Source organism: Pampinifervens navoyensis, assembly GCF_046159715.1.
In the GTDB taxonomy this organism is placed as follows: Bacteria; Aquificota; Aquificia; order Aquificales; family Aquificaceae; genus Pampinifervens.
The window spans coordinates 1-108194 of sequence record NZ_JBJXCT010000001.1 but is presented as its reverse complement, the minus strand read 5'-3'; the positions used below and the strand labels follow the sequence as shown (position 1 = coordinate 108194).

Here is a 108194-nt window from a genome sequence, read left to right as displayed (position 1 = left end):
TTTTCATAACACTCTCCACATCCTTTGGCTTTACAGCCAGCAGGAGCCACTGAGAACCTCTGAGAAGAAAGTCAAGGTCTGATGCCACGCCAAAACCCTCAGAGAGTGCCTCTGACCTTTTCTCTTCGCTTATGTCGTATACAAGAACCTCCGCATGTTCTCTCAAAGACCTTGCAAAGCTTTCCCCCATGTTTCCATATCCTATTATTCCAAGCGTCATTTCTATCTCCTGAGCTTTGATATCAATCTCTCCCAGAAGCTGGGAGCATAGGGCTTTATATCCAGAGGAAGTCCTGAAAGAGCCCTTGTGAGGTCCCTTGTGAGGTCCTCGTTAAATGGGTTCTGATTTACTATGTTCCTTATTATCTTCGGATTGTATCTTATACCACCCAGATATTTTGTCTCCGCAGAGGTAAACTTTTCACACACCACTCTTATGCTTTCGTAAACCTTGAGGCTCTCTTCATAGCTGCTTACCTTGTTTATAAGCACATAAAACTCTTTTACCCTCTCCTCCTGATTTAAAACCTTTATGAGCCCATAGGCATCTGCTATTGCTGTAGGTTCGGGTGTGGTCACTATTACAGGTATGTGGGAGGAGGAGACCAGGGCTGTTGTGTCTGAGTGTATGCCCGGAGGCGTGTCAAATATTACCCAGTCGTAGTTTCTCTCCGCATATTCCTGAAGTTTGAAAATGAGGTTTCTGAGCTGTGCAGGCGGCAGGTTTACCAGTTCTCTCACTCCGCTACCGCTGGATATGAAGGCAAGGTTTTCCTCTATGGGAACAACAACCTCTTCAAGAGGGGCTTCGCCCATAAAGAAATGGTATAGGTTCTTTGCTGGCGTTATCCCCAGCATTATGTGCACGTTGCTAAGTCCAAGGTCTCCATCCACTATGAGGACCTTTTTGCTGTTCCTCCCTATTATTCTTCCCATGTTTATGGTTATGAGGGTCTTGCCCACTCCTCCCTTTCCGCTTGCCACCGCTATGTATCCCGTTTTCTTTTCCTTTCCTTCCACGCTCATGAGATGAAGAGCCTGAGCCTCCATCAGTGCACCTCTAAGAATATCTTAGCCATGTAGTCGTAACTAGCCATCACCATGTCCTCAGGAACCCTCTGACCGGTCGTAAAACAGAGTATAGGCATCTGAGTTCTGTAGGCAACGTTTATGGCAGTGCCAAAGTAGCCAGTTTCATCCAGCTTGGTAAATATGAGACCTGACGGTTCCACCACGCTGAAGCTCTCTATTATCTCATACTGAACTCTCTCTTCCGTGTTTGCACTCAGAGTTATGTATGCCTTCAGAGCTGGCAGTTTTGCAAAAAAGGGCACAAGCTCCCTTATCTTTATTTCATTATATTGGCTTCTTCCGCCTGTATCTACAAGGACCACATCAAGGGAAGAGAGCTCTCCTATACACTCCCTGAGCCTGTAGGGCGTATCCGCAACCCTGAAGGGGAGTTCCATTATGTTGGCGTAGGTCTGGAGTTGCTGGACAGCGCCCACCCTGTAGCTGTCTATGGTTATAAGCCCCACACCCTTACCCCTTTGCCTGAGCATGTGCGCCAGTTTCGCTATGGTGGTTGTCTTGCCAACACCTGTGGGACCAAGAAGGACCACAACGCTGAAGCCCTCTTCGGGGAAGTTCTCCACAAGCCTTATGTTCTTGCTAAAAGCCTCCACAAGAGATTCCATGTTTTCACCCTTCAGGTCAAGCCTTTTGAGTTCAAAATCATACCCGCAGGCGGATTCCACTATCTTCTCTGCTATATCCCTTGAAACACCCCTGTTTATGAGTTTGTTCATCAGATATAGCGCCCTGATGGAATACTCTCCCTCAAGGTCGTCCCTTTTTACTTCCTCCTTCTCCGTTTTCTGCCTTTTGACAAGCTCCATAACTTCTCTGAGGTTCTCTTTGAGTCTGTTTATCTCCTGATATAGGGTCTCCTCCTTCTTTAGCTCTACAGAAAAGTCTTCTCTGTCTGGTATACCAACAGTTATCTCAAGCTTTGACCTTCGGGGAAAAGGTAGAAAGGGGAGGAGTTTCTGCTTTATCACCCTTGTGGAGAGTATTACCGCCTCTGAGCCATACAGAGCCCTAACTTCCTCCACCGCCTCCTGAAGAGAATCCACCACCAGTTTTTTAATCTTCATCTATAACACCTATGACCTTGAGGTTCAGCTGTCTGTCAAGTTCATTATAAGACAGCACGGTGAGGTTTGGCATGTAATTTTCAAGAACCTTTCTTACATGCCTCCTTATGGAGCTTGAGGTTATGAGAAGGGGCAGAGCCTGATACTGGGTGAACTTTGAGATTTCTCCTGAGAGCTTTGGATATACTGTGTTTATGAGAAGGTCAAGAAACTCGTCCTCCCTTCCCTCCTGCACAAAGGCGGTTAGCTTCGCCTCAATCTTTGGCGATATTATCATAGCATACAGGGTTCCGTTGGTGGAGTATAGCCTTGTAATTCTTTTGGCAAGTCTCTGACGGACATACTCGGTTAGAAGGTCCGGGTCTCTTGTCTGTTCTATGTAATCTGCAAAGGTCTCCAGTATAGTAAGGAGGTCGTTTATGGGAATGCCCTCCCTGAGAAGGTTCTGGAGCACTCTGTGTAGCACTGAGACTGGCACCACATCCGGCACAAGACCCTGAACTGCCTTTGGGTATTTCCTTGAAAGGTTCTCCACAAGCTCAAGCACCTCAGCCCTCCCCAGTATTTCGTGAAGGTTCCTCTTTATGGTCTCGCTTATGTGAGTTATCATGACGGTAGATATATCCACCACCATATAGCCCAGCTTCTGAGCTCTGTCTTTTAGCTCTTCCCTTATCCAGTAGGCTTTCAGCTTGAAGGAGGGGTCCTTTGTCTCTATGCCCTGAAGTGGCTCTCTTGCATTTCCTAGGTCTATGGCAAGCCAGTGCCCGGGGACTATCTCAAAGGAGTCCACCTCTATACCCCTTATGAGTATGCGATACTGGTGAGGTCTTAGCTTAAGGTTGTCCCTTATGTGAACGAGAGGTATGACCACCCCATACTCACTGGCAAGCTGTCTTCTTACGGTTTTTATCCTGTCGGGCACATCTCCACCCTGAGATTCATCCACGTAGGGTATTAGTCCATAGCCTATCTCAAGGGCTATGGTTTCCGGCTGGGTGGGTATCTCTTCTTCCCTTTTCTCCGCTGGAGGTTTTTTCTGCTCTTTAAGCATCTCCTCAAGTTTTCTCAGTTCCTCCTGTTTGAGGGCTCTGCTCAGGGCGTAATAGAGCCCTCCCAGCAAGCCTGCCATGAAGAAAAAGGGTAGCTTTGGAAAGCCTGGTATGAGACCTATAAACACAAGAAGTGCGGAGGAAAAGAGAAACACCCTCGGCTCTTTTGAAAACTCTTTGAAAAGTGCTTTCCCCAGCTCTTCCTTTGAAGAGGACTTGGTAACCACTATTCCTGCAGAGGTGGAGAGCATGAGGGCAGGTATCTGGCTGGCAAGCCCCTCACCCACAGTAAGCAGTGAATAAGTCTTTATGGCATCGGAAAAGCCCATCCCTTTGAAGACAAGCCCCACAAGGAGACCCCCCACAAGGCTCAGGAAGAGTATGATGAGTGCCGCTATGGCATCTCCCCTTATGAACTTACTGGCACCATCCATGGAACCAAAAAAGCTCGCCTCCTGCTCAAGTTGAGCCCTTCTCCTTCTGGCTTCTTCTTCGGTGATTAGCCCTGCGTTGAGGTCTGCGTCAATGCTCATCTGCTTTCCTGGCATGGCGTCAAGAGTAAAGCGCGCAGCCACCTCAGAGACCCTCTCCGCACCCCTTGTTATGACGATGAAGTTTATGACTATAAATATGAGGAAAACGATAAGCCCCACCACCACATCACCACCCACAACAAAGGTCCCAAAGCCTTCTATGATATGCCCGGCAGCTGATGTGCCTTCATGACCGTAGAGGAGTATTCTCCTTGCCGCCGCTATGTTGAGAGACAGCCTCAAAAGCGTCCCGAGGAGCAGTATACTGGGGAAGGCTGAAAGCTCAAGGGGTTCCTTTATAAATGTGGTAAGCACCAGCACCGTCATGGAAAAGGTTATGCTAAGGGCAAGAAGAAGGTCAAGGAGAAGGGCTGGAACGGGTAAGATTATGGCACCCAGTATGACCACAAAGGCCAGAATTACCCACCCTTCCCTCAGGTTCATGAAGTATAATTTTAAGCCCCATGCGCTGGAGCAAATACTTCTGGTATACATCAAAGGAAGAGCCTGCGGATGCAGAAGCCCCCTCTCACCGACTTCTTCTCAAAGCTGGCTTTATAAAACAGGTCTCTGCTGGCATATACGAGTTTACACCTCCGGGCGTGAGAGTCCTCAGGAAGATAGAAGACCTTGTCCGCAAGGAAATGGACAGGAGCGGAGCTCAGGAGGTGCTTCTGACGGTCCTTAACCCTTCAGAGCTCTGGAGAGAGACTGGCAGGTGGGAGCTATACGGCAGGGAGCTCTTTACTCTCAAAGACAGGAACGGCAGGGAATACTGCCTTGGACCAACCCATGAGGAGGAGATAACGGACCTTGTGAGGTCCTTTGTAAACTCTTACAGACAGCTTCCGGTGGTGCTCTACCAGATACAGGTCAAGTTCAGGGACGAAAAAAGACCACGCTTTGGTCTCATAAGGGGAAGGGAGTTTATCATGAAGGACGCCTACTCCTTTGACCCTGATGAGTTTTCTGCCATGATGTCCTACGAGAGCATGAAGTTTGCCTACGACAGGATATTTAAAAAGCTCAGGCTCAAAACTTTGCTGGTGGAGGCTAGCGTGGGAACCATTGGCGGTAAGAGCTCTCACGAGTTTGTGGCTCTTACACCCTACGGAGAGGCGAGGGTAGCCTATTGTGAGAGCTGTGGCTACGGAGCAAACGCAGAAATAGTCAAGCTTCCAAAGCCTCAGGAGGAGATAGAAGAGGAGCTTCCCCTCAGGGAGACGGAGACGCCGGGCACGGACAGCATAGAAAAGCTCTCTTCTTTCCTTGGAATTCCCGCAAAGAAAATAATAAAGGCAGTGCTCTATATGGTCAATGGCTCAGAGCCTGTAATGTTTCTCATAAGGGGGGACAGGAATGTGGATGAAAACAAGGTGGAGGCAGTGCTGGGCACGGAGAACTTCAGGCTTGCGGAAGACCACGAGGTCTGGGAGCTTCTCAAAACCAGAAAGGGCTTTATAGGACCCTTTAACCTTCCACCTCAGGTAAAAGTATATTGGGACAACTCCACCTACGGTCTGAAGAATGTGGTGATAGCCTTCAACAAGCCCGATTATCACTATGTGAACGCAAACCCCGGGAGGGACTTTCAGTATGGGGAGTTTGTGGATGTGTGTCAGGTAGAGGAGGCAGACCCATGTCCCAAGTGTGGCTCAGCCCTTAAGGTAAGTAGAGGGCTTGAGCTGGGGCACATATTTCTCCTTGGAACAAGATACTCTGAGCCCATGAGGGCATACTACACGGACCCTCAGGGTCAGGAAAAGCCCATCATCATGGGCTGCTATGGCATAGGTATATCAAGGTGTATATCGGCCCTCGTGGAGCAGTATAATGATGAAAAGGGCATAAAATGGCCCACCACAGTGGCACCCTTTGAGCTGGACATCATATGCGTAAACCCCTCAGACCCCCAGCAGAAGGAAGTGGCAGAAAGGCTCTACATGCTGGCAGAGGAGCACGGCATAGAGACAATATACGACGACAGGGACGAAAGCCCTGGCTTTAAGTTTGCAGATGCAGACCTGTGCGGTTTCCCCTACAGGCTTGTGGTGGGCAAAAAGGTAAAGGAAGGAAAAGTGGAGCTCCAGAGCAGACACACGGGCGAGCGGTGGGATGTGGAGATAGAGAAGGCTGTAGAGAGCGTAAAGGAGCTCGTGCAGAGGGACAAGATTTAAAGGCGTTACGAAACTTCAAACCTTTTTACTCTTTCATCCTTTGTAAGCTTTTCTAAGCTCTTGTTCAGTTCATTTCTGCTCATGTCAGTTTCAAAGCTCACCTTTAAGAGATTACTTTCTCTCTCAACGCTCCGAATCCTCACATTACCAAAAGTTTCTTTGAGATAGTCCAGAGGTTCTTCTATGCCCTCAAGGGTGAGGCTTATCGTCTGACCAGCGGGCACGCCCATGAATTCCTTTTCTATCCTGCTCATCAAGGAAAGGGTAAAGAGAAGAAGTGCTGTTGAGAAGAGAGAAAGAATGTACATGCCAGCACCAACCGAAAGACCTATCCCTGCAGTGGTCCAGAGGCTCGCAGCTGTCGTAAGGCCCTTTATGGACACGCCTATCCTTATGATAGCACCTGCCCCGAGAAAACCTACGCCTGTAATAACCTGTGAGGCTATCCTTGAAGGGTCCGCACCCTGTCCATACTCTTGGGTTATGTATATGGAGAGAAGGCTCATGAGAGAAGAGCCGAGGGCAAGCACAGAGTGAGTCCTGAAGCCTGCCGGCTGCCTTCTCCTTTCCCTCTCGTATCCAATAAGAGAGCCAAGAAGGAAGGCAATGACAAGTCTCAGTATCCCCTCCCATAAGGGAAATGGGAGAGTTTCTACCAGCTTCATCAGACTATTTTAACCCTGATTGACTAAGCTCATCGGAGGGCTATATTTAATGAATAAACATTCAGGAGGTCATCATGTGTCAGGAGTGCGGATGCTCCGTAAACCACGGCCACGAACATAACCAGAGGGAAGAGGTTAGCCTCTTCAGGAAGGTTCTGGAGAAAAATGACCTTCAGGCAGAGGAAAACAGGGAACACTTCCATGAGCACGGCGTCTTTGCCATAAACCTCATGTCCTCGCCGGGTGCTGGCAAAACATCACTACTTGAAAGGACTATAGAGCTTCTTCAAGATTTCAGGATTGGGGTCATAGAGGGGGACCTGGAAACGGACAGGGATGCCCAGAGGATAAAGGCAAAGGGTGCACCTGCGGTGCAGATTACCACGGGCTCTGCCTGCCATCTGGATGCCTTTATGGTTCATGAGGGACTGCATCAGCTACCCCTTGAGGAGCTTGACATAGTCTTTATAGAAAATGTGGGAAACCTCGTGTGTCCCGCAAGCTACGATGTGGGAGCACATATGAACGTGGTTCTCCTCTCTGTGGTGGAGGGTGATGACAAGCCAGAGAAGTATCCCGTCATGTTCAGAAATGCCCAGCTCATGGTAATAACAAAGACAGACCTCCTGCCCTACACGGACTTCAGCATGGAAAGGGCAACAAGGTCTGCAAGAAAGGTAAACCCCTCCATAGATGTGATAAGGCTTTCTGTAAGGACGGGAGAAGGCATGGATGAGTGGCTTGAATATCTTCGCTTCAAGGTGAGAGCCTTCAGGAGAAGTATGGTATGAAGGTCTTCTGGCTTCAGAGGCTCACCTGCTGTGGAAACACCCACTCCTTTCTGAACTACGAGAGCCTGAATACACTTCTGAAGAGAGTTGAGCTAATCTACCATCCCAGCCTTTCCCAAAAGCCTCAGGAAGAGGCGGTTGAGGAATTGCTCAGAAGAGGTGAGGAGTTTGACATACTTCTGGTGGAAGGTGCGGTAAGAAGGGATGACAGGGAAACTCTGGAGCTCTGCAGACTTGCAGGCTATGTGGTGGCGGTGGGCAACTGTGCTGTCTACGAAAACATCCCCGCCCTTGCGAACGCCAATGTGTGCGGTCTTGGCTACAGGTTTAAGGAAAAGGGAGGGCTTCTGGGTGAGGGTTTCAGGTCAAAAGGGGGTCTGCCCGTGATAAACCTTTCTGGCTGTCCTGCTCACCCCGAGTGGATTGCCGGCACACTGCTCATGCTTTCAGAAGGCATAAAGCCGAGGCTTGACCAGTGGGGTAGACCTGAAGAGTTTTACTCCTCCCTTACCCACTGGGGATGCACCAGAAACGAATACTTTGAGTGGAAGGTGGAGGCTCAGGAGCTTGGCTCAAAAAGGGGATGCCTCTTTTACCACTTTGGCTGTAGAGGTCCGCTCAGCTACAGCTCCTGCAACACCATACTCTGGAACGGGGTGAACTCAAAGACGAGGGCTGGGACTTCCTGCTTTGGTTGCACCGAATACGACTTCCCACGCACAGGACTCTGGGAGACAAAGCAGTATGCGGGTATACCCGCAGAGCTTCCCATAGGAGTTTCCAAAAGGGGATACATAATGCTCTCGGGCGTTGCCAAGATGTTCACACCGGAGAGGCTAAAAGGTGAGGCTTGAAAACTTAGAGCTTCCAAGGGTTGAGGGGGAGGCAAGGCTTGAGCTCCTCTGGAAGGATGGTGTTGTGGAGGATGCGAGGGTCTGCATCACCTCCATAAGAGGCGTAGAGAAGGTGCTTATGGGCAGGCATTACATGGATGCCCTGGTGATAACGCCAAGGGTGTGTGGCATATGCGGGCACGCCCATCTTATGGCTTCTGTCACGGCTATAGAAAAGGCTCTCGGCGTAGAGCCAGCACAGAAAGGTCAGTTGGTGAGGAGAATAACCCAGAGCCTTGAGATTCTGCAGAACCACATAAAGTGGTTCTACCTTTTCCTGATGCCCGATTTTGTCCTTTTAGAGAAAAGCGTGAGGGAGTTCTATGAGCCCTTCAGGGGCAGGAGGTGGCAGGATGCCATAAAGGTGGCTTCAAAGATAGCAAAGGGCATAGCCCTCTTTTCAGGTCAGTGGCCCCACTCTTCCTATGCAGTGCCGGGGGGCATAACCTCAGAGCCCTCGGCGAAAGAAGTTACCACCCTCAGGCAGATACTCTCCGAGCTCAGGGACTTCTTTCTGAAATATACGGTGGGCATGGAAGAGGGTGAGTTTATCAGCTGTCTGAGGGAAGGGAGCTGGAGAAGGCTCGGGGGCGATGCGGGGCTTTTCCTTGAACTCTCCCACAGGGAGGGGCTTCTGGAGGCTGGCAGGTCTTACGACAGGTTCATAAGCGGTGGCTCTCTTTACTTTCCCTGTGGTTATTTCATGAAAAGGGTTGTGCATGGAAAGCTAAGAGTTGAACAGCTTCAGGAGCTTGAGAGCAGTTCCTACAGCGGGGCAAAGCCCGTAAGATACAGGGGCATGCCCTTTGAAACTGGACCCCTTTCAAGACAGCTCATAGCCGGAAACCCCATCACAAAGAGCATGCACAGGGAGCTCAGAGATTCCTTTGCGGTGCGTGTGATGGCGAGAGTTCTGGAGGTATGGAGCTTAACAGAAGCCATAGAGGAGTGGACGCAGAGGCTGAAGGAGGTTCTGCATGAGAGGTCCACGAGCCTTGGAAGATTTCCTTCAAAGTTCAGTGGTAGGGGATACGGCGTGGTAGAGGCTGCGAGGGGCACCCTCATACACAGTGTAAGCGTAAAGGAGGGCACGGTGCAGGAATACTCCATCATCACACCCTCCCAGTGGAACCTCGGTCCAAGATGTGAGAACTTTCTGGGGGTTGCGGAGAGGGCAATCCTTGGTCTGAAAAGTCCACTTCATGCTCAGATGGTGCTCAGGAGCTTTGACCTGTGCTCCGTATGCACAACACATTGAGGTAGAGCTATGAAGAGAATAAGGCTTTCTGAAGGTGGTGGTGGAGAAGAGAGCTGGAGGCTCATAAGGGAGCTCTTTCTCAGATACTTTGAAAACCCAGTGCTCTCAGCCCTTGAGGATTCAGCCCTTCTCCAGCTCAGTTCAAAGGTTGCCTTTACCACGGATGCCTTTACCGTAAAGCCCCTATTCTTCAGGGGCGGGGACATAGGAAAGCTGGCGGTGGCGGGCACTGTAAACGACCTTGCGGTGATGGGTGCAAAGCCCCTCTACCTCTCTGCCAGCTTTATCATAGAGGAGGGCTTTCCCTACGAAGACCTCCAGAGGATAGTGGAGAGCATGGCACAGACTGCAAAGGAGGCGGGTGTGCTCATAGTCGCAGGGGATACAAAGGTGGTCCCCTCTGGTCAGGCTGACGGACTTTTTATAACCACCTCGGGCATAGGCAGGGTGGTATACGATGGACTCTCCTGCAGGAGTGTGAAAGAAGGCGACGCCATAATCCTTTCCGGACCCATAGGAGACCACGGTGCCTGCGTGCTGGCACAGAGGGAAGGCTTTGACTTTGGAGAAAACTTCGGAAGCGACTGCCAGCCCCTGTGGGACCTTGTGGAGCACCTTCTCAGAAGTGGTGTCGAAGTTCATGCCATGAGAGACCCCACGAGGGGCGGGCTATCCGCAGTGCTTCACGAGTGGGCTAATGCTTCGGGCGTATCCTTTCTGGTGCAGGAGGACAGCATCCCCGTAAGACAGGAGGTTCTGGGTATATGCGAATTTCTTGGACTTGAGCCCTACCACCTTGCATGCGAGGGAAGGATTGTGGTGGCAGTAAGGGGTGAGGATGCGGAAAGGGCTCTTGAGGTTCTCAGAGAACACCCGAAGGGTAGGGAGGCAAGTCTTATAGGCTATGCGGTAAGACCCGAGGGCAGACCTTCAGTTTTTCTCAGGACTTCCTACGGAACCAGGAGGTTTCTTGAGCCACCCGCCGGCGAGCTCCTGCCAAGGATTTGCTGATGCACGAGTTTTCTATAGTGCAGAGCCTTCTGGAGCTTATTCATGAGCAGGTGAGAATGCACTCCGCAAAGAGGGTTGTGAAGGTTGAGATAGTTGCCGGCGTGCTCTCGGGAGTGGAGCCCCATCTTCTGCAGATTGCCTTTGAGACCTTCAGGCAGGGGACACCCGCAGAGGACGCAGAGCTCCTTATAGAGGTTGAAAAGCTGAAAATCTACTGTAGGGACTGCGAAGGGGAGTTTGAAAAGGACGAGCTCAATGCCCTGTGCCCCCGCTGTGGAGGACTGAACACGGAAATAAGGGGTGGAAGGGAGCTACTGCTCAAGAGCCTTGAGCTGGAGGTAGATTCAAACCCATGACCCGGAGGCTCTCCGTGAGGATAAAAGGTGCAGTGCAGGGTGTGGGCTTCAGACCCTTTGTCTACAGATTGGCTAAGGAGCTTGGGCTTTGTGGTTTTGTGATAAACGATTCAAGAGGCGTGAGCGCAGAACTGGAGGGTCCAAAGGAAAAGCTTGAAGAGTTTCTGCTCAGACTCAGCAGGGAAAAGCCTCCCCTTGCACGCATACACTCGGTGGACCTTCAGTTCACAGAACCCGTGGGATACAGGGACTTTGAAATAAGGGAGAGTTCAGAGGAGGGTCAGAAAGAGGTCTTCCTTCTTCCCGACATGGCAACCTGCGAAGACTGCCTCAGGGAGCTCTTTGATCCCTCAGACAGAAGATACCTCTATCCCTTCATAAACTGCACCAACTGCGGACCGAGGTTCACCATAGTAGAAAAGCTTCCCTACGATAGGCCCAACACCACCATGAAGGTCTTCCAGATGTGTCCTCAGTGTAGCAGAGAATACCACGACCCCTCAGACAGACGCTTTCACGCCCAGCCAAACGCATGCCCCCTTTGTGGTCCGTGGCTGAGCCTTTACTCTTCAGAGGGCGAGCTCCTGGCGGAGAGGGAAGAGGCACTCAGGCTGAGCCTTGAACTCCTTAGGGAGGGTAGAATACTTGCGGTCAAGGGTATAGGGGGCTTTCATCTTATGTGCGATGCTACAAAAGAAGAAACGGTGAGCCTTCTGAGGGAGAGAAAAAGAAGAAGGGAAAAGCCCTTTGCGGTAATGTTCAGAGACCTGGAGCAGGTTCTCCAGTATGCAGAGCCTTCTGAGCTTGAGCTTGCCCTTCTTATGCTTCCAGAGAGGCCCATAGTGCTCATAAACTGCAGAGGTGGGCTTGCCCCCTCCGTGGCACCGGGTCTCAGGAGGGTTGGAGCCTTTCTACCATACACGCCCCTTCATTACCTGATACTCAGAGGGCTTGACTTTCCGGTAGTTGCCACCTCGGGCAACCTTTCGGACGAACCCATAGTCAAGGAGAACCAGGAAGCCCTTGAGAGGCTGTCCAGCCTTGCGGACTTTCTGCTTCTTCACAACAGGGACATAAGGAGAAGGTGTGACGATTCGGTGGTAAAGGTCATAGGTGGACTGCCCACACCCATAAGGCGTTCACGTGGCTATGCACCCATGCCCATAACACTGCCCGCTGAGCTCAAAAGAAGAGTCCTCGCAGTAGGTGGAATGCTGAAAAACACCTTTGCTCTGGGCTTTGCAGACAGGGTAATTCTGAGTCAGCACGTGGGAGACGTGGAAAACCTTGAGACCCTTATGTCCTTTGAGGAGATGGTCTATGATATGATGGGGCTCTACGACTTTGAGCCAGAGGTGGTTGTGTGCGACCTCCACCCGAGGTATGAGACCACAAGATGGGCGGAGGATTTTGCCAGGGGCAGGGGCATACCCCTTCTGAAGCTACAGCATCACTTTGCCCACATTCTTTCCTGTATGGCGGAGAACGCTCTGGAAGGAGAAGTGCTTGGCATAGCATGGGATGGCACAGGATACGGAGAGGATGGAACCCTCTGGGGTGGTGAGTTTCTGCACTGCAATTACAGCTCCTACAGGAGACTCTTTCACTTCAGACCCTTCAGGCTAATCGGTGGAGAAAAGGCTATAAAAGAGCCAAGAAGGGTTGCCCTTTCAATCCTTTTTGAGCTCTTTGGAGAGAAAGCCTTTGAGTTTGACCTGCCCACGCTGAAAGCTTTTGAAGAAAGAGAGCTGAAAAACCTTTACACTGCATGGAGGTCCGGCGTGAACTCACCCCTGACGAGCTCCGCAGGAAGGCTCTTTGACGGGGTTGCGTCCCTTCTTGGACTGAGGCATAAAGTATCCTACGAGGGGCAGGCAAGTATGATGTTAGAAGACCTCTTCAGACCTGAAGTGGAAGACTTTTACCCCTTTGAAATTCTGGAAAACTCCGTTGATTGGAGACCCACAATCACGGCACTTCTTGAAGACAGGGAGAAGGAAAAGGCTCCTTCAAGGTTCATAAACACCCTTGCCAGAATCTGTCTTGAAGTTGCCCGCAGGGCTCAAAGGGATAAGGTCTGCCTCTCTGGGGGTGTGATGCAGAACGACCCGCTGGTAAGCAGGATAAAGGAGCTTTTGGGGAAGGAAGGCTTTAAGGTTTACACTCATCAGAAAGTGCCACCCAACGACGGGGGACTGAGCCTCGGTCAGGCGGTTTATGGGGGTTTGATTAACTTGAAGTTGGCTTGATAAAACTCTCAACCCGCCCCCTGAGCACCTGTATTGATTCCTCCACATCCTCCCTCTGAGCCTTCGCAAGGGACGGAAAGTAGCACACCTCTATGGTCTCCAGTATGGGCTTGTTGTCCCTGTCGTAGAAGACCCCTATCCACACACCGCTTATGCCCGTCTCCCTCCACTCTACGGGCTGTGTATTTGAGGACAGACTTATCTTTACCTGACCTTCGCCAAGCACATCAAGCAGAACCTCCCTGTCCTCTTCCGACAGGGGCAGCTTGTTTATGTATATGATGTGCTCTTCACCCTTTTCGTAAAGGTCTTTGAGTGCTTGAAGCAGCTCGTTGAGTATGGCAGGGGCGTTCATAAGCATGATAGAGCCTCCATATATTCGTTCCACGACTTTATGCCCTCAAGGACCCGCACCTCTTTGCCACCAGAAAAGAGCACAAGAGAGGGTAGTCTATATTTCCTTAGAATTTCTATGTTTTCATCGGCGTTTATGGAATAAAAGTCCTTCTCGGAGAAGACCTTCTGGAGCTCCGGCACCACCACATCCGTGTCAAATATTTCTCTGATGGTGTTCTTTTTAGCTTCAGACCTTATGTAGAGCACGAAGGTTTTTCCGGCTCTTATTAGTTCCTCAAACTCCTGCAGGTTCAACTCTCTCATAGCTTACACCCCACTTCTCCAGCTCTTTAAGCACTCCAGAAACAAGCTCATCGAGCCTTGACTTTACAGTTTCTGAGAGCTCAAGGGATATGTCCAGGCTCTCAGGCTCCATGCCAAGGAGGACAATCTCCCTTGGTGCTCTTCCCAGCATCTGGGCAAGAGCGAGCACTTCCTGAACGCCAAGCTCGTGGGCAGAGACCTTTTTTCTGAAATAACCCTTTACCTCCTCACCCTCAAACCTGTAAAGAGTGCCGGGGGCACAGCCCCCAAGGACAGCATCCACCAGCAAAAGCCTTTCAAAGCCTTCCATAAAGTAAAGAAGGTCCATGCCAAGTGTCCCACCATCCATAAGCTCCACCTCTGGGAAAAACCTGTAGTTTTTTCTGAGCTCTTCCACAACCCTCACACCGAGCCCTTCGTCGGAAAGCAGTATGTTGCCAACGCCAAGCACGAGAGTTTTCATGTCACATCCTCCACATCCACAGGTGTCTCCTTGAAGTTTTTCATGCCGTTGAACATTGACGACACTTCGCCCTCCTTCTCTATCACATCAAACCTGACCACCATGTAAACATGAACTATCACAAAGAAAACTATAAGCCATGCCACCCAGTGGTGCCACATGTGAACCATAAACTCACCGCCAAGGAGGGGAACAACCCATCCAAAGAGCCTCCCCCAGAAGCCATCGGGGTCAGATAGCCCATACATGGCAAAGCCTGTGATTATCATAAAGGCTATGGCTATGTAGAGGAGAAAATAGGCAAGCCTTGCAAGGGGATTTCTCACATAGGTTCTGTGCCATGGCTTTATAAAGAGGTAATGAAGGAGCATCTCTACAACACCTTTCCAGAAATCAGACCTCCAGACTCTTGGTATAAAGAGCCTGTCTCCCTTATAGAAAAAGGCTATAAAAAGGCGGAAAAGGAAGGAAAAGAGAAGCACATAGCCTGCGGAAAAGTGGACAAATCTCACAAGGTCCATGGTCAGGTTGTGAGCGTAGGCGTAGGTTGCTTCATGTCCCACAGAGCCTATGAAGAAGGGATTTCCTATGTAGAGACCTGTGAGGAAGAGGACGGTTATTGACAGGAAGTTTACCCAGTGCCATATCCTCAGCGAGGGGCTGAAGATGTAAATCCTCTTTACCGTTTCCTCTTTCATGGCTTACCTCCTAAAAACACACTGGCTGTGAGCCCTGAACCCTTATCTCCACTATCTCCCTTCCTTCTGCGTCATACAGGTGCGTGGAGCAGGCAAGACAGGGGTCAAAGGAATGGATTCCTCTGAGGACTTCAAGGGGCTTGTTGACCACCTGCAGGGGTGTGTCCTTCATACACTCTTCAAAGGCACCCTGACCTCCCATGGGGTCCCTTGCTCCACCGTTCCATGTGGTGGGCACAACGCACTGGTAGTTGGCTATCTTTCCGTCCTTTATGACAACCCAGTGTCCAAGGGCACCCCTTGGAGCGTCGGTAAGACCTATACCCTTTGCCTCTCTGGGCCATGTGGAGGGGTCCCACTTTTCGGTGTTTGCCACGGAGGTATCCCCGGCCTTTATGTTGTCGTAGAGCTTTTTCATAAAGTAAAGGTTTGCGGCCACACCTACCTGAGCCTCAAGACCCCTCGCCGCGGTTCTTCCCACCGTAGTGGGTAGCCACACATGGGGAGGCAAGTCAAGCACCTTTGAGACAAAGTCTATCTGTTTGACTATCATTTCATCCATCCAGCTGGGCTTTATATGCCCCTGTTTTACGCCCGTGTAGACCACTATATACCGGGCGAGAGGTCCCACCTCGCAAGGCTTTCCTCTCCACCTTGGAGACTTTATCCAGGAGTATTTGCCCTTCTCGTCAAGATACTTCCAGTGGGTCTTTGTGCCTTCCTTGGGTCCCGTGTAGTTGGGCTCCGTTATACCATCCCACGGGTGAAGCCCCTTCTTTTCGTCAGGATACTTATACCAGGAGTGTGCCACGTATTCCTGAATGACCTCTGGGTCTGCAAAGTCCTTACCTGCAAGTGGATAGAACTTGGCCCTTTCCACACCTTCAGCAAAGTCTTCCACCACGCCGTTGCAGTGGTAGATAACCTGCCTGTGATAGTCTCCGTTCTTTATTCCGCCGTAGGGCTCATCGGGAAACTCACCGTAGCCTATAACCCTCCTCTTGGCAAGACCACCCCCATAGGTCTGCCCCTTCTGAACGTATATATGTCCTATTGCCAGAAGGTCCACGAGATAGAAGAGGTTTACGGCCTCTGCCTGCGTGTAAATAGCATCCTCCACAACCGCAAGCCTTTCAGTGTTCACGGGTGCATTCATATCGTTCAGAGATATGGAGCAGCTCATACCTCCCACTATGTAATGTGGGTGTGGGTTCTTTCCACCGAAGACCACCTGAGGGATAAATATCTCCCTCTGCACATCCAGCATGTTCAGATAGTGAGCAACCGCCATCAGATGAACCTCTGGAGGAAGGAGTTTGTAGTCGGGGTGGTCCCACCAGTGGGCGGCGAATATGCCAAGCTGTCCGCTCTCCACTACCTTCTTTATCTTCTCCTGAAAGGCTCTGAAGTAGCCGGGCGTTGCCTTTGGAAACTTCCTCGGGTATGCCCTCCTTCCAATAGGGTCAGGCATGAGCTCCGCCACGGCTCCATACTTTTCAAGAAGCTGGTTCTGCAAGACCGCAGTCTGCACGGGGTCTGCCTTGAGAGCCTCTATGGGTGAGACCCAGTCAAGGGCATGGAGATGATAAAAGTGCACCACATGGTCATGCACCTGAAGTGTTCCATACATGATGTTTCTTATGTAGTTGGCGTTCTTCGGTATCTTTATTTCAAGGGCATCTTCCACGGCCCTTACTGATGCGTGAGCATGTATGGAAGTGCATACACCGCATATTCTCTGGGCAAAAGCCCACGCGTCTCTCGGGTCTCTTCCTCTGAGGATGAGCTCAATGCCCCTCCACATGGTGCCGGAGGAAACTGCATCAACAACTTTGCCAGATTTTTCATCCACGATAAGCTCAATCCTCAGGTGTCCTTCAATCCTTGTTACTGGGTCTACAACTACCCTTGCCATGGTTATTCACCTCCTCTGTTAGGTTTTGACCTTAGTTTTGATATGACTCCGTGGACAACTGCACCGGCCGCCGCAGCCGCCGCAACGGCCATACCCACCTTGTCGGCGTTGGCTTCTACGCTGGGGACTGGTATGGTGGTGAGCCTATGGTAGAAGGGTCCGTTGTCCCAGAAGTTATCCTCAGAACAACCTATGCAACCGTGTCCTGCCTGTATGGGATAGGAAAGCCCATTATACCAGCGTATGTTTCCGCAGGAGTTGTAGGTGGTAGGTCCCCTGCATCCCACCTTGTAAAGACACCAGCCCTTTTTCGCCCCTTCGTCGTCAAACCTTTCCACAAACTGCCCTGCGTTGAAGAAGGCTCTTCTATAGCAGGTATCGTGAATCCTGTTGCCGTAAAACTGTTTGGGTCTTCCCTGAGAGTCAAGGGGCGGAATAGAGTCAAAGAGCACAAGGTGCATGATGACCCCTGTCATCACCTCTGCGATAGGTGGACAGCCGGGCACCTTTATTATTGGCTTGCCTGTTATAACCTTGTGTATGGGGACTGCGGTGGTTGGGTTGGGCTTTGCCGCCTGCACACAGCCCCAGCTGGCACAGGAGCCCCAGGCTATCACGGCCTTTGCACCCTCTGCGGACTCCTTCAGATGCTTCAGGAAAGGCTCACCGTTCACGATACAGTACATGCCGTCTTCACCCAGGGGTGGGTTGCCCTCCACGGCCAGTATGTAGTTGCCCCAGTATTTCTTGATTATCTCCTTCCTGTGTCTCTCAAGGTCTTCTCCTGCGGCTGCCGAAAGTGTGTCATCGTATTCAAGGGATATCATGCTCAGAACCACATCAGAAGCCAGAGGGGTGGCGGACCTAATAAAGGACTCAGAGCAACAGGTGCACTCAAGCCCATGTATCCATATGACGGGGACTCTCGGCTTTGTCTCCAAAGCTCTGACTACTTCCGGAATCATGGAAGGCGATAATCCCATAAGTCCCGTTATGGTGGTGGCAAATTTGAAAAAGTCCCTTCTGTTTACGCCGTGCCTTTTAAAGGTTTCCCAGAAGGTTTCCATGCTACACCTCCTAACTGAATATTCATTCAAAAATATAACCTGTATCACATAAACAGTCAAGGAAAAAATACTTATAGGGTCTATAAGCGCTTCTAATCTTTATTACTTTTGATAAAAATGTAATAAAAAGTTGCCTGCAGGGTGAGTATGGCTATATTAAGGATGAACGAGCATTCAGGAGGCGAACATGTGCCTTTCTATCCCCTCAAAGGTGGTGGAGCTGAAAGAAGACAACACCGCGGTGGTTGAAACCTTTGGAGCAAGAAGGGTGGTATCCCTTGACCTTCTCCAGGAAGGGGTTTCCGTGGGCGACTGGGTTCTTGTGCATGTGGGCTTTGCCATACAGAAGCTGGATGAGGAATACGCCCTTGAGAGCCTGAAGCTCTTTGAGCAGTTGCTGGAGGAGGAAGATGAAGCTCTTGGCGAACTTCAGGGAAGCTGAGGCGGTAAGGAAGCTTGAAAAGAGCATAAAGAGTGCGGTGGAAAGGCTTGGAAAGACTGTAAGAATCATGGAGTTTTGCGGGGGGCACACGCATACCATAGTAAAGCATGGTATAGACCAGCTTCTGGAAGGCTACGTAAAGTTCATCCACGGTCCGGGCTGTCCTGTGTGCGTTCTGCCCATGCAGAGGGTGGACCTCGCCCTTGAGTTGGCACGCAGAGAGAACCTCATACTCTGCACTTATGGAGATGTGCTCAGGGTCCCGGGCTCCAAGAGAAAAAGCCTCCTTGACCTGAGGGCGGAGGGGAAAGATGTGAGGATGGTCTATTCCTGTCTTGATGCTCTCAGGATAGCACAAGAAAATCCCCAGAAGGAGGTCGTCTTCTTTGCCATAGGCTTTGAAACCACCACCCCCCAGACCGCAGTGCTCATAAAAAAGGCTAAGGAGCTGGGACTGAGGAACCTTTCCGTGGTCTCAAACCACGTGATAACACCGGCTGCAATACAGCACATTCTGAATGCACCTGAGGTGAGAGAATACGGGAAGGTGGAATTAGACGGCTTTGTGGGACCAGGTCATGTAAGCGTCATAATTGGAACAAAGCCCTACGAATACTTTGCAGAGGAATTTTTAAAGCCTGTGGTCATATCGGGCTTTGAGCCCCTTGACCTTATGCAGGCGGTTTACATGCTGGTAAGGCAGATGGGGGAAAGAAGGGCTCAGGTGGAAAACCAGTATACCAGAGCGGTAAGCAGGGAAGGAAACCTGAAGGCTCAGTTGCTCGTGGCTGAGGTTTTTGAATTGAGAAAGGAGTTTGAGTGGAGAGGTCTTGGAAAGGTTCCCTACAGCGCCCTGAGGATAAACTCCCGATACGAGGATTTTGATGCGGAAAAAAGGTTTGAGGTTGAGCTTCCAGAGCCCAGGGAACATCCCGCCTGTATATGCGGAAAGGTTATAAGAGGCGTAGCAGAGCCTACAGATTGCAAGCTCTTTGGAAGTGTATGCACTCCCTCAAACCCTCTCGGCTCCTGTATGGTATCCTCAGAAGGTGCATGCAACGCCTACTATAGATATAGAGGAATAGTATGAGGGTATTACTTCTGTGTCATCGCTTTAACTCCCTTTCTCAGCGGTTCTACTGCGAGCTTTCCGAGGCAGGACATGAGGTATCTGTGGAGCTTGATGTGCATCCAGAGCTCATGATAGAAGCGGTTGAGCTCTTTAGGCCAGACCTTATAATTGCCCCCTTTCTGAAGAGGAAAATACCGGAAGAAATCTGGCAGAATTACACCACTCTAATAGTTCACCCCGGACCCCCGGGAGACAGGGGACCCAGTGCCCTTGACTGGGCAATCCTAACGGGAGAGAAAGAATGGGGCGTATGTATGCTTTCGGCGGTTGAGGAATACGATGCGGGAGACCTGTGGGCTTTCAGAAGCTTTCCCATGAGGATGGCAAGGAAGTCAAGCCTGTATAGGAGGGAAGTAACGGAGGGTGCCGTAGAATGTCTGTGGGAGGTGGTGGAAAGCCTTGAGAGTGGAATGGTAAGAAGGAAACCACAGGGAGGTGGGCATTTCAGACCTGCCCCTGAGAGAAGCCTCAGGATGGTGGACTGGAATAGGGATAGCACGGCGGAAGTTCTTAAAAAGGTTTACTCGGGAGATGGTCAGCCCGGTGCCAAAGCCCTTATAGAGGGAGAGGAATACTACCTCTTTGACGCACATCCTGAAGGCTATCTCAAAGGAAAGCCTGGCGAGCTTATAGCAAGGAGGGATGAGGCAGTATGTATAGGGACTCTGGATGGGGCAGTATGGGTTGGCTATCTGAGAAGAAGGGAAAGGCAGAGTATAAAACTGCCGGCGACAAGGGTTCTTCCAGAGAACACCCTTGAGAGACTGAGGGAGGAGGAGATAAGACCTTGGGAGGAGGTGGATTTTCCCACATACAGGGAAATAACCTATAGAGAGGAAGAGGGTATAGCTTGCGTTGAATTCAATTTTTACAACGGTGCCATGTCTACAGAACAGTGCAACAGGCTTCTGGAGGTGGTAAGATACGCAAAAATAAGGCCCGTAAAGGCTGTTGTGCTTCTGGGTGGTGAGGACTTTTTCTCCAACGGCATGAACCTCAACACCATAGAAGCCTCAGAGAGCCCTGCAGAGGAATCCTGGAGGAACATAAACGCCATGGATGACCTGTGCGAGGAGATACTCACAACGCTTGACAGGTTGACAGTGGCGGGCATAAGGGGCAATGCTGGAGCGGGTGGTGTGTTTCTTGCTCTCACCTGCGACCTTGTGTTTGCAAGAAAGGGAGTTGTGCTCAACCCTCACTACAAGAACATAGGTAATCTTTACGGCTCTGAGTTCTGGACCTATACGCTTCCAAAGAGAGTTGGCTGGGAAAGGGGAAGGGAGATAATGGAAAACCGCATGCCCATAAGCTCTGAAAGGGCTATGGGGATAGGTCTCATTGATGGCGTGTTCGGAAGGACGCCTGAGGACTTTACCCAGGGGCTGAAGGGCTTTTTAAAGAGCTTTGTGAACTCTAAAGACTTTGACAGGTTTCTAAAGGAGAAAAGAGAAAAGAGACTTTCAGATTGGAGCAAAAAGCCACTCAAGACATACAGGGAAGAGGAGCTGGAAAGGATGAGGCTCAACTTCTACGGTTTTGACACAAGCTACCACATAGCACGGTATTACTTTGTCAGAAGGTTTCTGCCCTTCAGAACGCCTCCCTACCTTGCGGTGCACAGAAGACTAAGCTTTCAGAGCCCTCCACAGGTTTTCTGAAACCTCATCCACATAGTCCATAAGCGGTCTGTTAAGAAGTCCCTCCGTATGTAGGAAGACCATGCCCCCGAGGGGTCCCATTATGGTGGTAAAGGCAGGATAGAAGCTCTGGTTTCTGAGTTCCCCCCTCTCCACGCCATCGCTCAGAAAGACCATTATCTCCGTAATGACGCTTGCCACACAGGCAAAGCCCTCACATCCCCCGCTGAAAACCTCCCTGTTTACAAGGAAGACCCTGAGAAAGTAGTTTATGAGCTCGGGCTCCTCAAGGGCTATTTCAAAAAAACTTCTCACAAGAAGCTCCAGCTTTTCCCGAAAGCTTACCTCCGCCTCGTTTACCCTCCTGAGTCTTTCCCCCACCCAGTCGGATACCGTCATCATAATTTCCTTTGCAAGCTCTTCCTTTGATTCAAAGTAGTTATACAGGTTTCCAACGCTCATACCCACCGCCTGGGCTATGTCTGGCATGGTGGTGTTGTAATATCCCTTTTCAGAAAACAGCCTGCAGGCAGTCCTTATTATCTCAAGCCTTTTCTGCTCCTTCAGGCTCTGCCTTTTCATTGTTCTAAAAATTAAATCATAACAGTTTATGGTATAGCTGTATATATCTAGAAGCCAACTGGTAGGCTTCCCTGGCGTCTTCCTCCGTGTAATCTTCCGTTGGTATAAAGTCTGGTTGTCCATAGAAGGCGATTTCCCTCTGACTTCTCAGCCATTTTGTAAGTGCTCTTAACTCCCTAAGGGTCTTTATGAGGTCTTCTGGAAACCTGTGGCTGTTTTCAAGAATAATGTCTATTACATCATGCCACTTTGGGGGTGTTATACCAGACCTGATTAGCATGGCTTTCTGAACAAGCTCAACTATTTCCTGAGCCTCCCTTATAACGTCCGCATAATCTTTTTCTTTCATAAAAAGGTCCAGGGTTTTCAGTCTTATTTCTGCTCGTCTGATATAATCTTCCGCAAGCTCAGGATTTACCATCACAAAACCTCATAGTATGGCATTTTCCCCTTTCTCCTTATAACCCTGCTTTCCATAACCTTCCTCAATCCTTCTGCAAATTTTTCAAAAAATCCTTCCCTGTCATACAGAACTATAAATTCACAATCCCAGAGAAACCACAGAGATTCTCTTAGCTGAGTCCTTTTTATGATTACAGGATTTATCTCCACTGCCTCATCCACACATTCAAAAAACCTCACATACTCCCTTCTACTGCTTTCGTAGTCCTCAACTATAACAAGGATGTCTATATCGGATTCTGGAGAGAAGGTTCCCCTTGCCACAGAGCCGAACACTACAAGGGAAAGGAGGTTTTCCCCAAAGCATCTGATTAATCTTTCCTTTATCCTTTTCAGGATTGCGTAGTATTTTCCTCTGTATCCCCGCATCTTAATAAAATCTTAACACCTGAGGTATAGAATGGAAAACATGAGGATAGCCTTCGTATGCACGGGCAATTCCGCAAGGAGCCAGATGGCGGAGGGCTTTGCCAGAAGGCTGGTAGAAACTCTTGGAATGAACTTTCAGGTATACTCCGCAGGTTCAGACCCGGCAGAGGAAATAAACCCCTTTGCTGTTCAGGTAATGAAGGAGAAGGGCATAGACATATCCTCCCAAAGACCCAAGGGGCTTGAAGCCATACCCTATCAGGAGCTGGACCTTGTTATAACCCTCTGCAACAGTGCAAGACAGACCTGTCCAGTCGTTCCTGGAGCCCAGATGATTCACTGGGACCTTCCTGACCCTGCCGCATACAGAGGCTCTGAAGAGGAAAAGCTGGAGTTTTTCAGAAAAGTCAGGGATGAGATAGAGGAAAGGGTGTGGGACTGCCTTCAGAGCCTACAGCTCAGGCAGGGCAATTCTGCTAAGCTTTGAGAGCTTTACACCTCTTAGACCTCCTATTTTTGTAGCCAGAAGCTCAAGCTCTCCCGCCCTTCCTCTGAGGATGATAACCTCAAGGCAGTTGTAGTGGTCTATGTGAACATGGGTGGAGCACAGCACATTTACATGATGCTCGTGCTGAAGCTCCAGAAGTCTGTGGGTCAGCTCCCTGTCGTGATGGTCGTAGACAAGGCTGAGAACACCTATGACCTCTTCGTTCTCTTCCCATTTTTCCTGAGACAAAAGGTCTCTTATGAGGTCTCTGACCAGCTCAGACCTTGAAGCGTAGCCCTTCCTTATGACTCTTCTGTCCAGCTCCTCAAGAAGCCCCTCAGGAAGAGATACGCAGAAGCGGGTTGTCTTTTCCATCTTCAGAAGATTTTATCAGAAGCTGTGAAGATGCCAGTCGCCTTTACCCCTGTGTCTGTGCAAAAGCCCAGCCCTTAAAAGCCTTTCCCTGTCCCTGAGGAATTCTTCTACGCCCCCGTCGTATACAATTCCGTGGTCTTCACCGAGCACCACAAGCCTGCTACCCAGCTCGCCGGCAAGGCTGAGGTTGTGAGTGGAGGTTACAGTGGTGCAGGGAAGCTCCCACAGCAGGTCCACAAACCAGCCAGTGGTCTTTGGGTCAAGGTGAGCGGTTGGCTCATCAAGAAGAAGAACCTCTGGCTCAAGCACAAGAAGACAGGCAAGGCATAGCTTCTGCTTCTGCCCCGTGCTCAGCTCAAAGGGTGGTCTTTTCAAATGGGGTGTGAGCTCAAACCTGTCAGCCCAGTAAAGGACCCTCTCTCTGACAAGTCCCTCCTCCATCCCCAGCTGTCTAAGAGAAAAGGCAAGCTCATCGTAAACTGTGGGATTAAAGAGCATGACATCGGGGTTCTGAAAGAGGAGAACCACCTCCCTTCTGAACTTCCTCCTGAATTCCCTGTCCTTAAAGACTTTTTCCTCAATTTTACTTCCCATGTAAAGATACTCTCCTCTCTGTGGAAATATGAGGGCATTCAGTAGCTTCAGAAGTGTGCTCTTGCCAGAGCCGTTTATGCCCAGAAGGACCACCCTTTCTCCCTCCCCTACTCTGAAGTTTATGTCCTTCAGGGCGAGTCTGTCTTCGTAGCTAAAAGAGACATTTCTGAGCTCAATCAAGATCAAGCCCCCTTGACTTCATAGCCTCTGCCACCTCCTCTGAGTCTCTCAGAAACCTCTCAAAAAAGTATCCTCCAACACCCTCAGAAAACCTCACAAACTCTTTCCCCTTTATGCCCTCTGGACTTCTGCTTTTCAGAGCCTGCAGAAAGTCCAGAAAAAGCCTCCTGTAGAGAAGTATATAGCTGGATGAGAGCACGAGGAGCTGTGAGAGGCTTCTTGAAAAGCTCAGTGCAGAATACAGGTTTATGCGGGAAAGAGCCAGAAGCGTAAGGAGCATTATGTCAAGCGCCCTCAGGGCAAGAAGGGAAAGGTAAGAGTAATGACCAGTCCACAGGGCGTATGGGACGGATATGAAAAGGGTGGTAAGCAGGGCAAGGGATATAGGCTTTACCCTCCTTCTGAGCCTCCTGCGTGAGGCTGAAGGCATGTGGGCAAGAAGGAGAAGGAAAAAGATAAAAAGCAGGTGCCCGGGGGAGCTGAGGGAAGAAACAAAGACAACACCTGCCATATACAGGAATAGAAGCACTTTATCCTTCAAGGTTTCTCCTCCTGAGAAGACCTACAACCGCCTGAGTTATAAGCCCCTCTACCACTGCAACTGGCAGGTGAGAAAGGGTTATGGCTGGAAGGGTTATTCCGAGAGGATAGGGGAAATAGAGGGCTCTGCCTGATGGGTCTGTGAAGAGGTAGGGGTGCACGCCCAGCAGAAGGGCTACAGAGAGGGCAGAAAGGAGGGTGGAGAAAAAGCCCGCAAGGAAGGGGGCATTGCTCTTTTTTGCAAAAAGTCTGTGGACTGCATAAGAGCTGAAGGCCCCCACAAAACCCATGGCAAGGGCGTTCACCGGGTATGTGGTTATGCCCCCATGGCCGAGCAAGACGGCCTGAAGCAGTAAAACCAGACACATGCAGAGGTATGCAGTCCAGGGACCATACAGAAGGGCAAGGGGTGCAACGCCCACTCCGTGCACCGATGTTCCACCGGGAAGGGGAAAGGAGAGGGAGCTCAGGATAAAGGCAAAAGCAGAAAGAAGTGCAAGCCGTGGTATGCTCCTCTCGCTGAGCCTTTCCTTAAACTTTCTGAAGCCATACAGGGCAAGCCCCATTGACACGGCATAGGCTGGCACATAAACCTGTGGTGCAACAAAACCCTCCGGAATGTGCATGGCTAAAAGATGAGGGAAAGGGTGATTATCAGCCTGTATTTTTCCTTTCCTTCCGCACCCTGTTGCTGGCTCTGCTGGTTGAGGTCCTTCCATAGGGGTAGCTTTACACCCGCTCCGAGGGAAGCCCTCCTGTAGTATAGCCTTCCGCCAAAGACCCCGTATACCACATCCCCTCCAGAGTCTTCCACACTGATCCCATTTTCCCTGTCCTTCTGAAGGTGAAGGTAGTTGAGCTCCGTAAGAAGGTCAAGCCTGAGGGACTTCTCCTGGCTTCTGAAAACCCTGTATACGAGCGCCGTGTTTGCCCTGAATTCGTCCCCGAACCTGTATCTGTCTCCCGTGTTGTATCGGTGCTCAAAGAACTTCAGGTAGCTTGCGTCAAAGACAAAGGTAAGCTCGGGTAGGTTGACCATCTGCTTCGTAGCGGTAAATCCTGCGGTTATGGTGGGCTTTCCAAAGCCGGAAGCCATGTCAGGAGCAAACTCGCCCATATATCCCTTCCTGTTGGCATCACCCGTGGGCAGGCTGACGCCTCCGTAGAGGGTAAAATGCCAGTCCATCATGTCCTCAAGGCTCTCCCTCCTAGGTATAAGCCTCAAACCCCCATCGTATTTAAAGCCCAGCACCGCCATTATGGATGGGTCTGCAAAGCCCCTGCTTGTAAAGCTCCTCTCGCCCCCATCTCTGAGCTCTTTCTTTACGTTGTATGGGGCAAAGACATACAGGGAAAGCCAGGACCTCAGACCGTAGCCTATACCCAGCATCCAGAAATCGGACCTGTCCTTCTGGTCTGGAAAGTCAGAAAAGCTGTATTTCCTCCACCTTACGCTGTCCAGCTTCGTGTAGAGTAGCCAGGAGCCCTCTGGCAGTGTGGCGGAGCTTGAACTCTCAAGGGGTGCACCGGGACCCTCGAGACCCACCGCACCAAGGGACGCAACCCCGTGGTGGGCAAGGGAAAAACCTGCAAAGGATAGCAGTGCGATGAAAACTCTTTTCATCTTTTCCACCTCCCAAAAATCAGACTTATGAGACCAAAAATTCCCAGAAGGTATCCAAGTCCTGAAAGAACCCTTTTATAGCTCTCCGCTGGGCTGTGTCTCTGCTCTGGTCTGCCTGCCCTCAGGCTTAGTTCAAGCTCGGCACCGTGCCCGTCCTGAGAGCTTATTTTCAAAAGCCACAGCCCGTCCCTGTCTGGACAGAAAACCACCCTGCCGAGGGCATCGCTCCTGCCCCTCTGAAAGGGGACTCTGTCTCCCTTTCTGTAGACCTCATACTCTTCGTAGGAAAAGGCGGTTCCGTCCTGAAAGTAAAAGCGCACAAGGATGCAGTTGCCCTCGCTCCTAACTTCCTTTAAAAGCTCGTGAGAAAGGGACACAGAAAGCAGGACAAAGAGCAGTAAAAGGCTCATCTTCCCACCTCAAAGAGAAGGTAGAAGGTTCTGAGCGTGTAATCCGCCCTGCCCTTCTGGTCCTTTTCCCTCACAGAAACCCCTATCAACTGCATGCCCTTCTCTCTCACCCTGAGGTTTATCCTCCCGTCATCGCCAGTGGTGCCCACCACCCTGCCGTTGTGGTATACTGGCACGTCTCTGAGAGCCTTCCCCCCGTAGTAGACCGCCACGGTGAACTTCTGACCAGTTCTCAGACTGGAGGGGTCTTCCAGAAGGGTTATTTCCAGACCGTCGGTGAGGGGTGTTTTTGCCAGAATCCTCCCTTCAATTCTCCTGACCGTCTCCACCGAATACCAGCTCTCTATGGGGTTTTTCACCTCTTCTCTTGGCAGGTTCTTTAAACCCTCGGGAGTCTTTGTCCAGTAGCCACTGGAGAGGTTAGCCTGAACCATCTGGCACTTGCCCCTTAGCCTCACTGGATATTCTGAGACGATTTGAGATGGAAGCCTTCTGCCCTCTGAGTCAAAACATTCAAAGCTGTGAACTCTGCTGGGGTCGTATCTCACCTGTGCCTCCTCACCACTACCCGGTCTGAGATGCCCGTAAAGAAGCACATACTCCCCTCCCCTCTTCTCTATCCATAGCTCGTGAGACCAGCAAAGGCTTAGCAAAAGGAAAAGTATCCAGAGCATTCAGAGCTCCTTATTACAATTTTATCAAAAGTAATATTAATGAATTTTCATTCATATTTCAAGATGATTTATATCATATTTCTCCGAGCTCCACCGCATAATCTCATAGGGAATGATATTCACACACCACTGTCAGATAAAAGCACCACTGGAAAGGGTGCGTGCCTTCTTTAACAGTCCTGTGAACCTTCTCAAGATAACTCCCTTAGGTTTCCTGATGGACTTAAACCCAAAGGAGGAGCTAAGAGATGGTCTGAAAATAGAGCTCAAGTTTATGGGTATAGGGCTTATGGAAAGCCTAATCCGAGACGTGGGTCCCTACGGTTTTACAGACTTTGCTCTCAAAAAGCCTGCTCTCATAAAATACTGGGAACACAGACACCTTCTGATTCCAAAGGGCGATTCAACGGTAATAGAAGACCATCTAACGGTAGAAGCCTACCTGCCTGAGCCCTTGATTGGGGCTTTTTTGAGGCTTATGTTTATACACAGATGCAGGACAATAAGAAAACTGCTGGAATAGAGCCCCAGACTTACGCCCTTGCAGGAACACTTCTGCTTCCCCTTGGGGGTATAAGCTGGTTTTTTGTTCTGCCAGGAGGACTCGCCCTGATGTATGGTATGGCCGGACTTCTGGAGAGGGCTTCTCTTGGAGAGCTAAAAAGGACCTTCGGTGTGGGTCTTCTGCTTGCCATACTGGGGGGCATGTGGGCAAGGCATGTGCTTGACAACTATGGCTTTGAGGTCAAAAGGCTTCTTCTGACCGCTCTGATTTCTGGCGTCGGTATCTACATGCAGTCAAGGTGCTACAGTGCTCTGGCAAGGGTAGAGAAAAAAGACCTCCTTGAAATGGGTGGTGTGCTCCTTGTGGTGGGTTCTGCCACCTTCTGGTTTTACCTTGGCTTTTTGCCCCTTACCCTTGGTGTAATTCTTATAGCTTACTCCTTCTGGAGGTGGTAAGATGAAGGAGCTTCTTATAAAAGTGCTTGCCCTTCTTGGAATAGCTCAGGCGGGCGCTCCCCTTCAGGAAGGTCAGCAGGCATACCTATTTAGCCTGAAAAACCACGAGGGAAAGACTGTAAACCTCTCAGACTACAGGGGCAAGTGGGTGGTGCTCTACTTCTACCCTAAGGCGGACACCCCCGGCTGCACCGCTCAAGCAAAGGAATACACAAGGCTCATGCCGGAGTTTGAGAGGCTGAGAGTAAAGGTCTTTGGGGTGAGCACGGATAGCGTGGAGAGCATAAGGAGGTTCAGGGACAAATACAACCTCTCAGTGGAGTTTCTCTCCGACCCCAAAGGTAGCGTGGCAAAAGCCTATGGCGTGACAGTTATAGCGGGCTTCTGCTCTCGTGATACGGTGCTGATAAACCCAGAGCTGAAGGTTGAAAAGATATACAGGGGCGTTGACCCCTCTGCAGACCCACAGAGGGTTTTAGATTATCTAAAAAACAAAGTAAAATAAACTTCTTGAAATTAACAGCTTTTTGATAGCATATTCAGTGTATGCGTGCATCTCTTAAAGTCTCTGGAATGACCTGCGTAAACTGTGCGAGGGCAATAGAGATAAGCCTTAAAAAGCTCAGGGGGGTGGAACATGTTCAGGTGTCCTTTGAACTGGGAAGGGTGGTTGTGGAGTTTAACGAGGAGCTCTTGGGAATTGAGCAGATAAAAAGTGTTATAGAGTCCCTTGGATACAGAGTTGAAGGGGTGACTGGCAGAAGCAGATCTCTGGAACTTTTACTTTTCTGCTGGCTTTCAAGCCTTCTGATAATGGCCCTAATGCTCTGGCATAGTCCCCCAAGTCTTTACCTTCAGGCTTTCCTTTCCGCTGGAGTTCAGGCTCTGGGTGGATACAGCTTCTATAGGGGGGCAATAAGCTCATTGAAGGCAAGGGTGGGAAACATGGACCTTCTTGTCGCCCTTGGTAGTACTTCCGCACTTTTTTACAGCCTCTTGGCTATGATGGGAACTCTTCACGGTGAGCCTTTCTTTGAAACTTCTGCCTTTCTTATAACCTTCGTAAAGACGGGTAAGTTCCTAGAAGAATGGGTAAGGGCGAGGGCTCTAAAGAGTTTGAGAGAGTTATTTGGAATCCAGACAATGAAGGTAAAGGTAATGAGGAAGGATAGGGAAGAAGAAAGGTCACTGCAGGAGGTTTTTGTGGGAGATACGCTTATTCTCAGGACTGGGGAGATGGTGCCTGTGGACTGCAGGGTGCTCGAGGGCTCTCTTGAAGTAGACGAATCTCTTATAACAGGTGAGAGCGTGCCAGTTCTGAAGAGGCAGGACGAAAAGCTCATATCTGGTAGCTTAGTGGTTTCTGGCTATGCAAAGGCAAGGGTTGAAAGGACCTTTGCCAGCAGCTATACAAACCTCCTTGTCAGAATGGTGGAAGAGACCCTCAGCAAAAAACCAAGGATACAGAGGCTTGCAGACAGGTTTTCCCACTATTTTGTTCAGTTTGTGGTTGTGCTGGCAGTTGTAGTTTTCTTACTGTGGTTTTTAAAAACTGGAGACCTTCAGAGGGCTGTAAGCTTTTCTCTGGCAGTGCTCGTGGTCTCCTGTCCCTGTGCCTTTGGCATTGCTGTCCCCCTCGCCCTTACTGTGGGTCTCTTCAGGGCATACAGGCAGGGTGTCCTGATAAAGGACCCATCAGCCCTTGAAAAGCACCCAGACCTTGTAGTCATGGACAAGACGGGAACTCTCACAGAGGGTAAGCCCAGGCTTTTGAATTTCAGGCTGTATAGAGAAGATGCCCTCAGTCTCGCCTGCGGACTTGCACAGGCTTCAAACCATCCGTACTCCCTTGCTCTGAGAGACTACTGCCTCCAGAAGGGCATAACTGCGGTGATAGTCGGCAACTGCAGAGAGGAGGCTGGAGTGGGTGTGCTATGTGAGGATTATCTTCTTGGAAGGTCCGAGGAGGGTGTAGCCCTCTACAGAAACGGCACAAAGCTTGCAGAGTTTTACTTTGAGGACAGCATAAGACCGGAGGCAAAAGAAATCCTCTCCTTTCTGAGGTCAAAGGGCGTTGATGTCTTTATGCTAACAGGTGATAACGAAGAAAAGGCAAGGCTCGTTGCTCAGGAACTCGGGATTGAAAACTTCATGGCTGGTGCAAAGCCAGAGGACAAGCTAAGGGTAGTGGAGAATTTCCAGCAGAAGGGTCTGAAGGTTGCTGTGGTGGGAGATGGCATAAACGATGCGCCTGCCATGGCAAGAGCAGACCTTTCCTTTGCAATAGGCTCAGGAACTGACATGGCAAAGAGAGCAGGCGATGTGGTGCTTCTGAAGGGCATAGAGGGTATAAAGACCTTCTTTGATTATAGAGACAGGACAATAAGAAGAATAAGGCAAAACCTCTTCTGGGCATTTGTGTATAACCTTCTTGGCATACCTATAGCTGGCGGGCTTCTTTACAATGAAGGCGTATACCTCAAGCCTGAGCTTGCGGGGCTTATGATGGCTCTTTCTTCCCTGAGCGTGGTGTTGAATTCTGTGAGGAAATAGTGTATAATAAACAGACTGTGTTGAGGAGGCAGAGATGGCTCTGAGGATAAGAGTATCAAGATACGGAAGAAGGCATCACCCCATATACAGGCTTGTGGTGGCTGACGCGAAGGCTCCCAGAGATGGCAAGGTGGTGGATGTCATAGCCACCTACGACCCTGTAAACAAGAGGCTCATAGAGGTAAAGGAAGAAAAGCTCAAAGAATGGCTCCAGAAGGGAGCAGAAATCACAGACAGGGCAAAAGCCATACTCAAGAACGCAAAAATACTCTGACAGGAGGTAAACCATGAGCCAGCTAAGGGACATAGTTGAGATTACTGCCAAATCCCTCGTGGACAACCCTGAGAGGGTAAACGTTCAGGAGATTGAAGGAGAAAAGACAGTGGTTATTGAGCTCAGGGTTGACAAGAACGACCTGGGTAAGGTAATAGGCAGGGGCGGGCGTATAGCCAGGTCTCTCAGGACCATCCTCTCCTCTATGGGAAGGAAAATAAATAAGAGGGTGGTTCTTGAAATACTGGAGTAGTTTATAATAGACCTCCATGGGAAGGACCATAAAGATGGCAGAGTCCCCCATGGAGGGACATCCAGACAAGCTGGCAGACCTCATAGCGGATGCCCTTCTTGATGAGTTCATAAGAAAAGACCCCTACAGCAGAGTATCCCTTGAAATACTCCTCCTTTCTGGCATGACCTTTGTGGCCGGACATGTTTCCACGGAGAGCTATGTGGACATACCCGGTGTGGTCAGAAAAACCGTAAAAGAGGTGGGATATAACAGACCTGAGCATGGCTTTGATGCAGATTCCTCTGCGGTCATAACCTCCATAGAAGAACAGAGCCCTGAGATAGTCCTTGGAATATCCTCAGAGGGTGCAGGGGACACGGCCACAGTGGTGGGCTATGCCTGCAGTGAGACAGATAACCTGATGCCAGTGCCTATAAGCCTTGCTCACAGCCTTTCTCAGCGTATATCGGATTTGAGAAAGTCAGGCAAAGCCCCTTTTCTGAGACCTGACGGTAAAGTTCTCATTACTGTGCTTTACGAGGATAATAAGCCCCTTTTTGTCAAGGACATCATAGTCTTCTGTCAGCATGACCCTGAGACCCAGCTTGAAAAGTTGAGGGACTTTATGGTGGAAGAGGCAATAAAGAAGGTGGTGCCCCAGAACCTGATAAGCAGAGACACACGCATGCTTGTGAACCCCTCCGGAAGGTTTGTGCTGGGAGGTCCCGCGGCAGATGCAGGGCAGACGGGAAGAAAGATAGTCTCTGACGCCTACGGAGATGTGGCATACTCTGGAGGAAGTGCCTTCTCGGGCAAAGACCCCACCAAAACGGACAGAACCGCCTCCTACATGGCACGTATGATGGCAAAGCATGTGGTGGCAAGCGGTCTTGCAGACAGGTGCATGGTGCAGATGGCTTACGCCTTTGGCATGAGCGAGGTAATAGCCTTTGATATAGAGACTTACGGAACGGAAAAGGTAGACAGAGAAAGGATAAGGGAAAGGCTCCTTGAAGTTTTCCCCACAAGCCCCAAAAGGATGATAGACTTTCTTGACCTGAGAAAGCCCATATACAGGCAGACCGCCTGCTACGGACACTTTGGAAAGGAAAACCTTCCCTGGGAGAGGCTCACGAGGCTGGAAGAGTTTTCAGAGCTCAAGTAGCCTGTCAAGGTAGACCGCCCCGCCCACCGCACACAGGTCCCTCCCCAGAGTGCTGTAAAGACCATCATACCTTCCACCCCCCGCCACCGGGTAGCCCAGAGAAGGATGGAAGAACTCAAAGACTATACCCGTGTAATAGCTCTGAGGTCGTAGCTCTGAGAGGTCAAAGAGCACTTCCAGCCCTCTTAGCCTGCTGTATACCTCCAGAAGCCTGTCGCACTCTGAGGAAAACTCAGGATGTTTTCTTCTGAAGTCCTCCAGCACCTCAGGCCCACCCTGTGTAAGAAGTAGCTCTCTGAGCTCTTCCGCCTCAGATAGCTCGCTAAAGTTTTTCTCAAGAAGGGCCTTTCTGTGTCTTTCACCATGCTTTCTGAGAAGCCCCTCCGCAATGGCCACGTGTCCAAGGCTCACCTGAAGCCCAGATAGTCCGCAGGCTTTCAGGTAGTCTCCAATCTTCTGAATTACATCCACCTCCGCATCAGAGGAAGGTTCACCCAGCACCTCAATGCCCACCTGAAAGCTCTCCAGCTCAGAGCCGGTGGAGAAGGTGTTTCCAAAGTAGAAAACTTTCAGGGGAAGCTCAAGCTCTCTTTGGAGGCTCAGAAACCTCGCAAGGCTCACCGTCCAGTCCTTTCTGAGGCACAGAAGGCTTCCATCCTGAAGACTTCCCACCACAAAAGCCCCTTCTCCATAAAGACCAGGGCTGTATACTTCCAAGGATGGGAGCATTATGAAGCTGTATTCTGGAAAGGTTTCACAGGCTCTGAGAAAAAAGGTCTTGAGCCTTTTTGACTCTTCAAAGTTGAAAAAGCGTTCCTGCGGTGGAAACCTCACGGAGAGTTATTATAACGAAGAAAAGGCTCTGGTCTTGAGAAGAACCTCTTCCCACTCCCTCTCTTGCTCTGAGTCCCATACTATGCCCGCACCCGCATAGTAGGACAGTCTCTCACCAGAGCCAACCGCAGTCCTTATGAGAACGCTAAGGGTAAAATCCTCTCCCATCACAAGACCCCCCGCACCGCAGTAGTAGTCTCTGCTGTGAGGCTCAAGCTGGTTTATGACCTCCACCGCCTTTTTCTTGGGTGCACCTACCACGGAGGCAGGTGGAAAGGTTTCATACAGTATCTCTGGCAGGCTCCTTCTTGTTCTTGCCCTCACGGTGGAGTACATCTGAAAAAGGGTTCTGAACTCCTCAACCCTGAAGAGCTCGGACACCTCCACGCTTCCCGGCATGGCAATCCTTGAAAGGTCGTTCCTGACCATATCCGTTATCATAAGGTTCTCAGCCCTGTCCTTCTCGCTACCGAGCAACTCCTCCCTCCTTTCTGCGGTGCCCTTTATAGGCCTGCTCTCAATGATCTCTCCCTTCTTTTTTAGAAAGAGTTCCATAGAGCCGCTCATAAGGTAAAAGTCCTCAAGCTCAAGAAAAAAGGCGTAGGGCACGGGTTGATTTCTGTAGTATTGGAGAAAAAGGTCAAGGGGGCTTCCCTCCAGAAGGAAGTCAAACCTGCAGGTAAGGTTAAGCTGGTATACCACACCGTCCGCTATGAAATCCTTTGTTCTTCTTACCGCATGCATGTAGCCCTCAGGGCTGAAAGAAGAGGAGGCTTTCGTGAGTCTTACCTGTTCGGGCTCTCTGGAAAGAGGATAAAATCCCTCAAGCTCAAGGTAGATGACTGCCGGAAGCCCAGAGGCTTTTACCGGCACGCGTAGCGTCTGCGAGCTAAGGGCGTAAGAAAGCACCACAAAACCAGAAGACGAACCAGATAGCTCCTCATGGGAGTGGAGGAAACGGACTCTCTTTATCTTAGCCTCATATATCCCCTCCCTGCCGAGCCATCCTCCAGAGAGCACAAGACGCATTCACAGAAGCCTTCTCTACTCCTCCACCATCTGCCAGTCAAGGTCAACAAGAAGAATCCTCTTGAGGTTCTTTGCCTGAACATTCCTTATCTCATCTATCATAGCCCTTGCGGAGACATCCTTGGGAAGCTTTCCTACACCTGTTCCCATGCCAGGCATGGCAATACTTTTAAAGCCCATGTTATCTGCGAGTTCAAGGGCTGCCCTGACAGCCTTTCTGACCTTTTCCTCAGTAGTTTCCATTGCAGGTTCCTCCATGGTAGGCGCATGTATCACACCTTTAAATTTTAACCTTCCAGCGGATGTAAACACCGCAGATCCCACACTTATGGGCGCTTTCAGAATGGCTTCCTTTTCTATAATACTACCGCCTGCTTTTTTTATAATACCTGCCACACCACCACCCATATAGCCCAGAGAGTTAGAAGGGTTCACAATAGCATCAGCCTCAATCTCAAGTAGGCTTCCCTGAAGCACCTCTATCTGTAGCATACTTTTATTTTAACTCCCTTACCGCCCTTGCTATATGCTCGCGAGTTATGATACCTAAGAGCCTGCCTTCTTCAACAACAGGAAGGTGTCCTATACCCTTTGTGAGCATAAGCCTTAGGGCATCCGCTAAGTTATCCTCCAGCTTTACTGTTATAACATCAACACTCATAAGGTCCCTAACAGTTTCTCCCTCTTTACTTAGGTCGCTCTTTGTAAGGATTCCAACAACCCTACCCCCTCTAAAACCACTAGACCACTTATTAGATGCTCTCCCATTAGCCTTTTAGCCTCTTCTATAGGCTGGTGGGCTTGCAGGGTTATAGCTTCCTCCATATAGTCCTTCACCTTGAGCCTTTCAAGGTTCAAAATCCCCCATTCTTCTCTGTATGCTAAGGAATCAAGCCTTGTATTAACTTGACTTGGAAAGGGGTGCTTTTGCGGCAGCTCCAAAGAAGGCTACCATTCCTACCACGGTAAAGGAGGGCACGTGGAGGTCAAGCCCAAGGTGTTTATTCAAAAGCAAGCTATAGAAAGCTCCCAAGAGACCACCCATCATAACAGAAGGTCCAAAGATACCGCCAGACATACCAGAACCAAGAGTAAAGGAAACACCTAAGGCAACTCCAACAGCTCCAGTAAGTATAAGTAAGGGGTCTATAAGCTTTAAATCAAGTATAAGCTGCAGATATCCATACCCATTTCCTATGGCAAAGGGTGAAAGTATTCCCACAATGCCTGCCATAAATCCGCCGATAACAGGCTTTAAATAGTGCTTTATCTTTAATTCTTCAAAAAGAGCTTTTACCCTGAAGAATAGTAAAATAAAGAGCCTCACAAAGATGGCACAGAACAAACCGAAGAAAAAGTAGGCAAAGAGTGCAGAAGCCTTTAGATTTACACCCTCCGGAATATGCACCGAAAATATTGGCTCAAAGCCAAGGAAAAAACCCACCGTTATATAGGAGCTTATACAAGCCAAAAAGGCCGGTATCAAGTTCTCTATGTCAAAGTCCTTTTTAAAAAACACCTCCGCGCTTATTAAGGCACCAGCCAGAGGAGCTTTGAATATGGCAGAAATACCGGCTCCGAGCCCTACCCCCAGCATAACTCTTCCTTCTTCCTTGGGAAGCTGTAAAAGGCTTGACAGGGTAGAACCTATACCTGCACCTATCAGAGCTATGGGTCCCTCCCTTCCGGAGGTGCCACCCATGCCTATGGTGAAAGAAGAGGTTATCAACTTGACCACGGAGGACAAAAAGGAGAGCCTTTTTTCTTCATGGTAGGCTTTTATTGCCGAGTCGGTGCCTACGCCCGCAGATTCCGGAGATAAAAAGGTTGTTAAAATTCCGGAAATCAGTCCAGCAAGAGCGGTAAGAAGGGGCAGGAGGTAAAAACGTTCAGGATAAAAGGTAAAGGCTTCTCTGTAGCCTTCTCCGGCAGGTTTAGGAGGGTAGTAGTGAGCAATGAGGTTCAAAGTGTAGCTTTCCACTAAATCTATTGCATACACAAAGATTACCGCCACAAAACCACAGAGGACGCCCAACAATACATACATAAGGTGTTTTTTGAAGGTTTTATTTAAGACCTTTTCAAACATAGGCTCCTTATGAGTGCTACGTAGTCTTTAAGATGTCTTATTATCAGAAAGCGATGCTTTACTCTTTCTTTTGCGTAAAGGCCCATTTTTATTCTTAGCTCTTTGTCCGCAAGTAGCTGTCTTGCCCTATAGGCGGCTCCTTCAACGGTGCTCACCAGAAACCCGGTCAAACCATCTACGATTTGCCTTCTTATACCGCCCACATTACCGCCTATGACGGGCTTTTCCTTCCACATAGCTTCCGAAACTACAAGCCCAAAACCCTCTCTTATGGACTTTTGAAATACCACAGTGGCAGACCTCTGAAGAGCGTTTATCTCCAAGTGGCTGTTGGGTGGCAAATTTAGAACAAAGACATCTTTCTCTCCAGCGGTAAGGTTTATAAGCTCTGTGTATACCTCCTGTCCTTCCGGGTCATCGCCGGCGTAAGAGCCGGCAAATATTAGCTGGCAGTCATACCTTTCCTTTACCATTCTGTAAGCCTTATATACACCAAAGGGGTCTTTTAGCCTGTCAAAGCGAGAAACCTGCAGGAGTATAGGCCTTTCCGGGTCTATGCCGTATTTGGTAAGGGTATTTATTCTGAAATCTTCCTCAATTTCCGCATTCTTAGGATGTAGAGGGTCTATAGAGGGTGGTATGATGTAGGAAGGGATGCTGAGCTTCTCGTAGACAAACTCCGGTATATGGAAAATGGCAACATCGTAAGCATTCACAAAGAGCTCTATAAAGTCCCAGGCTTTAGGGTCCGGGGTGGAGGTATCTATGTGGCATCTCCAGACCCATTTTTGATGCTTCTCTTTGTTTATAACCATGCCCATAGGCTGTGGGTCGTGCACAAACACCACATCGTAATCCTGCGTCCTTATCCTTTCCAGGTTTGTGTAGGTAGTCTTCAAATACAGGGCTACTTCAGAGCTTTCTATGGTGCCAGAGCCCGGCAGATGGAGCATGTTGTGTAGCTTTTTTGTAAACCTGAAGAATTCTTCCGGACCTATAAAAACTTCCCAGTGGGTTTGAATGCCTAAGGCTTGCATAAGGGGCACTAAGCGCGAAAGTATCTCCGCAACACCACCGCCTTCTCTTGTGGTGTTTATATGAAGCACTTTAAGACCCTTTAAATCTTCGGCTATTTTCTGCAGTTCTTCAATAGCTTCACCGTTTGTATATTTTGCGTAATCCTCAAGTCTTATCATCTTTTAGAATCTCCAGTATAAGACTTTTCACCTCATACAGGTTAAGCGCGTATAAATCTAAAGCTTCTATGAGCTCCGCCTTCTTCGGATAGCCCATACTCATGAGCCATTGGGAGTAGTCGTTTATCACCCTTTTATTGTCAATCTTTGAGGTTATAAGGTGGTGAAAAAGAGAATATATGCTGGATTTTTCTATGCCTTTTATGAGTTCTTCCAGGCTGGTGGCATGCTCTCCCATGTCAATTACCTCTCTGTATATATCCATAAAATAAAAGGGGCTTGCCTGTCTTTTGGCGCAGTCCTCTTTGTGTTCTGAAAGTATTTCTATCAGCCTTTCCCTGAGGGCTTCCAGGTCATGATAACGGGTTGGGTCTATGGAGCTTATTTTTTCCGCCAGAGCATCGCAGCCTATGTGTTGAAACCAGTAAGCAAAACTGTTGGTGTACATGGTTGGCAGGTTATGATAGTTAAAAAGGTTTATGTACAGGTGGTAGAGGAGGCTACCGTTTGGCACACTGAGAAGAGCCTCATAAAACTCCTGAAGGCTTTCTGCTTTAACTCCCGTGTAGAGAGGCACCCATATCTCCGTTTTAAAGTAAAATACATCAGTCATCGCTCATCAGGTATTTTAATAAATTCAGAGCTTCCTGCTGGGAAGTTACATGATACCTTGCAAAGGATGAGCCTGTGCCCACTTTGATGCTTACTGCATTGGAAGGTAATACTTTAAACATGTTTTCATCCGTTACGTCATCGCCTATAGCTAGCACAAAATCGTAATCCTCTTCTTGCAAGAAGGACAGAGCTACCGTGCCTTTGTTTATACCGGACTTTCTTACTTCCACCACCTTATTACCTAAGAGAAGGGACATGTCCGTGTTTGACAGGAGGGCTGTAAGCTCATCCACTAAGCTGGATACTAAAATAGAAGCCATCTCCTGGTCTGCATTCCTGTAATGAAAGGCTAAGGTAGAGTTCTTTTCTTCCAGAAAGGACTGGGGCAGTCTATCCACATACACCTCCATTATTGTCTTTACCCTTTCTCTCAGCTCATTGTCCATACTACAAGTGGCTTCCCAATCGCTTCCCTGTCTTCTGACCCAGCATCCGTGTTCGGCTACAATGACTATAGGCAGGTCTCCGAACCAGTTTTCAAGCTCTTCCTTTCTCCTGCCGGATATCAAAACCACCCTTGTGTTTTCTACACCGCTTAGCCTTCTTAACAGTTCTTTTACCTCTTGGGTAGGCACTGCAAAACTGGGGCGTTTAGCTATGGGCACAAGCGTGCCGTCATAATCTATAAAGAGGATCTTTTTCTTTGCGCCTTTATACATGTCCTTTAACTTCTTCAGGAGTCTGCTGTTTAGCTCCCTTGTTTTTAGCATATTCCTCTTGGAGACGGCTCCTTTAAGACTTTCTATAAAATCCATGCCCCATTTTAGCACATCGTATCTTCTTAGTCTTTCCTGCATTATGCGAAGCCTGTTTTCTTGCTCCTCTTCTGGCATCTCAAGGGCGTTTTCTATAGCTTTTGAAAGCTCCTCTACAGAGTTTGGATTCACCAGAAGGGCTTCACCGAGTTCCTTACCACTTCCTGCAAATTCAGAAAGCACTAAAACGCCCCTCAAATCCCTTCTTGAGGCAACAAACTCCTTAGCCACCAAGTTCATGCCGTCTTTTATGGGGGTTACTAAAATAACATCACAAGCTCTGTAGTAGGCTATAAGCTCTTCGGTGGGCAAAGATTTGTAGTGGTATAGTATGGGTACCCATTCTATGTGTCCAAAAGCGCCGTTTATCTGCGCTACCTTTTCCTCTATCTGTCTTTTCATCCTTTGGTAGTGCTCTACCCCTTCCCTTGAAGGCACAAGGTTTAGTATCATCACCACCCTTCCGTGCCAGTCTTTTCTTCTGTTTAAAAAATCTTCAAAGGCAAGCAGTCTATTGTATATTCCTTTCGTGTAGTCCAGTCTATCCACTGAAAAGACTATGCGTTTGTTGCCTAAGGTTTCCCTTATAGCCTTTACCTTTTCCTCATCCCCTTTAAACTCGTTAAAGAGTTGAAAGTCAATACCCATAGGGAAGGTACCCACTTTTACAACTCTGTCCTTATAAATGAGTTCCCCCATAGTATGTTCAATGCCTAAGACGTTCATTAGACTGCGGAGGAAGTTGGTGGTGTATTCGTAGGTGTGAAAGCCTATCAGGTCTGCACCCAAAAGACCCTCCAATACTTCCCTCCTCCACGGAAGTTGGGCGAATATCTCCGGCGGTGGAAAAGGAATATGAAGGAAAAAGCCTATGTTTGCATAAGGCATAGCCTTTCTCACGAGGGCAGGCAGTAGCATAAGATGGTAGTCGTGTATCCAGAGGAAAGTATCCGAGTCTAACTGGGTATGTTCAAGAAGCGTCTTTAAGAATAGCCTGTTTACCTCTAAGTAGCTTTCCCAGGCATTTCTTTCATAGGATGATAGGGTGGGCATGCTATGAAAGAGGGGCCAGAGGGTTTTGTTGCAAAAACCGTTATAAAATCTATCCATAAGCCTTTCAGGTATATACACGGGAAGCACATTATACTTTTCTCGTGGCATATTCCTTATTTTCTCTATGCTGCTTTTACTCAAACTAGAACCTGCCCATCCCACCCATAGCCAGTTTCCTACAGAAGCCCTCTTTAAAAAGGTATGCACCCCAGAAGCTAAACCACCCGGACTTTTTTGAAGTTCTAAGGGTTCAACGCTTTTAACAATATAAGGGAGTCTGTTTGCTACTATTACTAATTTCATAACTTATACAAGCGTCCCCGGGCGGAGTCGAACCGCCGACCTCGAGATTAGGAATCTCGCGCTCTATCCTTCTGAGCTACGGGGACTCAGATATTATTTTAACACCTTTCCCGTCTTATGGTAAAAAATGTAAAGGTCAAGCTCTGCCTGAGACATGCCAAGTATCTTGCATATCTCCTCCAGCCTTTTTTCTGCCTCAAGGTAAACCTTTCTCGTCATAGTTCTGTAGTCGGGAATGAGGGACTTTTCCTTCAGATACCTGAATATGTGCCTGTCCACTATGGCCACATCCTCAAAGCCTATGTTTCTCAGAAAGTGGGATGCCTCTTTGAGACCGAAGCCCTCCACTTTATACTTGGAGCATGTGTCGCTGAGAAGCTCCCTCACAGTCTTTCCATCACAGGCATCAACTATGACCTCCATAACCCTCTCAAACCTTTCCCTTGCCCTGACTATCCTTTCAGCCCTCTGACGGGCAAAGCGATGACCCGCAGAGGCTATTAACTTCTCCAGCTCTTCAAGGCTGAGCTCTCTGAAACCCTCTGTGCCTATGGTGCTCTGCAGCTTTATTCCAATAAGAGCAGAGGAATTGGCGGTCAGAAGGCAAAAGCACAGCTCAGAAAATATATCTGCGCCGTATACATAGTCCGCAAAGGGTCTGAAGTCAAAGGTGGTTTTTCCCGTCTTTCCAAGCTCTCTGAATTCAGAGAGCCTCCTGTCCACATAGGTCTTTATCTTATCTCTGAGTGCCACAAGCTCCTCAAACACCGCAGACCTCCCTTATGAGCTCCCTTGCACCCTCCAGAGTGCTACTGTTTACCGTTCCCATCAGCCTTGCTATTTCCTCAAGTCTTTCCTTTTCTGAAAGTTCCACCACCCTTATCAAGGGTATGTCTCCGATAAGTTCTCTTCTTGTGGTAAGGTGTTTTTCTGCGGCGCTGGCTATGGCTGGTGAGTGGGTTATAACAATTAGCTGTGTCTTTGTTGAAAGCTCCCTGAGAAGCTTTGCAAGCTTTATAGAGGTTCTTCCGCTTACGCCTGCGTCCACCTCATCCAGCACATAGGTCTGGGCAGGTGGTGATAGCATAAAGAGAGCCAGAGAAAGCCTTGATATTTCACCTCCCGAGGCCACATCAGATATATCCATTTCATTCCTGCCGTAAGAAGAAAAGAGAAACTTCGGCTGTTCTCTGCCGTATCTACCCGGCTTCTCCTCAAAAGAAACCTTAAAACTTGCACCTTCAAGCCCCATGCTCCTGAGATATTCAATAACCCGGGTTTCAAAGCCCTCCCTTGCCAGAAGCCTCCTTTTGCTCAGCTCCTCGTAGAGCATGTGGAGCTCTTCTCTCCTCATTGCCAGCTCCCTTTCAATATCCTCTGGATTTTCTTCCTCTTGAAGTTTGAGCAATTCTTCCTTAAGAAGAAGCATGTGCCTGTATATTTCCCCGTAGTCCATCCTGTATCTCCTCTCAAGCCTCTGAATTCTGTAGACTTTCTCATTGAGGCCGTCAAGCTCCTCCTGACTGTAGGATATGAACCTTCCTCTCAGGCCTCTTTCAAGCTCTGTCAGGCTGTCTTCAAAAACCTCAGGCACATGAGAATCCTGTTTCCAGCCTCCAAGGGAGGTCAGGTCTTTCAGGGCTTTTCGGAGAAGCTTGAGACCTTCCATGCATGTTTCAAGTCCAGAGAGAGCCTGGAGGATAAGGCTGTTTATCCTCTCTGCCAGATTTATCTCCTCAAGCCTTTTCTTTACCTGCAGGTATTCCTCGGGCGTCAGCCCCACCTCTTCAATATCCCTTATTTCCTCAGATATAAGCCTCTTTCTCACCTCCATCTCAATCCTTCGCTGGTTTGAGTTTTTGAGTCTCTCCTCAAGCTCCACCACTCGCTGGTATGCCTTTTCTACCAGTTTTCTGAGCTCCATACAACCTGCAAAGCTATCATACACATCCCTCTGAAAGTCAGCCCTGAGGATTTTTGTCCTGTCGTTCTGTCCCTGAAGGAGGAGGGTTGAGGAAAGAACTTCCTCCACCACCCTTTTTGTGCTCCCCCTGCCGTTGAGATAATACCTGCTCCTACCCTTTATGAGCTCTCTTCTCACTATGAGTGGCTCATCCTCAAGCAGAAACTCAGCCTCAACGCAGGTGCCCTCAGGATAATCACCATCCTGCCCCAGAAGGAAAGAGAGGGATGCTACTGTAAGGGACTTTCCCATGCCCGTTTCACCTGTTATTACATTAAGCCCTTTTTCAAAGTATACCTCTTCACCCTTTATGAAGAAAAAGCTCTCAAGGCTCAGTCTTGTGAGCATGATTAATTTAAAATTTATCCCAGAGATTTTCTGAGGCTTTTTTCCAACATTTCAAGCATGTAGGCGAACTTTCTGTCCTGCTGTTTTTTCTCCTCCAATTTCCTTATTGAATAGAGGGCGGATGTGTGGTCTGGCTTTCCAAAGAGCCTTGCTATCTCTGAATAAGACATGTGAAGGAGAGTCTTGCAGAAATACATAGCGGTTTGTCTCGCCTTTATAACCTTCCTTTCCTTTGTTTCCCTCCTCAGGTCTTCTGGCTTCAGGTTGAAATACTTTGCCACATGTCTTATGAGTTCTTCCTCCCTGCTCCTGGTCTGTCCCGATGGTTTTTCCCTTATACCGGTTAGTTTAAGGGTTTTTATAAAACCTTCTATTTCCCTGACACTGTAGCCGGTGTTTTCCATAACGTAGTCCACATGCTTCCTGTCGGTGGGTAGCCCATACAGCAGTAGCTTGTGTCTGACAATAGAGAGCTTTGTTTCATCGTCAAGACCTATCTCAAGAATCAGACCACTGGCAAACCTGCTGAGAAGCCTTTCAGAAACATCCCTTATGTCCTTGGGGTGCCTGTCGCTCACCAGCACTATCTGCTTTTCCGCCATCTGAAGAATCTCAAAAACCCTAAAGAGCTCCACCTGAGTTCTCTCCTTTCCAGAAAGAAACTGCACATCATCCAACAGAAGAAGGTCCACACCCGAATAGGCTTTTCTAAAAGCTTCTATCTTTCCCTCCTTCAGGCTTTTTATCATCTCATCGGAAAACTCGGTTGCCTGCCTGTAAACAACCCTAAAGTGGGAGGACTTTGCTCTATTGCCAACAGCATGCAGAAGGTGGGTTTTCCCGAGGCCCACACCCCCATATATGAAAAGAGGACTGTAAATGCCCGGGCTAGCAGATACTTCAAGGCAGACTCTGTGGGCAAGCTGGTTTGACCTTCCCACCACAAAGTTATCAAAGCTATACCTTGGCGAGAGTCCGTCACCAAGGGTTGTCTCTGCCTTTTTCTCCTCTTCCTGAGACCTTACCAGTATCTCCTTTCCATAGTCGGAAAGCCTTGCCCTTATGTATTCAAGCACCCACTTTTTGTATTCTAGGGTGGGAGTGATTATGAGCACCCTGCTTGGGGTTTCCTCAATTCTGAACTGCCTGAAGAGCCCCACCGCAAACCTGTCTCTGTTTTCTACAAACAGCAAAAAATCCCTCATGGCTCATAGTTGCCGCTTATACCCGTAAGGCTTTTTTTGTTGCCCCTCAACTGATGGTTAAAATCATAATGCCTGAAACACAGCATCCTCAAGCGAGGAAAAGCTTATGTGGTAAACCTCTGGAATGGATGAGCCTAAATCTGGGATAGTCTGAAGCTATTTAAATAAACCTGAAAACTCTGTGGGACCAAGTCTTGGTATGCGAAGAATCTGAAGGTTTTCCTCCAGATGTTCTAGCCTGCTCATTCCCACAAGTGCTGTTCCCACACCCGGTGTGCTCAACACAAACTGCAGGCTTGCATGCACATCTCTGTCTACTCTTAGCTTTTCTTTCAGCTCCTGTGGCACTCTTCCTACAACCCTTCCCTGATATATGCTGGCGCTGGTGTAGGTGTATATGCCCAGCCTCTCACAGGCTTCAAGAGTTGAAAGCCTCTCACCCGCAACTTCCTGATTTTTTAGCGTATAGGCTTCGGGCATGCCAAGGTTGTAGGGAAGCTGAATGAACCGGAAGTGATGGTCCTCTCCCCCTATTTCCTGAGCAAGGCTCAGGAGTTCTGCAAGGTTCAGATACTGCCTGCTTGAAGAAGATACTCTGAAGCCTCCCCAGGTGGCAAGGCCGTAATATTTCACCCTTCCTCTCCTCACCTCAGACTCAAGGTATTCAAAGCACTCTTTTATCTTCTTGTTGAACAGGCTTTTTTCAAAGAAGTTCAGCTGCTCTTCCGGGTTGTGAAGGAAGTATATATCCACATATTGAGTTCCCATGTTCTGCAGGCTTTTGTCAAGGCACCATTCAATAAAGCCAGCAGAAAGATAGTGCCCCTGGGGCGTCATCTCCTCCAGCTTTACGATGCCTGAGTTTACAAAGTTTTCGTAAAAGTAATCCCTTGGGTCTACGCCCGAGTCCGCATCGTAGGGAATGTATCCACCCTTTGTGGAGAGGATGACCTGCTCTCTGGGAACCTCTTTTAGAACCTCACCTATATCCCTCTCGCTCTTCATATACCTGTAGACTATGGCGGTATCCACCACGTTTATGCCAGCCTGCAGGGCTCTCTTTATCACCTCCCTGTATCCCTGAGAAGTTTTCTGGTCAAGCTCTCCAAGGTATGTGCCAACACCAAGCTCAGAAAGCCGTAAATTTAAAAAGGTTTTCATGATTGCCTCCTCTAAAAACTCAGAAAGTCAAAGCCGCCCGTCTGCCTCTGAAGAAGCCCGAGCTCCACAAGCAGATTTTCCTCTTCCCTTATCAGCCCCTCCGGCATGAGCCTTTTGGGACAGGCGTAAGAGCAGTTCATGCAGTGAGTGCATAGGTCAGGTCTCAGGTTGTATATGCCTATGTTCGTTGCTTGCCTGTTCACATTCCTCGGGTCATGAAGGTGCTTGTAAACTCTTGTAAGGGCGGAAGGACCGCCAAAGAGCTCCGTGCTGGTAAGCACCGGACATACGCTATCGCAGATACCGCAGAGTATACACTCCCAGCTCTTTGAGGTTTTGAGGTTGGTTCCCTCCTGCAGTATCATGTTCTCCTGTTGCGGATACAGCCATGTCTTAAAACTCCTGAGCTTTGAGTGCATTCCTTCGTGGTCCACCACCAGGTCTCTTATTACAGGAAAGTAGTCAAGGGGCTCAATGAGGAGCTCCTCTTCCTTTCCCGATATCCAGGTGGAACAGGCGAGGGCTGGTTTTCCGTTGAGCTTTACCGCACATGTTCCACATATGCCTGCTCTGCACATGCTCCTGAAGGTAAGGCTCGGATCCTCACTTTCCTTTATCGTGAAAAGAAGCTCAAGAAGGGTCATGTCCTGAGAGGGGTCTATCTCAAACTCCTCAGCACCTTGAGGATATCTCCTTATTTTCACCTTCACCTCTAATACCTCTTTATCTCAATCTGATACTTTCTTATCCTGTAGTCAAGTTGACGCAGTGTGTAGCCCAGTAGCCTGGCAGCTCTTGATTTCACATATCCAGCCTTTTCAAGAGCCTTTATTATCTCTTCCCTTTCCGTGCTCTGTATGACCTGGGGCATGTTTCTCGGACCATTATCGTAGAGCCTTGCAAAGAAGTAGGGTGGAAGGTCCACATCCCTTATGAGTCCATCCCTGAGTATAACAAGACGCTCAATGGCATTTTCCAGTTCCCTCACATTTCCATACCATGGATACTCCATGAAAACCTCAATAACTCTGGGGTCAAGGCGGACTTTTTTACCATACCTCTGGTTGAATATTTCCAGAAAGTGGTCCACCAGTATGGGTATGTCCTCCTTTCTCTCCCTCAGGGGTGGTATGTGCACGGGAAGAACATTTAGCCTGTAGTAAAGGTCTTCTCTAAAGTGTCCCTGAGAGACCAGCTCAGGAAGGTTTTTGTTGGTAGCAGATATGATGCGCACATCCACCTTTATGGTCTTTTCACTGCCAAGCCTTTCTATCTCCTTATCCTGAATTACTCTCAGTATCTTGGGCTGAAGGGCAAGGGGCATGTCTCCTATCTCGTCAAGAAACACAGTCCCACCGCTTGCAAGCTCAAACTTTCCCTTCTTTGATGTGTAGGCTCCTGTAAAGGAGCCCTTCTCATATCCAAAGAGCTCTGCCTCAAGCAGGGTTTCCGGTATGGCGCTGCAGTTAATGGTGATGAAGGGCTTTTCCTTCCGTTTGCTCATAAAGTGTATTGCCTTTGCCACAAGGCTTTTGCCCGTCCCGCTCTCTCCTGTTATAAGCACGTTCACATCGGTGCGGGCAACTCTCTCCACAAGGTCAAGCAGGTTTCTTATTATGGGGCTTTTGCCCACTATGCCTTCTACGCTGTATCTCTCGCTGAGAGCCTTTGTGAGAAGCCTCTTTTCTTCTTCCCACTCCTCTCTCTCCTGACTTATTCTCTCATCAAGCTTGTAGAGCATGCCAATCATGGTGCCCATTATCATAAGCAGTTCCACTCCCCTTTCTACGCTCTCCTCCTCAAAGTTTTTGAAAGCTGCAAGAACGCCTATTATCTCACCGCCTACCCTTATGGGAACTGCCACAAAGCCCTCACCAGGCTCAAGCCTTTCTCTCAGACCCGTCTTGTTAAGATAGGCGTTTATCTTTGTATCGGAAAGGAACACAGGCACGCCGTCCTTGTAAACCTTTCCCACAATGCCCTCACCTTTCCTGAAAATACCCCTTTCTGCTTCCTCCTCCGTGAGCCCAAAGGCTTTGACTATCTTGAGGGCTTTCATGTCCTGCCTGTAAAGAGCCACATAACTATGACGCACATCCCAGAAGGAGTAGAGGACCTTGAGCACTTCCTCAAGGCTCTTTGTAAACTCAAGGCCCCTGCTCAATATTTTGGCAACCTCATTGACTATGGTAAGCTCCCTGAGGTTAAGGCTCTTTTCCATCAATGCTCTTCTTTCACCTTGTAGTAAAAGATAAGCACCCCAACCACTATGGCAATGGCTACACCAAACAGGAGCGTCTCAAGAGGCTCTTTCCACTTGACCACGTTCTTGGTGAAGGTGATAGCCAGTATGAGTATAATAACGCTTGCCAGCTTGGCCTTTAGCTGGTCTATGCTCTCAATCTTGAGCCAGTCGGGCACGTTGAGCTTTCCCACAAAAAGCTCATATAGACCCACCGCAAAGATGTAAAGTATGACAGAAAGCAGGTGTATGTCCATGACCGCTATGAACTTGGTGGAGAGTATTGCGGTATCAAGATACTCCGGGTCTGTAAAGACCTTGTAGAGGGTCTCAAGGGAGAGGTAAACTCCGTAAAATCCAAGAAACACCGCACTTATGAAAAGACTAAGGGCTGGTAGAACTGCTATAGCCTTTCCCTTCTCCACAAAGGCCCTTACAAGTCGCTCCATCACTCCACCTCTGAGTTTATTACTATTCTTACTCCCTTCGTTCCCACCTTTGCGGTGGTTGAGCCCACAAGGTCTCCCTTTTTAGGCTCTGCAGTCTCTGACTTGCTCAGCCTTGCAGTTACTATAACATCACCCTCCATAAGCCTGTCGTGGCTCAGTTTGTGCTTTCCTGTTATTTTAAAGTGGTATGGAAAGTGGGGGTTTTTAACCCTCAGCACCGCAAGTGGCATGGGGTTCTGGAGGTCTCTGACGGAGATGATAAGAAACCTCTCTCCCTGAGGGGCCTTATTCTTCAGGCTATCTTCAATAAGAACCTGTCCTTCAATAAACTGCTTTCTGTATTTTTCAAGGGGCACGTCCTTTGGTAACGGCTGGCAGGAGAAGAAAACAAAAGATAGAATGATGATGGCTCCAAACATTTATCTCTATTATAAGGTATGGGGGGGCTTGCGCCCGCAGGGTTTTAAAGAGACCTGCGAAGAAGGTCTTCCCAGTTGGGGTTAAGTGGCACCGTGCCAAGCTCCCTGACCGTTGTCTGCTTGCCCTCCTTTACAGAAACCTGCCAGAGTCTTACCACCTTATTCTGCAGGTCTGCGGTCACAGAGTAGAGGTTTTCCTTGTTTGCAAGGTATCTTGCTATAGCCGGGTCCTCTTGAGCGGCACGCTCCACAAACTTCGGTGCCCATATCCTCAGATGGAAGAAGACCGCTCCGTTGTAGTTGGTATCTGCCAGCCTCCTGAGAGATGCCTTTGTAAGGCTGTAGTTGACCTCTGGGGATGCCTGACCGCCAAAAATCAGGGCAACCGCTTCAGTGGTAGGGTTCAGGTTCTGGGCATCCTCCGGTGCGTTTAGCACGGTAGTGTTCATCTTCCTCTTGCCCTCAGGGTCAAGGTATCCAGAACCAAGGGCACCCACAAGAGAGGAGCATATGGAGGTGTTGTTAGTAAGAACATGGATGCTGTTGAACTTGAGGCTGTTTGCCATAACTCTGCCAAAAGCCTGGCCTGTGTATGACCTGAGAGTGTAGTGGTCTCCCAGAGTTAACTGTTGAGCACCAGCCATGCCAAACATACCAGAGGCAAGCAGTAAGAGGGCAAATTTCCTCATGTGCGCACCTCCTTAAGAGTTTTGTTATTTAATGATATTCTTAATCTGTTAAGAAACTGTTAAGGCTCAGTGAAGTCTGTATAGGTCTCTCAGTATGTTTTCAAATTCCTGAGGCTTTACCACCCTGCAGTAGGGCATGCCAAGGCAGAGTATCCTGCCTGCGTTTCTAAGCACAAAGCCCACATCGTGAGATACCACAACAACAGTTCTGTCCCTTGCGATTTCCTTCAGAACATGTTCTATGTGTTCCTGGGCATGTATATCAAGGCCGGTCATTGGCTCGTCAAGTATTATGAGGTCCGGGTTTGTGGTAAGAGCAAGGGCAAGGAGAACCTTCTGCTGTTCTCCACCGGAGAGCTTTACAAAGGGTCTCTTTAGCAGGTTTTCAAGGTGAAGAAAGGCTATAACCCAACCAACCCTTTCCTTGGGTGCCACTGCCCTGAGAAGCTCCCCCACGTTTCCAGTAAAGGACTTCTCCACAGAGAACCTCTGGGGCACATAGCCGATTCTTTTCCAGTGAGTGAAGCTCTCCAGCCTATCACCGAAAAGTCTTACCTCCCCAGCATGGGGTCTGATAAAGCCCAGTATTATCCTCAGAAGGGTGCTTTTCCCAGCTCCGTTGGGTCCAAGGATGCCAAAGAACTCACCCCTCTCCACATAAAAACTCAGGTCTTCTATAAGAGGCTCCTCTTCCCTGTAGCGAAAGCGTAGATTCCTGACCTCTATTACCTTGTCTGACAATCCAGACCCTCGGAAAGCCTTCTGAGATTTCTCTTCATTATGGAAAAGTAGTCATCCCCCTTTTCCTCGGGAAATAGGGAGGTGTTTATGGGCATGACCCCTGCACCCACCTCCTTCGCTATCCTTCTTGCGAGCCTCTCATCCTGCCCAAGCTCTGCGAATATTACCCTGACCTGAGCCTGTTTTATCCTTTCTATGAGCCTCCTCACCTCAGAGGGCTTTGGCTCTTCCTCTGCATGGACACCCCTGAGACCAACCACCTCAAGCCCGTAATCCCTGCCAAGGTAAGCGGTAGAGAGATGAGTGGTCACCAGAGTTTTACTTTTGCAGGTGGAAAGTGTCCTTCTGTATTCTTCATCAAGGGCACTGAGTCTGTTAATAAGCTCATCAACTCTTTTTCTGTATTGTTCAGAGCCGGCAGGGTCTATGCGGGAAAGAACTCCATGGATATTTCTTACAAGAGGTATGTAAGAGCGTGGTGAGACCCATATGTGGGGGTCGGGGCTTTTACCGGCTTTTATAAATTCAATACCCTTTTCCAGAGGATAAGCTCTTCCCTTCTGCACCCTTTCTGCCAGCCTCTGCTCCCACCTTTCCACTCCAAGATATAGGAAAGCCTCTGCCTTCTGAAGCCTTCTCATGTCGTCGGGCTTTAGCTCGTAGTGGTGTGGGTCAGCCTGTGTCTTTATAAGCACATCCACTTCAAACCTGTCCATCGCTAAATACTTGAGGGGGTAATATATGGGATAGGAGGATGCCAGCAAGTATTCCCTTGCGTATGAAAGGCTTATAAAAAACACCAGGAGCAGTAAGACAACCATAGTATTTTAATTTTAACAGCTTTCTAAACTGCAAAGATAGAGATATATTTTATTAGGTCAAGAGGAAGATAAATGCCCATAAAGGACTACTACCAGACCCTCGGCGTTGCGAGAGGGGCAAGCAAAGAAGAGATAAAAAAAGCCTATAGAAGGCTTGCCAGAGAGTGGCACCCCGATGTAAATCACGACCCTCAAGCAAGTGAACGATTCAGAGAGATTAACGAAGCCTACCATATACTTTCCGACGACCAGAAAAGGCAGGAATACGACCGAATCCTTCAGAGCGGGGATGAGAAAAGATACAGGTATTTTATGGAATACGTGCAGGATTTTCTCGAAAGTATATGGCAGGGCATGAGAAGGGCTCCAAAGCCGAGGAGGGGACAGGACATAAGGCTAAAATTAGACCTTAGCCTTGAAGAGGCAGCCCTCGGGTGCGAGAGGGAGCTGGAATACGACCGCTGGGTAGACTGTCCTGACTGTGAAGGTAAGGGCTACAGGGGAGAGATGGAAAAGGTGGTATGCCATGCCTGCGAAGGGACTGGGAAGAGGGTGAGCGGTATATTTAACTTCCCAAGACCCTGCTCCGTTTGCAAGGGCAGAGGCTACATAATAAAGAACCTCTGCCCAACCTGTGGTGGAAGGGGCAGGGTTGCAAAAAGGAGCAGGGTAAAGGTAAACATACCACCCGGGACTGACGAGGGGGAAGTTTTGAAAGTTTCTGGCTTTGGTCACACGGGCGAGAGGGGTGGGGAAAGCGGAGACCTCTATCTCAGAATAGGCATAAAACCTCATGAGGTCTTTAAAAAGGTGGGTAAAGACCTCTACATGGAAAAGTTCATATCCTTTCCCATGGCAGTTCTTGGGGGAACAATAAAGGTAAAATGGCTTGATGGCAGAGATATTGAAGTTTTCGTCCAGCCCGGAACAGAATGCGGTTCAACCAAGACCTTACTGGGGCATGGCTTTCCTGCAGCTGGGGGGGCTGGCAACCTGGTGATAACCTTCAGAATAGAGGTGCCAAAGGACATAGGTTCAAACCTCAGAAGCCTTCTTGAAAGGCTCGCAAGGGAGCTCAGGGATGAGGGTGTTGATGTAAAGGTCGGGCTTGTGGACAGGCTCAAAAACCTCCTACCCCTTTGAGAGCTTCTTTACTCCAAGATAATCTCCTATGCCAAGCCTGTGCCACAGGAGCTTGAGAAGCTCAAGAAAGACTAGGGCTGTTGTCTGGGCATCATCCATGGCTCTGTGGACTCGCCTGTATTCTATTCCAAAATAGTCTGCAAGGTCTCTGAGAGAATATTTTCTTATGTCTGGAAGTATGTTCTTGGCAAGGTTCAGGGTGCATATGTGAGGGTGTCTGAACCTCTTGCCGTGAAGCTGTCTGTAGTATTTATCAATAAAGGCTATGTCCTTTTCCACCCTGTGAGCCACTATAACACTGTCACCCACAAATCTGAGAAATTTTGGCATGACCTCCTCCATCCTCGGCTTTCCCACAAGCATGGCATTTGTGATACCAGTAAGGTCCGTTATCCTCTGGGGCAGAGGATATCCCGGGTTCACAAGGCTTGAAAACCTCTCCGTTATTACCCCTCCTTCAACTCTCACACAGGCAATCTCAATAACCTCAGACTTTGATGGGTCAACGCCTGTTGCCTCCACATCTATGCTGACAAAGGTGCTTTCAAGGAGAATTTCCTTCATCAGCGAATCTCCTTGACCTTTGGGGCCTCCTCCCTGAGATATTTTGGGTCCACTATGCCCTCAAGCTCATTGCTCTTTTCCTGGGGTTCTGGCTGATTTTCACCGCCACATGCTCCCTCTGTTCCCGCCACAAAAAGCATGGGCTTTGGACAGTTCACCACCACCACACCCTCTGGCACTGGAAAGTCTGAGTATGGATACATGTATGCCGCAAGGGACATATAGTCTATCCATATGGGAAGTGCCACCCTTGCACCAGCCATACCCTTACCCATGCTCCTCTTTATGTCAAAACCTACCCATACACCCGCCACTATATCTGGAGAAAAGCCCACAAACCATGCATCCATGTAATCGTTGGTGGTTCCAGTTTTGCCGGCCACCACTCTCTGGAGAGAGCTTGCGGTGGCCCCTGTTCCCTCAAGCACCACAGCTCTGAGCATATCTACAAGAACCCTCGTCTCCTGAGGGGGGAGCACCTGCTCGCACTTAGGGGAGTTTTCTTCAAGGACGGAGCCATCGGGTGCCACTATTTTTCTTATAAAAAAGGGCTCGCATCTTGTACCAAGGTTTGCAAAGGTCTGAAAGGCAGAGGTAAGCTGAAGCGGCGTTACCTCTATACTGCCAAGAGCCATGGAGTAATAAGGCTTTAGTTCAATACCCAGAAGTCTTCCCACTTCTATTGGCATGTCAAAACCTATGTCAGCAAGGAGGTTTACGGTAGCCGTGTTAATACTCTTTGCCAGAGCAGTTCTCAGGCTAACCTGCCCATACTCTGCGCCCTCGTAGTTGTCTGGCGTCCATTCCTTACCCGTGGATGGGTCGTAAAAGCTTCTCGGGGTTGCATCTATCAGGCTGGCCTGCGTGTAGCCCTTCATGAGGGCTGCAAGGTAGATTATGGGTTTTATGGCAGAACCTGGTTGACGCTTTGCGTATGCTGCCCTGTTGAAGGGGCTTCTGAGGTAAGAGTATCCTCCAACCATGGCCCTTATGGCTCCAGTTTTTACATCAAGGCTTACAAGAGCCCCCTGAAGGTCTGGAAGAAGCTCAGCCCTTATTTCCCTGCTCTTCTTGTCCTGATAAAGCCTCACCAGCACAAAGTCTCCCTTTTCAACAGGGAGGTTTTTCCTCTCCAGCTCAAACTGCTCCTCCCCAAGCTGAACTTTGAGTCTTTCCCCGTTTAGAGAAAGAACTTTGCCAATGTATACCCTTCCTGGCTTTAGTTCCACCTTCTGTTCTTCATACTTCTTTGAAGTCTCGTAGGGGTCCTCTGGAAGGAAAGGCATGCCGTTTGCCCTTGCCACCCTGACAATACCACGCTTTAAAACTTCCCTTGCATGTTCCTGAAGGTCCCTGTCCACGGTGGTGTATACCCTGTAGCCCCCGGCCAGAATAACCTCTCCGTATTTATCTGCAAGATAGTCCTTTACGAAATCAAGGAAGTAATCCATTCCATAGTATCTGTTTTCCAGCCTGACCTTTATGGGCTTTTCAAGCAGTCTCCTATATTCCTCCTCAGTTATGTATCCATCCTCATACATACGACTCAGAACATAGTCCCTTCTTTCTTTTACCCTTTCTGGATTTCTGAAGGGGTTGTAGCGAGTTGGCGCCTTCGGAAGACCTGCAAGTATGGCAGCTTCATCGGTGGTAAGGTCCTTTACCGACTTCCCAAAATATATCCTTGATGCCGCCTCTACGCCGTAGGCACCCTGACCCAGATATATGTAATTGAGATACATCTCCAATATCTGGTCCTTGGTAAAGTGCCTCTCGATTTGCAGAGCAAGAAGCGCCTCTCTTATCTTTCTCTTCAGGCTTCTATCTGGGGTCAGGAAAAGGTTTCTTGCCACCTGCTGGGTTATGGTGGATGCGCCCTGACGAATTTCCATATGCCTTATGTTGGCAAGGGTTGCCCTGACAATAGCCAAGGGGTCAATCCCCGGATGTCTGTAAAAGTTTTTGTCCTCTGCAGCTATGAAGGCCTGCCTCACGTGAGGCGGTATATCCTCCAGGCTAACATAGTATCTCCTCTGAACTGCCACATCGCCGAAGGGTCTGTCCTTAGCATCGTAAACCACAGTGGCCAGGGGTGGCTTCCAGCTCCTTAGAGCTTCCACAGGAGGCAGGTTCGCAGACAGAATGAGAACCACAGCCAGAGAGAGTAAGAGAAAAGCACCAAGAACACTCAGGAGAATAAAAGGAATTTTACGCACTCTAATATATTATAAGCCCAGAATGGTATAATTTTAGCTCCACAGTAAATTAGTGAAAGGAGGTAGTCCATGAACCTTTACGAATACGAAGCCTATGAAAAGGTGTTCAAAAAATACGGGGTGCCAACACCAAGGTATATGTTCGGCGACCATCTGAGCGACGACATTGTAAACTTTATAAACCAGCTTGGTGAATGTGTAATAAAGTCTCAGGTGCTGGTTGGAAAGAGGGGAAAAGCCGGGGCTGTAAAGCTCTGCAAGAACCCCGATGAAGCCATAGAAACCTTTAACGCTCTGCTAAACTACCCCGTCTACGGTGAGATGCCCGTGGGGCTTCTGGTAAGCGAGAAGGCAAACATCCTCAAGGAGCTGTACGCCTCCATAACCTACTCCACGGAAGTGAGGGCTCCGGTCCTTACCCTGAGCCTTGAGGGAGGCATGGACATCGAGGAAGTTCCGCCAGAAAAGGTAAAGAGCTGGGTGATTGACCCCATAAAGGGTCTTTATCCCCACATGGCAAGAAACTACCTCCTTGAGCTGGGCTTTCCCAGCGAATACATGGGCGTTCTCAGGGAGCTTTCTGAAGTCATAGCCAACATGTGGAGAGCCTTCTGGGAATCTGAGGCAAGGCTTTTAGAGATAAACCCCCTCGCCATATGCGAGGTTGGTGGGAAGCAGAAGGTGCTGGCTCTGGATGCGGTGGTTACCATTGATGACGATGCCAGTGTGCCACCGGCAAAGATATACGGAGTAAGGACTGCCATGAAGAGACCTCCCACAGAGAGGGAAATAGAGGCTTCTCTCATAGACAGGGACGACCACAGAGGTAAGGCAGGTTCCTATGTGGAGGTGGACGGTGATATTGCCATGATGACCTTTGGAGGTGGAGGCTCAACGGTGACCATAGAGACCACCTACGCCATGGGCATGAAACCTGCCAACTTTACCGACATAGGAGGAAACCCACCCGCGGAGAAGATGTATAAGATAACCAGGATAATCCTGTCCAAGCCCGGCATAAGGGGGGTTCTCGTGTGCGGTGGAACCGCCAACAACACAAGGATTGATGTAACACTTGGTGAAGGCGTGGCAAACGCTATAAGAGACCTGCACAGAGAAGGTAAGCTCAACCCCAACTGGATATGGGTGGTCCGCAGAAACGGACCTGAGGCCGAGAAGGGTCTGAGGATGCTTTACGAGGCTCTTAAGGAATGTGGAGTTAAGGGTGAGATATACGACTCATCCCTACCCCTTACAGAAGCCCCCATAAGGCTAAAAGAGCTTCTTGACAGGTGTGAGTCAATAGGTAGAGAGTCAAAGGAAGACAGGCACCTCACTGAAGAACAGGCTCAGGATATGGGAATTTGAAAAGTCTGGTGGAGCGGAGGGGACTTGAACCCCCGACCTCCTACACGCCAAGCAGGCGCTCTCCCAACTGAGCTACCGCCCCTACCGTTGAAATATTTTAGTGCACTTTGCCTTTATTGTCAAAGACTTTTTTCTGGACCTCAAGTCTGAGTCTTATGGCCCTTTTTCTCTTTTCCTTTTCCTCCATAAAAACCCTGAAGGCTTCCCTCTTTAAGGTCCTGTAAAGGTCCACCATTGCCATACCTTACCCCCTTTGCACAGATTTGATTTTAATTTATTCCTCCTCACCCGGTCTTTCCACGCCTCTGAACATGTGCCCACAAAAGGGACATTTTTTTGCCCTCCAGTGAACCTCGCTGTAGCAATCTGGACACCTTTTCTTCCCCTTCAGGTAGAGGAAAAGGTTGAAGTGAAGGAATATCTTAGGAAGCATGTAAAGACAGAATATCAGTAGTATAAGGAGCCACGCCTTTATGGGCGTTATCGGGTCATATGCCCTGAGCCATAAGACAGTTGTGCTTATAGAAGATACCCAGAAGGCTATGCGTCTGTCAAGAAAAACCTGAGCAAGAAGCTGCAGAAGGGCCATCCACAGAAAGAACTGAAAGAGGGTATTCTTAAAGAGAGGTTCAAGCACCCTTAGGTCTTCCATTTTTCACAAACCCCCTCAGAAGTATACTAACTAAGAACCCTGGCAGGAAGCCAGAGATACAGAAAATAAGGGATGTGGAACTGCCGAAGGCATAACAGATATAGAGAATAAGGGCAAAAAGCAACAGCTTGATGGGAAGGCTTAAGGTGTAGAGAAGCAAATGACCCTTACCGGCAAGCCTGTAGGTAAACTCCACAAAAACTGACCCCAGGACAAGTCCTGCAACCGTAAACAGCAAAAGCCTTTCCACAATATAATTTTAACCCTATGCTGAAGCTCATATTCCTCCAGGAGGGTGCAGACCTTGACGCCCTATCCTCCGCTTACGGGGTTATGCTTCTGTATGAGGATGCCTACCTTTTCAGACCTGCCTACCTTTCCAAAAGGGCCAGTGAGGTGCTCAGCTACTTCAAAGCTAGGTTCAGAATTCTGGAAGAGGTTCCTGAAAAATTTGACCTTGTTCTTGTGGACAGCCACAGCTATGAGGACTATCTGCAGAGGTTCGGTGAAAGAGTTGGGGAAATACGCATATACGACCACCACCCATCTGCACCACAGGGCTTTGAGGGGAAAGTGGACATGGTGGGGAGCTGCACAACCCTCCTAGTGGAGGAAATAATTCAGAAGGGGGTGGATATAGACCCTGAGTCCGCCACCATACTTGCCCTGGGCATTTACGAGGATACGGGAATGCTTACCTATGAGGGGACCACGCACAGGGATGCAAGGGCTGTGGAATGGCTGCTGAGGAAAGGGCTGAATCTGAGCCTGCTCAGAAAGTTTCTGAGTGGTGGTATAAGTAAGGAGCACATAGACCTCCTTTCAGAGCACTTAGTCAGCCTTGAAAGCCTATTTCTGAAGGGCAAAAGGGTTAGCCTCGTGGTGCTGAGAATGGAAGAATACAGACCGGATGTATTGAGTCTTCTGTATGAACTCAGGGACATAAGGGAATCCTCCGCTTTTTTTGTGATAGTGGAAGCTGGGGGGAAAACTTACCTCTTTGGACGAGCTCTTAAGGATGAGTTTGATGTCTCTGAAGTGTTCACCAAGCTTGGGGGTGGAGGACATGAGTTTGCCAGCGCAGCAAAGTTTGAAGGGCTTTCTGGAGAAAGGCTAAAAAGTATACTGGAAGCCCTGCTCAAGGGCGAAAGGGTTCCTCTCAGGGTGGAGCAAATTATGAGCTACCCACCTTTTCTTCTTCATGAAGATATGGAAGCAGGTCTTGCGCTTCTTGAGCTCACGCAGAGGAATTTTGCGGGTGCTCCTGTGCTAAACGACGAGGGCAGGCTGGTAGGTGTGGTATACAAAAAGAACCTTCTGAAGGCACAGAAACATGGCGTGGGAGGCAGGGTAAAGGATTTCATGCTGGAGGAGTTTCATACCCTGACCCCGGAAAACTTTGTGTGGGAGGCAGAAGAGCTCCTTTCCAGATATGGAGAAAAGCTTATACCTGTGGTTTCTGAAGGTAGGGTTGTGGGAGTGGTAACGAGGCTTGACCTCCTCCACGCTTACAGAAGGCATATGGAAGCGGTAAAGGCCTACGAAAGAAGGCTTCATGTTCCGGAAGGGTTGAGACCCCTTCTGGAGAGGATAGGAGAGAGGGCAAGTGAGCTGGGCTACAGGGTTTATCTCGTGGGAGGCGTTGTGAGAGACCTTCTCATGAAGAGAAACATATGGGACATGGACTTTGTGGTTGAAGGGGATGCGGTAAAGCTCGCAGAAAGGCTGGCAGAGGAATGGGGCGTGGACTGCCATGCCTTTCCCGAGTTCGGAACAGCTCATATGAAGGTGGAGGGCTACAAGTTAGAGTTTGCCACCACGAGGAGGGAAACCTACCCCCATCCCGGCTCTTATCCACTGGTAGAGTGGGCCACTCTCAGAGAAGACCTTCTCAGAAGAGACTTTACTATAAATGCCATGGCACTGTCCATAAATCCAGAGGATTTTGGCACGCTCATAGACTACTTTGGAGGTCTCAGGGACCTCAAGGACAAAATAATAAGGGTTCTGCATCCCATGAGCTTTGTGGAGGACCCGGTAAGAATTCTCAGAGCCCTGAGGTTTGCCGGAAGGTTTGATTTCAAACTATCAAAGGGCACGGAAAAGCTCTTGAAAAGCGCAGTGAGTATGGAGCTCCTCAAGAGGGCTCCGAGGGGGAGATTGCTTAACGAACTCAGACTTGCTCTTAGAGAGGAAAGGCTTCTGGAAATCCTGAGGCTATACAGGAAGCACAGGGTGCTCGAACAGGTCATAGAGGGCTTCGAATTCAGACAGGACATGGAAACGAATCTTGAAAGGCTGAAAGAGCTCCTTAGCTGGCACAAGATAGAGTTCCCTCAGGAAAAAATAGACTACGGGTGGGTGTATTTCCTTCTGCTCATAAAAGACTTAAAGGTAGATACGGCGGAAAGGCTACTCAAAGAGATAAGTGCGCCCTCCTGGGTAAGAGAAAGCTACAAACTTGTAAGAGAGAGTCTTCACCATATGATAAATGCACTGCAGAAATCCACCAGGAATTCGGAGATATACCTTATACTCAAAGGCAAGCCCCTCGCCTTTCTCCTTATTCTGATGCTTTATCAAAAAGAGAGGGTGAAGCTCTATCTGGAAAAGCTCAGATGGATAAAGGTTGAGCCTGAAAAGTTCAGTGGACTTGAGGGCAGAAAGCTGGGGCAAGCAATAGAAGAGGAAAAGCTCCGTCTAATGGACAGCTTACTCCTCCGCTAAATAGCTGAATATGGCTTCTATTATGGAAAGCAGTATGGATATGACATTCGCCGCAAGGGCACCAATGGCAAGACTGACAGCCTCCTGAACATCTCCCAGAAAGAATATGAAGGCTGCAGGCACAAGGTGAAGGTCTGCCACAAGGCTCGCAGCGGTCATCTCAGTAGCAAGAATCTTACCCTCACCAAGCTTCAGTATTGTAGCCGTCAGGTTTGCGATAACGGTTATCACAAGCTCGTAGGGGTTTGGGTTAAATATAAAGCTCAGGTTTGTGGTGAGAGCCATGAGAAGGAAAAGGTCTGTCATGATTTTCTTCAGCCTCATCTCAGCACCTCCCTGTAGAATCCCATAGCCTTGCGTATGTTGGAAGGCTTACCCAGCAGGAGCAGAGTATCACCTCCCTCTATCTGAGTATCCCCAGAAACTGTAAGGTCAAGGCTTCCGTCAGACCTCCTTATACCTATGACTGTGACGCCATAGACCCTCCTGAGGTCTATTTCCTTCAGCTTTTTACCTACAAGAGGACTGTTCTCCTGAACTGCAAGCTCCACTATCTCAAGCTCTGCCTCCTCACCGTAGGCAATCCTGTCAAAGAGGTCGGAAACGTATCCTCCCGCCTCATGGAGCATGTAGGAGAATATCCTGTTTGCTATAAGCTTGTCAGGAACTATTACCTTATTGGCGCCGAGCTCCTCCAGTTTTTGTGCAGTGCCATCTGTGGGTGCTGTGGAGTATATAAGGAGCCTCTCTCTGTCTGGCACGAGAAGTCTTGCTGTGGCAATAACCGCTATGTTCTTGGCTTCGTCCTCCATGTTGGCTATCAGATACCTTGCCCTTTCTATTCCTGCAGAATTGAGGGCAGTCTTTTTAAAGGGTTCCTCTGTTATGAAATACTTAATGTTATGAAGCTGCATATACTTTAGAGCTTCTTCCCTCGCGTCTATGACTACAAATTCAACCTTTCTCTTGCGCAGTGCCTCCACAAGCCACGCAGAGGTCTTATTGTATCCACATATGATGGCATGCTCTCTGAGCTTTTCAATGTCTGCAAGCATCCTTATGTATTTTATTAGGTTGAGCACATCACCCACAAGGAAAAGCCTTATGATTACCGTCACCGACGTGGTAAAAACACCTATACCCATAAGGGCGAGGAAGGTTGTAAAAATCCTGCCAAGGGGTGTGTCAGTGCCTTTGGCTATTTCACCAAAGCCTATTGTTCCTATGGTTATAACTGTCATGTATATGGAGTCTATAAAGTTTCCACCTGAAAGTATCATGTAGCCTAAGGTTCCCACACTCAGGGAAAAGTGAAGCAGCAGGAGTGGTATTCTGAGCTCCCTGAGGGACTCAATCAGTCTGCTCTGATAGATATCTATAAGCAACTTCTCTCTCTTCTTCTTTGCTCTGAGCTTTCTCTTTATGTGCAATATTTTCCTTGACAGCTTTGGCATATGCAGTTATATTTTATTAGAGTTCCCTTAGGGGGCGAATGGGTTCGACGGGAACTGTAGGACAGGGTTGCAGGCAGGGTGGCAACCTCAACAGCCAAACCAAACACTTCCCGAAAGGGAACTTGCACTCGCTGCCTAACTGAGGCAGTGGCCCTCCCATAGCTTGACCCCTGGGCAATGGGAAGGGCTCAGAGACAGGGGCGTAGGCTCGGGATGGTGCAGGGCTTACCCCGGGCTGAAATCAAGACCCTGCTCGCCCAATGGGAGTCTGCCAGTGGACGCCCATGGGTCAGAGGCAAAACACTGGATAAGCCTGTAGAGGCTCTGGTTTCTGAAGGTTCTCGGACGCGGGTTCGATTCCCGCCGCCTCCACCAAAAACTAACTTGCCTTTGCCCCTTCTCTCACATCCCTGTCGGGAACTATAAGAGATAGCCTTTCACCGTCGGACAGAGCAAGCACCATTCCTTGAGACTCCACACCAAAAATCTTACGGGGTTTGAGATTGGCCAGCATGAGGATTTTCTTGCCTACAAGCTCCTCCGGGCTGTAATGCTTTGCTATGCCCGCCATAAGTGTTCTCTCTTCATCTCCGAGGGAAACCCGAAGTCTCAAGAGCTTTTCTGAGCCTTCTACCTTTTCTGCGGAAAGCACCCTTGCAAGCCTTATGTCCAGTTTAAGAAAGTCCTCTATACTCACAAGTTCCATGCCTATACAATTTTATCATCTCCGGGCAGGTGTTTTATAAACTCAAGCATTTCATACAGCAATGGGCTCAGAGCAAAGGTGTATATCCTTCGGCTGTGTAGATGGTCTTCTCTGTCTATTCTCAGGTATGTGTTTCTCTCCTTTGACCAGAGGTTCAGCTTTGCGTAGGCCACATGGGCTGCCTCACTTTCAAACATGGAAAGGGCTATCAGAGTGAAGAGGAAGAGGTTTTTACGCTCCGAGTATACTTCTTCCCTGTCCCAGCCTATCTTTTCTGTAAAGAAGAGCTGGAAGGCAGGGTGGTAAAAGTCCTCTTCTCTCTGAGGTCTTGAAGGCTTTATGCCTATTACAGCTGCGTCCTCTTCCATGTGAATTCCGAGCCCCTCTATCAGTTTTCTGAATTGCTGTGTGTATATTACAAGACATCCCTCCTCTTCCTTCTTTGACAGATAGGCGGTTTTGAGCTCCTTGTATCTCAGGCTGAGCAGTTTTCCCTGATAGTCTGCGTGGCTGGCAAGCCTGTCGTATAGCCCTTTCAGATAGGAGTCCTTCAGAGAGCTTATAAAGCAAAACCTCACCTCTTTTTCCTCAAGCCCTTCTCTGACAAACCTCTCCAGCTCCTGAGCATCCTCGTTGTATCCACCTCCCATAAGGAGAAACTTGTTTTCTACCTCCACCGTGGCCGATTTGCCCTCCACCCGCACCCTGTAAACTTCATAGAGACCGTGCCTGATACCAGATTCCTTCTCTCCCTGTGCGTAGAAAAAGGCAGAAGAAGGCTTTTCCAGCACTGCGTATATGGTTACTCTCTCCGGAAGGCTAAAGCCGTCAAAGTCAAACTTCAGCACTTTAGCATCCTTATACAGGCTTATGAGCAGGTTTTTCTTGGCTGTTTCTTTCTGGTTATTATTGCGCAGTTTGTTCAGGGTCCTTCTTGTTACGGTCTGAACCGGGAGCCCGAAGTAGTCGTATAAAAAGCTGACTGCGTTCCAGAATTCATACATCTCTCCCTCTTCCAGCTCTGTGTTCAGCAGTATCAGCACTCCCCTGAAGCTCTCGTGGTCTTTCTCTATCTGTCTCTGAAGGCTGATAAGCCTTGCACAGAAGTGGAGAAGAGAGTAGAGCAGTTTTGTTGATTCTATATGTCTCAGGGGTCTGCCCTTCTGGGCTGTGCCCTTTATCAGGGAAATAAAGTCTTGACCGCCAAAGAGCCTCTCAAGGGAATACTTGCCCACTATACTCACACTCACCCCCTGAGCAAAACTGAAGGTCTTCAGCTCCCTTTCCAGAAGGTCTATGTCCTCCTGACTTATCTCCGCCTCGTGGAAAAGATACAGTTCTATATTCTTATTCGGGACGAGATACTCACCAAAACTCACCCATACCTTTGATGGGGTATCTTCCTTTATGAGCACCTGTGCAGACAGCTTACTGCTCTCACCCATCAGTGCCTTCTTGAGAAAGAGTTTCCAGTCCTGCTGAAGGGCTTTGAGGGTATCGGGACTGAGTGCCCTCTCCAGCAAGCTCTTAGTATCCTCAAGGCTTTTGCCCAGATCCTGCATGTATTCAGAGAGGTCTTCGTAGAGCTTTTCATCCTTGAGTTTCTCTTCTATTTCCTGCCAAAGCCCAAGGCGGGTTTCCTCTCTTCTTTCAAAAAGGCTCGCCCTTGATACTATCTTGGAATTTCCAAGGTGGTCAAAGTAGAGGGGCAGAAGGTAGAAAAAGAGCCTTCTAAAAGAATACACGTCCCAGGGTTGTAGGTAGAACCCTTCTATCTGGCCTATGGTATCCATCACCTCCTGAAGGTATTGCCTTACAATATCTGAACCGCTGAGCTCCAGCCACACCTGCAAAAGGTCTTTTCTCATCTGCCATTCTACTTCTCTGCTGAGCTCCACATCCTCATAACCCCTTATCCTCATAAAGACCACCCCACTCTTTCTATCAAGGTCTGAAGGATTGCCAACCCTGAGGTCTTCCACCAGAAACCTCCTGCCCTCGCTGTGCCTGTAAAAGCTCTTTCTGTCTTTCCCATACTTTACGAGCCTGAAGGGCTTTCTCCAGCGGTTTACCACCGACCTGCTGTAGATGGCTCTGCCGGGCACTCTGTAGTCCGCCTTTTCAAGGGCGGAGTTGAAGCCATCATAGTTAACCTTTCTGTTTATCAGTCCGTGCATGAGGTTTGCAAGGTTTTGAAGATAGGGCTCGTGGCGGTTGTAAAAAAGCCCTGCACAGATAAAGCTCTCACCCCCAACGGGCTCTGCCTTTGCAAAGCGGTCAAACCTCTCTTCCCACCCTCTGGCTATAAACTCCTGCATCTTTCCCCTCCAGAAGTTTATGCAAAAATTCCACCGGAAACCTTGCAAACCTCCCAGTGAGGACCTCCACGTAGGGGTAGTCCTCTCCGAGGGGTATGACTGCGTATTCATCTGGTGAGCTGTCGCTCACAAGACATCGGGTCTTCAGGTCAAGCCCACCCCCCAGCACAAGGGCACCACCCCTCCCAACCCTTTTGCCTACCCTGAAGCTCAGAGCGCTTTCCACTCCCCTTTTCAGCACGTGTCTTACAAAGACTAGGGCGTAAACTGGCAGAAGAAAAGTGGTGGCGTATTTTCTGAGACTGTCTGTGTTCTCCACAAAGTCTCTGACCCTTTCTGACTTCTCCTCGTCATGCCCCCTGAGAATGCCCTCAATTTCTTTTAGCATAGCCAGAAGAGCTCTTCTCTTTTCGTTGTCAAACTTTACGCTGACCTGCCCCTCCACAAGCAGGTAAGGATGGTAGTATCGGTATCTGCCACTTTCTGGGTCTTCTGGCACATCGTTGGTGGAAAAGTAAACCGCAGAGGACAGAAGGTGCATAAAGTTAAGAATTTTCCACGCTCCCTCTGGGTTCCTTTTGTTCTCCATCAGGTATACATCCTCAAGGAAGGTTTTTATGCTTTCCAGCTCGGAAACCCTGTTTGCCCTGTAGTGGCTTCTGTGCTGGGCTGGCACGGGTATAAGCACCTCTCCCTCCGGTGCCTTTACAAACTGCTCCACTATCTTGCCCACCACCTGGTCAAGGATGAGCCGCTGGTTTATCTGCTCTCTTCTGTAAATTAGCTGGATGAGCTCTCTGTCCCTGAAGTCCACAAGTGACTCTATGTGGTCAATTACATAATCCTTTTCCTTGGGTATAACATACAGTAGGTGCAGGTGCTTGGGTCTTTTTTCTGTTTCCTCATCACCCCTTGCCCTTGATATTGCCTGAAGTATCTCCACAAGGTTCTGCTCTATGCCCCAGTCTGTCACCAGTATGTATATGTGGTTTACGGGCTTGTGGGGTCTGCTAAAGTCCAATCCTCTTGAAACGGAGGAAGTGCCCAGTATAACGTCCTGAGAGCCCTCATTTATGTCCCTTGGGCTCTTTTTTGAGCTGGCTGTGGCGATGAGGGTGGTGAGCCCCTCCTTTTCAAGGTGGTGCGACAGCTCCACTATCTGTCCTTTGTCCTGCAAAAACAGAAAGCCCGTGCTGTTTCTGTCAAGGGTTGCCTTCAGGTATTTCACCACCTGCTTTATAAGCTCCTCCTCCTTCTCTACCCAGAGGAAGAACCTCCTGTGCAGTATGAGCTCCCCTGCCGGATAGCCATGCTTTGCGTGTATCTCCAGAGGAATGCCGTTTATATCCAGATAGAGGCTTTCCTCAAAAGGAGATAGCACAATGGAATCTGGAATGACCTCGTGCTCTCTGAACTCCTCCAGCAGTCTTTTCAAAAGGTGCGGGGAGTAACCGTTGGCATCAAAAAGGTAAAGGTTTGCCCTTCCGCCCGCCCTATTTACCTTCTGCAAGAACTCAAGCATCCCACTTATGGCATACAGGCCGTTTCTGTAGCCAAAGAACTCATCAAGTATCACGTGTATGTGCCATCTTTTCAGAAAGACGGGGTTGAGGATCTTGGGGTCAATAAGATGCCTGATGGTTTCCCCCGTATCCGTGTCCGTGTTTGCCTGCTGGGTAACAAAGGCCCATATCTGGTTGTAAAGACCTTTTTGTCTGTATTCTGCTATCTTCTCCACCGTCCTTTTTATTATGCCCTCGCTTGATTGCGTGTCTTCAAAGCTGTCGCCTGAGTGTCTGAGGAGTTTTTGTCCGCTGGGCTTTCTCCTCTCCCTTATGATTCCAATATCCTCTCTGCCAGAGGCTTTTACCTTTTCCATTTCCTTGTCTATGAGTCTGAGCCTGCTTGCCATGTATATGACAAGGTGCTTGCCCTCCGCCCTGAGGAGATAGTCTCTTATGGTGGAGGTCTTTCCACTGCCAGCAGAGTGAAGCAGGCATATGGCTTTGCAGGGCTCCTCCCTCCTGATAAACTCCGGGAGCTTCTGCCCTACATCCTGCCTGCAGAGGTTTATGGAGTCTGGCTTTATTGACCTTACCCACCTCTGTCTTGCCTCAACTTCTCGCTCCAGCTCCTCTATTTGAAGCCTCAGCTTCTTCAGAACCCTTTCCCTCTTTCCGACCACCTTCTCAAAGCTGTCATCCAGCATGTCATACGGGCATTCTTTATCCTTGAGGCTTCTGTATATTTCTCTTACACTGTCTCTGAAAGGCTCAAGTTCATATGCAGTCTCCTTTTCTACATAAAACCTCACTCTGAGAGGCTCAGAGGCCGGATATATGAGCTCAAGCACCACCTCCCTGAGGTTCTGTGGCTTTTTCTCTATCAGGTAATCGGTCGCATAACACAGAAGCTGGGCAAAGCCCTTTACTTCCACAAACACACATCTTAGCTCCTCAAGAGCCCTCCTCTGCTCGGTAAAGGCCCTCAAAAACTCCACAAAGTTCAGCTCGCCTACCGACAGGTTTACGGGCACTCCGTAGTTTATAACCGGTATGCGTGGCAACTGATTTTCATCCTTTGACCTGCCTGTTTCAAAGACCCTCTTTATCCAGAATACAAAACCTGCCAGCTTGAAGTCCACTACATAGAAGGTTTTTTCTTTTATAAAGAGCAGGTCTGCATTCTGCCAGACTATATCTCCCGATTCCTCCCCCATGTGATACTTCTCCAGCAGGGCTCCCTCCTTATCCATGCCGTAGAGCCTGCCGGCATAGTATCCATGCAGATACGCAAGCTTTGCGTATTTTTCCTCTGCCACGTGCTCGTCTATGTATGTTCCCAGCCTCTCCCACTCCTGAAGGGGCTTTTCAAGCTCAGAAACCAGCTCCTCCCTGAGGGATTCTCTGAGTTTCTCAAAGAGGCTCTTCCTGAACCCCTCAGCCCGCTCTGGGGCTATCTTCTGTAGAAGCCCCAGCTTGAAAGCTCCCTCAAAAACAAAACCTAAACCGCTTAAAAACTCCCTCATCTCCTTAAATCAGTATAAACTCCCCTGAGGACTTAAACCTGACCTAAAACCTCGCCTCGCAGACCTGCTCGTATTCTATGAGGTCGGTTATCTTTGGCTCTTTGCCACAGAGGGGACAGTGCGGGTCCTTGCGGAGCTTTACCTTTCTGAAATCCATAGAAAGCGCATCCATTATAAGGAGCTTTCCCACCAGAGGCTCGCCAATACCCAGCAGAACCTTTATGGCTTCAGTCGCCTGAATACAGCCCATTATGCCACCTATGGAGCCAAGAATTCCTGCCTCCTGACAGGAAGGAACAAGACCTGGGGGTGGGGGCTCTGGATAGAGGCATCTGTAGCAGGGGGAACTGTCCTTATCTCTGTAGTCAAAGACGGAAATCTGTCCCTCAAACCTCAGCATTGCCGCAGAGACAAGGGGCTTGCCAAGAAAGTAGCAGGCGTCGTTTATGAGAAACCTTGTGGGGAAGTTGTCTGTGCCATCCAGAACTATATCATAGTCCTTTATTATGTCCATTATGTTGGACTTGTTGAGCATGGTGTTGTAGGTTATCACCTTTACATCGGGGTTTAGCTTTTCCACCGTCATGCGTGCAGACTCCACTTTTGGCACTCCAACCCTTTCTGTGCTGTGAAGTATCTGTCTCTGGAGGTTGGAAAAGTCCACCACATCAAAGTCCACTATGCCTATGGTGCCCACACCCGCAGCAGCAAGGTAATATATGGAAGGGGAGCCAAGTCCGCCAGCACCCACCACAAGCACCTTTGAATTCAGGAGCTTTTCCTGCCCTTTGCCACCCACTTCTGGCAGGATTATATGCCTTGCATACCTCTTTATCTGCTCCTCTGTAAACTGAAACATAAGAGTAAATTATAAGCCAGCTCAGTCCTCGGCAACTGTTTTGACCGTCAGAGCACCCGCTACAACTTCAACTTTGGGCTTTTATGTGCTATATTTAAAATATGACTTTTATCATGCTGGAGGTGAAGAATGAAAAATGTTATATTCAATACGCCGGACCACAAGGTAGCTTTCTTTGAAGAGCTTATCCCTGCCTCGGCTGTGCAGTCAAATCAGGCGCTCATAATTCACAAGGGTGAAGGCATGCTTCTTGACCCTGGAGGCCACAAGGTCTTTTCCAAGCTCCTGTCAGACCTTTCCCTCTACATTCCTCCAAGCCAGATAAAATACATATTCCTTTCCCATCAGGACCCTGACATAGTGGCTTCCATAAACGGCTGGCTCATGACCACAAAGGCGGTAGCCTATATCTCCAAGCTATGGATGAGGTTTCTTCCACACTTTGGACTGGATTCCCAGCTGGAGGACAGGGTTTTCCCCATAGATGATGGCGGGACTGTGCTCACTCTCGGTGGAGACTGTAAGATTTACATACTGCCCGCACACTTTCTGCACTCGGAGGGCAACTTTCAGGTCTATGACCCCTGCTCAAAGATACTCTTCTCTGGAGACCTTGGGGCATCTCTGGGGCAGGACTACTTTGTGGTGGAAGACTTTGATAGTCACATAAAGTATATGGAAGGCTTCCACAGGAGGTATATGGTAAGCAACAAGATTCTGCGCTTCTGGGCAAACATGGTGCGTCAGCTGGACATTGAGATGATTGTGCCACAACATGGAGCAATCTTCAAGGGCAAGGACATGGTAAACCGCTTTATAGAGTGGGTGGAAAACCTTGAGGTGGGTGTTGACCTGATGACGCAGGAGAGATACAGAGTTCCTGTTGGGTAAAAAGTTCAGATTTCCTCATAGTTTGGTGCTGGTTTAATCTGAGCTTACAGCTCAACCTTCTGCCTGCTTGCATCCGAATACCTAAAGCCTTATAAGCTATAAGGGGCATGAAAGACTTTGTGCATCTTCACCTTCATACGCAGTATTCGCTTTTGGACGGTGCCATAAAGGTGAAAGACCTTGCAAAGAGGGCAAAGGAGCTGGGCTACAGGGCGGTAGCCATCACAGACCACGGGAACCTCTTTGGTATCGTGGACTTTTACAGGAGCATGAAAGCGGTGGGCATAAAGCCCATCATAGGCATGGAAGCCTACTTTACCACTGGTTCTCGCTTTGACAGAAAGGGCAAGGGCTCGGAGGACAACATAACAGACAGACACAATCACCATCTTATACTTATCGCAAGGAATGACGCCGGACTTAAAAACCTCATGAAGCTCTCCACCCTCTCCTACAAGGAGGGTTTTTACTACAAGCCGAGGATTGATTATGAGCTTCTCAGTCAGTATCATGAAGGGCTTATAGCCATAACCGCATGTCTTAAGGGTGTTCCCACCTATTACGCAAGTCTTGGGGATGAGGAAAAGGCCACTGAGTGGGTCAAAAAGTTTTTAGACCTCTTTGGCGAGGACCTTTATCTTGAGCTTCAGTCCAATTCTCTTCCTGAGCAGGAAGTTGCCAACAGAAACCTCATAAGGATAGCCCAGAGATTTGGAGTAAAGCTAATTGCCACCAACGACTCCCACTACCTTATGCCCGAGGACAGACTTGCCCATCAGGTGCTCATGGCAATACAGATGAAAAAAACCCTTACTGAGATTCAGCAGGGTGGAGGACTGAAGTGTGCCAACGAGGGGCTCCATTTTGCCTCCGCCGAGGAGGTATGGGAAAAGTTCAGAGACAAGTTTGATGGATGGGAAAGGGCACTTCTTAACACCCTTGAGGTGGCGGAAAAGACCGCAGAGAGCTTCCAGCTTCTGGAGGGCGGTGGCTATCTCATGCCACACTTTCCCACAGAAGGCGTGCCACTACAGGAATTCTTAAAAGACCTTGCTATAAAAGGGCTAAAACAGAGGATAGCCCAGGGTCTGGCAGAAGATAGCAGAGAATACTGGGAAAGATTGACTTTTGAGCTGGATGTGGTATCCCGCATGGGATTTGAGGGATACTTTCTTATAGTTCAGGACTTTATAAACTGGGCAAAGTCTCAGGGCATACCGGTTGGTCCAGGAAGGGGCTCCGCCGCAGGCTCTCTGCTTGCCTTTGCCCTTGGCATAACGGATGTGGACCCCATAAGGCACGGGCTTTTGTTTGAGAGGTTTCTCAACCCCGAGAGGGTTTCCATGCCCGACATTGACGTGGACTTCTGCATGGAGAACAGAGACAGGGTAATAGAGTATGTGAGGGACAAATACGGTGCAGAGAATGTGGCCCAGATAATCACCTACAACGTGATGAAGGCAAAGCAGACCCTCAGGGATGTGGCAAGAGCCCTTGGCATATCCTATCAGACTGCAGACACGCTTGCCAAGCTCATACCGCAGGGTGATGTGCAGGGCACTTGGCTGTCTCTGGAAGAGATGTTCCTTGTGCCTATAGAGGAGCTTTTGAAAAAATACGGAAGGCACAGAACAGACATAGAGGAAAACGCCACAAAGTTCAGAAGGTTATGTGAGGAAAGCCCTGAGCTAAAGAAGCTTGTAGAGATTGCCCTCAGGCTTGAAGGTCTAACAAGACATACCTCACTGCATGCTGCGGGTGTTGTCATAGCACCAAAACCTCTTGAGGAGCTTCTGCCCCTTTACTACGACAAGGAGGGTGCGGTGGCTACGCAGTTTGACATGGGGAAGCTGGAAGAGGTAGGGCTCATAAAGATGGACTTTCTGGGTCTGAAGACTCTCACGGAGCTTCAGAAGGTGAGGGAGTTCATAAAAGAAAGGCACGGGGTGGAAATAGACTACCTCAGTCTTCCCCTTGACGATAGGGATGTTTATGACCTTTTGAGAGAAGGAAACACCACGGGCGTCTTCCAGCTTGAGAGCAGTGGTATGAAAACCCTGCTTAAAAGACTTGCCCCCGACAGCTTTGAAGACATTGTGGCTGTGCTTGCTCTCTACAGACCTGGACCACTCAAGAGCGGTCTTGTGGATAGCTACATAAACAGAAAGCACGGAAAAGAACCAGTGGAATACCCATTCCCCGAGCTTGAGCCGGTGCTGAAAGAAACCTACGGCGTGTGGGTATATCAGGAACAAATCATGAAAGCCTCTCAGATTCTTGCGGGCTTTACCCCCGGTGAGGCAGATACCCTCAGAAAGGCAATAGGCAAGAAAAAGGCGGACCTTATGGCACAGATGAAAGAAAAGTTCATAAAGGGTGCGGTAGAGAGAGGATACGATGAAAAGAGGATAAACCAGCTCTGGGAAGATATAGAGAAGTTTGCCAGCTATTCTTTTAACAAGTCCCACTCTGTAGCCTACGGTTATCTGTCCTACTGGACTGCCTATGCAAAGGCGCACTACCCTGAGGAGTTTTTCTGCGTAAAGCTCTCAACTGAGAAGAACGACAGAAAGTTTATAAACCTTCTCAAGGATGCAAAGGCAGAGGGCTTTAAACTTCTGCCACCGGACATAAACAGGAGCGGTATGGACTTTGTTATAGAGGGTCAAAAGACCATAAGGTTTGGTCTTGCCCGTATAAAGGGTGTAGGTGAGGACACGGCAAGGCTCATTGTGGAGAGCAGGAAAAGACCATGGACTTCTCTGGGAGACTTCATAAGGACTGTGGACAGCAAAAAGGTTAACAAAAAAACCCTTGAAGCTCTCATAAAGGCGGGAGCCTTTGACTTCAGCGGTGAAAAACGCACGGAGCTGCTTCAGAGGCTTGAGGGTGGCTCTCTAATGGTTAAAGGACTCTTCGGTGGGGAAAGAATAAGGGAAGAGGATTACTCTAAATATGAAAAGGAGGTCCTTGGCTTTTATGTGTCCTCACACCCTCTTGACCCCTATGAAAAGCTCTTCAGGGGCAGGGTTTCAAACCTTGAGGTGCTGGAGGAGGTCCAGGAGGGGGCCTACACCCTCGCAGGAGTTATAACAGAGCTCAAAGTGAAGAAAACACAGAAGGGCAACCATATTGCCCTCTTCAACCTTGTGGACAAAACAGGCATAGCACAGGTCTTTGTCTTCCCAGAAACATACACCCAGAACAGGGAAAAGATAAAGGAAGACCAGATAATAGTGGGCAGGTTTGACCTGGATATAGACCAGGAAACAGAAGAAGTCAAGTTAATCCTCAGGGAGGTGCATACACCCGAGGAGTTCCTCAGAGGTGAGGGCATGAGTATAAGGCTTGTTTTTCTCAAGGAGCTTGAAGAAGAAAATCTTCTGAGGCTGAAAGAGCTCATAAGAGAGTGCGAAGACCCGGAGGGTAAAGAGCTCACCCTTGAGCTGAGGATAAACGGATACAGGACGCTCCTTCAGGCAGACCCGAGGATAAAGGTAGGAACACACATAGTAAAGTTCAGGGAAAGGCTCAGGGAAATGGGCATAAGCTTAGAGGTTTCCTGAAAGGGGAAAGATGGGGAAGCTATCTATCTCCCCTCCAGACTCTAAAGCCTGAATATGCACTTCTACCCACTCAAGAAGGTATGCGGTATCTATACCCCTGAAACCCTCCCTGCATGGCTGGAGCTGCTCATAAACCATCCTGAGAACTCTTAAACAGCTATCTCTTCTTCCACACAGATAATGGTTGTAGGCTATGGCAAGTCTTATAAGGCCCTGATAGCAGTTTCTTGAAAACCTGTCCTCCTTTGGAAAGAGCCTCCACACATCTTCTAACAGCTCGTGAGCAGAGTAGAAATCTCCGCTGTCCCAGAGCCTTTTAGCTTCCTCGAGAAGCTCTCTCTCTTTCAAGCTTTGAACCCCAGGGCAAAGCCCACTGCAAAACTGCCAGCAAAGGCAAGCTTTCTGATAAGCCCCTGCACAAACTCTGTAAATCCTTCAAACATACCCCTGAAGAGGACAAAAAGCTGACCCCAGTGGACCTCAACTATCCCTTTGCTGGCGAGCCACATGAGAGAGAGTATGTAAAGACCAAGCAGGAGCAGGAAAAGGTTGAGCACCCTTCTGGTTGCAAACCCTACCACAAAGCCGGCAAAGCCCGCATAGCCCATATCTAAAAGCAGGTCACCCCAGTTCATTGATACCTGAAGACGCTGGGGTTGAGCACATCCGGATAGTTGGTGGTCATCTCATAGTCAAAGAGCTGCTTTCTTATCCTCTGAAGGTCGGACCTATCTGGCCTGAAGGGGTAGCTCTTTATGTCGCTCACGGAGCTGTCTCCAAAGGGTCTGTTGCAGGCAACTTCTGAAGTTTTGCCCCTGCATCCTGAGGTCATGAAGGGTCTTCCGCTCCAGAAGAGCTCTTCAAAGGTATCTTTACCTATGCCAAAGTCCACCACCTGACCTTTTTCGTTGAACTTCATATCCTCATACCGGGCAATCTGGTTGTCTATGAGGTATCTGGCAAACTGAACCCTTCTAAACTGAGGTGCGGGGCATGGCTTTTCCTTTTCCATCATGGAGCCTTCTTCTGGCCAGAAGGAGAAAAGGTGCGTCCTTGCACCAAGGTCTCTTACCCTCTGTATGGTCTCTATCATCTCTTGCTCTGTCTCACCAAGCCCCACCACAAGATGGCACCCTGCGTAACCATCCCCCATCACATCACAGGCCCAGTGGAGCACCTTCCAAAAGGTTTCCCATCTGTGAGGGCTGTTCATGGGTTTTCCACGAAGCTTTTCAAAAACCTCAGGCGTTCCGCAGTCTATGGCAACGGTCACCGTGTCCGCACCCAGCCTTTTGTAGTCCTCCATATCCTCGTAAGTGGTGCCAGTGGCGTTTATGAGAAGGGATACAAAGAGCTGGTCTCCAAGCTCAGAAAGGACTCTTTTGAGCACATACTTTGTATCCCTTATAGCTCTTGGGTGGGTTATCTGCGCTATGCATAGCCTCTCCACATGACCCACCTTCTTTGCCCTTTCTATGATATCGTCCAGCTTTACGGTGGGCCACTCCACCCTTATGAAGTTCTTCTTGGAGTATTCCATCTCCCTCGCCTTCTGTAGACCGCAGTAGGCACAGGTGGCATGGCACCCTGAGGGATAGGTAAGAAGCGTGTTTATACAGCTAAGCCTTGTATTTCTGTAAAACTGTCCCGGCACCATACCGAGGGTCATAGCAGCAGCCATGCTTATCTGAAGGTATTCGGGGCTTTCCTTCTGCTCTGTGAGCCTTTCAAGAACCAGTCTGTCCATACTTACACCTCCAGAAAGTTATTATAAGCCTTCCCCGAGGCTTACCTTTAAAAATTTCTTATGAGCCTATAAGCTCACCTTTTCCCCCTTTTCTCCATTACAATTCTGGAAACCTCCGCAGCCTTTTGTGGGTCCATAGCCTCCAGTATGGCAGCCGCCTGTCTTTCCCTAAGGTTTAGCAGAATCTCTGCAGCCAGGTTCGGGTCAAGATTGTTCATTATGGCACCCGCCTCGTCAGGAGATGCCTTGTTGAATATATCCACAAGTTTTTTCACCTCCGGTCTTTGTTCCTCCTTTGGAGCTGGTGCTCTTTTAAGTTCTTCAAGTTTTTTCCTTTCTTCTTCAATCTTTCTGAGCTTTTCCTCAAGGTCCTTTGAGATTGCACTCAGCTCATCTCTCGCCTTCTTCTCCCTTTCTTCCTTCAGTTTTTTCTGAAGGGCAGACTGAGGAAAGGCAAAGCTGAAAAAAAGCAGCGCAGAAAGTAGAACCTTAACCATTCCACAACCTGTGCTTTATAAGATGTAAAAATCCCGCTTTCTGAAACTCAAAGTTCAGGTTTTTTACCATGCTCTCCCTTTCTCTGTTTACTCTGAGTATATCAAGCGCCTTTACATCTCTGTAAGCCTGTTTTAGCTTTTCTTTCCTTTCCTCTCTCAAAACCTCCAGCTCTCGGAGCTTTTCTGTCAGTTCCTTTTTCCTGGCCATAAGGGCCCTGTATTGAAAGAGCAGGCCCTCAGAAAAGGAAACCTTTGCCTTCTCGTTTACAGCTTCTGCCTCACCTTCCAAAGCTTTTATCTGCTCTTTTATGGCCTCAATCTGCATCTGAACTTCTCTCAGCTCCCTTGCCCTTGCCTCCTTTATACCCTCCTTCAGTTTTATTATCCTTCTTAAGGCCATGTTAAAATTATAAACCCTATGCACGCTGAAGTCTCTGAGCTCATAGAGATTGGTAGGGTTCTCCATTCAAGGGGATGGCTTCCTGCGAGCGGTGGGAACCTCTCTGCAAGGCTTGGAGAGGATAAGGTGCTCATAACCGCATCTGGAAGCCACAAGGGACATCTCACAAGAGAGGACTTTGTTATAGTTAACCTGAAGGGTGATGTTATGGAAGGTTCAAAAAAACCCTCCGCAGAAACTTTCCTTCATCTTCTGGTATACAGAGCCTTTCCAGAGGTCAATTCAGTCCTTCATGTTCACTCGGTCAATTCCACCCTCATATCAAGAGTATCCAAGGGTGACGTATGGCTTGAGGGATACGAACTTTTAAAGGCCTTTGACGGCATAAAAACACATGAAACGAGCTTATGCGTTCCAGTTTTTGAAAACTCCCAACACATGGAGGAGCTCTCTAAGCTGGTTGAAGGCAGGCTCAGAGAGGGCAAATTCTACGGCTTTCTTCTCAAGTCTCATGGACTCTACACCTGGGGCAGAAGTATAAGGGAGGCATACATAAGGCTTGAGGCTTTTGAGTTCCTCCTTGAATGCGAGCTTAAGATGATTCTGAAGGCATGAGGGCAAGGCTTTATATTGCAGATGCGAGAAGTATGGAGGAACTGGAGGATGAAAGTGTAGACCTTGTTGTTACCTCGCCACCTTACTGGCATATAAAAGATTATGGAGTTGAAGGTCAGATAGGATATGGGCAGAGCCTTCATAAGTATTTAAAAGACCTTTACCTCGTGTTTAGAGAGTGCTTTAGAGTTTTAAAAGGCGGGACGAAGCTGTGTATTAACATAGGAGACCAGTTTGCCAGAAGTGTTGTATACGGAAAGTATAAAGTAATACCCTTGCATGCAGAAGTAATATCCATGTGTGAGCAAATAGGTTTTGACTATATGGGTGCCATAATATGGCAGAAGAAAACCACCATGAACACCACCGGCGGTGCAAACATCATGGGAAGTTTTCCCTATCCACCGAATGGAGTTGTAGAAATAGACTACGAGTTTATTCTTATATTCAAAAAGGAAGGCAAAAGAAAAGTTGAAAGGAATATCAAAGAAGCCTCTAAGTTGACAAAAGAAGAATGGAAAGAATATTTTTCAGGTCACTGGAACTTTGGAGGTGCAAGGCAGATAGACCACGAAGCGGTATTTCCTGAAGAGCTCCCAAGAAGACTTATAAAGATGTTTTCTTTCGTTGGAGATACAGTGCTTGACCCCTTTTCAGGCAGTGGAACCACTCTTAAGGTGGCGGTTAAGCTAAATAGAAAGGCTGTGGGCTACGAGGTTAATGAGAGATATGCATCTATAGCAAGGCAGAAGCTGGGCGTATTCGGGCTTGATATTATAAAAAGAGAGCATAAGGAGTTTAAGACAGAACCAGTAGACTACAGACCAAGTGTTAAGGATGCAAAACCATTAATTGATGAAAGAATGTTAAAGCTTGGTAAAGATAGCTTATACAGAGTTGTGGATGTGGTTTCTGAAGATACCATACTGCTTTCTACAGGATTGAAAGTAAAACTTGCAAATATAAGAATTAAAGACAAGAAATCTGCTATTGAATACCTAAATAAGTATGTGAAAGGAAAGGATGTTATACTCAGAATATATAATGAACTAGCAGACTCGGATACGGTCAGGGCTAAGGTTTTTCTGAAGAACAGAATACACATAAACAGAAAAATGGTTCAGATGGACATAGCAGAGGAGGTAAGGGATGAATAACAAAAGAAAGGAGTGGTTACTGAATATTGCTACAAACCGATGGCAACTGAATAGACCAAAGTATGTGGGGAAAGTGGCTGAGGAAATACGACAGTGTTCTCCCAAAAAACTGGAAGATTGGATTGAATACTATAGAGAGAAGGTCAGACCAAATAAATACGAAGATATGAGAAAGCATATTCCAGAACTTACTATAGACCATTATCTTGAACTGCTTGGGCTTGAACTTTGTAAAAGAATTCACGAGAATATAAGAAAGGAGATAGAAAGTATAACAGACGAAGACTGTGTTTCTTACATAAGAGAGCTGGTATTCAACAGAACATTTCAGGGCTATATTAGAGAAAAACAAACTGTTTACCAACGCCTTGAGGATATGCTTGGAGTGAAAATTGAGCCTGCACCTGATATCTGGGACAGAAAATATAACATTGACTTTTACATAAAATGTAAAAATGGAATAATAGGCCTTCAGATAAAGCCTATCACCTATCAACAAACTCCTCAGGTGCATAACTGGAGAAGCTGGCTAAAGGCTTCTCATGAAAGATTTAAAAGGGAGGTTGGTGGAGAGGTTTTTGTGATATTCTCCGTAAAAAAAGACAAGGGTGTGAAATATATTTATAACGAGGATGAGCTCGTGGAGTCTATTAGGAAGGCTATGATACTTTCAGGAGGTCCAGCATGAGCCTACTTGCCATCTTTGACCAAGAGGGAAAACTTGTAGAGACTGTGAAGGAATACGAAGAGATAGCCCGCAGGCTATCCACCATAGGTGTTCGCCTTGAGAGGTGGAAGACAGACAGAGAACTTCCATGGTCTGCAAGCCAGGAAGAGGTGCTACAGGCTTACAGGGAGGATGTGGACAGGATAGTCAGGGAGTTTGATTTTAAGTCCATAGACGTGGTGAGCCTCACACCCGACCATCCAAGAAAGGAAGAGCTAAGAAACATGTTTCTTTCAGAGCATACACATTCGGACTTTGAGGTAAGGTTCTTTGTAGACGGCTCTGGAACCTTTTATCTTCATCCTGATGACAGGGTTTATGTGGTTGTGTGTGAAAAAGGGGACTTTATAAGCGTGCCGGCCAACACTAAACACTGGTTTGACATGGGCACAGAGCCCTTCTTCAAGGCTATAAGGTTCTTCTCCATACCAGAGGGCTGGGTTGCAAACTTCACTGGCTCAGATATATCTACAAAGATACCTTCTCACGATGAGCTCCTGGAGCTGGCATGATAAAAGCTATAATCACAGATATAGAGGGGACGACCTCTTCCCTTCACTATGTAAGGGAGGTCATGTTCCCCTACTCAAAGAAAAAGCTCCGGGATTTTCTCGGTGCTCACTGGGAAGAGGGGCACATGAAAGACATAATAAAGAAACTTGAGGAAAGGCTCGGTCAGAGGGTAGACCTTGAGCTGGCGGTAAAAACCTTTGAGGACTGGATAGACAGGGACCTCAAAGAGCCTCTTCTCAAAGAGCTTCAGGGACACATATGGGAGGAGGGCTTTCTCTCTGGAGAGCTTAAGGGACACATCTACGAAGATGCCTATAAAAGGCTCAAAGAGTGGAAGGAAAAGGGCTACAGGCTCTATGTGTATTCCTCTGGCTCTGTAAAGGCTCAGAAGCTATTTTTTGGAAACACAGAGTATGGGGACATAACTTATCTCTTTGATGGTTTCTTTGACACTTCCGTGGGGGGCAAGAAGGAAAGGGAGTCTTACCTCAGTATAGCTATGAGCATCGGGATAAAGCCCGAGGAATGCCTCTTCATATCCGATGTGGAAGAGGAAGTAAGCGCCGCAAGGTGTGCAGGTATGAAGACAGTAAGGGTGATAAGGGATGGTGAGATCTCTGACTCCACGCACAGGGTAGTGAGGGACTTTACTCAGATAGAGCCTGAGAGCCTTTAGACAGAACCCTCAGGGAGTAGAGCACGAAAATCACCCCGCCTGCCACCGCAAGAAGGGTGCCCACACCCATAAGACTCAGAGACAGAAGCACAAGGGGGTCATCGGTAAAGCCAGTGCCATAGGTCTTCCTCGGTGCACCCTTGAGTCCTGCAAAGAAAAGCCCCAGCACGAAAAGCACCATACCAGAACCATAAAGATAAACCTGTGGCAGGGAAATCTTGCTGAGCTTCTGAGTGTAGCCAAACTCCTTAAAGAGATGATAGGCAACTGCCATGAAGGCAAGAGTCTGACTTGTTATCACGCCGTGGTAGTGAGCGGGTATGCTCAGGCTGGACTTCATGCCCATGTATCCCGCAGAGGGTTCTATAAAATAATACACAAGAGAGGGAAGCACTCCCGCATAGGCTATGAAAACGCCAAGAAGATAGAGGGTAAGGGAAATGACAAAGGCGGTTGAATAAAGGTCCCTGCCAGCCCTGAAGTTTTTAAGCAGGAAAAATATGTGAAAAAATATGGGAAGACCAAGCCCCACAGCATAACCAAGGTCCGTGAGCCTTCTTGCACTCTCGGAGACCGGGTCTCCAAATATTACGGGAATGAACACATACATAAAGCAGAAAGAAAGAAAGAGAAAACTCAGATACTTGAGCCTTCCAAGCTGAAGCTTTACGCCCCTTATCTCAAACAGGTAATACCATGCATACAGAAACATCACACCGTTTATAAACTGATGCACATGTCCCGGTGCCCAGTAGAGCCTTTCATAAAACAGGTAAAGCTCCTCCCTTGAGCCCGACTTGGGAATAGAAGTAACAAAGGCAAAAAACATAAGCACGGAAAGCAGAACCGACACGGAGGCAAGGTGCTCCCTCGGATTTTCTGAAAACACTCCGGACTCTGCCTTGCCTGTTAATATAAAGGCACCAAGCCAGAAGCCCGCAAAGAAAATAAAAGCACCGAGCCAGAAGAGGGGATGGTCTATAGTGGGCAGATAGTTGTTGGATACCCCCCTGCCAATGCCCAGCAGGGAGACAAAAGCTATGAGGAAAACGCCACCCAGGGAAAGGTAGAAGGGAAGTTTTAGCTCCTCTCTGAAGGTTATCTGCCAGAGAAGAAGACTAAAAGTCAGGAAAAAGCCCACTATGGCAAGGTCCACATGCCCTATGATCGAATGATAAAAGTATCCTGGAGGGACCAGCTTGTAGACCGCAGGAGTCCTCGCCACGGCCGCAACAAGGGCAAGAAAACCACCAAGCCCCAGTGAGATTATGGAAAGCATAAGCCATCTTCTTTGCATTATCTATCTCCTCATGTCAGAAACCATAAGGGAAAAGAGAAGAGCTATGTATAGAACTGAGTAAAAGAACAGAAACATGCCATTAGGCTTTTTAGACAGGACGAACTTTATGGTAAGAAGCAGATATATACTGCTGAGCACGAGAGCTGAGACAAAGTATATGTGCCCTGCAAGCCCATAGAGTGAAGGTAGCAGGCTCAGGGGTAAAAGCCCTGCTGTGTATATGAGGGTCTTTATCTTGGTATGCTCTATGCCCTTTGAAACTGGCAGAGTTGGGATTCCAGCCTTTCTGTAGTCCTCCGCATACTTTATGGCAAGAACCCAGAAGTGGGGCGGTTGCCAGAGAAACATTATGAGAAAGAGTATAAGGGCTTCAAAGCCCACCTCCCCCCTTACTGCCGCATACCCTATAACCGGTGGCAGAGACCCGGATACACCACCTATCTCCGTTGCAAGAGGGCTCCTTCTCTTCAGGGCAACTGTGTAAACAACCACATAAAAAAAGGAGGCAAGAAAAACAAAGAAGGTGGCAAGCAGGTTTACCTCAAGAAGCATTACAACCGCAGAAAGCAGAAGCAGAGAGAAACCAAAAACAAGGGCGTTTAAAGGTGTTATGCTACCACTGGGGAGGGGTCTGTCTTTTGTTCTGCTCATGAGTGCATCAAGGTCCCTGTCAAAAAACTGGTTAAGCACCGCTGAACCCGCAGAGGCAAGACCAGTCCCCAGAAGCGTCCAGAATATGAGCCATGGGTCTGGAAACCCCCTTTTTGCAAGATACATACCTGTAAGAGTGGTTATGAGAACAAGAAGCACTATACCTGGCTTCGTAAGGACTATGTAGTCCCTTATCAGGTTGCTGTATGCTACCGCTCTACCTACCATGCAGGTTTTACCTTTAGCTCGGGCGTTTTCTTAAGCTGGAGGTTGTATGTGAGCCAGGCAAAGAGGAAAAAGCCCATGGCAGTGTCAAGGAATACAAAGGGAAGGAAAAAGCCGGATACCACCATAGATATGGCAAAGAGAAACTGAAGGTTTATTAAAAGGAAGGCTGTGAGAGTAGTCCTGTTAAAGCCAGACACCATTGCCAGAAGGAAGGCAAGCCAGGTCACATAAGATATGTTTCTGTGGGCGAACTGCAGGGCAACCTGCCAGTTGGTAAGGTCGGGAATGAGCTTTCCTGCACATGTGGGCCACTCATGACCACAGGCTTCACCAGAGCCCGTGTATCTGACTAAAACGCCAGTAATCATGGTGGTAAGAGCAAAGGCGTAAGCCCACCAGGGCACCCCACCGGGAACTTCTTCCTTTTGAAGAAACCTGTATGTGAGAACAAGTGCACCCAGAATTATCATGGACTCATATATATGGAAAGATTCGAGGAGCATATGAGAGACATACTTGAGGTTCGGTGCTTCAGACCTTATCATCTTCATGCCTGTAAGAGCAGCAGACAGCGTGAATATAAGAGCAACAAGTGAAACTATTTTGGCAGACCTGGGGGCAGTCCTGTGTCTGAACCACAGGAGAAAGAAGGTGGTAAATACAAATATACCCGCAAGACCGCTTACTGTCCTGTGCCCCATCTCCAGCTTTGCGGCGGTGTCCTTCGGAGGCTGGAAATTACCATAGCACAGGGGCCAATCTGGGCAGGCGAGACCAGAGTCTGTTGACCTGACCGCCCCACCCCATATCATCACTATGTAAGTAAAGAGTATGGCTAGCCCTAAAGACAGTCTCAGCATAATGGTTATAAATTATACCTCAGTAGGTTCTATTATGAGTTCTCTCATGTATTTAAGCAGGCCATCTCTCAGGTCTTCCCTCTGCAGAGCAAACTCAAGAATGGTCTGAATGTATCCCATGGGGGTTCCTGTGTCGTAGACCCTTGAGTCAATTTTTATGGCGTAGACAGCCTCTTCTTCCAGCAGTAGCTTTATGGCGTCGGTGAGCTGTATTTCACCACCTTTACCGGGAGGAGTTATCTTGAGTTTTTCAAATATTCTAGGTGTGAAGAGATATCTGCCTACTATGGCAAGCCTTGATGGGGCTTCTTCAGGCTTTGGTTTTTCCACCAGGTCATCTATTATGTATATGTCCTTCTCAATATGTCTGCCGTCTATTATGCCGTATTTTGAAACATCCTTCTGCTCCACCTCAAAAACCGCTATAACGCTCTTACCAAACCTTCTGTAAACCTCCATCATCTTCCTGAGCACATTATCCTCGTCTCTGAGTATCACATCACCCAGACATACTATAAATGGCTCATAGCCCACCACAGGTTCGGCCACGAGCACTGCATGTCCCAGCCCCAGCTGCTCCTTTTGCCTTATGTATATGGGATTTATGAGCCTGCTTATCTCCATGATGTTTTTCAGGAGCTCCGTCTTTCCACACTGCTCCAGGTGCTTTTCAAGGTCCGTGTTTATATCAAAGTGATGTTCTATTGGTCTTTTGTGCCTACCGGTGACGAATATGACGTTGTCAATGCCTGCCTCAAGACACTCCTCCACTATGAACTGAATGACAGGCTTGTCAATGACTGGAAACATCTCCTTGGGCATGGCTTTTGTGGCAGGGAGAAACCTTGTCCCCCAGCCAGCCACTGGCAGAACTGCCTTTCTCACCTCCATGTCTATACCTCCTCAGAGTAGATTTTTCTCTCTCAAAAGCCTTGCAAGCTCCTCGTCTCTCTTTGCAAGTTTTCTGAGCGCCTCCAGAAAATCTCTGATTTTTGCTTTATTCTCCGTAAGTTCTTCTTCCATCTTTTTTACCCTATCTTCAAAAGGTCTTACCATAGTCTTTCTGTCCCATATGGCAAAACCTATGGTCACCGTAGTTATGCTTACAAAGACGCCGGCAGGTATTCCCATAAATACCAGAATCATCTCAATTTTCTTATTTAGCTCCTCAAACCTTTTATCCACCTGCTCAAACCTTCTGTCAGTTTGTTCCATAAATACCTTTAAGGTCGCCTTAATCTCTGCCACATCCCTCAGAAGTTGTTTTTCTTTCGCAGGCGTAAGGGCAAGAGAGGCATGCAGGAAAATCATAAGGGCAAAAAACAACCTTATCATAAGCCCTCCTCTTCTAAAATATACTTTGCCATTTCCTCACAGGCAAGGGGATTGGCAAAGGCTTTTATGTTCTTTGAAAAAGATTCATAGTCCGCAATAAGCCTATTGAGCCTCTGGATTATGGAATCTGTGTCAGCCTCTTCCTGCGTGAGGACAAGCCCCCCGCCTATCTCCTCTATCTCCTTTGCGTTGTAGAACTGGTGGTTTCCCACTGCATGGGGGAAAGGAACAAAGAGAGAGGGCACGCCATACAGAGAAAGCTCCGTTACCGTTCCCGCACCAGCTCTGCTGAGGGCTACTGTGCTGGCTCTGTATATTAGGTTCATCTTATGGCTGAAGGGAAGAGTGAGGACTTTCATGCTCTTTCCTTCATAGAGGCTCTTTACCCTCTCGTAATCCTTCTCTCCCGTTATGTGTATCCCCTGCCAGCCAGTCTTTAAAAGGACCTGAGGAGCTATTTCATTTAGAAAGTTCGCTCCCTGACTACCTCCCATTACGAGGAGGGTAGTCCTGTCTTCAAGCCCGAGCTCTGAAAGCGCCTCCTCCCTTCTGAGCTTTAACCCCTCAAGCAGGGAACTTCTGATGGGTAGCCCAGTTCTGACCGTCTTGTCCTCAGGAAAATATCTCCTTGAATATTCAAAGGTTATAAACACCCTTTTTGCAAATATTGTCAGAAGCCTGTTCGTTCTGCTGGGTATTGAGTTCTGCTCGTGAAGGTATAGTGAAGCTCTTTTGAAAAGGCATGCCAGTCCGAGGGGAAGGCTTGCGTAGCCTCCAAAAACCACAGCCTTATCCTCCTTACTTACCAGCTCTGCTGTCCTGATACTTCCCAGAAGGTTCTTAAAGAGGGCTGAAAACTTGTCTCTAATACTCCTCCCCATGAAAGGATGAGACTGGACAAAATGGCTCTGCACCGGTATTCTGTCTATAAGTTTTTTTTCAATACCTCTTTCCGAGCCCACAAAAGCAGAGGTTACACCCTTTTCAAGGAGACATTCAATCAGGGCAAGGGCAGGGAAAAAATGTCCACCAGTGCCTCCACCGGACACAAAAACTTTCATTCAGAAGCATTATAAAGTGGGCTTAGCCTGAAGTAAAGAAGAGCACCTCTGAGTATGGAGTAAAAAAGAGTAAGGCTGAGAGCCAAATGTAAAAGGATGGGCACTAAGGTTAACTTCATAAGAGGCAGAAGATACAGGCTCAGTGAAAGCAATAGGCTGAGCAAAAAGCATGCAGTAATAAGCTTCTGGTCTATTACCTCAGACATGAGAGGAACTCTGAAAGCACCTTCGTTGCTTAGATGAAACCACACAAGAAAGGGAATAATCCTGAACATCATACCGATTATAAGAGTTGAAAAGAAGGAACCGAATGCGAAAAGGAATCGCTGACCAAATCCTTCAAGGAGCAGAAGAAGCATAGAAATAAGAAGGTGCAGGTGGGAAAGATACCAGAAAAGCAGGCTCCTGTCCGCAACTTTTCTCTTTCTTGTCAGGAGTCTGTGAAAGGTAATCAGGGCATGGGCTGAGACGAGGAGAGCAAGTGGAAGGGCTGAGAACTTGGACTCACTAAAGGCTATTGCTATGGCGGGAATCAAAAGGTAGGAGAAGTTCATGGCATATAACCTTGGATACGCCTTTGTCACGAAGAACATCTCCACCACCTGAAAGGAAACGCTTGCAACAAGGGAAAAGACCCAGCCAAAGAGCATGGTAAGTAAATGTGCCTTTAAGAGGTATTCCGTGTAAGGAACATAGCCTGAATAAGACAGCACCACAAGAAAGCCCAGAAGGGCACCAATAAGAACAAAAAGGAGGGAAAACTTCATACCTCGCACAGTAGGTGTGTAGCTTTTAATCCTTACAAGCTTGTAAAGCATCAGCAGGCCTGTATAGGCTACAGCCAGAAGAAGCATGAAGGCACCGGCAAGAAGCAAATAGAGGCTCTGAAAATAAAAGCCAGACAGAAAGGGCAGATAGCCAGAAATGGTTAAAAGCCATGAAACAAAAGCCTTTGGTTTTGGTCTTTCTATAACAGCACCTGTTACAACAGGAAGCATCTGAAAAAGGGCACCAAACATGGAAAAGAGAGCAAAACCAATGGTGGTTATGTGAACTAGAAGAGGAAGGCTGAGCCTATCACTGAAAAATGCCACAAGCTCAAGCAGTGAACCCAGAAACCAGAGAAAGCAAGCTGTTGTGAAAAAGCCAGAGACAAGGATAAAAGGCGGAGCCTGTAGTAGGGAGAGCCCTCTGGGGAAATTCATAGAGCTTCCATTTTCTGAACCACTTCAGGTGCGTCAAGGTGCTGGTCACACATGGGGTAGAGTATCTGCTCTTCTTTCATATTGTGCTGTTGTATAAGTATCATAAAGGTCTCCCCTGTAGAAAGAAAAGCCTTCTTATCCCTGCTTTCAAGAGCCTGCTCCATTCTCTCTAAAAGCTCCCTTGCCTGCGCATGCTCCATCCTCATTACCTGTGTTGGGCCCATAACTATCCCTGTCCTCCCCTCAAACTCAGGGAAGAGCACATCCTCTTCCCTTTGAAAGTGCCTGAGCGTTTCCACTTTAAATAGCTCAAACGCCTTCTTCGCCTCCTCCCAGCTCCCGGAGCTGACAAGCTCTTCCACTCTTGCGTAGAGGTCATCACATTCTCTGTGTTCCTCTGTCAGATACTCTGTTATGGTAAACATGTTTCACCTCCTTTGGGCATTCTGATAGTATATATATACTTACTTTTTCCCCTCCGTCAAGGGGCTATATTAAATCCCCATGAAAGTTTCTCTCTTCACCCTCGGTTGCAGGAGCAACTACTTTGACTCCGAGCTCATGGCAGATAATTTCAGGCGAAAGGGATACAGGGTTGTAAACTCTGAAGAGGCTGTGGACATATACATAGTAAACACATGCACCGTCACCTCTGAGGCAGACAGGTCATCCCGTCAGGCTATACGCAGGGCAAGGAGAAAAAATCCCAGTGCAGTAGTGGTTGCCACAGGGTGCTATGCACAGGTTAACCCTCAGGCACTTGCCAGCATGGAGGAGGTTGACCTTGTAGTGGGTAACTCACACAGACACAGAATAGTTGAATTAGTGGAGGATTTCCTTCAAAGCAGAGGAAAGAAGGTCTTTGTAGATAATATATTTCGCCAGTCCAAACTTGAAAGCTTTGACCTTGTAACATACTTTGAAAAGGCAAGACCCTTCATAAAGGTTCAGGAGGGTTGCAATCGTTTCTGCACCTTTTGTGTAATACCCTACGCAAGGGGAAAGGTGAGGAGCGTCCCTGAGGAGAAGGTGTTGCAGGAGGTGCAGTTGCTCGCAGAGAGGGGCTTTCAGGAAATAGTTCTGACAGGCACCCAGCTCACCCAGTATGGATGGGACATGGGAACAAGCCTTCATGAACTTCTGAAAGGACTTCTTAAGGTTAAGGGGATAGAGGTCATAAGGCTCTCTTCCCTGTATCCCGCAGAGATTGACCACAGGCTTTTTGATTTGATAACCTCGGAAGAGAAGATAGCTCCGCATTTTCATCTTTCCCTTCAGAGCGGTTCTGACAAAATTCTTGAGCTCATGGAAAGGGAATACACATCAGAGGATTACAGAAGGCTTGTGGAAAGAATAGTCAGCAGAAGACCCCTTTCTGCCATTGGCACGGACATAATAGTTGGCTTTCCCAAAGAGACAGAGGACGACTTTGAAAAAACTTACAGACTTCTTGAGGAGCTTCCTATAGCCTACATGCACATTTTCCCCTACTCAGACAGACCCTTTGCAAAGGCAAACAAAATGAAGGGGAAGATTCCTTCTGAGGTAAGAGAAGAGAGAGTATGCAGGCTGAAGGAGCTGGATAGAAAAAAAAGAGAGGAGTTCTACAAACAAAACATGGGGAAGAGCCTGAGAGCCACTGTAATAGACAGAGGCAGACTCCTTACGGAAAACTACCTGCATGTGGAAAGGGAAAACATGGAAGAAGTAGGGAAAGTTGTCAGGATTGTGCTTTAATGCGTGTTATAATACATACAGACAAAACCTTTACAGGAGGGTCGGTGATATGAGAAAGCTGGTTATTCCTATATTGTTTGGCCTTTCCCTTGGATACGCCCAGAGTGGCGACACAAAAACCACCGAAAGGCAGATACCCGTGGTAAGATGTTCAGAACCCACCTATTCCATAATGGTGATGGAGCTTGACTGTAAGGCAAATGCCTGTCAGCAGCCAAACCCCGGAGCACCCCACATTGCATACATCTATGAAGTGCTCTCTGGAACCGGCGGCGTAAGGGGCTTTGGCACAGGTATGACTGCCATGCTCACAAATGCCCTCAAAGCGACCAATTGCTTCAGAATAGTGGACCTTGAACAGTATGAAAAGATGAAGAGACTACTTGCTGCCACTGGACAGCAGGTTCAGCCTCCAAAGGTTGACTACGTGGTATCCGGTTCCATAACAGCTCTTGAGCTTGAGAGAAGCGGAGGCGCGCTCGGAGGTGGTCTCATTCCAGTATTGGGAGCCATAAACGTAAGAAAGGACAAGGCAAGGCTTGGCGTAGAAATTAACGTGATGAACCCACAGACCCTTGAAATAGCCTTTTCTAACTCCTTTGATGCAAACTCAGAAAAGTCTTCTTGGGGGCTTTTTGGTGCAGGATGGGGTGGTGCAGGTGCAGCTGGTGGGGGATGGAGTGTGAGCAAGAACATGTCCCTTGACATGGTTGCCAGAGATGTGGTGGTTCAGGTTGCAAACTCCATAGCAGAGAAGTTAGCCGGCAATAAAATAGTTGAAAGGCCTGCACCACCAAAGAAGGAGGAGAAAAGAGAAGCAGGTGAGTAAAAACCTCTACCTTCTGCGTCACGCCCAGAGCGAATACAACGAGAAGGGTATATTCCAGGGGAGGCTGGACAGTGACCTGACTCCCCTTGGTTTTGTTCAGGCAAGGCTGGTTGCTCAGGATTTTCTCCACAAAAACATAGAAATCATATACTCCTCCCCTCAGAGAAGGGCTTATAAGACAGCACTCACCATTGCAGATGTTCTTGGGCTTGATGTGGTTGTGGACCAGCGTATAAGGGAGATGTCCTTTGGAGAATACGAGGGAAATCATTTCTGGAAGCTTATGGAAGAAGAGGGAGAACTCTTCAGAGCCTGGCTTTCAAACCCCCTCAAAAACCCCCTCCCCACTCAGGAGGGTATGGAGAACTTCAGAGAGAGGGTTGAAAGCTTTTTGAGAGATATCATTAACGGAAACCATGAAAACCTGCTTGTGGTGGCACACGGGGGGACTCTTCACGCCCTCGTATGCCTTGCTCTCGGGCTTGGGCTTGAGAACCTGTGGAACATTCACATGGACAACACAGGAATAACACACTTGAAGTATAACTCCGGGAGGTTTGAGCTGAAACAGCTCAACAGACTTTGCCATACGAGAGGGCTTTAAAAAGCTCTTCGCAGCCAGAGAAGTCAAAGATTCTCCCAACTTCTAGGATTTCTATTTTTATGGTGCAATTGCACATATACAGACCCTCCCCCCACTCAACCACAAGAACGCCCTTGCCCACAAACTCCTCAAGGTCAAGGTCCCTTACTCTGTAAAGGTCTGCGTGAAGGAGCGGACCCTTTTGTGTAGGATATTCGTTCACGAGAGTAAAGGTGGGGCTTCTTATCTGATAGCCTTCAAGCATCCCCATACCCTGTGCTATGCCCTTCACCAGCGTAGTTTTGCCTGCACCAAGCTGACCGACAAGACAAATCACTTCAGAGCCTTTCAGGAGTTTACCTATAGCCTCTCCTATCCTTATGGTTTCCTCTTCGCAGCTGGAAAATATACGCACCAATGCTATATTATAAAGACTATGGAATTTTACTTTTTCCCTGATGTTTATGCAGACAGATACCTGATTGACGCATACATAGTCTCCTTTAAGCTGAGGGACAGGAGTTGCATAAGGGTAAGAGAGTGGGAGGGAAGAGAATATTTGGTGGAGGTGCTTGACTGGGAAACCTTCAGAGAAAATGCCTACGACATAGTTCTGTATGAGTATGGGGACGAGGTGGCAAGGTTTTCAGACATAGAAACGGCACTTTCTGAGGCATACAAGATGGCATGCCTTGAGGCTTCAAAACGCATGCCCAAAGTCATTGAGCCAGCACTTGGAGTTGGCAATCCACCTATTGAGGTTCTTGAGAGGGTTTTCCCTCTCAGCTTCAGGGCAGAAGCCTTCCCAGAAGACCTTGACAGATATTTGGATGAGCTTGTGAAGAACCTTGAGGTGGAAACCTTAGAATGGGAGAAGGCAGACGATGACGAGATACCTTTCTGACCTTCTTGAAGAGCTCACACCAAGAAGGATAGTGGAGGAGCTGGACAGGTATATAGTGGGGCAGGAAAAGGCCAAAAAAGCAGTTGCCATAGCTCTCAGAAACAGATGGAGAAGGCAGAGGCTGCCAGAAAACATAAGAGACGAAGTGGCCCCCAAAAACCTCCTCATGATTGGTCCCACAGGTGTGGGAAAGACGGAGATTGCACGCAGGATAGCTCAGCTCATAAAGGCACCCTTTGTCAAAGTGGAGGCAACCAAGTATACAGAAATAGGCTATGTGGGAAGGGATGTGGAATCAATGGTAAGGGAGCTGGTTGAGGTCTCCTACCAGATGGTAAAGCAGGAAAAGATGCAGGAGGTCAGGGAAAGGGCAAAGAGGCTTGCAGAAGAGAGACTTCTTGACCATCTTGTCCCTCAGCAGCTCAGCTTTGGAGTAAGAAGCTCACAGGATGCTGGTAAAAGAGAGGAAATAAGGGAAAAGCTCAGAAGGGGCGAACTGGAGGATAAGGTTATAGAAGTGGAAGTCCAGGAAAAGCTTATGCCAGTGATAGGCATAGCAGGTCCACCGGGGCTTGAAGAACTTGAAGAACAGCTGAGAAACATGCTGGGTGGTCTTGGAGGTGGCAGGAAGAGGAGAAAGCTCAGAGTGAAAGAAGCCCTTCAGGTCTTTGAATCGGAGGAGGCAGAAAAGCTTATAGACCAGGAAGAGGTGGCAAGAGAGGCTATAAACAGGGCAGAGAACTTTGGAATTATCTTCATAGACGAGATAGATAAAATTGCGGTAAAGACCCCAGGAGCTGGTCCCGGTGTATCAAGGGAAGGAGTTCAGAGAGACCTTCTCCCCATAGTGGAGGGAACAGTTGTAAAAACCAAGTATGGACCGGTAAAAACTGACCACATACTCTTTATCGCAGCCGGTGCCTTTCACATGTCAAAGCCCTCAGACCTGATGCCAGAGCTTCAGGGAAGATTTCCCATAAGGGTTGAACTGAACCCCCTTACAAGGGAGGACTTTGTAAGGATACTCAGAGAGCCCAAGAACGCCCTCACGGTGCAGTATACTGAACTCCTCAAGACAGAAGGTGTGGAACTGGAATTTACGGAGGATGCCCTTGAGGAAATAGCACGCATTGCGGAGGATGCCAACAACCGCACAGAGAACATTGGTGCAAGGAGACTTCATACCGTCATGGAAAAGCTGCTTGAAGATATATCCTATAACGCACCTGAGCTTTCAGGACAGAGGATAATCATAGATGCAAGGTTTGTAAGGGCAAAGCTGGAAGGCATAGTAAAGGACGAAGAGCTTTCTAAATACATACTATGAGAGATATACTGGAAAGAGTTGAGGAGCTTCTCTCCCTTCAGGAAAAGCTGGTAAACCTCCTTCTGCTTTCTGGCTATAGCAGAGCAAGGCTCAGCACAAACGCTGCCTTTGATGTCCTCTATTACAACGTTGAGCTCCTTGACCTTATAGAGGAGCTTCTGAGTTCTCCAGAAGAGCTCAGGGAGGATTACGTCATGAACCTTATACTTGAAGCCCTCTCCTGGATGGGCTTTATTCTCCCCGCCATTGAGGAATCCTGTCCCATATTCCTTCATAGTCCGAGAGGAAGGGAAGAAGGTCCTATGCAGAAAATAAGGTTAATTCTTAGCTCTCTGGAAGAAGCACACAAAAAGGGCGATTACTACACTCTGGTTAACACTGTAGAGGATATTCAGAGCCTTTCAAGCCTTCTAAAGTATCAGATAATGCTTGCCCGCAGGGCATACACAAACTTAGCCTGAACTTCTTACAGTTTTTAAGAACACAAGCACCTTCGCCACAGCCCTGTAGAGCTCAGGAGGTATTTCTTCGTATACCTCCACCTTCATCAGAGCAGAGATAAGAGCCCTGTCTTCAAGGACTGGAACGCCATGTTTTCTTGCAGTCTCTATTATCTTTTCTGCGAGCTCACCAGTTCCCTTTGCCACAACCACTGGAACTTTATCCTTTCCCTGCTCATACCTGACCGCTACAGCCTTCTTTCTTTCCTCCATGGCTATGCAAGCAGAAGAAAGCCCTCACCGTAGGCAGACCTTACTGCCTCAGCAACATTTTCTCTTGTAGACACACTCACAGAGAAGCTCCTTAGCTTTATCTTTTCTTCTGAAAGCATGCTGTCAAGAATATGCTTTCCAGACCTTATTTTCTCTGCAAGGTTTTCCATGTCTGTAAACAGGAGAACATCCAGAAGCCCTCCAGACCTTGGCATCCTCAAAAGACCTGCAAGGAAACCCTCTCCATACTCAAACCTGAAGACCACTGAATACTCCCGCCCACTCCTGAACATAAGACCACCCCTGCCCCCCTCGTAATACACAGGCAGATAGAAGGCTTCTCCGTGTTTTGTCATAAGCCACTGCAGGTTGTTTATGAACTCCAGCCTGCTTAGAAGGCTTTCCATGTGCTGACCTTTGCTGTTGTAAAACTCCAGAAGATTTTCACCTCTCTCCATGTATTCAAGAAAGGCACGGTATGCTTCTCTCATTTCCTTCTCCGAAGATAGCACCACATGCCTGAAAAAGTCCCTGACGGCCGGCTCGTGAGACTCCCCTAGCTTTTCAAAGGCATCTCTGAACTCTGTCAGTATTCCTCTTTCCGTCAGACTCCAGAGGTTCTTCAACAATACTGGAACATCCCTTGTCTCCATAGCTTTTAGAAGAGTCTTCTCCCCTATAGACTCAAGCCTTTTCACAAGGCTCATATATTCCTGATGGTCAAGGTTTTCAAAGAGCAGGGTCTTCATCAGAGAAGAAACCCTCTTAAATTCCTCAACTCTTAGTCTGAGGGTTTCAAGGAGCTTTTTTATGCCCTCCGTATCCTGTCCATATTCAATCCCCAGTATCTGTGAAAGTTCCCGTGCGTATGACAGCAGAGGCTGGATGAGATGTGCTTTTTTATCCTTCATAAGGTCCTCCGGCTTTAACTTTCCAAGAAGCAGCTCAATGAGCTTTCTCTCGTATAGAAGACCGGAATTCTCCATATCTTCCCTGAGTCTTTCTGGGCTTATGGAGGTATAGAACCTCTCTTCCCCATAGAGCACCACATGGAGAGGAACCTCCCCATGTCCTTTTCTGTAGAGGCCTGTTATTCTGAAAGTGAGCGGGTTTTCACCCTCCAGCGTGAGCTCAAGGATATCACCAGGCATCAGCCCAAGAGAAGACCTGTTCTCTGCCTTGAGTTCAAAGCCTTCTTTCAAAGAAAGAGTTACCAGATTTCCCTCAGAAGATGCCACTTCTGCCTTCACAGCACCTCCTCCAGAGGAGGCCAGCTCAAGAAGGACATCTGGCACGGTAGATAGCACTCTTATCCTGAACTCTTCTCCCCTTTTCTGAGCCTGAGATGCCTTTGACTGTTCAATGGCATGCTGGAGAAGAATGCCCTCAATTCTTCTTATTTCCATAAGTTAAATATCGTCAACAAGAGAGAGGGCTAAAGCACCCCTTGCCATGCAATATTCTGCACAGGAGGAAAGATGAAGGCTGAAACACTCTGCTGGCAGTCTTTCGCATAGAGCCTTCAGGTCCATCTCAAGGTCACCAAGCAGGTCTCTCATGGCATCAATCAGCCCCCCACCCAGCACAACCCTGTCCGGGTTGAGTATATGAACGGCGTTCATGAGACCTGTAAGCAGGAACTCTCTGAAACTGTTCACAGCCTTTAATGCAGCTTTTTCCGCTTCTCTTGCCCTCTGGATTATTTCATAATCCCTTAAATCAGAGCCTGAAAGGCTCCTGTAGAGCCTCTCCAGCCCGTAAGAGGAACAGTAGGCTTCCCAGCATCCATGCCTCCCACAGCTACACATCTCACCCCCGTAAAGGATAGTATGGTGACCAAGCTCAAGAGAGCTTCCGCATGCACCCAGAAAGGGTCTTCCTTCTACCACCAGACCTCCTCCCAGCCCAGTGCCAACAGCAACAAAAAGAAGGACTTTGCTCTCTCTGTGGTCGTAAAACCACTCCCCGAAGGCTCCAGCAGAGACATCGTTTACTATTCTTACCCTTATCCCTTCCAGAAGCTCCCTAAGGTTTACACCGTCAAGGGCCGGTATGTTGGGAGATTTATAAACTTTGCCCTCCAGCGAGGTAAAGCCTGCCACCGCAACCCCCACGGAAGAAGGATTCCCCTCAAGGACTATCTCTTTTATCCTTTTCAGGAAAAGCTCTCTATTCTTTGAAAGGTCCTTTATGTAGTGTTTTTCCCTTCTCCCATCCTCCCAGTAGACCTTTACGAAGCTACCTCCTATGTCAACTCCCTTTTTCATACTCAAGCCTTTCTATTTTTATGTCCTCGTCCCCTCTCTTGTAGTAAACTCTAACGGAGATAAGCCTCTGGGTCATTCCTTTCTCCTTCTTTATAAGGTTTACAAGTAGCTGTCCATCACCCACAACCTTTTCCTCAGCCCTTGCACCCGGATATGCTCTCCTGTAGGACTCGCAGGTCCTCAAAAGTCCCTCCGCACCTCCTATACTCTGCAAAAGGTTTTCTGACATCAACTCAGAAAGCTCCTGAGCTCTCTCTTTTCTGCATTCTTCAAGCCCCAGCAAAAAGCTGTAAAAAGCCCTTACCTCCTCCATCTCATGCCTTTTCTCCCTTACATCCTGAAAGAATATGAGAAGTGCGGTAATCAGAGGATAGGATACAGCAAAAACTATGAAAAAGCCTATGATAAGGTCCTCTTTGTTCTGGCTTAGCCTCATAGCCACCCCTTTTTCCTTACCCAGTATATGAGAGACAGGGTTATTGCCACCATGAGAAGCAGAGAATAGGGATAGCCATACTTCCAGTGAAGCTCCGGCATGTGTTCAAAGTTCATACCAAAGATGCTGGCTATGAGGGTGGCGGGGAGGAATATGGTGGCGAGCACTGTAAAGACCTTTACCGCCTCGTTCTGCTTGATGGATATGAGACCGAGAAGGGAATTCTGTATGCTGTCCAGCTTGTCCATGTAAAAGCTTGTGTAGTCAAGGAGCGTATGGAGGTCATCAAGGGCAATCTTTATGTCCCTCTTTGTCTGGGCGTTTATCTTTGGGCTTTTAACAAAGTGGCTAAGGATTCTCAACTTTTCATTTATGGTCTCTCTTATGGTTATGTTGAGCTCATCATAGTAGGATATTTCCCTTATTATCTCCTCAGACTGCTCCACAAAGACCTCTTTTCTGAGGTTTCTTATCCTTCTGCCCAGTATCTCAAGCCTGTCTCCAAGCCGGTCCACCTCAATGTTGACTATCTGTGAGAATATGGCTTCTGGGAACTGAAAGTTTATTGGGCTATGTTCCATCCTCTTTACGAATATGAGCATGCTGGGTATATCTCTGTATCTTATACTCACCATGTATCTCCCCCTTATGAAAAAGAGAACAGGCTCAACGCTTATGTCTTCCTTCTGCTGTATTACGAAAGAAAGGTTCATGTATATGGCTTCTCCCTCCTCCTTGTATTTGCTGCTTATCTCAATGTCTCCGAAGACCTCCCTGGGGGGCATCTGGAAACCTATGGCGCTTCTGAGCCAGTCTATCTCCGCATCACTTGGTTTTTCCACATCAAGCCAGACCACTGCCTCCTTCTTTATGTCCCCAAACTGGTCAATACCAAGTTTTTTAAAAACACCCCCGGAGCTTGCATAAACATGAATCATCAAAGATATTTTAATCAGAAGTCAGGTCCTTTATGAGCTCCTGCTTTACCTCCTCCGGTATGAGGGTCATTGCCCTGTAATTGGGGTGGTTTATTTCAACCCTGACCTGTTCCTTCTTAAAGTCCTCCACCTGCTCATCGGTGAGCCTCACCTTCAGAAAATGCACCACCGCTGCCTTTCCGTATTCATAGTCTTCCTTACTTCTCTCATCCGCTACAGCCCTAACAGTGTGCCTATTCCCTATGTGGAAGTATAGGTGGTCGTGTATACCCACGAGCTGGGGAAGGAGCCTTTTCCTCTCGCTTGCCTCGGGTATTTCTATAAACATGGTTACAGAAAGCTCATTTTTATCAGGTATCAGCTCGTTGTAGACATCTATCTCCTGCTGGATTTCCTCCTCCCTTACCATCCTCTCAGCTCTAATCATCTCCTGAATCTGAAACCAGACAGTTTCCCTGTTCTCAAAAACAAGATGAACCCACGGCTCTATAAACACTCTCCTGTTCTTTTTGAGCTGTATTACTTCCTGAACCTTCTGTGGACGGACCTTCTCATATTCGTAGATGTTGAGGATTTCCTCTCTGGTTATCTTTTTCATGGCTTACCTCCTTGCTTGTTTTCTTTTATTATATGCAAATCATTATCATTTGTCAAGAGCTTTTGAGAACTTTATGGAGTGCCTCAAGAAAGGCGTCGTTTTCCTCTGGCTTTCCTATGCTCACCCTCAGACAGTCAGGAACCATGTAAGAGAAATTCCTCACAAGCACACCCTCTTCTATTAGCCTTCTGTGAAGCTCGTCCCCAGACATGGAAAGGCTTTTAAAGAATATGAAGTTTGCCTCTGAAGGATAAACTCTTATACCCTTCATCCCGAGCATCTCCCCATAGACCCTTTCCCTCTCGGATATAACCCTTCTTACCTCTTCTTCAATGAGGTTGTAGAAATCCCTTAGAATAAGGGTTGCTATGACCTGAGAAGGGTATGTTATGTTAAAGGGAAGCCTTATTTTGTTTATTTCTCTTACCACCTCCTGATTACCTATCAAGATACCAACTCTCAGCCCAGCCATTCCTATTTTTGAAAGGGTCCTGAGCACCACCGTGTCATCTCTTTCAAGAGCTTCTTTGAGGAAGGTTTTCTTAGAGTAATGATAATAGGCTTCGTCAATCACGGTGAAAACTCCCTCACCCCTTATTTTTCTTACCTTTTCTTCTGAAAAGCAATTTCCAGTGGGGTTGTTGGGATAAGCAAAGTAGGCGAGGGCAGGCTTTTTTTTCCTTATGATTTCAAGGCTTGCTGGAAGGTCTATGTCAAAATCTTCATCCAGTCCAGACTCAATCCTTTCCCTTCCCAGCATGCGTGCGGATATGCCATACATGGAAAAGGTGGGAACAGGATATAAGACTCCCCTGTCAAACTCACCTACAGCTATAGAGAGGTAGTATATGAGTTCATCAGAGCCGTTGCCCAGAACTATGTTTTCCGGGCTGACGCCAGAGCGAAGGGCTATAACCTCTCTTAGCTCCTTTGCCTCCGGGTCAGGGTATCTGTTAAAGGGTATCCGGGAAACCTCTTTCCCTATACGCCTTTTTACTTCCTCCGGGAGCTGGAGAGAGAGTTCATTGGAGGACAGCCTTACCTTTGCCCCCGTAGTTTCTGTCTTGTAAGGGGCAAGGTCCCTTACCCTTTTACTTATCATTGTTGTTCCTGGACTTGCTCCTCCTCTTCTTCCTCTTCAGCCCTTCCAAGATAGAGCTCAAGCTCAGCCACCGTTGACTCCATCAGCTTGTCTTCAAGAATACCCTTTATGAGCCTGTTGAGCCTTCTCTCATCTCCCATGGCTATACCGTTGAGCACATAATACAGTCTCTTTGGAAGAGAAAGAACTACCCTTTTGTATCTCGCTCCACCCTTTTTTCTGGGTTTTCTTGCCATTTTACTCCTCCTTTTTGAAGTTTTCTTAATTTAAAATTATAGCATGATGCTTCTGTTTTTGTTTTTTATTATGTTGATTTCAATCACAAAAGCTGAAGAAAGCATGGAAAATTTCCCGGGTAAATACCAGGTTATATTCCTCCCAGAAGAACACACAAGCAGAGAAGACCATATCTTCCAGCTTGACATTATAAGGCTCTTAAGTTCAAAAAATTACAGGTTGATAATAGCGATGGAAATGTTCCAGCAACCCTTTCAGGATGCCCTTGACCAGTATGTGTCATGCCAGATAGATGAAGAGGAAATGCTCAGAAGGACAGACTACAGAAGAAGGTGGGGCTTTGACCCAGACCTTTACAGAAGTATATGGAAGTTTGCCAAGGAAAAGGGCATAAGAATTGTAGCCATAAACATCTCCTCAGAACTGCTGCAGAGGGTAAGAAGAGAAGGGCTTGAAAGCTTAAGGGACGATAGCCTGCCCTTCCCTCTAATACCGCAGACTGAGAGAGAAATACAGAGGTTGAGAGAGGTGCTGACGGGGCATCCAAGGGTGGAAGAGAGAAGATTTTTTGATGTGCAGAACGCCTGGGATAACGGCATGGCGCTTGCAATAGCAAGGCTTCTGGAAAGGTATCCTGACCACAGGATAGTGGTGCTAGTGGGAAGAGAACATGCTCAGAGCTATGAAAGCGGTATACCGAGAAGGCTCCAGGTGCTCAGGCCCGGCGTTCGCATGAAGATACTCAAAAGAGAAGAATTTCAGAGGGATTTCCTGTTTTCCACGGACTTTTCCAGAGAAAGCTCGTCGGCGAACTCTATAAGAGAACCAAACTGCAGACCATGAGATATGCGGGTTATCTTGAGGTTGGGAAACTGTTTTTTTATGAGCCTGGCCAGATAGTTGGCGGTTGCCTCCCCTTCAAGGTTCGGGTTTGTGGCAATTATCACTTCCTTAGGCCTGTGTCTTTCTATTCTTTCCATAAGAGTGTCTATGTTCAGGTCCTTTGGTGATATGCCTTCAAGGGGTGCTATCCTTCCGCCCAGCACGTGATAAACCCCCGAATACCTCTCCAGCCTTTCTATGGCAAAGGCATCCTGAGGCTCCTCCACCACACATATGAACCTTTTGCTCCTTTTGGGGTCTGAACATATCCTGCACACCTCTTCTTCCGTGTATAACCCGCACTCCCTGCATGGTCTCAGTTTTTCAGCAGCTGCCTGAAGCACACTCACCAGCTCAAGCCTTTTTTCCGGGTGGAGCTTCAAAAAATTGTAGAGGAACCTTCCCGCTGACCTCTCCCCATAGGTGGGTATTTGGGTGAACTTTTCAAGGGCCAACCTGAGCGATTCTGGCAGGCTTTCCTCGTAGGACATGGGAAAATTATAGCGGTTTTATAATATACAATATGCATCAGCTCCTCATAGTAGGTGGAGGACCAGCTGGCATATCTGCCAGCATTTACGCTCAGAGAAAGAAGATGGACTTTGTTTTAATAACCAGAGATATAGGTGGTCAGGTAATAAAGGCCGGGGAGATAGAAAACTATCTGGGCTATGCCATGGTGGATGGGGTCATGTTCGTGCAGAGAATGATAGAGCAGATGGAAAGGCTTGGAGTTAAACCGGTTCTTGATGAGGTGGTAAAGATAGATAGACTGGAGGAGGGTTTCCTTCTCAGGACCCTATCTGGAAAAGAATACACCACAAAGATGGTGCTTTTCTGCACCGGTGCAGAACACAGAAGACTTGATGTGCCTGGCGAGAGGGAATATACGGGAAGGGGTGTTTCCTACTGCTATACATGCGATGCACCTTTTTTTAGAGATGTGGAGGTGCTTGTGGTGGGTGGGGGGAACTCGGGTTTTGAGGCTGCGGACCAGCTTACAAACTACGCAAGAAAAATATACCTCATGGAGATAGGCGACCACTTCAAGGCAGATGAGATTCTCAGGGAGAAGGTGCTTTCAGACCCCAAAGTAGTCCCCCTTCTAAGACACAGAGTGCTTGAAATAAAGGGAGATGGAAAAAATGTGAGGGGTGCTCTGGTGGAGGATATAGAAAAGGAAAGGGTATACGAGCTTGATGTGGAGGGAGTCTTTGTGGAAGTGGGGTTAAAGCCAAACTCTGAGCTGGCAAAGTCTCTGGGAGTTCTTACCACACAGAGGGATGAGATAATAATAGACTGCAACAACAGGACCTCTGAGCCTGGCATATACGCAGCTGGAGACTGCACCAACGTGTTTGCAAAACAGATAATAACCGCTGCCGGCGATGGTGCAAAGGCCCTCCTTTCCATATACCACGACCTCACCTACGGTGTCCACTCATGGATATAGCCAGCTTTATAGACCACTCCATACTCAGGCCCAACCATACCCTTATGGAGCTTGAGGAGCAGGTTCGCCAGTGCGTGGATTCAGGTGTGTATGCGGTATGTGTAAACCCCTTCTGGGTAAGGAGGGCTGTTGAGCTATCAGGGGGCAGGGTTGAAGTCTGCTGTGTGGTGTCTTTTCCCTTCGGGCTTGATACAAAGGAGCAGAAAATACTGCAGGCGGTAAAGGCCCTCGAGGAGGGTGCCACCGAGCTGGATATAGTTATGAACATATCCGCCTTCAAAAGTGGTTTATACCACTATGTAGGCGAGGAGCTAAGAGCTATAGCAAGAAATACGGAGGGGACCATAAGGAAGGTTATAATTGAAACTGCCTATCTGAGCGAGAAGGAGAAAAGACTTGCTGTGGAGCTCGTAGCGGATGCGGGTATGGAGTTTGTAAAGACTTCAACAGGTTATGCGCCTTCAGGTGCCACAGAGGAAGACATTAAGCTTCTGAGGGAAGCATCAGGAGGAAGGCTCAAAATAAAGGCATCGGGTGGCATAAGGAGGAGAGCTCAGGTCATAAGGTTTCTGGAGCTTGGGGCTGAAAGAGTAGGAACCAGTAGCACCTTTGAAATTCTCAGGGAGGGGTAAGATATGGAAGATGTTTCTTATAAAAAACTGATGGATGTAATCCATGAAATACACTCACAGGAGCCCATAGAGCTTGGCTGCGCAGAAATCAACTGTTTTCTGTGTGCGAAGGGTGGTAGATTAAAGCCCTGTGAAAGACTGAGAGAGGCTGTCATACTTCTGCCTGGAGAGAACCAGCTTCTCACCTTGCTCAACGGGAGACCCTTTCCAGAAATGAATGTGAATGGCTTCAGCATAGGCTTTCTTGCCCCCGAGGAAGATTGTCCCTTTAACATGGAAGGGTGGTGTGGAATACACGGAAGGCATCCTATAGACTGCAGGAGTTTTCCCATAGTGCCCTCTCTGAACGAAGAAGGAGACCTGATAGTCTCCATAGCCATAAACTGTCCTGTGATACCACCCTGGGAGTTCACAAGAAGATGGGTTGAAAACTGGTATAGAATATGGAAGGCAGCACCCTTAGAGTGGTTCAGGTTCTACTCAAAAGTTCCCACTAACCCCCTCAAACCCATAGCTATCTTTAAAGCGGAGGAAGGAAATGATTGAAAGATACACAAGAAAGGAAATGGGACAAATATGGTCAGAGCTCAACAAGTTCAGGCTCTGGCTGAAGGTAGAAATTGCAGTATGCAGAGCATGGCACAGACTTGGAAGAATTCCTGCAGAGGCTCTCGAGGAGATTGAGAGGAAAACCTTTGTGGACCAGAAGGTCCTGCAGAGGATTGCAGAATATGAGAGAAAATACAGGCACGATGTGCTTGCCTTCGTTTCTGCTATAGGGGAGCAGATTCCGGAGCACTCACACCACTTCCATATGGGGCTTACCTCTTCTGACGTAGTGGATACCGCCCTTGCACTGCAGCTCAGAGAGGCTCTTGAACTCATAATCAGAGGTCTGGAAGCGGTCATAGAAAAACTCAAGGAGCTTGCCATAAAACACAGAGACACACTCATGATGGGAAGAACCCACGGAGTGCACGCCGAGCCCATGACTTTAGGGCTGAAGTTTCTTAGCTGGTATGAGGAGCTAAGGAGAAACAGGGAAAGACTCCTGCAGGCTCTTGAAAACATATCCTATGGCAAGCTCTCCGGTGCGGTGGGCACTTACTCCAACCTTGACCCTGAGGTGGAAAGGCTCGCCCTTGAGGAGCTTGGCCTTAAGGTAGAGCCGGTTTCTACCCAGATAGTGCCCAGAGACAGACACGCTCAGGTCATGTATGCCCTTGCCTCTACCGCCTGCGCCCTTGAGAGGTTTGCCACAGAGATAAGACACCTTCAGAGGACGGAAGTGCTTGAGCTTATGGAGCCCTTTGAAGAAGGTCAGAGGGGTTCATCTGCCATGCCACACAAGAAAAACCCCATACACGCAGAGAGACTGTGCGGACTCGCACGAATAATAAGGGCAAACCTTATGGTAGCCCTCGAGAATATCCCTCTCTGGCACGAAAGGGACATATCCCACTCCTCTACCGAAAGAATCATACTGCCTGACTCCACCATAGCCCTGGACTACATGCTGAACCTATTTCTGGAAATGCTTCAGGGGCTTGTGGTCAATCAGGAAAGGATGCTCAAAAACATGGAACTCTCTCATGGCCTGTATGCCTCTTCAAAGGTGCTGGTAAAGCTCATGGAAAAGGGCGTGCCAAGGGACAGAGCATACCAAATGGTTCAGAGATGTGCCATGAGAAGCTGGGAAGAGGGTATGGCCTTTGAAAGGGCTCTGATAGAGGATAATGAAGTAAAAGCCTATCTCAGCCAGGAAGAAATAAGGGACTCAATAGAGCCCCGTGCCTTTCTGAAACATATAGACCATATATACAAAAGGAGCTTAGATTTATAAGCTATGAGTCAGAAGTCAATCTCCAGAGAAGAATTAAAGGAGCTTTACCACAGGGACTTCCCCCTCTGGGCTGAGATAAACCATGAGCTTTTGAAGGAAAGGCTCTACGACCTTGTTGACTGGGAGAACCTGCTGGAAGAGATAGAAGATATGGCACGCAGTGATTTAAAAACCTGCATAAGTCAGCTGGCAAGAATTCTGGAGCATATGTATAAGTGGGACCATTTTAGAGAGCTGGCAGGTGGAGAGACTGCAGGAAAGGGATGGATAAAAAGCGTGGAGAATGCAAGGGATAGAACAAAAGCAATCCTTGAAGATTATCCCAGTCTGAAAAACAGGCTACCGCAAGAAATTGAGAGAGCGTGGAGGCATGCAAGAACAGAACTCAGGATATGGCTCAGAGACAATGACTTCAACCCGGAGGACTTCCACATTCCCGAAGAATGCCCTTACACATACGAAGAGGTCATGACAAGAGACCTGAGGAAGGAGGCAAAACTATGACAAAACATGAAGTTTACACCCTGCCCGATGAAAAGGGCTACTTTGGAGAGTTTGGCGGGAGGTTTGTGCCAGAGACCCTCATGTATGCCCTGGAGGAGCTACAAGAGGCTTACGCAAAGGTTAAAAAAGACCCATCCTTCTGGGAGGAGCTGCACCACTATCTGAAAGACTTTGCCGGCAGGCCTACACCCCTCTACTTTGCAAGAAGGCTTACCGAATATGCTGGAGGTGCAAAGATATACATAAAGCGTGAGGACCTTCTGCATACAGGAGCCCACAAGATAAACAACACCCTCGGACAGGCACTTCTGGCAAAGAGGATGGGAAAGAGGAGGATAATAGCAGAGACGGGTGCCGGTCAGCATGGTGTGGCAACTGCCACCGCCTGTGCCCTTCTGGGGCTTGAGTGCATCGTATACATGGGGGAAGAGGATGCAGAGCGTCAGAAACTCAACGTGTTCAGAATGGAGCTTTTGGGGGCAGAGGTGCGTGTGGTAAAGAGCGGTTCAAGAACTCTCAAAGATGCCATAAACGAAGCCCTCAGGGACTGGGTCACCAACGTGGAAACTACCCACTACATAATAGGCTCTGTGGTGGGTCCCCATCCCTTTCCCATGATGGTGAGAGATTTTCAAAAGGTCATAGGTGAAGAGGCAAAGGCACAGATGATTGAGATTGAGGGCAGACTTCCCGATGTGGTAGTTGCCTGTGTGGGTGGTGGCTCAAACGCCATGGGCATTTTCTATCCTTTTGTAGAGCACGAGGAGGTAAGGCTCATAGGCGTAGAAGCCGGCGGGCTTGGAATTGATACAGGAAAACACGCCAGCTCCATAAACGGAGGCTCTGTAGGAGTGCTTCATGGCATGAAGTCCTACTTTCTTCAGGACGAAGAGGGTCAGATACAGCCAACCCATTCCATCTCTGCAGGTCTTGATTACCCCGGCGTGGGACCAGAGCATGCCCAGCTTTTCAGAAGCGGAAGGGCTCAGTATGTCTACGCCACAGACAGGGAAGCTCTTGAGGGCTTCAAGCTCCTTTCAAGGCTTGAGGGAATAATCCCTGCCCTCGAGCCAGCCCATGCGGTTCTTAGAGTGGTGGAGCTTGCAAGGGAGCTGGGCAGAGAAGGTATAGTGCTCTTTAACCTCTCAGGCAGGGGTGATAAGGATATGATGCATGTAATGGGCTACATGAAAGGTATGCTATAATATCCCTATGCCAAAGCTTTCACCCAGAGACATAAGGAGGAAGATACAGGGTATCAAAAACACTCGCAGGATAACCAATGCCATGAAGGTTGTGTCCGCTGCAAAGCTAAGGCGGGCACAGGAGCTCATATACGCTTCAAGACCTTACTCGGAAAGGCTCTACGAAGTTCTCAAAAGCCTTGCATCTCACGTAGACCCGCAAACACACCCTCTCTTTGAGGTAAGAGAGGAAAAGGTATGCGACCTTGTGCTCATAACCGCAGACAGGGGGCTGGCGGGAGCTTTTAACTCAAACCTCATAAAACGGGCGGAGGACATAATAAAAGACAAGCAGGAAAAGGGAGTCAGGGTCAACCTCATCCTCATAGGGAGAAAGGGCGTTCAGTATTTTGGAAAGAGGAACTATAACACGCTCAAGGCTTACGACGAGGTTTTCAGAAAGGAGATAAACTTTCATGTGGTCAAAGAGGTAGGGGAAGTTCTCAGAAAGAGGTATACAGAAAGGGAAACAGATGCGGTATATCTCATAAACAGTGAGATGGTCACCAGAGTAAGCTACAGACCAGTGGTGAGAAACTTCCTTCCCTTTGAAAGGATAGAAGGGGAGGGTGACTACGGCGTTTACGAGTTTGAGGTGGATAGGGAGCTTTTTGTAAACAGGCTTATAGACCTATATCTCAACTACCAGCTCTACAGGGCTATGTTAGAATCTAACGCCTCAGAACACTTTGCCCGTATGGTGGCTATGGACAATGCCACAAGGAATGCGGATGAGCTTGTAAAGACATGGACTCTAATATTCAACAAAGCCCGTCAGGAGGCTATCACTTCCGAGCTTATAGATATAGTGAATGCGGTGGAAGCTATGAAGTGATGTACATAAAAACCCTTGAAGAAATAAAGAACAAGCTCATTGAGCTCAAGCCTTATCTTAGGGAAAAATATAAAATCAAAGAGATAGGGATTTTTGGTTATTATGTGCGAAGAAAGCAGAAGAAAGGAAGCGACCTTGATATACTTTTAGAGTTTGAAGAGACACCCGATTTGTTTACTTACATTGAGATTGAAAGCTTTCTTTCAAAAAAACTTAAGGTAAGGGTTGATCTCATAATGAAGTCAGCACTTAAACCATACATGGGCAGAAGGATTTTAAAAGAAGTGGTATATATATGAGAGAAATTAGGGATTATTTGATGGATATAAAGGATGAGTGTGAATATTTAATGAGTAGAACAAGGGGCTTGAATTATAATGAATTCATTTCAAGTGAAGAACTAAAAAGGGCTTTTGTGAGAAGTTTAGAAATTATCGGAGAAGCATCAAAGCATATTCCAAAAGAGATTAGAAAGAAATAAAGTGAAATTCCATGGAAAAAGTGTTATTGGAATCAGGAACAAAATGATTCATGAGTATTTCGGTGTTGATTATGCAGTTGTATGGAAAACAATAAAAGAAAGAGTTCCTGAACTGTATGAAGTAATAAAGAAGATTATCAAAGAGATTAATGAGGCGTAGCGTTAGGTATAAAGTAAGGACTCTGAAGTGTTAAAATTTTTATTATGGACATAAAGACCCTTGAAAGCTGGCTCTGGGAGGCAGCCTGTAGCATAAGGGGACCTGTAGATGCTCCAAAGTATAAGGAATACATACTTCCCCTCATATTTCTTAAAAGGCTTTCCGATGTCTTTGAGGATGAGTTTGGGGAGGTGCTGGACATATACAAAAGCAAGGAGGAGGCGGAAAGGGTTCTTTTGGAGGATATAGAAAGAAACGGAAGACCCACCCTTGTGAGGTTTTACATACCACCCAGCGCCCGATGGGAAAATATAAGAAGGCAGACAAGGAATTTGGGCGAGTATCTTACTACGGCGGTAAGGGATGTGGCAAAGTATAACCCAAAGCTTGCGGGTGTTATAGATGCCACAGATTTCAACGCCACCTCTATGGGCGTAAGGCTCATAAGCGATGAAAGCCTGAAGGCTCTTGTGGAAGTCCTGAGCAAACACAGGCTTGGGCTTAAGGATGTGGAGCCAGATATTTTAGGAAGGGCTTATGAGTATCTTCTGAAGAAGTTTGCAGAAGGTTCAGGACAGTCTGCGGGTGAGTTCTACACACCCTATGAAGTGGCTTATATGATGGCTAAGCTCATTGACCCAGAGGAAGGGCAGGAGGTCTATGACCCCTGCTGTGGTTCAGGTGGTCTTCTTATCAAGTGTGCCTTGGTCTTTAAGGAGAAATACGGAGAGGACAGGAGCAAGAGACCTCTTAAGTTCTACGGGCAGGAAATAAACCATACCACCTATGCCATGGCTAAGATGAACGTATTCCTGCATGATATGCATGCGGATATAGCCATTGGAGATACGATGAGAAAACCAGCCTTTTTGGAGGCGGACGGCTCTCTTAAGAAGTTTGACCTTGTGCTTGCCAATCCCATGTGGAACCAGAAGTTTGAAGAAGAGGTTTATGAAAATGACCCATACAGGAGGTTTCCCTTTGGATATCCACCCTATGCCTCCGCAGACTGGGGATGGATACAGCACATGCATGCAAGCCTTAAGGAGGGGGGAAAGCTTGCGGTGGTGATAGACACGGGGGCAGTCTCAAGGGGGAGCGGTTCCTCAGACAAAAACAGGGAAAAGGAAATAAGGAAGGCTTTTGTGGAAAGAGACCTCATTGAAGCTGTGATTCTGCTTCCTGAAAACCTCTTCTACAACACCACAGCCCCGGGCGTGATAATAGTCATAAACAAAGCCAAAGGGGACGAAAGAAAAGGGAAGGTGCTTCTTATAAACATCTCAGACCTTTATGAGAAGGGAAGACCCAAAAACTACCTTCCTCAGTCTGCCATAGATAAGGTGTGCGAGATATACAGAGCGTTTAAGGAGGAGGAAGGCATAAGCAGGATTGTGAGCATAGAGGAGGTGAGACTTAACGACTATAATCTTAGCCCCTCAAGGTATGTGGTGAAGGGAAACGAGGAGGAGGTTCTGGACCTTCAGGAGGCTGTGGTGGAGCTGGAAGAGGCGGAGGAGGAAAGAAGAGAAGCGGATAGGGTTCTGTGGGAGGTGCTGAAGAGCCTTGTGTAATTCTTCTACATGCTTATACGATGTTCTCTTTTAAGTCTTCTTAAAAATTCAAAAGTGTCAATACATTCAACAGGTGGGTTCAGCATGCTGCACACATCGGGAATTTTTACCTCTGCATCGTATTTACCATCAGCTCCAGCTGAATGAGTTAATACCTTCGGTTTTTCCATGGTAACCAACACGAGCTTATTTTCTTTCGCAAAAGCTATTATATCAATATCTCTAGTTTTTAGGAAGGCTTCAGCTCTATGAGGTGCGTATTTACTATACACCAAGCTTATTATTTCTTTCACTATTTCAAAAGTTTTTTCAGTAAGCTCTGCAAACAAAAGCTCCTTATGTCTTTTAGCCCATCTGACAAGACTATCATCTGGATTTCCTTCCATAATTTCCTCATAGACAGCTATGGGCATTTTTAATATGTCTTGCTTACAGGCTTTTAACAGCACATCCCAAAACTGAGGCACTATATCAAAGGCATAATATCTATTCTTCGCCTCTATTAAACAGGAGGTGTCCATACAAAATTTAGCCCTCCTGAATATGTCAGACACCAAGCTCCTCCATCAGTTTTATGAGGATTTTATCCTTTTTTATGTTCAGCAACCTCATTGCAGACAGATATGTAATTTCTTGGTTCAATAGACTATCAATCACTTCATAAATAAAGGTTTTACTGTTTCTGCTCAGCAAAAGTTTATAGTAATCCCCACCTTTTTGTTCTTTGTTCCTTAGTTCTAATTCGTAGGTCTTTTTTAGCATTTCCGCCTTTAAAAGTTCATATTCCTCCCTGTCTATCATCCTGAGGTTTAAAAGGCGATAAAGCAGTGCGGTTTTGCTTACAGGAAAAATCTTGCTTAAATTCTGTATATTCTCAAGAGGGCTGATATTTTCATTCCATCTGCTTTTTATCTCCAGTTCGGGGGCGAGTATCTCTATGGCTACCATGTTACATAACCTTTCTACAGCATTCTGATTTTCTGGGTCAGCGTCAGATACTCCGCTTTGACCCACCCATATGTGAGCAATTTCGTGGAAAAGGGTAAATATCTGTGCTTTTTGAGTATCATTGCTGTTTATAAATATGACTGGTGCTATTTCATCCACTATGCTGAAGCCTCTGAATTCTTCCGGGTCAAGTTCTATATGTGTGTTGTTTATGAGCACGCTATTTCTGAAAACAAGAATGCCAATACTTTCAACCCTATCCACAAGCTCATTTATGTTGTCTAAATGGTTCAAATTTAATGTTTCTTTTATATCTTTTGCTATGACTTGATGAGGGGTATCTATGGAGTATTTTCCTACAAATTTTAAAGGAGTGTATCCTTCCGATAATCTTTTTTCCTTTATCCACTCCTGTTTTATTTTTATGTCAGAATAAACCTCAAAAAACTTCCAGCTAAGCGGTTTGCTATCTTTTATTTTCCTTAAGTCTGGTATTTCGCTTTTTTCTTCTGGAACTTCAGAAAGGAAAAGATAGCCATAGGGTATATGCAATGCATGTGCTAACTTATGGAGCTGATTGTATGTTATATGACCCTTACCTTCAAGAAGGCTTTTAAATCTGGGTGTTTTTATTCCTATGCTTTTTGCCACCTTTTCTGGAGTTTCTCCTATCCTGTTTATAGCCCACTCTACCACTTTCCAGTTTATAAGCGTAGCAGGAACCTTGACGGTGGCACTCATGCCTAAAATATAATATCTTCCAAGGGGCTATGAGGTTTGAGTTTTTTGAAGAAACAAACTTTAAGGAGACAGAGCTGGGACCTTTGCCTGAGGATTGGCAGGTGGTGAGGTTGGGAGATGTGGTAAATACAGATAGGCGAAAGGGGAA

The 108194-nt window shown here is 48.0% G+C and carries 122 protein-coding genes, 2 tRNA genes and 1 other RNA gene (1 of these 125 running past the window's edge); 47 read left to right on the top strand and 78 right to left on the bottom strand.

From position 1 onward, the window contains the following. The 4 genes in view from proC to flhA are tightly spaced (at most 2 nt apart) and all read right to left on the bottom strand, a layout consistent with a single transcriptional unit that may run on beyond the window. Positions 1 to 220, bottom strand: partial view of a pyrroline-5-carboxylate reductase gene (gene proC / locus ACKRDP_RS00625; RefSeq protein ID WP_409152807.1) — the 5' end (the start) only. 548 nt of this gene lie to the left of the window's left edge; only the first 220 of its 768 coding nucleotides appear in the window; its start codon is at positions 218 to 220; its stop codon lies off the left edge, out of view. A 2-nt stretch (positions 221 to 222) separates the two neighbouring features. Then, positions 223 to 1050, bottom strand: coding sequence for a MinD/ParA family protein (locus ACKRDP_RS00620; protein WP_409152805.1), 828 nt, complete (start codon positions 1048 to 1050; stop codon positions 223 to 225). Continuing rightward, positions 1050 to 2156: a flagellar biosynthesis protein FlhF gene (locus tag ACKRDP_RS00615; protein ID WP_409152803.1), complete on the bottom strand. Its 1107-nt coding sequence runs from the start codon at positions 2154 to 2156 to the stop codon at positions 1050 to 1052. Before ACKRDP_RS00615 ends, ACKRDP_RS00620 begins: the two co-directional genes overlap by 1 nt. Beyond that, on the bottom strand, positions 2146 to 4185 hold the full coding sequence (gene flhA, locus ACKRDP_RS00610) for a flagellar biosynthesis protein FlhA (RefSeq protein ID WP_409152801.1): 2040 nt from the start codon (positions 4183 to 4185) through the stop codon (positions 2146 to 2148). The genes ACKRDP_RS00615 and flhA overlap by 11 nt, the downstream gene beginning before the upstream one ends. Before the next feature lie 20 nt (positions 4186 to 4205). On the opposite strand from flhA, the gene ACKRDP_RS00605 reads away from it, so the two are divergent. After that, entirely contained in the window at positions 4206 to 5918 is a 1713-nt protein-coding gene (locus ACKRDP_RS00605) for a proline--tRNA ligase (protein ID WP_409152800.1), read from the top strand. Positions 5919 to 5923: 5 nt separating this feature from the next. Here ACKRDP_RS00605 and ACKRDP_RS00600 read toward each other — a convergent pair whose 3' ends face one another. Next, entirely contained in the window at positions 5924 to 6583 is a 660-nt protein-coding gene (locus ACKRDP_RS00600) for an MgtC/SapB family protein (protein WP_409152799.1), read from the bottom strand. Between the two features lie 74 nt (positions 6584 to 6657). On the opposite strand from ACKRDP_RS00600, the gene hypB reads away from it, so the two are divergent. Genes hypB through hypF form a run of 6 tightly spaced genes read left to right on the top strand, consistent with a single transcriptional unit; the run spans position 6658 to position 13141 of the window. Further along, the gene (hypB, locus tag ACKRDP_RS00595; protein WP_409152798.1) at positions 6658 to 7374 is read left to right on the top strand and encodes a hydrogenase nickel incorporation protein HypB; all 717 of its coding nucleotides are present in this window, start codon (positions 6658 to 6660) and stop codon (positions 7372 to 7374) included. Next, a complete protein-coding gene (locus ACKRDP_RS00590; RefSeq protein WP_409152796.1) occupies positions 7371 to 8228 on the top strand; it encodes an NADH-quinone oxidoreductase subunit B family protein in 858 nt (285 codons plus the stop codon). Before hypB ends, ACKRDP_RS00590 begins: the two co-directional genes overlap by 4 nt. After that, entirely contained in the window at positions 8218 to 9525 is a 1308-nt protein-coding gene (locus ACKRDP_RS00585) for a nickel-dependent hydrogenase large subunit (protein ID WP_409152795.1), read from the top strand. Before ACKRDP_RS00590 ends, ACKRDP_RS00585 begins: the two co-directional genes overlap by 11 nt. 9 nt (positions 9526 to 9534) lie before the next feature. Beyond that, entirely contained in the window at positions 9535 to 10536 is a 1002-nt protein-coding gene (hypE, locus tag ACKRDP_RS00580) for a hydrogenase expression/formation protein HypE (protein WP_409152793.1), read from the top strand. After that, on the top strand, positions 10536 to 10892 hold the full coding sequence (gene hypA / locus ACKRDP_RS00575) for a hydrogenase maturation nickel metallochaperone HypA (RefSeq protein ID WP_409152791.1): 357 nt from the start codon (positions 10536 to 10538) through the stop codon (positions 10890 to 10892). Before hypE ends, hypA begins: the two co-directional genes overlap by 1 nt. Continuing rightward, positions 10889 to 13141, top strand: coding sequence for a carbamoyltransferase HypF (gene hypF / locus ACKRDP_RS00570; protein ID WP_409152790.1), 2253 nt, complete (start codon positions 10889 to 10891; stop codon positions 13139 to 13141). Before hypA ends, hypF begins: the two co-directional genes overlap by 4 nt. Here hypF and ACKRDP_RS00565 read toward each other — a convergent pair. The 6 genes from ACKRDP_RS00565 to ACKRDP_RS00540 are packed head-to-tail and all read right to left on the bottom strand — an operon-like array spanning position 13122 to position 17944. Next, positions 13122 to 13502, bottom strand: coding sequence for a hydrogenase expression/formation protein (locus ACKRDP_RS00565; protein WP_409152789.1), 381 nt, complete (start codon positions 13500 to 13502; stop codon positions 13122 to 13124). The two genes, hypF and ACKRDP_RS00565, sit on opposite strands and share 20 nt — an antisense overlap. Next, positions 13493 to 13801, bottom strand: a complete 309-nt coding sequence (locus tag ACKRDP_RS00560; protein ID WP_409152787.1) for a thioredoxin domain-containing protein — start codon at positions 13799 to 13801, stop codon at positions 13493 to 13495. The genes ACKRDP_RS00565 and ACKRDP_RS00560 overlap by 10 nt, the downstream gene beginning before the upstream one ends. Next, positions 13773 to 14264: a HyaD/HybD family hydrogenase maturation endopeptidase gene (locus ACKRDP_RS00555; RefSeq protein WP_409152785.1), complete on the bottom strand. Its 492-nt coding sequence runs from the start codon at positions 14262 to 14264 to the stop codon at positions 13773 to 13775. The genes ACKRDP_RS00560 and ACKRDP_RS00555 overlap by 29 nt, the downstream gene beginning before the upstream one ends. Further along, positions 14261 to 14962: a Ni/Fe-hydrogenase, b-type cytochrome subunit gene (cybH, locus tag ACKRDP_RS00550; protein WP_409152784.1), complete on the bottom strand. Its 702-nt coding sequence runs from the start codon at positions 14960 to 14962 to the stop codon at positions 14261 to 14263. Before cybH ends, ACKRDP_RS00555 begins: the two co-directional genes overlap by 4 nt. 10 nt (positions 14963 to 14972) lie before the next feature. Continuing rightward, entirely contained in the window at positions 14973 to 16877 is a 1905-nt protein-coding gene (locus ACKRDP_RS00545) for a nickel-dependent hydrogenase large subunit (RefSeq protein ID WP_409152783.1), read from the bottom strand. Between the two features lie 2 nt (positions 16878 to 16879). Then, positions 16880 to 17944 carry a hydrogenase small subunit gene (locus ACKRDP_RS00540; protein WP_409152782.1) on the bottom strand — a complete coding sequence of 355 codons (1065 nt, stop codon included), beginning with the start codon at positions 17942 to 17944 and terminating at the stop codon, positions 16880 to 16882. Positions 17945 to 18131: 187 nt separating this feature from the next. On the opposite strand from ACKRDP_RS00540, the gene ACKRDP_RS00535 reads away from it, so the two are divergent. Genes ACKRDP_RS00535 through ACKRDP_RS00525 form a run of 3 tightly spaced genes read left to right on the top strand, consistent with a single transcriptional unit; the run spans position 18132 to position 21179 of the window. Beyond that, positions 18132 to 18386: a HypC/HybG/HupF family hydrogenase formation chaperone gene (locus tag ACKRDP_RS00535; RefSeq protein ID WP_409152781.1), complete on the top strand. Its 255-nt coding sequence runs from the start codon at positions 18132 to 18134 to the stop codon at positions 18384 to 18386. Continuing rightward, complete coding sequence (hypD, locus tag ACKRDP_RS00530; RefSeq protein WP_409152779.1) at positions 18355 to 19476, top strand: hydrogenase formation protein HypD; 1122 nt, start codon at positions 18355 to 18357, stop codon at positions 19474 to 19476. Before ACKRDP_RS00535 ends, hypD begins: the two co-directional genes overlap by 32 nt. Next, the gene (locus tag ACKRDP_RS00525) at positions 19473 to 21179 is read left to right on the top strand and encodes a hydrogenase maturation protein (protein WP_409152778.1); all 1707 of its coding nucleotides are present in this window, start codon (positions 19473 to 19475) and stop codon (positions 21177 to 21179) included. The genes hypD and ACKRDP_RS00525 overlap by 4 nt, the downstream gene beginning before the upstream one ends. On the opposite strand, the gene ACKRDP_RS00520 is transcribed toward ACKRDP_RS00525, so the two are convergent. The 3 genes from ACKRDP_RS00520 to ACKRDP_RS00510 are packed head-to-tail and all read right to left on the bottom strand — an operon-like array spanning position 21147 to position 22571. Then, positions 21147 to 21740, bottom strand: a complete 594-nt coding sequence (locus ACKRDP_RS00520; protein ID WP_409152777.1) for a TetR/AcrR family transcriptional regulator — start codon at positions 21738 to 21740, stop codon at positions 21147 to 21149. The two genes, ACKRDP_RS00525 and ACKRDP_RS00520, sit on opposite strands and share 33 nt — an antisense overlap. 16 nt (positions 21741 to 21756) lie before the next feature. Continuing rightward, positions 21757 to 22161, bottom strand: a complete 405-nt coding sequence (locus ACKRDP_RS00515) for a HEPN domain-containing protein (RefSeq protein WP_409152776.1) — start codon at positions 22159 to 22161, stop codon at positions 21757 to 21759. Then, the gene (locus tag ACKRDP_RS00510) at positions 22161 to 22571 is read right to left on the bottom strand and encodes a nucleotidyltransferase domain-containing protein (RefSeq protein ID WP_409152774.1); all 411 of its coding nucleotides are present in this window, start codon (positions 22569 to 22571) and stop codon (positions 22161 to 22163) included. The genes ACKRDP_RS00515 and ACKRDP_RS00510 overlap by 1 nt, the downstream gene beginning before the upstream one ends. 31 nt (positions 22572 to 22602) lie before the next feature. Between ACKRDP_RS00510 and ACKRDP_RS00505 the strand changes: the two genes are divergently transcribed. After that, entirely contained in the window at positions 22603 to 23058 is a 456-nt protein-coding gene (locus ACKRDP_RS00505) for an arsenate reductase ArsC (RefSeq protein ID WP_489685572.1), read from the top strand. Here the strand turns inward: ACKRDP_RS00505 and nikR are convergent. Genes nikR through ACKRDP_RS00470 form a run of 7 tightly spaced genes read right to left on the bottom strand, consistent with a single transcriptional unit; the run spans position 23023 to position 27455 of the window. After that, complete coding sequence (nikR, locus tag ACKRDP_RS00500; RefSeq protein ID WP_409152773.1) at positions 23023 to 23433, bottom strand: nickel-responsive transcriptional regulator NikR; 411 nt, start codon at positions 23431 to 23433, stop codon at positions 23023 to 23025. The two genes, ACKRDP_RS00505 and nikR, sit on opposite strands and share 36 nt — an antisense overlap. A 15-nt stretch (positions 23434 to 23448) precedes the next feature. Beyond that, the gene (locus ACKRDP_RS00495; RefSeq protein WP_409152771.1) at positions 23449 to 24207 is read right to left on the bottom strand and encodes an energy-coupling factor ABC transporter ATP-binding protein; all 759 of its coding nucleotides are present in this window, start codon (positions 24205 to 24207) and stop codon (positions 23449 to 23451) included. Beyond that, on the bottom strand, positions 24200 to 24748 hold the full coding sequence (locus tag ACKRDP_RS00490) for a hypothetical protein (protein ID WP_409152770.1): 549 nt from the start codon (positions 24746 to 24748) through the stop codon (positions 24200 to 24202). Before ACKRDP_RS00490 ends, ACKRDP_RS00495 begins: the two co-directional genes overlap by 8 nt. Continuing rightward, on the bottom strand, positions 24738 to 25373 hold the full coding sequence (locus tag ACKRDP_RS00485; RefSeq protein ID WP_409152768.1) for an energy-coupling factor ABC transporter permease: 636 nt from the start codon (positions 25371 to 25373) through the stop codon (positions 24738 to 24740). Before ACKRDP_RS00485 ends, ACKRDP_RS00490 begins: the two co-directional genes overlap by 11 nt. A gap of 2 nt (positions 25374 to 25375) precedes the next feature. Continuing rightward, positions 25376 to 26371, bottom strand: a complete 996-nt coding sequence (locus tag ACKRDP_RS00480; RefSeq protein ID WP_409152767.1) for a transporter — start codon at positions 26369 to 26371, stop codon at positions 25376 to 25378. Further along, entirely contained in the window at positions 26368 to 26781 is a 414-nt protein-coding gene (locus ACKRDP_RS00475) for a hypothetical protein (protein ID WP_409152766.1), read from the bottom strand. The genes ACKRDP_RS00480 and ACKRDP_RS00475 overlap by 4 nt, the downstream gene beginning before the upstream one ends. Beyond that, the gene (locus ACKRDP_RS00470; RefSeq protein ID WP_409152765.1) at positions 26778 to 27455 is read right to left on the bottom strand and encodes a DUF4198 domain-containing protein; all 678 of its coding nucleotides are present in this window, start codon (positions 27453 to 27455) and stop codon (positions 26778 to 26780) included. Before ACKRDP_RS00470 ends, ACKRDP_RS00475 begins: the two co-directional genes overlap by 4 nt. 112 nt (positions 27456 to 27567) lie before the next feature. On the opposite strand from ACKRDP_RS00470, the gene ACKRDP_RS00465 reads away from it, so the two are divergent. From ACKRDP_RS00465 to metK, 7 genes are read left to right on the top strand one after another with little or no spacing between them, the layout of a single operon-like run. After that, on the top strand, positions 27568 to 27978 hold the full coding sequence (locus tag ACKRDP_RS00465; protein ID WP_409152763.1) for a hypothetical protein: 411 nt from the start codon (positions 27568 to 27570) through the stop codon (positions 27976 to 27978). After that, positions 27948 to 28415 (top strand): hypothetical protein, encoded by a 468-nt coding sequence (locus tag ACKRDP_RS00460; RefSeq protein WP_409152761.1) that lies wholly within the window; start codon positions 27948 to 27950, stop codon positions 28413 to 28415. Before ACKRDP_RS00465 ends, ACKRDP_RS00460 begins: the two co-directional genes overlap by 31 nt. A 1-nt stretch (position 28416) precedes the next feature. Beyond that, positions 28417 to 28920, top strand: a complete 504-nt coding sequence (locus ACKRDP_RS00455) for a peroxiredoxin (protein WP_409152760.1) — start codon at positions 28417 to 28419, stop codon at positions 28918 to 28920. A 41-nt stretch (positions 28921 to 28961) separates the two neighbouring features. Next, positions 28962 to 30968 carry a heavy metal translocating P-type ATPase gene (locus tag ACKRDP_RS00450; protein WP_409152759.1) on the top strand — a complete coding sequence of 669 codons (2007 nt, stop codon included), beginning with the start codon at positions 28962 to 28964 and terminating at the stop codon, positions 30966 to 30968. 34 nt (positions 30969 to 31002) lie between these two features. Next, complete coding sequence (gene rpsP, locus ACKRDP_RS00445; protein WP_409152758.1) at positions 31003 to 31242, top strand: 30S ribosomal protein S16; 240 nt, start codon at positions 31003 to 31005, stop codon at positions 31240 to 31242. A 13-nt stretch (positions 31243 to 31255) separates the two neighbouring features. After that, positions 31256 to 31495 (top strand): KH domain-containing protein, encoded by a 240-nt coding sequence (locus ACKRDP_RS00440; protein ID WP_409152757.1) that lies wholly within the window; start codon positions 31256 to 31258, stop codon positions 31493 to 31495. Between the two features lie 16 nt (positions 31496 to 31511). Continuing rightward, positions 31512 to 32642 (top strand): methionine adenosyltransferase, encoded by a 1131-nt coding sequence (gene metK, locus ACKRDP_RS00435; RefSeq protein WP_409152756.1) that lies wholly within the window; start codon positions 31512 to 31514, stop codon positions 32640 to 32642. Here the strand turns inward: metK and ACKRDP_RS00430 are convergent. The 20 genes from ACKRDP_RS00430 to ACKRDP_RS00335 form a co-directional block, all read right to left on the bottom strand. Further along, complete coding sequence (locus ACKRDP_RS00430; RefSeq protein WP_409152754.1) at positions 32628 to 33476, bottom strand: ATP phosphoribosyltransferase regulatory subunit; 849 nt, start codon at positions 33474 to 33476, stop codon at positions 32628 to 32630. The genes metK and ACKRDP_RS00430 overlap by 15 nt on opposite strands. A 9-nt stretch (positions 33477 to 33485) precedes the next feature. Then, a complete protein-coding gene (locus ACKRDP_RS00425; protein ID WP_409152752.1) occupies positions 33486 to 34505 on the bottom strand; it encodes a chorismate-binding protein in 1020 nt (339 codons plus the stop codon). Positions 34506 to 34520: 15 nt separating this feature from the next. Beyond that, complete coding sequence (locus tag ACKRDP_RS00420) at positions 34521 to 34997, bottom strand: ADP-ribose-binding protein (RefSeq protein ID WP_409152751.1); 477 nt, start codon at positions 34995 to 34997, stop codon at positions 34521 to 34523. 4 nt (positions 34998 to 35001) lie between these two features. After that, complete coding sequence (locus ACKRDP_RS00415) at positions 35002 to 35166, bottom strand: CBS domain-containing protein (protein ID WP_409152750.1); 165 nt, start codon at positions 35164 to 35166, stop codon at positions 35002 to 35004. Positions 35167 to 35406: 240 nt separating this feature from the next. Further along, complete coding sequence (locus ACKRDP_RS00410; protein ID WP_409152749.1) at positions 35407 to 36594, bottom strand: chloride channel protein; 1188 nt, start codon at positions 36592 to 36594, stop codon at positions 35407 to 35409. Then, positions 36576 to 37790, bottom strand: a complete 1215-nt coding sequence (locus ACKRDP_RS00405) for a glycosyltransferase (RefSeq protein ID WP_409152747.1) — start codon at positions 37788 to 37790, stop codon at positions 36576 to 36578. The genes ACKRDP_RS00410 and ACKRDP_RS00405 overlap by 19 nt, the downstream gene beginning before the upstream one ends. Further along, positions 37777 to 38403 carry a DUF5752 family protein gene (locus ACKRDP_RS00400; protein ID WP_409152745.1) on the bottom strand — a complete coding sequence of 209 codons (627 nt, stop codon included), beginning with the start codon at positions 38401 to 38403 and terminating at the stop codon, positions 37777 to 37779. Before ACKRDP_RS00400 ends, ACKRDP_RS00405 begins: the two co-directional genes overlap by 14 nt. Continuing rightward, positions 38396 to 40576 (bottom strand): bifunctional alpha,alpha-trehalose-phosphate synthase (UDP-forming)/trehalose-phosphatase, encoded by a 2181-nt coding sequence (locus ACKRDP_RS00395; protein ID WP_409152744.1) that lies wholly within the window; start codon positions 40574 to 40576, stop codon positions 38396 to 38398. Before ACKRDP_RS00395 ends, ACKRDP_RS00400 begins: the two co-directional genes overlap by 8 nt. 12 nt (positions 40577 to 40588) lie before the next feature. Next, positions 40589 to 40662: transfer RNA gene (locus ACKRDP_RS00390), tRNA-Arg, on the bottom strand. 7 nt (positions 40663 to 40669) lie between these two features. Continuing rightward, complete coding sequence (locus ACKRDP_RS00385; RefSeq protein ID WP_409152743.1) at positions 40670 to 41344, bottom strand: N-glycosylase/DNA lyase; 675 nt, start codon at positions 41342 to 41344, stop codon at positions 40670 to 40672. Continuing rightward, positions 41337 to 42887, bottom strand: a complete 1551-nt coding sequence (locus ACKRDP_RS00380; protein WP_409152742.1) for an AAA family ATPase — start codon at positions 42885 to 42887, stop codon at positions 41337 to 41339. Before ACKRDP_RS00380 ends, ACKRDP_RS00385 begins: the two co-directional genes overlap by 8 nt. A 14-nt stretch (positions 42888 to 42901) precedes the next feature. Continuing rightward, positions 42902 to 44092, bottom strand: a complete 1191-nt coding sequence (locus ACKRDP_RS00375; protein ID WP_409152741.1) for a chromosomal replication initiator protein DnaA — start codon at positions 44090 to 44092, stop codon at positions 42902 to 42904. Between the two features lie 156 nt (positions 44093 to 44248). Next, the gene (locus ACKRDP_RS00370; RefSeq protein WP_409152739.1) at positions 44249 to 45253 is read right to left on the bottom strand and encodes an aldo/keto reductase; all 1005 of its coding nucleotides are present in this window, start codon (positions 45251 to 45253) and stop codon (positions 44249 to 44251) included. A gap of 11 nt (positions 45254 to 45264) precedes the next feature. Beyond that, on the bottom strand, positions 45265 to 45957 hold the full coding sequence (locus ACKRDP_RS00365; protein WP_409152738.1) for a succinate dehydrogenase/fumarate reductase iron-sulfur subunit: 693 nt from the start codon (positions 45955 to 45957) through the stop codon (positions 45265 to 45267). A gap of 8 nt (positions 45958 to 45965) precedes the next feature. Continuing rightward, positions 45966 to 47474, bottom strand: coding sequence for a sigma-54 interaction domain-containing protein (locus tag ACKRDP_RS00360; protein WP_409152736.1), 1509 nt, complete (start codon positions 47472 to 47474; stop codon positions 45966 to 45968). Continuing rightward, the gene (locus ACKRDP_RS00355) at positions 47474 to 47944 is read right to left on the bottom strand and encodes a YqhA family protein (RefSeq protein ID WP_409152735.1); all 471 of its coding nucleotides are present in this window, start codon (positions 47942 to 47944) and stop codon (positions 47474 to 47476) included. Before ACKRDP_RS00355 ends, ACKRDP_RS00360 begins: the two co-directional genes overlap by 1 nt. Next, the gene (locus ACKRDP_RS00350) at positions 47944 to 48363 is read right to left on the bottom strand and encodes a c-type cytochrome biogenesis protein CcmI/CycH (RefSeq protein WP_409152734.1); all 420 of its coding nucleotides are present in this window, start codon (positions 48361 to 48363) and stop codon (positions 47944 to 47946) included. The genes ACKRDP_RS00355 and ACKRDP_RS00350 overlap by 1 nt, the downstream gene beginning before the upstream one ends. 44 nt (positions 48364 to 48407) lie before the next feature. Next, entirely contained in the window at positions 48408 to 49052 is a 645-nt protein-coding gene (locus ACKRDP_RS00345) for a hypothetical protein (protein WP_409152733.1), read from the bottom strand. A gap of 66 nt (positions 49053 to 49118) precedes the next feature. Further along, the gene (locus ACKRDP_RS00340) at positions 49119 to 49793 is read right to left on the bottom strand and encodes a metal ABC transporter ATP-binding protein (protein ID WP_409152732.1); all 675 of its coding nucleotides are present in this window, start codon (positions 49791 to 49793) and stop codon (positions 49119 to 49121) included. Then, positions 49778 to 50614, bottom strand: a complete 837-nt coding sequence (locus ACKRDP_RS00335; RefSeq protein WP_409152731.1) for a metal ABC transporter substrate-binding protein — start codon at positions 50612 to 50614, stop codon at positions 49778 to 49780. The genes ACKRDP_RS00340 and ACKRDP_RS00335 overlap by 16 nt, the downstream gene beginning before the upstream one ends. A 72-nt stretch (positions 50615 to 50686) precedes the next feature. Here ACKRDP_RS00335 and ACKRDP_RS00330 point away from each other — a divergent pair, with 72 nt between their 5' ends. Next, positions 50687 to 51757 carry a DnaJ C-terminal domain-containing protein gene (locus ACKRDP_RS00330; RefSeq protein WP_409152730.1) on the top strand — a complete coding sequence of 357 codons (1071 nt, stop codon included), beginning with the start codon at positions 50687 to 50689 and terminating at the stop codon, positions 51755 to 51757. Here ACKRDP_RS00330 and ACKRDP_RS00325 read toward each other — a convergent pair. Together ACKRDP_RS00325 and ACKRDP_RS00320 are read right to left on the bottom strand one after the other, a co-directional pair. Continuing rightward, positions 51746 to 52321: a 3'-5' exonuclease gene (locus ACKRDP_RS00325; RefSeq protein ID WP_409152729.1), complete on the bottom strand. Its 576-nt coding sequence runs from the start codon at positions 52319 to 52321 to the stop codon at positions 51746 to 51748. The genes ACKRDP_RS00330 and ACKRDP_RS00325 overlap by 12 nt on opposite strands. Then, complete coding sequence (locus tag ACKRDP_RS00320) at positions 52321 to 54537, bottom strand: penicillin-binding protein 1A (RefSeq protein WP_409152728.1); 2217 nt, start codon at positions 54535 to 54537, stop codon at positions 52321 to 52323. The genes ACKRDP_RS00325 and ACKRDP_RS00320 overlap by 1 nt, the downstream gene beginning before the upstream one ends. A 69-nt stretch (positions 54538 to 54606) precedes the next feature. Here ACKRDP_RS00320 and ACKRDP_RS00315 point away from each other — a divergent pair, with 69 nt between their 5' ends. Continuing rightward, positions 54607 to 55905, top strand: coding sequence for an ATP-grasp domain-containing protein (locus tag ACKRDP_RS00315; RefSeq protein WP_409152727.1), 1299 nt, complete (start codon positions 54607 to 54609; stop codon positions 55903 to 55905). Positions 55906 to 55911: 6 nt separating this feature from the next. On the opposite strand, the gene ACKRDP_RS00310 is transcribed toward ACKRDP_RS00315, so the two are convergent. The 4 genes from ACKRDP_RS00310 to ACKRDP_RS00295 all read right to left on the bottom strand — a co-directional run bounded on the left by ACKRDP_RS00310 (position 55912) and on the right by ACKRDP_RS00295 (position 56807). After that, positions 55912 to 55987 (bottom strand) — tRNA-Ala (locus ACKRDP_RS00310). Between the two features lie 15 nt (positions 55988 to 56002). Continuing rightward, positions 56003 to 56146 carry a hypothetical protein gene (locus tag ACKRDP_RS00305; RefSeq protein ID WP_409152726.1) on the bottom strand — a complete coding sequence of 48 codons (144 nt, stop codon included), beginning with the start codon at positions 56144 to 56146 and terminating at the stop codon, positions 56003 to 56005. Between the two features lie 33 nt (positions 56147 to 56179). Beyond that, positions 56180 to 56557, bottom strand: coding sequence for a hypothetical protein (locus tag ACKRDP_RS00300; RefSeq protein WP_409152725.1), 378 nt, complete (start codon positions 56555 to 56557; stop codon positions 56180 to 56182). Continuing rightward, positions 56535 to 56807 carry a hypothetical protein gene (locus ACKRDP_RS00295; RefSeq protein ID WP_409152724.1) on the bottom strand — a complete coding sequence of 91 codons (273 nt, stop codon included), beginning with the start codon at positions 56805 to 56807 and terminating at the stop codon, positions 56535 to 56537. Before ACKRDP_RS00295 ends, ACKRDP_RS00300 begins: the two co-directional genes overlap by 23 nt. 17 nt (positions 56808 to 56824) lie before the next feature. On the opposite strand from ACKRDP_RS00295, the gene ACKRDP_RS00290 reads away from it, so the two are divergent. Beyond that, complete coding sequence (locus ACKRDP_RS00290) at positions 56825 to 59284, top strand: CBS domain-containing protein (RefSeq protein WP_409152723.1); 2460 nt, start codon at positions 56825 to 56827, stop codon at positions 59282 to 59284. Here the strand turns inward: ACKRDP_RS00290 and ACKRDP_RS00285 are convergent. Together ACKRDP_RS00285 and ACKRDP_RS00280 are read right to left on the bottom strand one after the other, a co-directional pair. Beyond that, entirely contained in the window at positions 59270 to 59608 is a 339-nt protein-coding gene (locus ACKRDP_RS00285; RefSeq protein ID WP_409152722.1) for a DUF6394 family protein, read from the bottom strand. The genes ACKRDP_RS00290 and ACKRDP_RS00285 overlap by 15 nt on opposite strands. Beyond that, positions 59605 to 60738 (bottom strand): potassium channel family protein, encoded by a 1134-nt coding sequence (locus ACKRDP_RS00280; protein ID WP_409152721.1) that lies wholly within the window; start codon positions 60736 to 60738, stop codon positions 59605 to 59607. Before ACKRDP_RS00280 ends, ACKRDP_RS00285 begins: the two co-directional genes overlap by 4 nt. 30 nt (positions 60739 to 60768) lie before the next feature. On the opposite strand from ACKRDP_RS00280, the gene ssrA reads away from it, so the two are divergent. Next, positions 60769 to 61113: a transfer-messenger RNA gene (gene ssrA, locus ACKRDP_RS00275) on the top strand. A gap of 4 nt (positions 61114 to 61117) precedes the next feature. Here ssrA and metG read toward each other — a convergent pair. Genes metG through moeB form a run of 4 tightly spaced genes read right to left on the bottom strand, consistent with a single transcriptional unit; the run spans position 61118 to position 67649 of the window. Then, positions 61118 to 61444 carry a methionine--tRNA ligase subunit beta gene (metG, locus tag ACKRDP_RS00270; RefSeq protein WP_409152720.1) on the bottom strand — a complete coding sequence of 109 codons (327 nt, stop codon included), beginning with the start codon at positions 61442 to 61444 and terminating at the stop codon, positions 61118 to 61120. A gap of 2 nt (positions 61445 to 61446) precedes the next feature. Continuing rightward, the gene (locus ACKRDP_RS00265) at positions 61447 to 63762 is read right to left on the bottom strand and encodes a hypothetical protein (protein WP_409152719.1); all 2316 of its coding nucleotides are present in this window, start codon (positions 63760 to 63762) and stop codon (positions 61447 to 61449) included. After that, positions 63722 to 66790, bottom strand: a complete 3069-nt coding sequence (locus ACKRDP_RS00260) for a hypothetical protein (RefSeq protein ID WP_409152718.1) — start codon at positions 66788 to 66790, stop codon at positions 63722 to 63724. Before ACKRDP_RS00260 ends, ACKRDP_RS00265 begins: the two co-directional genes overlap by 41 nt. A gap of 43 nt (positions 66791 to 66833) precedes the next feature. Then, entirely contained in the window at positions 66834 to 67649 is an 816-nt protein-coding gene (gene moeB, locus ACKRDP_RS00255; RefSeq protein WP_409152717.1) for a molybdopterin-synthase adenylyltransferase MoeB, read from the bottom strand. 129 nt (positions 67650 to 67778) lie between these two features. Between moeB and ACKRDP_RS00250 the strand changes: the two genes are divergently transcribed. Further along, positions 67779 to 68540, top strand: coding sequence for an oxygen-binding di-iron domain-containing protein (locus tag ACKRDP_RS00250; protein ID WP_409152716.1), 762 nt, complete (start codon positions 67779 to 67781; stop codon positions 68538 to 68540). Positions 68541 to 68647: 107 nt separating this feature from the next. Beyond that, positions 68648 to 72106, top strand: a complete 3459-nt coding sequence (gene dnaE, locus ACKRDP_RS00245; protein WP_409152715.1) for a DNA polymerase III subunit alpha — start codon at positions 68648 to 68650, stop codon at positions 72104 to 72106. On the opposite strand, the gene ACKRDP_RS00240 is transcribed toward dnaE, so the two are convergent. From ACKRDP_RS00240 to ACKRDP_RS00220, 5 genes are all read right to left on the bottom strand, one after another. Then, positions 72092 to 72454, bottom strand: a complete 363-nt coding sequence (locus ACKRDP_RS00240; protein WP_409152714.1) for a DUF309 domain-containing protein — start codon at positions 72452 to 72454, stop codon at positions 72092 to 72094. The genes dnaE and ACKRDP_RS00240 overlap by 15 nt on opposite strands. Further along, entirely contained in the window at positions 72451 to 72741 is a 291-nt protein-coding gene (locus ACKRDP_RS00235) for an FUN14 domain-containing protein (protein WP_409152713.1), read from the bottom strand. Before ACKRDP_RS00235 ends, ACKRDP_RS00240 begins: the two co-directional genes overlap by 4 nt. Further along, positions 72738 to 73853: a radical SAM protein gene (locus tag ACKRDP_RS00230; protein WP_409152712.1), complete on the bottom strand. Its 1116-nt coding sequence runs from the start codon at positions 73851 to 73853 to the stop codon at positions 72738 to 72740. Before ACKRDP_RS00230 ends, ACKRDP_RS00235 begins: the two co-directional genes overlap by 4 nt. A 74-nt stretch (positions 73854 to 73927) precedes the next feature. Further along, positions 73928 to 74350 carry a MotE family protein gene (locus tag ACKRDP_RS00225; RefSeq protein ID WP_409152711.1) on the bottom strand — a complete coding sequence of 141 codons (423 nt, stop codon included), beginning with the start codon at positions 74348 to 74350 and terminating at the stop codon, positions 73928 to 73930. Continuing rightward, positions 74343 to 74750, bottom strand: a complete 408-nt coding sequence (locus ACKRDP_RS00220) for a coiled-coil domain-containing protein (RefSeq protein ID WP_409152710.1) — start codon at positions 74748 to 74750, stop codon at positions 74343 to 74345. Before ACKRDP_RS00220 ends, ACKRDP_RS00225 begins: the two co-directional genes overlap by 8 nt. A gap of 18 nt (positions 74751 to 74768) precedes the next feature. Between ACKRDP_RS00220 and ACKRDP_RS00215 the strand changes: the two genes are divergently transcribed. Genes ACKRDP_RS00215 through mtnC form a run of 5 tightly spaced genes read left to right on the top strand, consistent with a single transcriptional unit; the run spans position 74769 to position 78438 of the window. Beyond that, the gene (locus tag ACKRDP_RS00215) at positions 74769 to 75365 is read left to right on the top strand and encodes a methylthioribulose 1-phosphate dehydratase (protein WP_409152709.1); all 597 of its coding nucleotides are present in this window, start codon (positions 74769 to 74771) and stop codon (positions 75363 to 75365) included. Then, positions 75362 to 76522, top strand: coding sequence for a DNA-methyltransferase (locus ACKRDP_RS00210; protein ID WP_409152708.1), 1161 nt, complete (start codon positions 75362 to 75364; stop codon positions 76520 to 76522). The genes ACKRDP_RS00215 and ACKRDP_RS00210 overlap by 4 nt, the downstream gene beginning before the upstream one ends. After that, positions 76515 to 77210, top strand: coding sequence for an MjaI family restriction endonuclease (locus ACKRDP_RS00205; protein WP_409152707.1), 696 nt, complete (start codon positions 76515 to 76517; stop codon positions 77208 to 77210). Before ACKRDP_RS00210 ends, ACKRDP_RS00205 begins: the two co-directional genes overlap by 8 nt. After that, complete coding sequence (locus ACKRDP_RS00200) at positions 77207 to 77761, top strand: 1,2-dihydroxy-3-keto-5-methylthiopentene dioxygenase (protein WP_409152706.1); 555 nt, start codon at positions 77207 to 77209, stop codon at positions 77759 to 77761. Before ACKRDP_RS00205 ends, ACKRDP_RS00200 begins: the two co-directional genes overlap by 4 nt. Continuing rightward, positions 77758 to 78438 carry an acireductone synthase gene (gene mtnC, locus ACKRDP_RS00195; RefSeq protein WP_409152705.1) on the top strand — a complete coding sequence of 227 codons (681 nt, stop codon included), beginning with the start codon at positions 77758 to 77760 and terminating at the stop codon, positions 78436 to 78438. Before ACKRDP_RS00200 ends, mtnC begins: the two co-directional genes overlap by 4 nt. On the opposite strand, the gene ACKRDP_RS00190 is transcribed toward mtnC, so the two are convergent. From ACKRDP_RS00190 to ACKRDP_RS00155, 8 genes are read right to left on the bottom strand one after another with little or no spacing between them, the layout of a single operon-like run. Then, entirely contained in the window at positions 78410 to 79735 is a 1326-nt protein-coding gene (locus ACKRDP_RS00190) for a heme-copper oxidase family protein (RefSeq protein ID WP_409152704.1), read from the bottom strand. The genes mtnC and ACKRDP_RS00190 overlap by 29 nt on opposite strands. Before the next feature lie 3 nt (positions 79736 to 79738). After that, the gene (cyoE, locus tag ACKRDP_RS00185) at positions 79739 to 80617 is read right to left on the bottom strand and encodes a heme o synthase (RefSeq protein ID WP_409152703.1); all 879 of its coding nucleotides are present in this window, start codon (positions 80615 to 80617) and stop codon (positions 79739 to 79741) included. Next, positions 80611 to 81477 carry a COX15/CtaA family protein gene (locus tag ACKRDP_RS00180; protein ID WP_409152702.1) on the bottom strand — a complete coding sequence of 289 codons (867 nt, stop codon included), beginning with the start codon at positions 81475 to 81477 and terminating at the stop codon, positions 80611 to 80613. Before ACKRDP_RS00180 ends, cyoE begins: the two co-directional genes overlap by 7 nt. 12 nt (positions 81478 to 81489) lie before the next feature. Further along, entirely contained in the window at positions 81490 to 82368 is an 879-nt protein-coding gene (gene galU / locus ACKRDP_RS00175) for a UTP--glucose-1-phosphate uridylyltransferase GalU (protein WP_409152701.1), read from the bottom strand. 12 nt (positions 82369 to 82380) lie between these two features. Then, the gene (locus ACKRDP_RS00170) at positions 82381 to 82812 is read right to left on the bottom strand and encodes a hypothetical protein (protein WP_409152700.1); all 432 of its coding nucleotides are present in this window, start codon (positions 82810 to 82812) and stop codon (positions 82381 to 82383) included. Further along, a complete protein-coding gene (murG, locus tag ACKRDP_RS00165) occupies positions 82809 to 83873 on the bottom strand; it encodes an undecaprenyldiphospho-muramoylpentapeptide beta-N-acetylglucosaminyltransferase (protein WP_409152699.1) in 1065 nt (354 codons plus the stop codon). The genes ACKRDP_RS00170 and murG overlap by 4 nt, the downstream gene beginning before the upstream one ends. Further along, positions 83870 to 85078, bottom strand: a complete 1209-nt coding sequence (locus ACKRDP_RS00160; protein ID WP_409152698.1) for a hypothetical protein — start codon at positions 85076 to 85078, stop codon at positions 83870 to 83872. The genes murG and ACKRDP_RS00160 overlap by 4 nt, the downstream gene beginning before the upstream one ends. Continuing rightward, on the bottom strand, positions 85075 to 85503 hold the full coding sequence (locus ACKRDP_RS00155) for a hemerythrin domain-containing protein (RefSeq protein ID WP_409152697.1): 429 nt from the start codon (positions 85501 to 85503) through the stop codon (positions 85075 to 85077). The genes ACKRDP_RS00160 and ACKRDP_RS00155 overlap by 4 nt, the downstream gene beginning before the upstream one ends. Positions 85504 to 85582: 79 nt before the next feature. Between ACKRDP_RS00155 and mtaB the strand changes: the two genes are divergently transcribed. Genes mtaB through ACKRDP_RS00140 form a run of 3 tightly spaced genes read left to right on the top strand, consistent with a single transcriptional unit; the run spans position 85583 to position 88248 of the window. Continuing rightward, complete coding sequence (mtaB, locus tag ACKRDP_RS00150; protein WP_409152696.1) at positions 85583 to 86815, top strand: tRNA (N(6)-L-threonylcarbamoyladenosine(37)-C(2))-methylthiotransferase MtaB; 1233 nt, start codon at positions 85583 to 85585, stop codon at positions 86813 to 86815. A gap of 49 nt (positions 86816 to 86864) precedes the next feature. Then, entirely contained in the window at positions 86865 to 87644 is a 780-nt protein-coding gene (locus ACKRDP_RS00145; RefSeq protein WP_409152695.1) for a CsgG/HfaB family protein, read from the top strand. Continuing rightward, positions 87637 to 88248 (top strand): histidine phosphatase family protein, encoded by a 612-nt coding sequence (locus tag ACKRDP_RS00140; RefSeq protein WP_409152694.1) that lies wholly within the window; start codon positions 87637 to 87639, stop codon positions 88246 to 88248. Before ACKRDP_RS00145 ends, ACKRDP_RS00140 begins: the two co-directional genes overlap by 8 nt. Here ACKRDP_RS00140 and tsaE read toward each other — a convergent pair. Then, positions 88217 to 88642 carry a tRNA (adenosine(37)-N6)-threonylcarbamoyltransferase complex ATPase subunit type 1 TsaE gene (gene tsaE / locus ACKRDP_RS00135; protein WP_409152693.1) on the bottom strand — a complete coding sequence of 142 codons (426 nt, stop codon included), beginning with the start codon at positions 88640 to 88642 and terminating at the stop codon, positions 88217 to 88219. The two genes, ACKRDP_RS00140 and tsaE, sit on opposite strands and share 32 nt — an antisense overlap. Positions 88643 to 88663: 21 nt before the next feature. Between tsaE and ACKRDP_RS00130 the strand changes: the two genes are divergently transcribed. The 3 genes from ACKRDP_RS00130 to ACKRDP_RS00120 are packed head-to-tail and all read left to right on the top strand — an operon-like array spanning position 88664 to position 90919. Continuing rightward, on the top strand, positions 88664 to 89131 hold the full coding sequence (locus ACKRDP_RS00130; RefSeq protein WP_409152692.1) for a hypothetical protein: 468 nt from the start codon (positions 88664 to 88666) through the stop codon (positions 89129 to 89131). Next, complete coding sequence (gene hslU / locus ACKRDP_RS00125; RefSeq protein WP_409152691.1) at positions 89112 to 90458, top strand: ATP-dependent protease ATPase subunit HslU; 1347 nt, start codon at positions 89112 to 89114, stop codon at positions 90456 to 90458. Before ACKRDP_RS00130 ends, hslU begins: the two co-directional genes overlap by 20 nt. After that, positions 90455 to 90919: a hypothetical protein gene (locus ACKRDP_RS00120; protein WP_409152690.1), complete on the top strand. Its 465-nt coding sequence runs from the start codon at positions 90455 to 90457 to the stop codon at positions 90917 to 90919. The genes hslU and ACKRDP_RS00120 overlap by 4 nt, the downstream gene beginning before the upstream one ends. Here the strand turns inward: ACKRDP_RS00120 and ACKRDP_RS00115 are convergent. Genes ACKRDP_RS00115 through ACKRDP_RS00080 form a run of 8 tightly spaced genes read right to left on the bottom strand, consistent with a single transcriptional unit; the run spans position 90911 to position 96748 of the window. Continuing rightward, positions 90911 to 91171 (bottom strand): EscU/YscU/HrcU family type III secretion system export apparatus switch protein, encoded by a 261-nt coding sequence (locus ACKRDP_RS00115; RefSeq protein WP_409152689.1) that lies wholly within the window; start codon positions 91169 to 91171, stop codon positions 90911 to 90913. The genes ACKRDP_RS00120 and ACKRDP_RS00115 overlap by 9 nt on opposite strands. A gap of 2 nt (positions 91172 to 91173) precedes the next feature. Further along, entirely contained in the window at positions 91174 to 92577 is a 1404-nt protein-coding gene (locus ACKRDP_RS00110) for a hypothetical protein (protein WP_409152688.1), read from the bottom strand. 3 nt (positions 92578 to 92580) lie between these two features. Next, entirely contained in the window at positions 92581 to 93438 is an 858-nt protein-coding gene (locus tag ACKRDP_RS00105; protein WP_409152687.1) for an ROK family protein, read from the bottom strand. Further along, positions 93422 to 93874 (bottom strand): hypothetical protein, encoded by a 453-nt coding sequence (locus tag ACKRDP_RS00100; protein ID WP_409152686.1) that lies wholly within the window; start codon positions 93872 to 93874, stop codon positions 93422 to 93424. The genes ACKRDP_RS00105 and ACKRDP_RS00100 overlap by 17 nt, the downstream gene beginning before the upstream one ends. Continuing rightward, a complete protein-coding gene (corA, locus tag ACKRDP_RS00095; protein WP_409152685.1) occupies positions 93871 to 94812 on the bottom strand; it encodes a magnesium/cobalt transporter CorA in 942 nt (313 codons plus the stop codon). Before corA ends, ACKRDP_RS00100 begins: the two co-directional genes overlap by 4 nt. Before the next feature lie 10 nt (positions 94813 to 94822). After that, positions 94823 to 95410 (bottom strand): DUF3501 family protein, encoded by a 588-nt coding sequence (locus tag ACKRDP_RS00090; RefSeq protein WP_409152684.1) that lies wholly within the window; start codon positions 95408 to 95410, stop codon positions 94823 to 94825. A gap of 52 nt (positions 95411 to 95462) precedes the next feature. Then, complete coding sequence (hisC, locus tag ACKRDP_RS00085; RefSeq protein WP_409152683.1) at positions 95463 to 96512, bottom strand: histidinol-phosphate transaminase; 1050 nt, start codon at positions 96510 to 96512, stop codon at positions 95463 to 95465. After that, complete coding sequence (locus ACKRDP_RS00080) at positions 96509 to 96748, bottom strand: hypothetical protein (RefSeq protein WP_409152682.1); 240 nt, start codon at positions 96746 to 96748, stop codon at positions 96509 to 96511. The genes hisC and ACKRDP_RS00080 overlap by 4 nt, the downstream gene beginning before the upstream one ends. Positions 96749 to 96818: 70 nt before the next feature. Here ACKRDP_RS00080 and ACKRDP_RS00075 point away from each other — a divergent pair, with 70 nt between their 5' ends. Further along, positions 96819 to 97592: a ChaN family lipoprotein gene (locus tag ACKRDP_RS00075; RefSeq protein WP_409152681.1), complete on the top strand. Its 774-nt coding sequence runs from the start codon at positions 96819 to 96821 to the stop codon at positions 97590 to 97592. Here ACKRDP_RS00075 and recR read toward each other — a convergent pair. After that, on the bottom strand, positions 97508 to 98122 hold the full coding sequence (recR, locus tag ACKRDP_RS00070) for a recombination mediator RecR (RefSeq protein WP_409152680.1): 615 nt from the start codon (positions 98120 to 98122) through the stop codon (positions 97508 to 97510). The two genes, ACKRDP_RS00075 and recR, sit on opposite strands and share 85 nt — an antisense overlap. A 32-nt stretch (positions 98123 to 98154) precedes the next feature. On the opposite strand from recR, the gene ACKRDP_RS00065 reads away from it, so the two are divergent. Genes ACKRDP_RS00065 through ACKRDP_RS00015 form a run of 11 tightly spaced genes read left to right on the top strand, consistent with a single transcriptional unit; the run spans position 98155 to position 106357 of the window. Continuing rightward, entirely contained in the window at positions 98155 to 99084 is a 930-nt protein-coding gene (locus ACKRDP_RS00065; RefSeq protein ID WP_409152679.1) for an NAD(P)/FAD-dependent oxidoreductase, read from the top strand. After that, entirely contained in the window at positions 99075 to 99716 is a 642-nt protein-coding gene (gene deoC, locus ACKRDP_RS00060) for a deoxyribose-phosphate aldolase (protein WP_409152678.1), read from the top strand. Before ACKRDP_RS00065 ends, deoC begins: the two co-directional genes overlap by 10 nt. 3 nt (positions 99717 to 99719) lie before the next feature. Then, positions 99720 to 100262: a hypothetical protein gene (locus ACKRDP_RS00055; RefSeq protein WP_409152677.1), complete on the top strand. Its 543-nt coding sequence runs from the start codon at positions 99720 to 99722 to the stop codon at positions 100260 to 100262. Further along, a complete protein-coding gene (purB, locus tag ACKRDP_RS00050; protein ID WP_409152676.1) occupies positions 100255 to 101559 on the top strand; it encodes an adenylosuccinate lyase in 1305 nt (434 codons plus the stop codon). The genes ACKRDP_RS00055 and purB overlap by 8 nt, the downstream gene beginning before the upstream one ends. A 3-nt stretch (positions 101560 to 101562) precedes the next feature. Beyond that, entirely contained in the window at positions 101563 to 102063 is a 501-nt protein-coding gene (locus tag ACKRDP_RS00045) for a DUF29 domain-containing protein (protein ID WP_409152675.1), read from the top strand. Further along, positions 102060 to 103268 carry a tryptophan synthase subunit beta gene (gene trpB / locus ACKRDP_RS00040; protein WP_409152674.1) on the top strand — a complete coding sequence of 403 codons (1209 nt, stop codon included), beginning with the start codon at positions 102060 to 102062 and terminating at the stop codon, positions 103266 to 103268. The genes ACKRDP_RS00045 and trpB overlap by 4 nt, the downstream gene beginning before the upstream one ends. Positions 103269 to 103275: 7 nt before the next feature. Next, the gene (locus tag ACKRDP_RS00035) at positions 103276 to 104142 is read left to right on the top strand and encodes a F0F1 ATP synthase subunit gamma (RefSeq protein WP_409152673.1); all 867 of its coding nucleotides are present in this window, start codon (positions 103276 to 103278) and stop codon (positions 104140 to 104142) included. Next, a complete protein-coding gene (locus ACKRDP_RS00030) occupies positions 104142 to 104441 on the top strand; it encodes a nucleotidyltransferase family protein (RefSeq protein WP_409152672.1) in 300 nt (99 codons plus the stop codon). Before ACKRDP_RS00035 ends, ACKRDP_RS00030 begins: the two co-directional genes overlap by 1 nt. After that, on the top strand, positions 104438 to 104623 hold the full coding sequence (locus ACKRDP_RS00025; RefSeq protein ID WP_409152671.1) for a HepT-like ribonuclease domain-containing protein: 186 nt from the start codon (positions 104438 to 104440) through the stop codon (positions 104621 to 104623). The genes ACKRDP_RS00030 and ACKRDP_RS00025 overlap by 4 nt, the downstream gene beginning before the upstream one ends. A 1-nt stretch (position 104624) precedes the next feature. Then, positions 104625 to 104783 (top strand): HepT-like ribonuclease domain-containing protein, encoded by a 159-nt coding sequence (locus ACKRDP_RS00020; protein WP_409152670.1) that lies wholly within the window; start codon positions 104625 to 104627, stop codon positions 104781 to 104783. A 44-nt stretch (positions 104784 to 104827) separates the two neighbouring features. Next, complete coding sequence (locus ACKRDP_RS00015) at positions 104828 to 106357, top strand: type I restriction-modification system subunit M (RefSeq protein WP_409152669.1); 1530 nt, start codon at positions 104828 to 104830, stop codon at positions 106355 to 106357. A gap of 5 nt (positions 106358 to 106362) precedes the next feature. Here the strand turns inward: ACKRDP_RS00015 and ACKRDP_RS00010 are convergent, their stop codons facing one another. Both ACKRDP_RS00010 and ACKRDP_RS00005 read right to left on the bottom strand, forming a co-directional pair. Continuing rightward, positions 106363 to 106911 carry a DUF4411 family protein gene (locus ACKRDP_RS00010; protein WP_409152668.1) on the bottom strand — a complete coding sequence of 183 codons (549 nt, stop codon included), beginning with the start codon at positions 106909 to 106911 and terminating at the stop codon, positions 106363 to 106365. Further along, positions 106904 to 107956 (bottom strand): ImmA/IrrE family metallo-endopeptidase, encoded by a 1053-nt coding sequence (locus tag ACKRDP_RS00005; protein WP_409152667.1) that lies wholly within the window; start codon positions 107954 to 107956, stop codon positions 106904 to 106906. Before ACKRDP_RS00005 ends, ACKRDP_RS00010 begins: the two co-directional genes overlap by 8 nt. Between the last annotated feature and the right edge of the window lie 238 nt (positions 107957 to 108194).

Bases quoted from the DNA above. Each gene is read 5' to 3' on its own strand.
- ACKRDP_RS00620 (WP_409152805.1), bottom strand. From the start codon at position 1,050: ATGGAGGCTCAGGCTCTTCATCTCATGAGCGTGGAAGGAAAGGAAAAG.
- ACKRDP_RS00615 (WP_409152803.1), bottom strand. From the start codon at position 2,156: ATGAAGATTAAAAAACTGGTGGTGGATTCTCTTCAGGAGGCGGTGGAG.
- flhA (WP_409152801.1), bottom strand. From the start codon at position 4,185: ATGAACCTGAGGGAAGGGTGGGTAATTCTGGCCTTTGTGGTCATACTG.
- ACKRDP_RS00605 (WP_409152800.1), top strand. From the start codon at position 4,206: ATGCGCTGGAGCAAATACTTCTGGTATACATCAAAGGAAGAGCCTGCG.
- ACKRDP_RS00600 (WP_409152799.1), bottom strand. From the start codon at position 6,583: ATGAAGCTGGTAGAAACTCTCCCATTTCCCTTATGGGAGGGGATACTG.
- hypB (WP_409152798.1), top strand. From the start codon at position 6,658: ATGTGTCAGGAGTGCGGATGCTCCGTAAACCACGGCCACGAACATAAC.
- ACKRDP_RS00590 (WP_409152796.1), top strand. From the start codon at position 7,371: ATGAAGGTCTTCTGGCTTCAGAGGCTCACCTGCTGTGGAAACACCCAC.
- hypE (WP_409152793.1), top strand. From the start codon at position 9,535: ATGAAGAGAATAAGGCTTTCTGAAGGTGGTGGTGGAGAAGAGAGCTGG.
- hypA (WP_409152791.1), top strand. From the start codon at position 10,536: ATGCACGAGTTTTCTATAGTGCAGAGCCTTCTGGAGCTTATTCATGAG.
- hypF (WP_409152790.1), top strand. From the start codon at position 10,889: ATGACCCGGAGGCTCTCCGTGAGGATAAAAGGTGCAGTGCAGGGTGTG.
- ACKRDP_RS00565 (WP_409152789.1), bottom strand. From the start codon at position 13,502: ATGCTTATGAACGCCCCTGCCATACTCAACGAGCTGCTTCAAGCACTC.
- ACKRDP_RS00560 (WP_409152787.1), bottom strand. From the start codon at position 13,801: ATGAGAGAGTTGAACCTGCAGGAGTTTGAGGAACTAATAAGAGCCGGA.
- ACKRDP_RS00555 (WP_409152785.1), bottom strand. From the start codon at position 14,264: ATGAAAACTCTCGTGCTTGGCGTTGGCAACATACTGCTTTCCGACGAA.
- cybH (WP_409152784.1), bottom strand. From the start codon at position 14,962: ATGAAAGAGGAAACGGTAAAGAGGATTTACATCTTCAGCCCCTCGCTG.
- ACKRDP_RS00545 (WP_409152783.1), bottom strand. From the start codon at position 16,877: ATGGCAAGGGTAGTTGTAGACCCAGTAACAAGGATTGAAGGACACCTG.
- ACKRDP_RS00540 (WP_409152782.1), bottom strand. From the start codon at position 17,944: ATGGAAACCTTCTGGGAAACCTTTAAAAGGCACGGCGTAAACAGAAGG.
- ACKRDP_RS00535 (WP_409152781.1), top strand. From the start codon at position 18,132: ATGTGCCTTTCTATCCCCTCAAAGGTGGTGGAGCTGAAAGAAGACAAC.
- hypD (WP_409152779.1), top strand. From the start codon at position 18,355: ATGAAGCTCTTGGCGAACTTCAGGGAAGCTGAGGCGGTAAGGAAGCTT.
- ACKRDP_RS00525 (WP_409152778.1), top strand. From the start codon at position 19,473: ATGAGGGTATTACTTCTGTGTCATCGCTTTAACTCCCTTTCTCAGCGG.
- ACKRDP_RS00520 (WP_409152777.1), bottom strand. From the start codon at position 21,740: ATGAAAAGGCAGAGCCTGAAGGAGCAGAAAAGGCTTGAGATAATAAGG.
- ACKRDP_RS00515 (WP_409152776.1), bottom strand. From the start codon at position 22,161: ATGGTAAATCCTGAGCTTGCGGAAGATTATATCAGACGAGCAGAAATA.
- ACKRDP_RS00510 (WP_409152774.1), bottom strand. From the start codon at position 22,571: ATGCGGGGATACAGAGGAAAATACTACGCAATCCTGAAAAGGATAAAG.
- ACKRDP_RS00505 (WP_489685572.1), top strand. From the start codon at position 22,603: ATGGAAAACATGAGGATAGCCTTCGTATGCACGGGCAATTCCGCAAGG.
- nikR (WP_409152773.1), bottom strand. From the start codon at position 23,433: ATGGAAAAGACAACCCGCTTCTGCGTATCTCTTCCTGAGGGGCTTCTT.
- ACKRDP_RS00485 (WP_409152768.1), bottom strand. From the start codon at position 25,373: ATGCACATTCCGGAGGGTTTTGTTGCACCACAGGTTTATGTGCCAGCC.
- ACKRDP_RS00480 (WP_409152767.1), bottom strand. From the start codon at position 26,371: ATGAAAAGAGTTTTCATCGCACTGCTATCCTTTGCAGGTTTTTCCCTT.
- ACKRDP_RS00475 (WP_409152766.1), bottom strand. From the start codon at position 26,781: ATGAGCCTTTTACTGCTCTTTGTCCTGCTTTCTGTGTCCCTTTCTCAC.
- ACKRDP_RS00470 (WP_409152765.1), bottom strand. From the start codon at position 27,455: ATGCTCTGGATACTTTTCCTTTTGCTAAGCCTTTGCTGGTCTCACGAG.
- ACKRDP_RS00465 (WP_409152763.1), top strand. From the start codon at position 27,568: ATGATATTCACACACCACTGTCAGATAAAAGCACCACTGGAAAGGGTG.
- ACKRDP_RS00460 (WP_409152761.1), top strand. From the start codon at position 27,948: ATGCAGGACAATAAGAAAACTGCTGGAATAGAGCCCCAGACTTACGCC.
- ACKRDP_RS00455 (WP_409152760.1), top strand. From the start codon at position 28,417: ATGAAGGAGCTTCTTATAAAAGTGCTTGCCCTTCTTGGAATAGCTCAG.
- ACKRDP_RS00450 (WP_409152759.1), top strand. From the start codon at position 28,962: ATGCGTGCATCTCTTAAAGTCTCTGGAATGACCTGCGTAAACTGTGCG.
- rpsP (WP_409152758.1), top strand. From the start codon at position 31,003: ATGGCTCTGAGGATAAGAGTATCAAGATACGGAAGAAGGCATCACCCC.
- ACKRDP_RS00440 (WP_409152757.1), top strand. From the start codon at position 31,256: ATGAGCCAGCTAAGGGACATAGTTGAGATTACTGCCAAATCCCTCGTG.
- metK (WP_409152756.1), top strand. From the start codon at position 31,512: ATGGGAAGGACCATAAAGATGGCAGAGTCCCCCATGGAGGGACATCCA.
- ACKRDP_RS00425 (WP_409152752.1), bottom strand. From the start codon at position 34,505: ATGCGTCTTGTGCTCTCTGGAGGATGGCTCGGCAGGGAGGGGATATAT.
- ACKRDP_RS00420 (WP_409152751.1), bottom strand. From the start codon at position 34,997: ATGCTACAGATAGAGGTGCTTCAGGGAAGCCTACTTGAGATTGAGGCT.
- ACKRDP_RS00415 (WP_409152750.1), bottom strand. From the start codon at position 35,166: ATGAGTGTTGATGTTATAACAGTAAAGCTGGAGGATAACTTAGCGGAT.
- ACKRDP_RS00410 (WP_409152749.1), bottom strand. From the start codon at position 36,594: ATGTTTGAAAAGGTCTTAAATAAAACCTTCAAAAAACACCTTATGTAT.
- ACKRDP_RS00405 (WP_409152747.1), bottom strand. From the start codon at position 37,790: ATGATAAGACTTGAGGATTACGCAAAATATACAAACGGTGAAGCTATT.
- ACKRDP_RS00400 (WP_409152745.1), bottom strand. From the start codon at position 38,403: ATGACTGATGTATTTTACTTTAAAACGGAGATATGGGTGCCTCTCTAC.
- ACKRDP_RS00395 (WP_409152744.1), bottom strand. From the start codon at position 40,576: ATGAAATTAGTAATAGTAGCAAACAGACTCCCTTATATTGTTAAAAGC.
- ACKRDP_RS00380 (WP_409152742.1), bottom strand. From the start codon at position 42,887: ATGCTCACAAGACTGAGCCTTGAGAGCTTTTTCTTCATAAAGGGTGAA.
- ACKRDP_RS00375 (WP_409152741.1), bottom strand. From the start codon at position 44,092: ATGAGGGATTTTTTGCTGTTTGTAGAAAACAGAGACAGGTTTGCGGTG.
- ACKRDP_RS00370 (WP_409152739.1), bottom strand. From the start codon at position 45,253: ATGAAAACCTTTTTAAATTTACGGCTTTCTGAGCTTGGTGTTGGCACA.
- ACKRDP_RS00360 (WP_409152736.1), bottom strand. From the start codon at position 47,474: ATGGAAAAGAGCCTTAACCTCAGGGAGCTTACCATAGTCAATGAGGTT.
- ACKRDP_RS00355 (WP_409152735.1), bottom strand. From the start codon at position 47,944: ATGGAGCGACTTGTAAGGGCCTTTGTGGAGAAGGGAAAGGCTATAGCA.
- ACKRDP_RS00350 (WP_409152734.1), bottom strand. From the start codon at position 48,363: ATGTTTGGAGCCATCATCATTCTATCTTTTGTTTTCTTCTCCTGCCAG.
- ACKRDP_RS00345 (WP_409152733.1), bottom strand. From the start codon at position 49,052: ATGAGGAAATTTGCCCTCTTACTGCTTGCCTCTGGTATGTTTGGCATG.
- ACKRDP_RS00335 (WP_409152731.1), bottom strand. From the start codon at position 50,614: ATGGTTGTCTTACTGCTCCTGGTGTTTTTTATAAGCCTTTCATACGCA.
- ACKRDP_RS00330 (WP_409152730.1), top strand. From the start codon at position 50,687: ATGCCCATAAAGGACTACTACCAGACCCTCGGCGTTGCGAGAGGGGCA.
- ACKRDP_RS00325 (WP_409152729.1), bottom strand. From the start codon at position 52,321: ATGAAGGAAATTCTCCTTGAAAGCACCTTTGTCAGCATAGATGTGGAG.
- ACKRDP_RS00315 (WP_409152727.1), top strand. From the start codon at position 54,607: ATGAACCTTTACGAATACGAAGCCTATGAAAAGGTGTTCAAAAAATAC.
- ACKRDP_RS00305 (WP_409152726.1), bottom strand. From the start codon at position 56,146: ATGGCAATGGTGGACCTTTACAGGACCTTAAAGAGGGAAGCCTTCAGG.
- ACKRDP_RS00300 (WP_409152725.1), bottom strand. From the start codon at position 56,557: ATGGAAGACCTAAGGGTGCTTGAACCTCTCTTTAAGAATACCCTCTTT.
- ACKRDP_RS00290 (WP_409152723.1), top strand. From the start codon at position 56,825: ATGCTGAAGCTCATATTCCTCCAGGAGGGTGCAGACCTTGACGCCCTA.
- ACKRDP_RS00285 (WP_409152722.1), bottom strand. From the start codon at position 59,608: ATGAGGCTGAAGAAAATCATGACAGACCTTTTCCTTCTCATGGCTCTC.
- ACKRDP_RS00280 (WP_409152721.1), bottom strand. From the start codon at position 60,738: ATGCCAAAGCTGTCAAGGAAAATATTGCACATAAAGAGAAAGCTCAGA.
- metG (WP_409152720.1), bottom strand. From the start codon at position 61,444: ATGGAACTTGTGAGTATAGAGGACTTTCTTAAACTGGACATAAGGCTT.
- ACKRDP_RS00265 (WP_409152719.1), bottom strand. From the start codon at position 63,762: ATGCAGGAGTTTATAGCCAGAGGGTGGGAAGAGAGGTTTGACCGCTTT.
- ACKRDP_RS00260 (WP_409152718.1), bottom strand. From the start codon at position 66,790: ATGAGGGAGTTTTTAAGCGGTTTAGGTTTTGTTTTTGAGGGAGCTTTC.
- moeB (WP_409152717.1), bottom strand. From the start codon at position 67,649: ATGTTTCAGTTTACAGAGGAGCAGATAAAGAGGTATGCAAGGCATATA.
- ACKRDP_RS00250 (WP_409152716.1), top strand. From the start codon at position 67,779: ATGAAAAATGTTATATTCAATACGCCGGACCACAAGGTAGCTTTCTTT.
- dnaE (WP_409152715.1), top strand. From the start codon at position 68,648: ATGAAAGACTTTGTGCATCTTCACCTTCATACGCAGTATTCGCTTTTG.
- ACKRDP_RS00235 (WP_409152713.1), bottom strand. From the start codon at position 72,741: ATGAACTGGGGTGACCTGCTTTTAGATATGGGCTATGCGGGCTTTGCC.
- ACKRDP_RS00230 (WP_409152712.1), bottom strand. From the start codon at position 73,853: ATGGACAGACTGGTTCTTGAAAGGCTCACAGAGCAGAAGGAAAGCCCC.
- ACKRDP_RS00225 (WP_409152711.1), bottom strand. From the start codon at position 74,350: ATGGTTAAGGTTCTACTTTCTGCGCTGCTTTTTTTCAGCTTTGCCTTT.
- ACKRDP_RS00220 (WP_409152710.1), bottom strand. From the start codon at position 74,750: ATGGCCTTAAGAAGGATAATAAAACTGAAGGAGGGTATAAAGGAGGCA.
- ACKRDP_RS00215 (WP_409152709.1), top strand. From the start codon at position 74,769: ATGCACGCTGAAGTCTCTGAGCTCATAGAGATTGGTAGGGTTCTCCAT.
- ACKRDP_RS00210 (WP_409152708.1), top strand. From the start codon at position 75,362: ATGAGGGCAAGGCTTTATATTGCAGATGCGAGAAGTATGGAGGAACTG.
- ACKRDP_RS00205 (WP_409152707.1), top strand. From the start codon at position 76,515: ATGAATAACAAAAGAAAGGAGTGGTTACTGAATATTGCTACAAACCGA.
- ACKRDP_RS00200 (WP_409152706.1), top strand. From the start codon at position 77,207: ATGAGCCTACTTGCCATCTTTGACCAAGAGGGAAAACTTGTAGAGACT.
- mtnC (WP_409152705.1), top strand. From the start codon at position 77,758: ATGATAAAAGCTATAATCACAGATATAGAGGGGACGACCTCTTCCCTT.
- ACKRDP_RS00190 (WP_409152704.1), bottom strand. From the start codon at position 79,735: ATGCAAAGAAGATGGCTTATGCTTTCCATAATCTCACTGGGGCTTGGT.
- cyoE (WP_409152703.1), bottom strand. From the start codon at position 80,617: ATGGTAGGTAGAGCGGTAGCATACAGCAACCTGATAAGGGACTACATA.
- ACKRDP_RS00180 (WP_409152702.1), bottom strand. From the start codon at position 81,477: ATGCTGAGACTGTCTTTAGGGCTAGCCATACTCTTTACTTACATAGTG.
- galU (WP_409152701.1), bottom strand. From the start codon at position 82,368: ATGGAGGTGAGAAAGGCAGTTCTGCCAGTGGCTGGCTGGGGGACAAGG.
- ACKRDP_RS00170 (WP_409152700.1), bottom strand. From the start codon at position 82,812: ATGATAAGGTTGTTTTTTGCCCTTATGATTTTCCTGCATGCCTCTCTT.
- murG (WP_409152699.1), bottom strand. From the start codon at position 83,873: ATGAAAGTTTTTGTGTCCGGTGGAGGCACTGGTGGACATTTTTTCCCT.
- ACKRDP_RS00160 (WP_409152698.1), bottom strand. From the start codon at position 85,078: ATGAATTTCCCCAGAGGGCTCTCCCTACTACAGGCTCCGCCTTTTATC.
- ACKRDP_RS00155 (WP_409152697.1), bottom strand. From the start codon at position 85,503: ATGTTTACCATAACAGAGTATCTGACAGAGGAACACAGAGAATGTGAT.
- mtaB (WP_409152696.1), top strand. From the start codon at position 85,583: ATGAAAGTTTCTCTCTTCACCCTCGGTTGCAGGAGCAACTACTTTGAC.
- ACKRDP_RS00145 (WP_409152695.1), top strand. From the start codon at position 86,865: ATGAGAAAGCTGGTTATTCCTATATTGTTTGGCCTTTCCCTTGGATAC.
- ACKRDP_RS00130 (WP_409152692.1), top strand. From the start codon at position 88,664: ATGGAATTTTACTTTTTCCCTGATGTTTATGCAGACAGATACCTGATT.
- hslU (WP_409152691.1), top strand. From the start codon at position 89,112: ATGACGAGATACCTTTCTGACCTTCTTGAAGAGCTCACACCAAGAAGG.
- ACKRDP_RS00120 (WP_409152690.1), top strand. From the start codon at position 90,455: ATGAGAGATATACTGGAAAGAGTTGAGGAGCTTCTCTCCCTTCAGGAA.
- ACKRDP_RS00115 (WP_409152689.1), bottom strand. From the start codon at position 91,171: ATGGAGGAAAGAAAGAAGGCTGTAGCGGTCAGGTATGAGCAGGGAAAG.
- ACKRDP_RS00110 (WP_409152688.1), bottom strand. From the start codon at position 92,577: ATGGAAATAAGAAGAATTGAGGGCATTCTTCTCCAGCATGCCATTGAA.
- ACKRDP_RS00105 (WP_409152687.1), bottom strand. From the start codon at position 93,438: ATGAAAAAGGGAGTTGACATAGGAGGTAGCTTCGTAAAGGTCTACTGG.
- ACKRDP_RS00100 (WP_409152686.1), bottom strand. From the start codon at position 93,874: ATGAGGCTAAGCCAGAACAAAGAGGACCTTATCATAGGCTTTTTCATA.
- corA (WP_409152685.1), bottom strand. From the start codon at position 94,812: ATGATTCATGTTTATGCAAGCTCCGGGGGTGTTTTTAAAAAACTTGGT.
- ACKRDP_RS00090 (WP_409152684.1), bottom strand. From the start codon at position 95,410: ATGAAAAAGATAACCAGAGAGGAAATCCTCAACATCTACGAATATGAG.
- hisC (WP_409152683.1), bottom strand. From the start codon at position 96,512: ATGATAAGTAAAAGGGTAAGGGACCTTGCCCCTTACAAGACAGAAACT.
- ACKRDP_RS00080 (WP_409152682.1), bottom strand. From the start codon at position 96,748: ATGGCAAGAAAACCCAGAAAAAAGGGTGGAGCGAGATACAAAAGGGTA.
- ACKRDP_RS00075 (WP_409152681.1), top strand. From the start codon at position 96,819: ATGTTGATTTCAATCACAAAAGCTGAAGAAAGCATGGAAAATTTCCCG.
- recR (WP_409152680.1), bottom strand. From the start codon at position 98,122: ATGTCCTACGAGGAAAGCCTGCCAGAATCGCTCAGGTTGGCCCTTGAA.
- ACKRDP_RS00065 (WP_409152679.1), top strand. From the start codon at position 98,155: ATGCATCAGCTCCTCATAGTAGGTGGAGGACCAGCTGGCATATCTGCC.
- deoC (WP_409152678.1), top strand. From the start codon at position 99,075: ATGGATATAGCCAGCTTTATAGACCACTCCATACTCAGGCCCAACCAT.
- ACKRDP_RS00055 (WP_409152677.1), top strand. From the start codon at position 99,720: ATGGAAGATGTTTCTTATAAAAAACTGATGGATGTAATCCATGAAATA.
- purB (WP_409152676.1), top strand. From the start codon at position 100,255: ATGATTGAAAGATACACAAGAAAGGAAATGGGACAAATATGGTCAGAG.
- ACKRDP_RS00045 (WP_409152675.1), top strand. From the start codon at position 101,563: ATGAGTCAGAAGTCAATCTCCAGAGAAGAATTAAAGGAGCTTTACCAC.
- trpB (WP_409152674.1), top strand. From the start codon at position 102,060: ATGACAAAACATGAAGTTTACACCCTGCCCGATGAAAAGGGCTACTTT.
- ACKRDP_RS00035 (WP_409152673.1), top strand. From the start codon at position 103,276: ATGCCAAAGCTTTCACCCAGAGACATAAGGAGGAAGATACAGGGTATC.
- ACKRDP_RS00030 (WP_409152672.1), top strand. From the start codon at position 104,142: ATGTACATAAAAACCCTTGAAGAAATAAAGAACAAGCTCATTGAGCTC.
- ACKRDP_RS00025 (WP_409152671.1), top strand. From the start codon at position 104,438: ATGAGAGAAATTAGGGATTATTTGATGGATATAAAGGATGAGTGTGAA.
- ACKRDP_RS00015 (WP_409152669.1), top strand. From the start codon at position 104,828: ATGGACATAAAGACCCTTGAAAGCTGGCTCTGGGAGGCAGCCTGTAGC.